A 112,351-nucleotide genomic window follows, 5' to 3' on the forward strand; every position below is an offset into this window, starting at 1 on the left:
GTGGTAAATGGGGCGGGAATACATTTGCTCACACGGCCTCAAATGGCGGCATCTCTCCATCTTCATGGCGGACCCGGCAGGTAGCCTTACAATTGTGGCCCGGCAGCTCTCGAGGTAACTGCCCTTCAAGCCCCTCTATGAGGGGTTTTTTGCATCCTATAAGGACCGAGTTGTGCAAAAAATGTGCAAAAACATGTCTCAAACGCTGAATGAAATGTCTGAATACCCAGAAGCCGTGGGGGTTTCAAGCAATTCACAAAATGGCGTCACTCAACTACCAGTTTCAAGCTATTTTGACGAAGCGCGTTACCAACGCGAACTGCAAAATATTTTTCAACGCGGTCCCCGCTACGTGGGGCATGCGCTCAGTGTGCCCAATGTGGGCGACTATGCCACCTTGGCCCAAGAGGCCCAGGGGCGTGCCTTGGTGCACACGCCTACTGGCATTGAACTCATCTCCAACGTTTGCCGCCACCGCCAGGCGCTGATGCTGCAGGGTCGCGGCTCAGTCAACACCACCGCGCCAGGTACCGCCGCCGGCAACATCGTGTGCCCGCTGCACCGCTGGACCTACAGCGGCGGCGGGTCGCAGCCGGCGGGCGCGCTCCTGGGCGCCCCCCATTTTGCGCACGACCCCTGCCTGGACCTGAACAATTACAAGCTACAAGAGTGGAACGGCCTGCTGTTTGAAGACAATGGGCGCGACATCCGCGCCGACCTGGCCGACATGGGCCCGCGCGCCGATCTGGACTTCACCGGCTTCGTGCTCGACAAGGTGGAGATGCACGAGTGCAACTACAACTGGAAGACCTTCATCGAGGTCTATCTGGAGGACTACCACGTTGGCCCGTTCCACCCCGGCCTGGGCAGCACCGTCACCTGTGATGATTTGCGCTGGGAGTTCAAGGAAAACTACTCGGTGCAAACCGTGGGCAGCGCCAAACCCGGCCCGGCCGGCAGCCCGGTGTACCAGCGCTGGCATGATGCTTTGAGCGCCTACCGCAAGGGCGAACCCACCAAACAAGGCGCCATCTGGCTCACCTATTACCCGCACATCATGGTGGAGTGGTACCCGCATGTGCTGACCGTCTCCACGCTGCACCCCATGGGCGTGAACAAGACCATGAACATGGTCGAGTTCTATTACCCGGAAGAAATCCAGGCCTTCGAGCGTGAGTTTGTCGAAGCCCAGCAAGCCGCCTACATGGAAACCTGCATCGAGGACGACGAGATCGGCGAGCGCATGGATGCCGGTCGCCGGGCGCTGCTGCTGCGCGGCGACAACGAAGTCGGGCCGTATCAGAGCCCGATGGAAGACGGCATGCAGCACTTTCACGACTGGTATCGCCGCCAGCTCCAGCGCTAACCTGCATGCAAGCACTATGGATGGTCTTGGCCTCGTTCTTCTTTGCCACCATGGCGGTGGGCATCAAGATAGCAGCCGGCAGTTTCAACACCTTCGAGCTGGTGTTTTACCGCGGCGTCGTGAGCATCATTTTCATGGGCATGGTCATGCGCGCACGCGGCACACCACTGGGCACGCCAGTGCCCATGATGCATGCCTGGCGCAGCCTGATCGGCGTGCTGTCTCTGGGCTCGTGGTTCTATGCCATAGCCCATTTGCCGCTGGCCACCGCCATGACGCTGAACTACATGAGTGGTGTCTGGATTGCTGCCTTCATTGTGGGCGGTGCCGTGCTGTACGGCCACGCCGAGCGCCAAGGCCCGCTGATGGCCACGGTGCTGGCCGGTTTTGCCGGCGTGGTGATGATGCTGCGGCCCACGCTGGACCAGAATCAGCTGTTCGCCGGACTGATTGGCCTGCTCTCGGGCATGGGCGCCGCGCTGGCTTACATGCAAGTCACGGCCTTGGGCAAAATGGGCGAGCCCGAGGGGCGCACCGTGTTTTATTTTTCGGTCGGCTCCGCCGTTGCCGGTCTGATTGGCATCCTGTTCACCGGCCTGACGCCCTGGTCGGCGGTGAGCTGGCAGGCCGCCACCTGGCTGGTGCCGATTGGCGTGCTGGCGTCCCTGGGCCAGTGGTGCATGACGCGCGCCTACAGCCGGGGCTCGACCCTGCTGGTGGCCAATTTGCAGTATTCCGGCATTGTGATGGCGGCTTTCTACAGCCTGGTACTGTTCGGCGACCAGATCCCCCTGATCGGCTGGGCCGGCATGGCGCTGATCGTGGCCAGCGGCCTGGCCGCCACCGTGCTGCGCATGCGCACCCTCCCCAATACCCCGGCGGAAGAGCACTGACCCGCTACATCATTTAAACCGGCCACACTGGAAGGAAACCTGCCTCATGTACACGACCCTGATCTCCGCCCAGCAACTTCAAACCCTGCTGAAAGGCGGCCAGCCCTGCATGGTGTTCGACTGCAGTTTCGAGCTAATGCAGCCCGGCGCAGGCGACCAGCAATACCAGCAGGCGCACATTCCCGGCGCGGTGCGTGCCGACCTGGACCGCCATCTGAGCGCGGCCAAGTCTGCACCTGACGCCGCCTCCGGCGGCCGTCACCCCCTGCCCTCACGCGAGACCTTTGCCGCCTGGCTTGGCAGCGTTGGCTTTAGCAACGCCATGCAGGCCGTGGTGTACGACCGGCAAGGCGCCAACTATTGCGGGCGCCTGTGGTGGATGCTCAAATGGGCCGGCCATGAAGCCGTGGCGGTGCTTGATGGGGGATTGCAGGCCTGGCAGGCGAATGGTGGCGAAACACAAAGCAGCCCGGACGGTTCGCCGGTGAGCGCGGATTCTCAGCACAACACGGGAATTTCAGCATCAAATTACACGCTAGCCCCCGCCAAAACTGCGCTGATAGCTACTGAAACAATAGCAAACCAGTTGGGACGCCCCACGCTCAACCTCATCGACGCCCGTGGCGCACCGCGTTTTCGGGGCGAGGTAGAGCCTTTGGACCCGGTGGCAGGGCATATCCCCGGAGCGCTGAATCGTCCGTTCAACCTGAATCTGGATGCCGAAGGCAAATTCAAGCCAGCGCCGGTATTGCGGGCTGAGTTTGAAGCCCTGCTCGCCGGACGCGACCCGGCCACGGTGGTGCACCACTGCGGCAGTGGCGTCAGCGCCGTGCCCAACCTCATCGCCATGGAAGTGGCCGGCCTGGGCCGCTCCGCCCTGTATGCCGGCAGCTGGAGCGAATGGTGCAGCGACCCGAAGCGGCCCGCAGCCCAAGGCTGAATCGGATCGGCGCTGACTCAGCGCCCGTGCGCCAGACCGCTCACCCACGTCACCAGTCCAATACCGACCAGCAGCCAGGCGATCTGTGCGGCGGTCTCCCGCGCTGACAGACGTTTCTGCAATTGGGGGATCAAATCCGCCAGGGCCACATAGACAAAACTGCTGCTGGCCACGACCAAAAAGTAGGGCAGATAGTCCTGCAACTGCTCCACCAGCCAGTAGCCCACCAGCCCACCCAGGGCGGTGACGGCCCCCGCCAGCGACACTTTGATCAGCGCTGCCCGCCGGGTGCCGGAGACCGTGCGCAACACCATCAGGTCACCCATGTGGTGCGGCACCTCGTGCGCCAGCACCGCCAGCGACGCGATCACGCCCAAGCGCATGTCCGCCACAAAAGCCGAGGCGATCAGCACCCCATCACCAAAACAATGCACGCTGTCGCCCGTCAGCACCGCCCAGGTGCCGGCCTTGGGACCATGGTCGTGACTGTGCGGCGGCCCGGCATGCGCGTGTGCATGCTCAGGCGGCAATTCGTGGTGATGCTCATGCCCGTGGTGCCACAGTTCGGCTTTATCGAGCAAGAAAAAGAAGACCAGGCCCACCAGCAGGGTCATGAACAGATCATGCGCACTGGCCTGGCTCTCGAACGCCTCGGGCAGCAAATGCATGAAAGCCGTGGCCAGCAAGGCGCCTGCGGCCAGGCTGAGCATATGTTGGGTGTATCGTGACAGCACGCCAAAGCTCAACAGCGCTGCCAGCCATACGCTGCCGATACCGGCCGCCAGGGTTCCCAACACAATTGCTATTAATATCATAGCTAGTAACGCTTTCTTAATAAGGGCCAGAGGCTATTTTGTCACCAGAATCAGGGCTTTCAGCGAAGTCGGGCATGGACTTGCCGTTTATCGTGGCAACGGTGTGTCAAGGCGGCATCGATAGCCTGGGAACGGCGCTAGTTTGACCCATGAAGGCGAACTTGAACTTATTCCCTTGACAAATAGCATGATGCGAGAATCTGGACTGACCGGATAATTCATTTTCCATGTGTCATCGATGAGATCCTCACGCAACTCTGACAAGTCCCCATGGCTGGTTTTGCTGGCTCTGGTGGCGCTCGTATCGGAAACGTTGGCTTGGTGGTGGGCCTCCCAGACGCCGGACGGTGGCTCGCGACAGGGACCGGTCTTGCTCGGACTGACCGGCGCGCTCTGTGCGCTGGCCGCATCCGTCTTGCTGTGGCGGCAAACCTCGGTTGCCCGGCGTACCGCGCGCCAGGCGCGCCAGTTGCTGGCCTCCAGCCTGGATACGCTGGATGTGGGCCTGGAGATCTGGGACGCGCAGGACCGGCTGATGCTTTACAACAAAAAAATCAACCAGATGCGTGTTGATTTCCATACGCCGGCCGACATCGGAAAAACCTTTGAAGCCTTGGTACACGCGAAGTTGAAACGCCATCTGATCCCGGCGGCCGTCGGACGCGAAAAAGAATGGCTGGCCCAGCGTCTTGCATCGCGTGGAACGCATACGGAGCCGCAACTGAAGGAGCTGGCCGGCAATCAGTGGGTCAACACCTACGAAACCCGAACACCAGAGGGATACCTTGTGGCCTCCTGGGTTGACGTCACGGAACTGGTGCGCAAAGGCAAAATGCTGGAGGCCAGCAACCAGCGCCTGGCCCAACAGTCGAGCATGGACGAATTGACCGGTCTGGCCAACCGCCGGCGCTTTGATGAAGCCCTGGCCACCGAATGGCAGCGCGCCGCCCGCAGCATCACGCCCTTGAGCCTTTTGATGGTCGATATCGATCACTTCAAGCAGTACAACGACAACTATGGCCATGTGGCGGGCGACGAATGCCTGCGACGGGTGGCTGCGGTTCTGGACAATTGCGTGCGCCGAGCCGGCGAAATGGCTGCGCGCTATGGCGGCGAGGAATTCGTCATGTTGCTGCCCGGCGCCGACATGGCGCATGCTTGCGAAACCGCCCAGAAATGCCTGGATCTGATGCGACAAGAGGCCGTTCCACATATCGCCTCGGAGACCTCCGCCCAGGTCACATTCAGCATTGGCGTGGCGTGCCTGCTGCCAGACGCCACGCTGGACCCCACCATCATGGTCAACGCAGCGGACACCGCCATGTACCGCGCCAAGTCGGGCGGGCGGGCGCGCTACGAATTGGCCGACCAGGCCGACTGGGACATCGACAAAGACACGCCCCGAACCCGGCCCAGCCCCCTGGCCTGAGCAGGGTCAGGCCACCCCATTCGCCTTAAACCATGCCAGGCAGCGCGTCCAGCCGTCTTCTGCGGGGCCCTGGCGGAAGCTGGGCCGATAGTCGGCGTGAAAGGCATGCGGAGTGTCGGGGTACACCACAAACTGCGCCGCTTTGGAAGCCGTGGTACCGGCAGCCAATGCTGTTTTCATCTTGTCCAGCGTGTCCAGCGGAATGCCGCCGTCGCTTCCGCCGTACAGCCCAAGGACGGGGGCGCGCATCACACCGGCCAGATCAATCGGGTTCTTCGGTGTGAGTTCGACGTTCGCACCCACCAGTCGGCCATACCAGGCCACCGCCGCCTTGACGGGGCCTTGAGCCGCGTACAACCAGGTGATGCGTCCGCCCCAGCAAAAGCCGGTGATCGCCACTTTGCTCAAGTCGCCGCCATGGGCCCCCGCCCATTTGACCGCCCCATCCAGGTCGGCCATAACTTGGGCGTCGGGCACCTTGGCCACCACCTCGGCCATCAGTTTGGCCATTTCAGCGTAGGCAGCTGGGTCGCCCTGGCGGGCGTACAGCTCGGGCGCAATGGCCAGGTAACCGGCTTTGGCAAAGCGGCGGCAGGTGTCGGCGATGTACTCGTGCACACCAAATATTTCTTGCACGACCAGCACCACCGGCAAGCTGGTTTTACCGGCTGGCGCGGCGTAGTAAGCCGGCACCTTGAAGCCGTTGACTTCAAAGGTGATCTCACCGGTTTTCAGGCCTTCTGAGGCGGTCTTGATGGCGGTTTGCGCCATGATGGGCATCGCCGTTGCGGCATATCCCACGCCGAGTGCGGCTTTCAGCGCGGTGCGGCGGGTCGCGCCGTGTTCGGTGCTTTGCCCGGGGAGCAGGGAATCAAACTCGGATTTCTGGCCGCTGTTCAACATGAAAGTTTCCTTTGGAAGGTGGGTTGAAGCAAACCGGCCTAGTCTAGGCCACGCCGCCAGCCCGCCTAATGCGCTTTGTCCCAGTTCGGCCCCACGCCCACCTCGGCCAGCAAAGGCACCTTGAGATGCGCCACGCCGGCCATCAGCCGCGGGATCTCGTGCTTGAGCCACTCGACCTCGTCTTGCGGCACTTCAAACACCAGTTCGTCATGCACCTGCATGATCATCTTGGTGCCCCGTTTTTCATCGTCCAGCACCTGCTGCACCTTCACCATGCTGAGCTTGATCAGGTCGGCCGCGGTGCCCTGCATGGGCGCGTTGATGGCAGCGCGCTCGGCGCCGCTGCGGCGCGGGCCATTGGGGGAGTTGATTTCGGGTAAGTAGAGGCGGCGACCGAACACGGTTTCCACATAGCCCCGGGCTTTGGCACTGTCGCGGGTGTGTGTCATGTAGAGCTTCACGCCGGGGTAGCGGTCAAAGTAGCGCTCGATGTAGTTTTTGGCCGCCGTGTTGTCGATGCTCAAGGCACGCGCCAGGCCGTAGGCGCTCATGCCGTAGATCAAGCCGAAATTGATCACCTTGGCGTAGCGGCGCTGCTCGCTGGTGACCTGGTCGGTGGAGACGCCGAAGATTTCAGCGGCGGTGGCCCGGTGCACGTCCATGTTGTCATGGAAGGCGAGCAAGAGCGCCGCGTCGCCGCTGATGTGCGCCATGATGCGCAGCTCGATCTGGCTGTAGTCGGCACTGGCAATCACGCAGCCCGGCGGCGCCACAAAAGCCTCGCGTACCCGGCGCCCCTCCAGCGTGCGGATCGGTATGTTTTGCAGGTTGGGATCGTTGCTGGACAGGCGCCCGGTCACGGCCACGGCTTGCGCGTAATGCGTGTGCACGCGGCCAGTGCGTGGGTGCGCCAGCTGGGCCAGTTTGTCGGTGTAGGTGCCCTTGAGCTTGGCCAAGCCCCGATGCTCCAGGATCTTGGCCGGCAGCGGGTAGTCTTCGGCCAGTTTTTGCAGCACCTCATCGTCGGTGCTGGGCGTGCCGGTCGGGGTTTTCTTGACCACCGGCAAGCCGAGCTTGGTGAAAAAGATCTCGCCAATCTGCTTCGGACTGCTCAGGTTAAAAACCTGACCGGCCAGCTCGTGCGCTTCCTTTTCAAGCTGCAGGATGCGTGAGCCAAGCTCTTGGCTTTGCGCCGCCAGGGTGGGCGCGTCGATCAGCACGCCGTTGCGCTCGATGCGGTACAGCGCCTCGCTGCTGGCGATTTCCAGCTCGTAGATGAAGCGCAATTTCTCATCCGCCTGCAGCTGTGGCCACAACACCCGGTGCACGTCCAGCGTCATGTCCGAGTCTTCGCAGGAGTACTCCGCCGCCTTGGCGATATCGACCTGGTCAAAGCAGAGCTGATTCACACCCTTGCCGCACAAATCCTCAAAACTGATGCCGCTGCGCCCCAGATGGCGCTCCGCCAGGCTGGCCAGACCGTGCGGCCGGTGCACTTCGAGCACATAGCTTTGCAGCATGGTGTCGTGCGCGTAGCCCTGCACCTCGATGCCGTGGTTGGCAAACACATGGCGGTCGTACTTGATGTGCTGGCCCAGCTTCTTGTGCGCCGGGTTCTCCAACCAGGGCTTGAGCCGCGCCAGCACCTCCTCGCGCGGCAGTTGCGCCGGCGCATCGGGGTAGGTATGCGCCAGCGGAATGTAGGCCGCCTCGCCCGGCTTGACGCTGAAAGAAATGCCCACAATCTCGGCCCGCATTTCGTCCAGCGAGGTGGTTTCGGTGTCCACCGCCACCAGCTCGGCGGCCATCACCATGGCGAGCCAACGCTCAAAGTCGTCCCAGGTCAGGAGGGTGTCGTAGGCCAGCGTGCTGACGCGGGTGGCGGCGTCGGTACCGCTGAACAAGTCAAGCTCGTCGAACAGACCGGGTTCACGCGGTGATTTCCGCACGGCAGGGGGTTCAGCGCCAAGCCCTGAAGCAGTGGCGCCATTTCCAGAATCGGCGCCACTTCGGGCATTGGCAGCCTCCATCGCGCGGGCCAGGCCCTTGAACCCATATTTATCATAAAAAATGGCCAGCGCCCCCGTATCCATTGCGCCAGTAGCTATTGAATCCATAGCCGGCAACTCCGGCACCCAGCCATTCAGATCGCAGTCGGTCTTGATGGTCAGCAGCTGGCGCCCCATCGGCAGCCAGTCCAGCGACTTTTTCAGGTTCTCGCCGACGACACCCTTGATGGCATCGGCATTCGCCACCACGGCATCCAGCGAGCCGTATTGCTGCAGCCACTTGGCAGCGGTCTTGGGGCCGACCTTGGGCACACCGGGCACGTTGTCGATGACATCGCCGACCAGGGTCTGAAAGTCCACCATCAGATGTGGCGGCACGCCAAATTCGGCCTCGACCCCGGCCAGATCGCGGCGCTTGCCATTCATGGTGTCGATGATGGTGATGTGCTCATCCACCAGCTGCGCCAGATCCTTGTCGCCGCTGCTCACAATCACTTCAATGCCCTGCTTGGCGGCCATCACGGCGAGCGTGCCAATGACATCGTCGGCCTCGACACCGGGCACGTCCAGCACCTTCCAGCCCATCAGGCGCACCACCTCGTGAATCGGCTCGATCTGGGCGCGCAAGTCATCCGGCATGGGCGAGCGGTGCGCCTTGTACTCGGGGTACAGGTCGTCGCGGAAGGTAGGGCCTTTGGCGTCAAACACACAGGCCGCAAAATCGGCAGGCACCTCCTTGCGCAGGCTTTGCAGCATATTGATCATGCCGCGAATGGCACCCGTGGGCGGGCTGCTTGGGTCGCCGGGCACGGCGCGCAAATCAGGCATGGCATGAAAAGCGCGGTACAGGTAGCTGGAGCCGTCCACCAGAAGCAGGGTTTTTTTCATTGTTTGGGGGTCATTCATACGCCCATTTTGCCAGCGACAGGCGCGGCGCCAGTGCTTCTACTTACAATCACGCCATGCGCTCAGCCCTCTTTCTTACCCTTGCCCTGTCTTGCACCAGCTTTTGCTGGGCACAGGCGCCAGCGCCGGCGCAAGCCGCGTCCCCGCCCCCCAAATCGTCTGTTTCCGCCCAGCGTGACCCAGTGGAGAAACGCACCGAACGCATTCACCTTGAAGACAAGGGCTCGCGCATTGATGAACTGCGTGTGGGCGGCGAAACCAAATCCATAGACGTGCAACCCAAAGGCGGCATGCCCGCGTACCAGGTTCAGCCCGCCAGCGGCGAGCGCAGCTGGAAAATTCTGGGTTTTTAATTCATGGCGGTTTACACAGAAGTCTCTCCCAAAGAGGCACGGGCCCTGCTGCGACAACTCAAACTGGGCGAGCTCCAATCCTTGAAGGGCTGCGTCGGCGGCATTGAGAACACCAACTACTTCGTGACCACCGAGGTCGACGAAGAAACCCGCGACTACGTACTCACCCTGTTCGAGCGGCTGACCTTCACGCAACTGCCGTTCTACCTGGGCTTGATGAAGCACCTGGCCGAGCACGGCATCCCGGTGCCCAATCCGACCGCCAACGCCAAAGGCGAGCTGGTGTTCGAGCTCAAGGGCAAACCGGCGGCCGTCGTGAACCGGCTGCCGGGCCACAGCGAACTCGCGCCCACGCCTGCGCACTGTGCAGCCGTCGGCGCCACGCTGGCCAAAATGCATCTGGCGGGCGCCGACTTCCCGCTGTCGCAGCCGAATTTGCGCGGCCTGGCCTGGTGGAACGAAACCGTACCGGTGGTGTTGCCGCATCTGGACGCCTCGCAAGCCGCTTTGATCAAAAGCGAACTGGCCTACCAGAACCATATTGCCGCCTCCTCCGCCTATGCGGCCTTGCCGCGCGGCCCAATTCACGCCGACCTGTTCCGCGACAACGTGATGTTTGACACGGTGAATGGCGCGCCCCATCTGACCGGCTTCTTCGACTTCTACTTTGCCGGTGTAGACACCTGGCTTTTTGACATTGCCGTGACCCTGAACGACTGGTGCGTCAATCTTGAGACGGGCGCCCACCACGCCGAGCGCGCCGACAGTTTCATGGCCGCCTACAGCGCCGTGCGCGCAATCACCGCTGCCGAGCGCGAGCTGCTGCCCGCCATGCTGCGCGCCGGCGCCCTGCGCTTCTGGATTTCACGCCTGTGGGATTACCACCTGCCACGCGAAGCCAGCATGCTCAAGGCCCATGACCCAGGTCATTTCGAACGGGTGCTGCGCGAGCGCGCGACCAAACCATGAAATTAAACATTGTTCCCGCCCGCACCGGCATCGTCTGGGTCAAGCTGGGGGTGCGGACGTTTTTCAAACAGCCGCTGGCACTCGCCGGTCTTTTTTTCATGTTCATGGCCGTGATGAGCATCGCCAGCCTGGTGCCGGTCATTGGTTTCGTGCTGGCCATGACGCTGCTGCCCGCCGCCACGCTGGGGTTGATGTCGGCCACCCATGACGCCACGCAGGGCCGCTTCCCCATGCCCATCGTCTTGCTGGCCGCGTTTCGGGCGAACAAGCAAAAGACACGCGCCATGCTGCTGCTGGGCGCCCTGTATGCACTGGGTTTTCTCATCGCCATGGGGGTGTCCTACCTGGTGGATGGCGGCGCCTTCGCCCGGGTTTATCTGGGCGGCGAGATGCCCACCCGTGAGCTGATGCTGGAGTCCAACTTTCAGGCCGCGATGTGGGTTTTCATCGGCCTGCACCTGCCACTCTCCCTGATGTTCTGGCATGCGCCGGCACTGGTGCACTGGCATGACCTGCCGCCGATCAAGAGCCTGTTCTTCAGTCTCGTGGCCTGTATTCGCAACTTCTGGGCGTTTGCCGTTTTCGGACTGATGTGGCTGGCGGTACTGGTGCTGGTTGTCGTCAGCGTCACCACGCTAGCGGCCCTGTTGGGCAGCCCGGGCCTGGCGGGCGACCTGTTGTTTCCGGTCCTGCTGCTGATCGCCTCCATGTTTTTCACGTCGCTTTACTTCACCTTTCGCGACAGTTTTGAACCCCCGCCAGACCTGACGCCCTAGCTTTCACGTTAAACCGGTTGCAGCACGCGCCAGGCAGGGCGCGGGGCTTGACCGTCATGACAGCGTCACAGGCGCCTCGTACGCTATCGGCTGTGATTCTCACCGCCCTGGCTCACGCCGCTTGCACACCATGAACATCAAATCCCCCTTGCCCCTGGACGCCAGCCGGCAAAGCGCCTTCACCACACCGATTCGCCTGCTGCTGGCGACCACCGCCGCCTTCTGGATGGGCACAGCCCAGCCGCAGGTCACGACACCCTCTGCGGCACGAACTTTCAGCGAACTGCGTTTCCGTAATTTCTTTGCAACACCTGCCGGGGACTCCAAGCTGGAGATCAGCGACACCCTGCGCCAAGCCGACGGGCAAGCCGTACGGCTGGTGGGCTACATGGTGCAGCAGAACAAGCCGACGCCTGGCCGCTTCCTGCTGGCGCCCCGCCCGGTGCTGCTGGGCGAGCATGCCCAGGACGCGGCCGACGTTTTGCCCCCTGCCACCGTGGAGGTCAAGCTCGACCCCCAGCAACAGGACTGGGCCGTACCGCACGTCAGCGGGTTGGTGACAGTGAACGGCAAGCTGAGCCTTCAATCTCATCAAGCGCCTGATGAGAAGGTGTCATCGGTATGCCTGCAGCTCGACCACGAAGCGGCGCGCAGCATGAATGCCTTTGAGCTGACCGGCTACCTGCACCGCCGGCAGGCCGTCGCCATATCAAAATTGCGTCCACGCACGCTGGGTTGAAATTTTTGGCGGCATGCCGCCGCCATCATTCCGTCATACGGATGTCACAGTCTTGTTTCATGCTTCAGGGTTTCAACCCCATCAGGAAACTGGATATATGACGCGCAGCATTGAACGGCCCTCAGACATCTTCAACAACGAAGATTCCAACACGTCCGACAACCTTCATTTTGACTCTGTGCTCAGCACCCGCCTGAGCCGCCGCAACATACTGCGCAGTGGCGCCAGCGCGGCAGCCACGGCGATGTTGGGCGGTGCGGCGCTCACCGGCTGTGCCACGGATGGCGCGATGACGGGAGCCATGGCCGGCTCGGGCGAAAAAATGCTGGGCTTCAGCGCCGTGCCCAAGAGCCTGGCCGACGCGGTGAGCGTGCCCCCCGGCTACAAGGTAGACATCATTTACGCGCTGGGCGACCCGATTCTGCCGGGCGCATCCGCGTTCAAGAACGATGGCACCGACGCCGATTTCGACAAGCGCGCCGGTGACCACCATGACGGCATGGAGTGGTTTGGCCTGAGCGCCGACGGCCAGCCCTCCCGCAGCTCGGTCGAGCGCGGCCTGCTGGCCGTGAACCACGAAGCGACCACCGACGAAAAACTATCCAGCTTCTTCATCCACGCCAACGGCGGCAAGACCAGTCTGCCGCGCCCGGCCGCCGAAGTGGACAAGGAAGTCGCCCTCCACGGCATCTCGGTGGTGGAGATCCGCAAGACCGGCACCCAGTGGGCGTACGTCAAGGACTCTGCCTTCAACCGCCGTCTGACACCGCTGAGCGACATCGAGATCGCCGGTCCGGCCCGTGGCCATGCGCAGCTGATCACAAAATATTCGCCCACCGGCACCAAAACCCGCGGCACCATCAACAACTGCGGCACCGGCATCACGCCCTGGGGCAGTTTCCTGACCGGTGAAGAAAACTGGGCCGGCTACTTCAACCGCAGCAGTCTCGATGACGCGATCCGTGACAACGACAAATCGGTCACGGCACTCAAACGCTATGGCCGCCCGCAAGGCGCCCCCTCACGCCATGGTTGGGAAACGGCTGGCGTAGCCGATCAATACGAGCGCTGGAACAACAGCGTCACAGGCACTTCGAAAGACGGCCGGGACGACTACCGCAATGAAATGAACGGCCAGGGCTACGTCGTGGAAGTGGACGCCTACGACAAGACCAAACTGGCCAAAAAACGCAGCGCGCTGGGCCGCTACGCCCACGAGAGCGCTGTCTTCAGCCGCGCCATGGCCGGCCAGCCGCTGGCCGTGTACATGGGTGACGATTCGCGCAACGAATACATCTACAAATACGTCTCCAACGCCAAATGGGATGCGGCCGACGCCAACCCCAGCCACCGCATGGCGGCAGGCGACAAATACCTGGACAGCGGCCGCATGTATGTCGCCAAGTTCAACAGCAATGGCACCGGCGAGTGGATCGAACTCTCGATGGACAACCCCGCCATCAAGAGCTTCAAGGGCTACGCCTTTGCCGACCAGGCTGACATCTGCATCAACACCCGCCTGGCCGCGGACGCCGTGGGCGCCACCAAGATGGACCGCCCCGAGTGGTGCTCGGTGAATCCAAAAAACGGCGAGGTCTATTACTCGCTGACCAACAACAGCAACCGCAGCGCCAACCCGAGCGGATCGTCGCAATTGCTGCCTGACAGCGCCAACCCGCGCGCCTACACCGACATGAAGAACGGCAAGGCGCAAAACGGCAACCCGAACGGCCACATCCTGCGCCTCAAGGAAGGCAGCGGCGGCGCGGCGGCCACCAGCCTGACCTGGGACGTGTATTTGTTCGGGGCCGAGGCCGGTGCGGACGCCAGGCAGATCAATCTGTCCAACCTGACCAACGACCAGGACCTGTCCAGCCCGGATGGCCTGTGGTTCAGCCCCCACACCGGCATTTGCTGGATCCAGACCGACGATGGGGCTTACACCGATCAGACCAACTGCATGATGCTCGCGGCGCTGCCCGGTCAGGTCGGCGATGGCCAACAAGTCACCCTGAACTACGCCGCAGCCAACGGCAATCTGGCGGTGAACACCCAGGTCGGCAAGGCCCCGACGTCCGAGACTCTCAAGCGCTTCCTGGTCGGCCCGTCGGGCTGTGAAATCACCGGCGCCTGTGAAACCCCGGATGGCCGCGCCCTGTTCATCAACATCCAGCACCCCGGTGAAACCACCCAACAAGCCAACCTGGCGGACCCTGCCAAGTACACCAGCCAATGGCCCGCCAATGCGGGTTATGGCGCCGGCAAACGCCCCCGCTCGGCCACAATCGTGATCACCAAGGCAGACGGCGGCCGCATCGGTAGCTGACCTATCCCGGGGCGGCAAGCCCTGTTGGCAAACCGCCCGGTGGCAACACCTGGCGGTTTTTTTATGGGTGATGTGTCAAGGCAATGGCGTTCATTTGAGTACAACCAGAACGGTGCTGCCGATACGAGCCACCGAGAAATCGCACGCATAAAAATAAGCATGTGCTAATACAATGATTTCAGCGACTGGCTTCAGGGCTCGTCTTGACTACACCCAACAGGACCCTTGCCACCATGAAGTTCAGCACCCGGTTATTTCTCTGCTGCGCCATTCCCGCCGCGATGTTCATTGCGGGCCTGGGCAGCAGTATCTGGGGTCTGATGCGCACCCAGAACCAGTTTGACAACTACATCCGCAGCGAACAGGCCATCCGCACCGGCTTGTCAGAAATGTATGCCCAGGGTCTGCAGATGGGCCAGGCACTGCGCAACATGGTGCTTGACCCGGCCAATCCCAAGGCGCGTGACAATCTGACCGCCGCCCAGACCGCCTACGACAAGGCTTTCAAGGAAACCGCCGCCACGGCACGCGGCACGCCGTTCGAGTCTCCGATCAACGGCTTGGCCGCATTGCGCGCCGCGCAGGGTCAGGCCCAGGACAAGGTGGTGGCGGCACTGGCCACCGATGTCCCGCAAGCCATCCAGACACTCAACAGCGCAGAAACACCGGCCTGGCGGCAACTCCGTGGCGAGTTGCTCAAACAGATCGAGGTGGCCAGCAAGCTGTCCACACAGACCCACCAGGAAGTGCAGGCAAACGCCAGCCGCGCAACGTTGATCGCCATCGTCCTGAGTTGCCTTGCCAGCGCGGTCGCGGTGGCTTTGGCCCTGGTTGTGCTGCGCTCGCTCAAGCGCGAACTCGGCGGCGAGCCTGCCACCGCACGCGACGCGCTGGCACAAGTGGCCCAGGGCAATCTGTCGGAGAATTTGCCCACACGCGCCGGTGATCTGAGCCTGATGGCCGCGCTGGGCCAGATGCAGCAGTCTTTGCGCCAGGTGGTGGGCGAGATTCGCAACTCGGTCGAGTCGATCACCACGGCTTCGTCCGAGATCGCCGCCGGCAACCAGGACTTGTCGGCACGCACCGAGCAAACCGCGTCCAACCTGCAGGAAACCGCCGCCTCCATGGAGGAGCTGACGGGCACGGTCAACCAGTCCGCCGCCTCCGCCCGTCAGGCCACGCAACTGGCGACTTCGGCTGCGGCCGTGGCAGCGCGCGGCGGCGCGGTGGTGTCCCAGGTGGTCAGCACCATGGAAGACATCAACGCCTCGTCGAAAAAGATTGCCGACATCATTGGCGTGATTGACGGCATTGCATTCCAGACCAATATCCTGGCCCTGAACGCGGCGGTGGAAGCGGCCCGGGCCGGCGAACAAGGCCGCGGCTTTGCCGTGGTGGCCAGCGAAGTGCGCAGCCTGGCCGGGCGCTCCGCTGACGCCGCCCGTGAAATCCGGGGCCTGATCGCCGATTCGGTGGAGAAGGTCGAGGCCGGCTCGCGCCTGGTGGACGACGCGGGTCAGACCATGACCGAAATCGTCAGCTCGGTCCAGCGGGTCTCCGACATCGTGGGTGAAATCAGCGCCGCGACCAGTGAACAGTCCAGCGGCATTTCGCAGATCAACAGCGCCATCAGCAATCTGGATCAGATGACACAGCAGAATTCAGCGCTGGTGGAACAATCCGCGGCGGCCGCCGAAAGCCTGAAAGACCAGGCCGGCCGTCTGGCGCAGGTGTGCGGCGGATTCAATCTGGGACGGGCCTGAGCACGTCGCGCACAAGCTTTCACGCACGGCCCGTGCGGCCCTGCGCGACCTCGATTTCGTGCACCGCCTGCATGGTGCGCAACACGCGGTCGGGCGTCAGGCTGATGCTGTCGATGCCCAAGCCCACCAAGTAGCGCGCCACCTCGATGTGGTCACTCGGGGCCTGGCCGCAGATGCCTGAATGCCGGTGGTTGCGCTGGGCGCCCTCCACCGCTAGTTTGAGCATCTTCAGCATGCCGGGGTCCTGCTCGTCAAAGGACTCGGCGACGATGGCGCTGTCACGATCGACGCCCAGGGTCAGCTGCGTCAGGTCGTTGGAGCCGATCGAGAAGCCGTCGAACAGCTCGGCAAACTCATCGATCAACAGCACGTTGTTGGGAATCTCGCACATCACGTAGACCTCCAGGCCGTTCTCGCCGCGCTGCAGGCCATGCGAGGCCATCGCCTCCAGCACGCGGCGCGCCTCCTCTAACCGGCGACAAAACGGCACCATCAGTTTCAGATTGGTCAGGCCCATCACCTCGCGCACCCGCTTCATGGCCGCGCACTCCAGCGCAAAGCCTTCGGCATAAGCCGGGTGGATGTAGCGCGCCGCGCCCCGAAAACCCAGCATCGGGTTTTCTTCATGCGGCTCGAAATCGCGCCCGCCGATCAGCGCCGCATACTCGTTGCTCTTGAAGTCCGACAGCCGCACGATCACCGGACGCGGATAGAAGGCCGCTGCAATCGTGCCGACGCCCTCGGCCAGCCGCTCGATGAAGTAGCTGGCGCCATCGGCATAGCCGGCCGACAACGCGAGCACGCGCGCGCGCTCGGCCGCGTCCGTGATGCGCTCGGGGTGCAGCACCGCCATCGGGTGCACCTTGATGTGCTCATTGATGATGAACTCCATGCGCGCCAGACCCACGCCGTCACAGGGCATCTGGCTGACCTGAAAGGCGAGTTCGGGGTTGCCGAGGTTGACCATGATCTCGGTGACCGGGCGCTGCAGGTCGGTGAGATCGGTCACCTGCTTGTGAAAGGCGACGGCGCCCTCGTAGACCTTGCCCACCGCCCCCTCGGCGCAGGACACCGTCACCGTCTCCCCGTCGCGCAAGACCTCGCTCGCGTGTTCGGCGCCGACCACGGCCGGGATGCCCAGCTCGCGCGCCACGATGGCCGCATGGCAGGTGCGCCCGCCCCGGTTGGTGACGATGGCGGCGGCCGTCTTCATCACCGGCTCCCAGTCGGGTGTCGTGGTGTCGGCGACCAGCACCTCGCCGGGCTGGAACGCCGACAAATGGCGCGCATCGGTCACCAGCCGCACCCGCCCGGTCGCCACCTTGGCGCCCACGGCGCGGCCGGTGGCACGCACGGAACTGGTGCCGTCCCCGTCCAGCACGTACTCCTCCAGCATCAGCGCATTGCGCTGCGAAATCGCGGTTTCCGGACGCGCTTGCACGATGAAGACCTCGCCGTCCGGCCCGTTCTTGGCCCATTCGATGTCCATGGCACGGCGCTCGCCCGCCAGCCGGCTGTAGTGATCCTCGATCTTGATCGCCGCGTCGGCCAGCACCAGCACGTCGGCGTCGCTCAGGCAATAGCGGCGCCGGTCGGCGCGGGGCGTCGGACGGTTCACGACCGGCTCACGCGTGCGGCCCGGCGCGTAGACCATGTGCACCTGCTTGTCGCCCAGCGTCTTGCGCAGCACGCTGCGAAAGCCCTGGCGGAATGTCGGCTTGTGCACATAGAACTCGTCCGGGTCCACCGCCCCCTGCACCACGTTTTCCCCCAGGCCCCAGGCGCCGGTGATGAACACCACATCCGGGTGGCCAGACTCCGTGTCGATGGTGAACATGACGCCGGCCGACGCCAGATCGCTGCGCACCATCTGCATCACGGCCACCGAGAGCGAGACCTTGAAATGGTCAAAGCCGTTGTCGGTGCGGTAGGAGATGGCCCGGTCGGTGAACAGCGAGGCCTGGCAGCGCTTGACCGCGTCGATCAGCATCTCCTCGCCCTGGATGTTGAGATAGGTATCGTGCTGGCCGGCAAAGCTGGCGCTGGGCAGATCCTCGGCGGTGGCGGAACTGCGCACCGCCACGCTCAGGCCCTCGCCGCTGGCGGCTTTCAACGCCCGCCAGGCCTCGCGCACTTGCTGCTCAACGGCAGCCGGCATGGGCGCGCCGTAGACAATCTCGCGCGCCCGGGCGCCGGCCCGCGCCAGCGCGGCGACATCCGTTTTGTCGAGCTTGTCGAGCAGGCCGTGCAGCTCGGGCCAGGCGCCGGCGGCCGTGAGCGCGTCGCGGTAGGCGGGCGCCGTGACGGCAAAGCCGTCCGGCACCCGAACGCCCAGCGGCGTGAGTTGCTGGAACAGCTCGCCCAACGAGGCGTTTTTACCGCCGACCAGGGGAATGTCGGACAGCGACAACTCACGAAACCAGCGGATATAGGGGGCAGCGGGCATGACGGTCTCCTCAACGTAAGGCGTTGGGCGCCATCATCATCCGGGGTCGGCCGGCGGGCGTTGACAGGCGTCAACGCGGCGCCGGACCATAACGCTGTGTCTATGACGGTGACCGTCCATTTAATTCGTTAAACGGCTGCACATTTTTGCGACTTCGAGCGCTTCATGATGCTTGGTTCCCGCCAGTATTCTTGCCCCTTGTTTTTCGTACTCCTTAAGCCACTTTTTATGCGGACTTCCTGTCTTGCTGCCGGGCCGCAGTCCAGCGTTGCTCAAACGTCATCGGGCTGACATGCCCCAACGTCGAGCGCAATTTTTAGTGTTTGAAAAAGTTCAACCAATCAATTACCCTATTCATGGCTTGGCGTCGTGTGGCAAATTTTCTGCCGTACAGTCTGCCAACCTTCAGACGACCCCACAGACTCTCGGTGGGTGTTGTTCATCGCCGCCCCCTGTTCTTAATTTCTAAGGAGACGACAAACCATCGTGAAGCAGAGGGGTCAAGTCTCCTGTGGCGCATATTGCGCCATGCCGTGGCCCAAGGACCAATTCTCGGGCACGACCTCGATCAGGTTGATAAAAATGTCTTCGGGGCGCAAACCAGGACTATCGGATAGGCGCTCGACAATCCGGCGGTACAGCGCCTTCTTCTGGTCGAGCGTACGGGTATTGTTAACCGTGAGCTGCATGAAGACGACATCGTCACTACGCTCAATGCCGAGATACGACTTGCTGTATTTGAAGTTGTCCTCATCATGCTCGGCAATCGTCATGAAGCCATTGTCCTTCGGTACGTCAAAAGTCTCGTGCATAGCCTGATGGAGGCTATCGAGAATCGCCTTGCGATAGGCGGCGGTCTTACCCCGCCGCATGGAAATGTGTGTCAGTGGCATTTATGGCTCCTGTTTTGTTTGCGAACGTTTGTAAGAACACAGCAATTCATTCTCCTTTTTGCATGATTTAACATGCATTGGGTTCATGCTTTAAGTGGCCTTACACTTTGAAGTTTAGAGAGATATAAGATATGTACAACCGCAATTTATGCATGCTTTGCATGATCTAGGCGCATGTCTAATCAACTCTTAAGCCTGCCGCCATTGGACGCAGTCCGAGGCTTTGTCGCGGTGGCACGCCGCATGAGCATTACGCTGGCGGCCAATGATCTGTGCCTGACTCAGTCTGCCGTCAGCCGGCAAATTCAGAGCCTGGAAGAGCATCTCGGCACACCGCTCCTGATCCGAAAACACCGCGCTATCGCCCTGACCGAAGCCGGCGAAGAACTGTTCCACCTCGCGTCGCCATGGCTGGATCGCCTCGCTGAATACAGCGAATCACTGCCGCGGCACGACCGCATGCGGCCGGTCACGATCACCGCACCGATCAGCGTGACGTCGTTATGGATACTGCCAAGGCTCGGTGCATTTCAAGATGCGCACCCAAATATCGATGTGCGTGTATCGGCCAACAACCGCATGCTGAACCTGAAACAGGAAAGCATCGACTTCGCCATCCGCTACGCCCGCGAACGTGACATCCCGTCTGATGCAGTACGCCTGTTTGACGAGAAGGTGCTACCAGTGGCCAGCAGCCAAGTAGCTGCGCGCGCCTTCAACAACCCCAAGGCACTTTTGAACGAGGTATTGCTGGAGCTGGACGAACGCGCCCTGCCGTGGTTACGCTGGTCGGATTGGCTCACCGCCAGTGGGATACCGGATGCGAAACCCAAAGCCTACCGGCACCTCAACCAATATGACCAAGTGATACAAGCGGCGATCGAAGGGCATGGCGTTGCGTTAGGACGCGTTGCATTGGTGTTGCCTATGCTAAAGGATGGGCGACTGGTTGCAATGGGCGACAAGGGCCTTGGCAACAGCGACTACGCGTATTGGCTGATTGGTGAATCAAGCTCGCCACGCGAGGAAGTTCTAATACTCCGGAACTGGGTCATCCGGGAAGCTAAGCTTTGGGTCAATGAACTTAAGGCAATGGGAACATGGCTATCTTGAATGTTACTTTCGAGAGGCAGATTTCCGTGCTTCTAAATTATCCAAAGCGTTAACTGGCGATTCATGCCTCTAGGACATTGGGCGGATTCAAGTCTGAAGTGCAACCGGTAGGCAAGGGCTTCGAACCGTCGCCGCCCCACACCACCCACCGTGCGGGTCCGCAGTGGGCGGAACAACAAAGTCGGCTAATGGTTAAGATTGCTCTCCATGAGTCCAATTCGGTTCTCCCGCAGGGAGACTTTCAGCCTATCAGTTCGCGCCCATGCGGGGCGCACCACACAATCATTCCACCAGACCTGCGCGAAAAGCCGCGCAGACCGGTGAATTCAAACTTTGAGCGTCATGAGCAGCGCTCTAGCAAAGGAAACGCCGATGCGACACCGACCAATGATCGTTGCTGGAGGCCTGAGCTTCATCGTAGGCGCGCTTGCCTTCGTTGCGGTCTTCAGCTACCTCGCCGCGAACTTTTCTTACCCCGGGATTCTTGATGGCAGCGCCGCCGAAGTTCTTCCGCGTCTACGTGCTGGTGGCTCGGCTATGAGAGCTACCTGGGCTCTTTACGCTCTTCTCCCGCTGCTTCTGGTACCGGGCGCCGTAGGAGTCTACGTCGCCTGCCCCTCAAGCCGAGGCCGCATGACTCTCGCCCTTGTGGCGGCGTCACTCGGTGCACTTGCCATGTGTCTGGGCCTTATGCGTTGGCCAAGCATCCATTGGGCGTTGGCGGAGGCATACGCGCAGTCGGGTGCCGAGGCAAAGAGTAGTCTTTCAGCTGTCTTCTTGGGCTTGAATATCTATCTTGGCAATTTCATCGGCGAGTTCCTGGGCGAGTTGTGCCTTGCTTTCTTCTTCTTTCTTTCCGGCCTATCACTTATCGACGAATCGCAGTTTCCCAAGTGGTTAGGCTGGGGCAACGTAGCTTTCGCCGTTCTATTTCTGATCGGAGCGTTTCGGAACATCACACCAGCCGTGCAGCAAGTCGCCGATGTCAACAATGCGCTGCTACCGCTCTGCATGGTTGTATTAGGTGCATCACTCATTTGGTACAAACCGAAGTCCTAGTTCGACGATGACGCCCAATCAGGTAGGCAACGGCCAAATACTAGCCAATGCCGAAGTACGCCGTCCAGCCTCGGAGGTATTGCCCCAGGTTGTGCAGCCGGTATTCCATGGCCTCCCAGCTTCTGCCCGTCAGGTCTTTGACCCGTGCTTGAAGCCGATGAAGTGCGTAACGAACACGCACTGATCACGGCGAACGCGGACTACCGCATGGCTCACGCCGCTCCCCGCCGGGAAAATATCAGGGCACCGGCGTCAGCTTGGCCACACTCAACGCCAGCCACTTGACGCCATGGCGCGGGAAGTTGATTTGCGCCCGGGCATCGTCGCCCAGACCTTCCAGCGAGATCACCGAGCCCTCGCCGAACTTGGCATGAAACACCTTCATGCCGGAACGCAGGCCGTGCGATGGCGCGGCTTTCTGCGCCGGCACCGGGGCGGCGGCGGTCAATTTCGAATAATCAGTGCCATATTGGCCTCTAGCTCCCGTCGAATAAGCGCTACCAGCTCCCGAATTAGGAGCATATCCGGAACCAAACCCCTGATTCTTCGGCGTGATCCACTTCAGCGCGTCTTCAGGCAACTCCTCAAAGAACCGGCTCTTCAGGTTGTAGCGCGTCTGCCCGTGCAGCATGCGGGTTTGCGACAGGCTCAGGTACAGCCGTTTGCGCGCGCGGGTGATGGCCACATACATCAGGCGGCGCTCTTCTTCCAGACCATCGCGGTCACTCATCGAGTTTTCGTGCGGGAACAAGCCCTCTTCGATGCCGGTGATGAAGACACAGTCAAACTCCAGGCCCTTGCTGGAATGCACCGTCATGAGCTGGATCGCATCCTGCCCTGCCTGCGCCTGGTTGTCGCCCGCCTCCAGCGCCGCGTGCGACAAAAAGGCGGCCAGCGGCGACAGGGTTTCACCGGTGTCGGCATCGGGGGCCAGCTCTTCCAGCAGTGCCTGATTGAGGTCCAGGCCCTGCGAGGCCGGCGACTGCGTCAAGGCGCGGCCCTGTTCATCCACTGGCCGCGCCGCAGCATCGCGCCCGAAGTTTTCCAGTGAGACAAAGCTTGCCGCAGCGTTGACCAGTTCTTCCAGATTCTCCACCCGGTCGGCGCCTTCGCGGTCGGCCCTGTAGTGGGCGAGCAGCCCGCTGTTCTCCAGCATCTGTTCGACGATTTCACTCAGCTTCATGCCTTGGGTCTGCTCGCGCAAGACGTCAATGCTGGCCAGGAAGCCGCCGATGTTGGTGCCCGCCTTGCCGCTGAGGCCGCTCACCGCGTCACTCAGCGAACAGCCGCTGGCGCGCGCCACATCCTGCAGCTGCTCCAGGCTGCGCAGGCCGATGCCGCGTGGCGGGAAATTCACGGCGCGCAGGAAGCTGGTGTCATCGCGCGGGTTCTCCAGCAGGCGCAAATAGGCCAGCGCGTTCTTGATTTCAGCGCGCTCGAAAAAGCGCAGCCCGCCATACACCTTGTACGGCATGGCGGCGTTGAACAAGGCGGTCTCGATGACCCGGCTCTGCGCATTGCTGCGGTACAGCACCGCAATCTCTTTTCTCTCAACATCTTCACGCACCAGCTGGCGCATTTCGTCCACCATCCACTGCGCCTCGGCAAAGTCGCTGCTGGCTTCGAATACCCGCACCGGCTCGCCCGGGCCTTGGGATGTGCGCAGGTTCTTGCCCAGACGCTTGGTGTTGTGGCCGATCAGTTCATTGGCCGAGTCCAGGATGTTGCTGCCGCTGCGGTAGTTTTCCTCCAGCTTGATCTGGTGCTTGACCTTGAACTCGCGCACAAAGTCGGCCATATTGCCGACCCGCGCACCGCGAAAAGCATAAATGCTCTGGTCGTCATCACCCACGGCCAGCACGCAGCCGCTCGGGTTGAACTCGTCGTCGGCCGAGCCGTGCGCGCCGGTGCCGGCCAGCATCTTGATCCACGCATACTGCAGCTTGTTGGTATCCTGAAACTCGTCGATCAGGATGTGGCGAAAACGCCGCTGGTAGTGCTCACGAATCGGGTCGTTGTCGCGCAGCACCTCAAAGCTGCGCAGCATCAGCTCGCCAAAATCGACCACGCCCTCGCGCTGGCATTGCTCTTCGTACAGCTGGTAAATCTCGACCTTCTTGCGGGTTTCTTCATCGCGCACGACCACCATGTTGGCGCGCAAGCCGTCTTCCTTGCAGCCGCCGATGAACTGCTGCATTTTTTTCGCCGGAAAGCGTTCGTCATCCACGTTGAACTGCTTGTACAGACGCTTGATGCTGGACAGCTGATCCTGCGTGTCCAGAATCTGGAAGCTCTGCGGCAGGTTGGCGATTTTGAAGTGGGCGCGCAAAAACCGGTTGCACAGGCCATGGAAGGTGCCAATCCACATGCCGTGCACATTCACGGGCAACATGCTGGTCAGGCGCGTCATCAATTCCTTGGCGGCCTTGTTGGTGAAAGTCACGGCCAGCACGCCGCCGGGCGTCACCTGGCCCGTCTGCAGCAGCCAGGCAATGCGGGTGGTCAGGACACGGGTTTTGCCCGACCCGGCGCCGGCCAGAATCAAGGCATGGTCGGCCGGCAAGGTCACGGCGGCCCGCTGCTCCGCGTTGAGATTTTGCAGGAGCGGGGAATCCTGGGCACCCTGTTGTGTAATTTCTGAGAACATCCCGGTATTGTAGAAAGCCCCATATGAAAACACTTTTTCTCCTGCTGGGTTTGACCGTCTGGGCGGCGCACAGCGCCCAGGCCCAATCGTCTTGCACCAGCGATGGTCAGGCAACACCGGTGGCCCTGGTCGAGCGCTTTGTCAGCGCCGACTGCGAGGCCTGCTGGAGCGAGCCGCAAGCCACCCCACCAAACGCCAAAACGCTGACCCTCGACTGGATCGTGCCCGGCAAGCAAGGCGAAGACGCGCCCCTGTCGGCCGCCGCCAGCCAGGACGCCTTGATGCGCCTGCAGACGCTGAGGCGCGCCGCCCCCGCAACATCGACCAAAACAAGCAGCCCGGTGCTGGGTGCTCGGGCCAACCAGCTGCGCGTGGCGCATGGCCTGTCTTTGGGTGGCTATATTGGCACCTCGATCGAGCTGAAAACCGCTTTGCGACCCGGCAGTCAGACCACGCTGAGCGCATGGCTGGTGCTGGTGGAAACTATTCCCGCCGGGGCCGACGGCACGTCTACGCCAAGAAATCTGGTCAGAAACGTGCTCCAGCTCCCGTGGAATAAGCGCAACCAGCTATCAAAAATAGAGCATTTGACTCTCCATGAAACACGCCCCTTGAGCATCCCCAGCGGCGCCGCACCCGAACGGCTGCGCGTGGTCGGCTGGGTCCAGGATGGCCGTGGCCGGGTTTTGACCGCAGCCCAGTCGGTCTGCGCGCCCACCTGATCTGACTCGGCTGACACAAACCCTATAGAATCAATCACCGGGCCCAAGCAATTGCGGCCCGGTTTTTTGTTTCTGCCCTGGCCTGCAGCGCGCCGACAAAGCCCGGGTCCAGTCCAAGCGCTCTCCCCCCAACAGGAGCCCGGACCATGGAAATTTTTGACTACGACAACATCCTTCTGCTACCCCGCAAATGCCGCGTGGAAAGCCGCTCTGAATGCGACGCCAGCGTCGAACTCGGCAAGCGCCGCTTTCGCATCCCGGTGGTACCGGCCAATATGAAAACGGTGGTGGATGAAGCAACCTGCGTCTGGCTGGCGCAAAACGGCTACTTCTACGTAATGCACCGCTTTGACTTGGACAATGTGCAGTTCGTCAAGGACATGAAGGCGCAGGGCTTGTATGCGTCGATTTCGCTGGGCGTCAAGAAGCCGGACTACGACACGGTGGACCAGTTGCTGGCACTCGACCTGCTCCCGGACTACATCACCATCGACATCGCCCACGGCCACGCCGATAGCGTGAAAAACATGATCGGTTACCTGAAGGACAAAATGCCTGCCGCCTTCATCATCGCCGGCAATGTGGCCACGCCGGAAGCCGTGATTGACCTGGAAAACTGGGGCGCCGACGCCACCAAGGTCGGCATCGGCCCGGGCAAGGTCTGCATCACCAAACTCAAGACCGGCTTTGGCACCGGCGGCTGGCAACTCAGCGCGGTGAAATGGTGCGCCCGCGTGGCGACCAAACCCATCATTGCCGATGGCGGCATCCGCGAGCATGGCGACATCGCCAAGTCGATCCGCTTTGGCGCCACCATGGTGATGATCGGCTCGCTGCTGGCCGGCCATGAGACCAGCCCTGGCCAGACGGTGGAGGTGGACGGCAAGCTGTACAAGGAATACTACGGCTCGGCCAGCGACTTCAACAAAGGCGAATACAAGCACGTCGAGGGCAAGCGCATTTTGGAACCCATCAAGGGCAAGCTGGCCGACACCCTGATCGAGATGGAACAGGACGTGCAAAGTTCCATCAGCTACTCAGGCGGCAAGAAACTGATGGACATCCGCAAGGTGAACTACGTGACGCTCGGTGGCGACAACGCCGGGGAACACCTGCTGATGTGAGGCCTGACGCCTAGGCAAATAACAAGTGGCAGGCCAACTGATGCAGGCGTTGGCCCGGCAGCGCCAGAGCATCCAGAATGCTGAAATGGTTCAGGTCCGGCAGCACTTCACGCACCGGCACAACCCGCTTGCCCCACACGTTCTGGATCAGCTCAGCGTGCTGCAAAAATGCCGCGCTCTCGGCCCCGCCCGCGACCGCGTAAAGAACGCCCCTCCCCCGTGAAACCGGAGGCGGCGGCAGCCAGGCCGGACTGGCTTGGGCGACTTGCGCCGCGTCAAGCCGCAACGATTCCTGCAGGAACGGTGTGTGCATGATGGACTCAAGCTCGTACAAGCCGGAAATAGACAACGCATTCCTCACCAGCCTGGGCGGTAGATCTTTGGCATAAGCACGCCACGCGCACGCCAGCAGCATCGCCGCCAGGTGGCCGCCAGCCGAGTGGCCCACCACGGTGATGCGCCGGGGATCCCCGCCATGCTCGGCAATATGGCGATAAGTCCAGGCCAGCGCTTTCACCATTTGCATGACGATCTGCGGGATGGTCACCGCCGGGCACAAGGCGTAGTTGGGAATCACCACACAGGCCCCGGACTGCGTGAAAGCGGGCGCGATGAAAGAGTGCTCGGCCTTGTCCAGGGAGCGCCAGTAACCGCCATGAAGGAACACCAGCACCGGCACATCGACGCCAGACACCGGGAAGACGTCCAGCGTCTCGCTGGGATCGTCGCCATAAGGCACATCCAGCTGACAGGGAAGTGTCTGACAAGCGACCGTTGACGCCTGCGCCCACTGCGCAAAATGGTCGGCAAATTCGGGCACCAGCGCGCGGTTGTTGTACAGGCGATCCAATGTTTTTCCGTCAGGTATTTCCATATGCATCTTTCTGGGGAGCGGTGCGCATCCACCTATTTATCACGCCATCTTGGCACAGGATGGTGCAGCCGTCAGCCCTCCGACAGCAAAACGGGTACAAACCCGATTGATTGCCGCTTGGGGCGCTGTATTCTTTTCCTATTCGTTTTACCAAGAGTAACCATGAAAATTGCAGTACTGGGCATCGGCCTGATGGGATATCCCATGGCCCGGCGCCTTTGTGAAGCGGGTCATACCGTCCACGTCTGGAACCGCACGCGAAAAAAGGCCGACCGGCTGGCGCCTTTCGGGGCCACGGTTCATGCCCAAGCCGCCGACGCCGTGCGGGCTGCCGACATTGTCATCTGCATGCTGGAGAACGGCACCGTCGTGGGCGAGGTGCTGTTTTCCAAAGGCGTGGCCCAAGCCCTGAAACCCGACGCCCTGGTGATCGACATGTCGTCCACGCAACCCAGCGAAGCCCGCGATCACGCGGCCCGTCTGAGCGAAATAGGCATGACCCATCTGGATGCCCCCGTGTCAGGCGGCACGCTGGGCGCGGCCGATGGCACGCTGGCCATCATGGTCGGCGGCAAGCCGGCCGCCTTTGAGCGCGCCCAAGCCGTGTTCCAGGTATTGGGCCACGCCACCCATGTGGGGCCGCACGGCGCGGGCCAGTTGGCCAAGCTGGCCAACCAGATGATTGTGGGCATCACCATCGGCGCCGTCGCCGAAGCGCTGCTGATGTGCGAAAAGGGTGGCGCCACCATGGCCAAGGTCAAGGAGGCCATCACCGGCGGCTTTGCCGACAGCCGCATCCTGCAAGTCCACGGACAACGCATGGTGGACCGCGATTTCACGCCCTATGGGCGCATGTCCGTGCAACTGAAGGATTTGCGCAATGCCCTTGCCACCGCCGAAGAAATCGGCTTCGATGCCCCCGTGACCCGCTTGTTCGAAAAGCTGTACAGCGAGGGCATCGAGCACGGCCTGGCCGACCTTGATCACGCTGGCCTGTTCGTTGAGCTGGCCAGTCGCAATGGCATGAACTGACTGGAAGTCCTGCTATAATTTTCTTCTCTTCTCCCCCACGGGGACAGAGCGCAGCCAGGAAGGCATCGTGTTCACCACGAAGTTCAGCGGGTTCACACCCGCCCTCCACCACGGCACAGTTTTTAAAAGTGGGTTCTTAGCTCAGTTGGTAGAGCAGCGGACTCTTAATCCGTAGGTCGACAGTTCGAATCTGTCAGGACCCACCACTTTTCACAATGAAATTAAGCACTTACGAGAAATCGATAAGTGCTATTTTTTCGCCTGAATTTTCTGCTGGCAGCCTGGTGACAGTTAACTTATCCAAATGCCCTTTCACTTTGCTTCTGTGAGCTTCGTTCCCACAGCACCTTCCGTCGCCAATGCCGGTCTTAATTAAATAAGCTGTCCATTTCACTCTGGGAAAGAGTGCCACCACCGTCAGGGGCAGAGGTCTCCACATCAGCAGTGCCATGCGTCAGATCAGCGTGATTTTCGCCATCGTTGCGGTCGGGCGTGAACTCGGTATTGGGTGAGTTTTCAACCAGTTCAAGGTGGCTCGGGTCTACGCGAAACAGGCGAAGCTCTAGCTTGGCGCCGTCCGTCGGAAAATAAACCGTAGGTTTGCGAACAAGCTTGCTATCAGTTTGAGTCACGCCGATGCGCCCTGCTAAACCTTGCCTATCGCGTGGTGTCAAGATGGACAAGCGCTCTTGCGTGAAACGTACTTTCGCGTCCAGTGGAAATGCAATGCTCATAAATCGTTCTTGCGGATAATCATCACGGCCATCCAGTCACCTGAATATTTCAAGCAAACGTGTTGATCTGCGTGCCTACCATTCCTTCAGTCGCCAAAGCAGGTTGTGGTAGGGCTTGCAACAATGCCGTCGCTGACGTGGCTTGCATGTCCAACGCTTTTTTCAACACCAAAATGTTCACGCTATCGGCGGTATCACTCGAAGCGGCAGAAACTGCGGCCTGCACCGAAGTTGTGCTGGAAATGTTCATGAATGGCTCCAAGTCGGTTTGAATCGTCTCTTTATATCGACGGGTGATTGTGAAACTTGAACCAGTGGCTTAGTGGAAGTATTGCCACAGTCCAAAACCGATGCATCCATACATCAATCCGGACATGGCCCCAGCCTTGATGTCGGTGGTTGATGGAATACAGGAAAAAAAAGCACAAGCAGTCACATAGCCTGACGCCACCCAAATCCAGTAATTGGCCACCAGAAAAGTTGGCACCATCCAATGGTCATAAAGCAACCACCCGATACCCAGCATCAACAGGGTGGCAAATGCAACGGGTGCGGCATTCCAGATGTTCAGATTGGCAAAACCAACCGAACCCAACGCCCATGAGTCGCCTTGGCGCTTCGGGAAAATCGAAAACGATCGGGGCTTGGCGAAGAGAAGCAATCCCACCATCCCATGCAATGCTTCATGCAGAAACGTCCCGGGAAGACTGATCATTGCAAGTTGCCACTTCGAATAGCGGGTCGAACGCATGACGACTAACCATGTCAGGATCAGCACAGCAGACGCAAGCGTCTCAGTCGTCAAATGAAAGTTGTTGGGTAAGCGCATGCTGGAGAAAAATAGCCACGGGCAGTGGCGTCGGCCCCATCACCATCAGATTGCAAGCGTGTAGACCATTGCCCCAGCCCGTTCGGTGGCGTTGTGCCCCTGCAGAGCGCGATCCCATTCGGCACCGAGCACCCCAACTTCCGGCACCAGACCCTTTGTCATCGCCGAGACTTCCTCAACGGCGGCATCGAATTCGGCCACCAGTTCGCGCGTTTCCAGAAACAGTCGCGCGACCATGTATCCGCCAGAGTCGATCACCACAAGATAGCGCGCAGGCTGTCGATGCGACCCGTGGTCGTGTTTTCGCGGTGATTCCATGCCAAAAGTTTGACTCATGTTTCATATTGCCACACTTACGCCATCTGGGTTATGGCAGTGGGAAATTCGCAGTTAAAAATGAAGATTTCGAAATTGGGGTGAAACGGCGATGCATCCGTTTACTTATTCTCCATATTTTGTATACTGTACAAAACAACAGTCTATAGATTTTTGGAGATGCTGCAATGGAGACAAGTGAATGGATCGCAAGGTGCTCTGCCCGCCTGCACGCGCAATGGCCGAGACTGCATAGAGATCAGCGCGATGAAGTGGCAAGGGACCTCTGGAATGACCCGCAGTGGCAACAGAGCGAACCTGAGGCAGCGGTCGTCGAATGGTTGCGTCAAGGTATTCCTGTGCCAATCGAGAGTGCGCAGCCATGAAGCCCACCTATTCCCAAACACCCGAGTTCAAGCACCCTTGGCGTCTTCCCTATGCGTTGCCAGGGCGTCGAATTTTCGTGGCGATTTGGAACTGGATGTAAGGGACAAACTGGGGGCGGAATATGCGGCCTGCACCGATAATTCATCCTATGAGAATCAACTTAGTAGCGCCGTTTGCCGAAAAAGATGCCGTGAAGGCACTGGGTGCACGTTGGGATGCCGCCAGTAAAAATTGGTACATCATTGATGTTAAAGACCTCACTCCGTTTCTGCGCTGGATTCCAAATGCTGGAACTGCCAATGACTCTTGGGCAAGTTTGGACACACCAAAAACGACGAAAACAAAGACTGCACCAGTCCAGCAACTCAAGGGATTAGCCACCCCTAAACTTGCGAATGAAGTACCGCACTGTGGATGCAATGTTCAGCCTTGGGAAGATTGCAAGCACACTGCAAATATGTAAATTCACGTGACAGTTGCCTGATGAAGGGTGTAACCTGATTTTTGTCTGCAGAGCAATCGTTCCGGCATATCCAATACGCTGGATCAAAGCTGTCACCCATTGAGTGACGAAGGGGCAAACCATGCACAACAGTGATCAAGAATATTTTCGTAGCTGCGTAGCCAAGGAGCGGCAATTGGCGCGCCTGCTGGGTCACACCCATATCCTAGAGGAGTGTGAAAGTGCTGGAACCTTACTGGAAAACAGGGATGCACTGCCCAAATGGACCCGTGACTGGCAGGCTTGCGGGCCATTGATGACGCAATACGACATTGCGATTGCCTATGAAAAAGAATCGGGGAGCCAGATAAGTAGCTTCGCCACCATCGGATCGACAGTTGTTCATTTCTCGGACCATCCGACCAAAGATCGAGCCATCATGTACGGCATCGTCAAAGAGCTTATTTTTCGTTTTGAACATCACAAAGCTGCTCCACTGAAATAGTTTGAAGTCCAAAGGTGGTGACTTGCTGTTGATCGGCATGTGTTCAGAATGCCGCTATCGCCTTGGTATCACGTTCGGAACAGCCATGCAGGCATTGGCTTAAAAGCAGTGCAAACGTCTGCACTGGCCGACATGTCATCTAGCGGCGTCGCCCCGCTAAACTTAACCATCGCTAATTAATGGAAAGAAAGCAATGTTTGATAAAAGCGGCCAGTGGGTCCCCCTTGAAACCTTCGACGATTTTGACAACGGCCTGTCAGAGCTCATTGAGCTCTGGTCAAGCACGTCAAAGACGGCAACCCAAGCCGTCAAAGATTCAGCACTCGCTCACTTCAAAGAAGACCTGGAAGCTGCTGTGCTGAAATGGGCCGACAACAGAGCCAAGTCCAAAAAATACGCAGCCATCGGTGAAGAGTTAGCCGAGTTTGAAGAAGCACTGCAGGATGGCTCAGGCACTACCCCTGAAGCCGACAGCACCGTCCCTGCGGCGCCGGCCAAGACGAAGACGAAGAAGGCGTAACTATCCTCAAATCGAGGAGCCACTTTGAATAGTGGACACCCTCAGAATCAAGCACTCAGGTCGCAAACCTCAGTGCTTTTTTTCATGCCTGCGCCTCGGGGTAGAGTTTGTGCACGCGGCCAAACAGCCGTGTCAGCCCCAGCAGTGCGTCGATATTCGGGGTGGGCACGTTCAGGCGCTGGCCCATCTCGTGCACCGCGGTGACGATGCTGTCGAGCTCGATGGCACGCCCGGCTTCAGCGTCTTGCAGCATCGAGGTCTTGAACGCCCCGAGCTTGGCTGTGATCGCGTGGCGGTCTTCCGGGTTTTGCGTGATGTCGCAGCCGATGAGCTGGCCGATGGCGGCGGCCTCGCGCATGGCGCTGGAGCAGAACTCGCGCACCAGCGGGTCGGCCAGCAGGCGGTCGATGGTGGCGCCGGTGATGGCCGACACCGGGTTCATGGTCAGGTTGCCCCAGAGCTTGTACCAGATGTCGTAGCGCACATTCGGTGACACGGTCACGTCGAAGCCCGCACCGCTGAGCAGCGAGCCCACGCGCGTGGCCCGCGCCGAGGTGCCACCGACCGGCTCGCCGAGGATCAGGCCCTGGCCCATGATGTGATTCACGATGCCGGGCGCGCTCCGGCTGGAGCTGGCATGCACGACACAGCCCAGCACATGCTGCAGCGGAATGTGGCGGGCAATACTGCCGCCGGGGTCCACGCTTTGCAGTGGCGCCTCGCCCAGGGCCGTGCCCATGCCCAACCACCACGGCACGCCGTTCATGGCGGGCAGCACCACCGTGTCGGGACCGATCAGCGCCGCAATGGTGGGCGCGAGTTGTGGCAGCACCGGTCCCTTGAGGGCGACGATCACCAGATCCTGCGGGCCGAGCTCGGCGGCGGAGTCCGACGCCCGGGCCGGCGTTTGAATCAGTTGCCCGCCCTGATGCAGGCGCCAGCCGTGCTCGCGCAGGGCCGCGAGGGTGGCGCCCTGGGCGATGGCGCTGACCTCGCATTGCCCAGCCGCGGCCAGGCGTGCGCCGATGAAGCCGCCAATGGCGCCTACGCCAACAATGGCGACTTTCATGTTTTTTTCTCCTTGAGTTCCTTCTGGGCCGCAACATAGTTGTCCTTGAAGCGCGCCGGCACCCGTTCATCAAAACCAAACGCCACACGCCGCACCTCGGGGCTGTCGGTGGGCTGATGGCCCACGCCCAAAGCCGAAGCGCGCGGCGCGGGAATGGCCACGATGGTACCGGTCAGCCGTCCAAGACCTGTGATCTCGCATTCCACCACGTCACCGGGGTCGACCGAGCGCGAGTGGCAAGGCGTGCCCATCAGGATCACGTCACCCGGCAGCAAGGTGATGTGGCGGGCGATGTCGGCGATCACGTAGTGCGGTCCCCAGATGGTCTCGTCGCCAATGTGCGCTTCCTGCACCACCCGGCCGTTGCGGTAGGTGCGCAGGGTTTGCTCGAACAGGTTCACGCCTTTGACGATGCCGGGGCCGATGGGCAGCAAGGTGTCGGCGCCCTTGACGCGCAGCATGCTGCCCTGGTCGGTGTCGCGGTAGTTTTGCAGGCCCATGTCCAGCGCCGGGCAAAAGCCTTCGATATAGTCCCAGGCCTCGTCGGGCAGCACGTTGCGGCAGGTCTTGCCGATGACCACGGCGTACTCGCCCTCGTAGTTCAAATACAGGCTGTCGGCCGGCTTCAGGATTTCGCAGCCGTGGCCGTTGATCGAGGTCGGCGGCTTGGTGAAGTAGGTCGGCGTCTCGGTCGGCTTGGGCTGGTTGCGCGTCTCGAAGCTGCGCGAGCTGTAGGAGATGTGCACGGCGATGATCTTGCTCGGCGCCACCGGCGGCAGGTGCTGCACCGTGGCGGGGTCGACCACGCGGCTGTCGTCCAGGCGCAGCAGGCCTTGCTCGGCGCCGTCTTCGATGATGGTGCCCCAGTAGGCGCTGCCGCCCACCAGCACGCGGCGGCGCTCCACGCGCGGGCCGCGCATGACGGCGGGGAGTTCTTTCAGGGGGAATTCAAAGTTCATGCTATCTCCTGGTCAAACCACATATGGATATTGCCGGTGCCGCGTGCATTCTCGTACGCCGACAGCGGCTCGCCCTGGGCGCGGCACGCGGCCCCGCCCAGGGCGCCCAACATCTGCAGGTAGTGCGCGCCGAAGGCCTCCCAGGGTTTGCTTCGGTAGTCGCTGTCCCAGCGCTCCAGAATGGCGTCGTGGCGGCCCTGCTTGAAAAATTCGATGGCCTGTTTGTCGCTCTCGATGTTCTCCGGGCGCGAGACATTGCTCTCATGAAAGATGCGCGGGTGATTGGGCTTCCAGTCGATGTTGTTGAACTTGTGGCTGAGCGCGCCGGACGCCAGCAGCACCACGCGCAAACCGCTGCGCCGGATCGCCTCGCCGATGGCCTCGCCAGACTTCAAAAAGTGCGGCCAGTCGCAGTTCTGGCAAGAACTGACCGTGACCACCGGAGTATTGCTCAGCTCCAGGCGCAGCTGTTTGACCAGGTTGATGGTGGCGTATTGCCGGCCCAGTTCGGGGTGGTTGATGGCGCGGTTGTAGCCGCCTTGCTCGCGCGACACGGCCTCGATGGCCAGCGCCAGTTCGGGGTGACCACGGTAGTCGTAGGGCACGCCGTGCAAATACCAGGGCATCTCGTCGGAGATGTAATTGCCCTGGTAGCGCGCACCGCCGTCCACCAGGTGGTAGCCGGTGGTGAACCAGTGGCTGTCAAAAATCATCACCACATCCGGCGTGGCTGCCGCAATTTTCTCGCGCAGCCGGGCATAGCCGGGGATGAGGTCTGAATCCGATCCCGCGCCCATCAGCACGCGAAACTCTTCGCACTGCATCAAGCCGGGGTGGTGTGAAACGAGGGCTGCGCCGACGATGTGTCCCATATTTACTCCTTATTTGATAGCTACTTGCGCAGGTATTACCTGGGCTAGCGGGTGTTTTTATATAAAAACAATCAACGGTGACTGAAACTGGCGCGGAAGGGCTTTTTCGGCACCACCACGTCCTTGATGTCGCAGAAGAACTCAAAGCTCCAGTTGCCGCCTTCGCGGCCAATGCCGCTGCGCTTGATGCCGCCAAAGGGCGCGGCCAGGTCGCGGATGCCGAAGCTGTTGACCCAGATGAAACCGGTGCGCACCTGCTGCGCGATGGCCGTGGCGTGCTCGGTCTCGCCGTAGCAGACGCCGCCCAGGCCGTAGTCGGTGCCGTTGGCCATGGCAATCAGTTCCTCATCGCTGTCGAAGGTCTGCAGGGTCAGCACCGGGCCAAAGACTTCGTTCTGCACGATCTCGCTGTCCTGGCGCACGTTGGTGAGCATGGTGGGCTGGTAGTACTGGGCGCCGAAGGGATGCGGCGCACCGCCCCACAGCAGCTCGGCGCCATCGGCCAGCGCGCGTTCGACAAAGCCCTGCACGCGCTCGACCTGGCGCGGGTGGATGATGGGACCGACCTCGGTGGCGGCGTCGCGCGGGTCACCCACCGTGAGTTTTTCCACGTAGCCGCGCATGGCGGCCACAAAGGCGTCGCGGATCTGGCTGTGCACCAGAAAGCGCGTGCCCGCCAGGCACACCTGGCCGGCGTTGCGGTACATCAGCGCGCCGGTGGCGGCGGCGTTGTCGATGTCGGCGTCTGCCAGCACGATGAAGGGCGACTTGCCACCCAGCTCCAGGCTGCAGGGCACGAGGTTCGCCCCGGTGGCCTGGGCAATCCATTTGGCGGTGGGCACCGAGCCGGTGAAGGAGACGCGCGCCAGGCGCGGGTCGCTGACCAGCTTGGCGCCGGTGCTGGCGCCGCTGCCCTGCACGATGTTGAACACGCCCGGCGGCAGGCCGGCGGCGTGGGCGCAGTCGGCCAGCAGGCTGCTGGTGAGTGGCGCCCACTCGGGCGGCTTGACGATCACCGTGTTGCCGGCCGCCAGCGCGGGCCCGAGCTTCCAGGTGGCCAGCATCAGCGGGGCGTTCCAGGGCGTGATGATGACGACCACGCCGGCCGGGTCGTGGCGCACGATGTGCTGCGCCTGCTCGGTGTCGATGGGATGGTCTTGCAAGGTGAGCGCGTGCTCGGCAAACCACGTGATGTTGAGCATGGCGCGCGGCACCACGCCGTGCGCCATGCGCGACAGCAGCACGCCGGCGTCGGTCGATTCGAGTTGGCAGAAGGCCTCGGCGCGCTGGCCAATCTCGGCGGCGAAGCGGTCCAGGTAGGGCTTGCGCTCGGCAGCGCTCAGGGCGGCCCAGGCGGGGAAGGCTTTTTGCGCGGCTTGAATCGCCGCGTCCACATGCGCGGGCGTGCCTTCCGATATACGGCCCAGCAGGCTTTGGTCGATCGGGCTGCGCAGCTCGAACAGCACCTCGGAGGCGACGCGCTGGCCATCGATGTAGTGGTGCGGCGAGACGCTGTGGCCCGCCACGGTGAGGGTTTGGGTAGACACGGGTTACTCCTGAATTAATAGCTGCTTGCGCAGGTTGTACGAGGGCTAGAGGCCAATTTCATTCAAATTTCTTCGGATTTCAAGACCTTGCCCGGGTTCATCAACCCCAGCGGGTCCAGCGCCTGCTTGATGCGGCGCATCAGCTGCAGCTCCAGCGGCGACTTGTAGCGCGCCGACTCGTCGCGGCGCAACACGCCCAGGCCGTGCTCGGCCGAGATCGAGCCGTCGAACGCGTGTACCGCGTCGTGCACCAGCTGGTTCAGCGGTCCTTCGAGCGCCAGAAACGCGGCGGCATCTTCCGGCCCAGTGCGCCCCGCCAAGCGGTCGAGGCCGACTGCTTGGGCCGGGGGTGAGACGTTGTAGTGCAGGTTGCCGTCGCCCAAGTGGCCGAACACCACCAGCCGCACTTGGGGAAACGTGCGGGCGATGGCCGCATCGGTCGAGGCCATGAACTCGGGAATGCGCGAGATCGGTAGCGAAATGTCGTGCTTGATGGTCTTGCCTTCTGCCCCCTGCGCTTCCGAGATGTTTTCACGCAGCGCCCACAGCGCCTCAAACTGGGCCAGGCTGGTGGAGAGCGCGGCATCGCTCACCCATGCGTTTTCCATGGCGGCCTCTAACAGGCCTTCCATCGCGTCCGCCGCCTGGGTTTGCGCCTGCGTTTCATCGCCGGTGGCGGATAGTTCCAGCAGCACATACCAGGGCGAGGCCTGCGCCAGCGGGCGGCGTGTGCCGGGGATGTGCTGCAGCACCAAGTCCATGCAGGTGTCGCTGAGGATTTCAAACGCTGTCAGGCCCGCACCCAGGCGCGCTTGCGCCAGGGTCAGCAGATCCAGCGCTTGTTTCGGGCTGGGCACGGCCACCAGCGCCACCACATGCGCGGCGGGCAGCGGGAACAGCTTGAGCGCGACGGCGGTGATCACGCCCAAGGTGCCCTCGGAGCCGATGTACACATCCCGCAAGTCGTAGCCGGTGTTGTCCTTGCGCAGGGTGCGCAGGCCGTTCCACAGCTCGCCTTCGGCCGTCACCACTTCCAGCCCCAGACACAACTCGCGGGCATTGCCGTAGCGCAGCACCTGCACACCGCCGGCGTTGGTCGCCAGGTTGCCGCCAATGGTGCACGTGCCCTCGGCCGCCAGGCTCAGGGGAAACAGGCGACCGGCCTCTTTGGCGGCCTCCTGCACCTGCAGCAAGGTGACGCCGGCGTCGACCACCAGGGTGTTGTTCAGCGGGTCGATGGCGCGGATTTTGTTGAGGCGCGTGAGCGACAGCAGCACCGGCAGCGTGGTGGGCTGGACCACTCCGCCGCCGGGTCGCCCCAAGGCGGGGTTCGACCCCTCGGGGGGCAGCGAGGACACGCCAGTGCCGAGTGTGGGGGCCACATTGGGCACCGAGCCGCCCGACAAGCCGGTGTTGCCGCCCTGCGGCACCACCGGCACTCGCTGGGCGTGGCACCAGGCGACGACCTTCGCCACTTCGACGGCGTTATCGGGTTGCGCCACGGCCAATGCCTGGCCAGTCCACTTGCCGCGAAAGTCGGTCAGGAAAGGGGCGGCGTCGGCCCCGGTGAGCAGCCGGCCACTGAAGGCAGCGCGCAGGGATTCGAGCAGCATGTCAGTACGCTCCATGACTTGCCGCCGGAGTCGGTGCGGCGCTCTTGAACTGTGCCGCCAACGCGGCGGTGGCCCGCACCAGCAGGGAGGTGTCCACGCCGACCGCGACAAAGCGCGCGCCCTGCGCCAGGTAGTGCCGGGCCAGCGCTTCGTCGGCGCACAAAATGCCCGGCGCCTTGCCGGCGTGCAGGATGCGGCCGATAGCCAGGTCAATCGCCGCTCGCACTTGCGGGTGCGCGGGCTGGCCCAGGTAGCCCATGGAGGCCGACAAATCGGCCGGGCCGATGAACACGCCGTCCACCCCGTCCACCGCCGCAATCGCGTCGATCTGCTGCAAGGCGGCCAGCGACTCGACCTGCACCAGCAGGCACACGCGTTCGTTGGCTTCCAACAGGTAATTCGGATAGCGCGACCATCGCGCCGAACGGGCGATGGCGCTGCCGACGCCACGCACGCCTTGTGGGGGGTAGCGCATGGCGCGCACCAGCGCCCTCGCCTGCTCGGCCGACTCGACCATGGGCACCAACACGGTGGTGGCGCCGATGTCCAGCACCTGCTTGATCAGCGCCGCGTCGCCGTGCGACACGCGCACCACCGGCTGCGTCGGGTACGCCGCCACGCTTTGCAGCGCGCCGAGCAGGCTGCGCAAATCGTTGGGCGCGTGCTCGCCATCGAGCAGCAGCCAGTCAAAACCACTGCCGGCGCAGAGTTCGGCGGCGTAGGGGTCGGCCAGGGCTTGCCACAGGCCGATTTGCACCTCGCCGCGGGCCAGCGCTTGCTTGAACAAGTTGTCAGGGGTTTGCATGAATGTGTGCCTCACATGAAGCGGAACGAGATCGCACCCAGCGGGCCGTAATCGGCGTGGAAGGTGTCGCCCGCCGCCCCGGCTACCGGGCGCGTGAAGGAGCCGCCCAGCACCACCTCGCCCGCTGCCAGGCCTTCGCCATGGGCGCTGAGTTTGTTGGCCAGCCAGGCGACGCCGTTGGCCGGGTGGTTCAGCACGGCGGCGGCCAGGCCGCTTTCCTCGATCACGCCGTTCTTGTAGAGCAGCGCGCCGCACCAGCGCAGGTCAACCGCGTCGGGCTTGACCGGACGGCCGCCCATCACGATACCGGCATTGGCGGCGTTGTCGGCAATGGTGTCGAGCACCTTGCGCGGGGCGTGGGTGACGCGATCGAGCTGCTCGATACGCGCGTCGATGATCTCCAGCGCCGGCACCACATAGTCGGTGGCGGCCAGCACGTCAAAAATCGTCACCTTCGGGCCGTGCAAGGGCTTTCCGAGGATGAAGGCCAGCTCGACCTCAACCCGCGGCAGGATGAAGCGCTGCACCGGAATGTCGGCGCCCTCGGGGAACAGCATGTCATCAAGCATGGCGCCGTAGTCGGGCTCGGTGATCTGCGACGAGATCTGCATGGCGCGCGAGGTCAGGCCGATCTTGTGGCCCAGGATGGTGCGGCCCTCGTCCAGCTTGATCTGCACCCAGGCGCGCTGGATGGCGTAGCTGTCGGCCATCTCCATCTCGGGAAAGCGTTTCGAGAAATGCGCAACCTGCACACGGGTTTTTTCCGCCTGGTGCAGTTCGTGCGCCAGGGCCAGATGGATATCGGGGGTCAGCATGGGGGGACTCCTTGGCGCACTTGGACTGGGGGATGGCGACTGGAGCGGACTCAGGACTCGGCGGTGAAACCGATCGCCTTCACGATCGGAGCCCACTTCTCGCTGTCGGCCTTAAGCAGGGCGGCCAGTTCCGCCGGGCTGGACGACCGGGCTTCCAGGCCCATGGCGGCCAGGCCCTCGATCACCTCCTTGTTGGCCAGGGCGCTGCGAATGGCAGCGTTGGCTTTTGACACCACGTCGGAGGGCGCTTTGCCCGGCAGGTAGAAACCAAACCATTCACCGAAGACCAGGTCCTTCAGCCCCTGCTCCACCAAGGTACTGGTGCCGGGGGCGAATTTATTGCGGCTGGCCCCCGAGGTGGCCAGCAGGCGGACCTTGCCGCCGCTCAAATGCGGCAGGAACTCGCCCACCGGCGCCGACACGGCGGCGATCTGCCCACCCAGCATGTCCAGGATGGCGGGCTGCGAACCCCGGAAACCTACGTGCTGCAAGTTGACCTTGCCGGCCCGGCCGATCAGCTCACCCACGAAATGCGGGACCGAGCCCGGCGCCGGCGAACCGAAGTTGGCACTGATGGGGTGGGCTTTGCACCACTCCAGAAATTCGGGGACGGTCTTGACCGACACCGGCACTTGGGGACCCACGGCGAAACCCATGTCAAACACGACGCCCAGCGATACCGGCGTCAAGTCAGCCACCGGGTCGTAGGGCAGCTTTTTGTAGGTGTGCGGGTAGATGCCCAGCATCGACATCGGCGTTGCCAGCAAGGTGGCGCCGTCGGGCGCCGAGGCTTTCAGCGCCGAGATGGCGATCTGCCCGCCCGCGCCGGTGCGGGTATCGACGACCACCGCCTTGGCGTAGCTGCCGTTCAATTGGGTGGCGACCCGGCGGGCCAGCGTGTCCACCGTGCCGCCAGCGGCGAAGCCCGTCAGAATTTTCGCGGTCTCGATGGCCTGCGCCCGGCTGATCAAGGGCAGGGTGCCGGCGACGGTGGCGAGGGCCAGGTGCAGCAGTTCGCGGCGAGAAGTTTGCATGGGGAGTCTCCTGTCTAATTGTTGGAACAAGGGTGAAAAATCGCGGGGATCAACATCAGAGCGATGGAGTTTGCAAGAGGGCGCGCGCAACAACAAACGATATATATTGCTGTATTGCTTAGCTTTTCTTCATAATCAGCCCATGTCCTTGCCCCGCTATACCCTGCGCCAGCTCGATGCCTTCGTGACCGTGGCCGAGCTGCTGAGCTTCACCGCCGCCGCCGACCGGCTGGCGCTGACCCCGTCGGCAGTGAGCCAGCTGGTGGTCGAACTGGAGTCCAGCCTGGACTTCAGGCTGTTCGAGCGCAGCACGCGCAAGGTCGCGTTGTCAGCGGCGGGTAAAGAATTCTTCAGTTCGGCCCAGACCGTGCTCAAACACCTGCACGTGGCTGAAGTGGCTGCGAACGACCTGCGCAACCGGGCCGCCGGGCTGGTACGGGTGGCGGCCCCGATGGTGATCGCCAGCGCCATCCTGCCGCCCATCATCCGGGCCCACAGCCAGGATCGCCCCAAGCTCGTCGTGCGCATTCGGGACGCCGCTGTGGAGCAGCTCACGGACATGGTGGCCAGCGGCGAGGTGGATCTGGCCGTCGGCCCCGACCGCCAAGGCAGCGACAACGTGCTGCGCATCAGCCTGTTCGGCAGCCCCTGGGTGTTGTGGTGCGCCAAAGACCATCCGCTGGCGGCGAAACGGGTGCTGCAATGGAGCGATTTGCGTCACCACGCGCTGGTCACGGCGGGGCGTGATCACGAATTGAGCGTGGCGCAAATGGGCGCGGCTTTGCCGGAGGACGAGCGCATCAGCCCGAATGACGTGGTGGACAACATCTCCACCGCGCTCGGCCTGGCGGCCGCAGGCTTGGCCGCCACGGTGTCGCCCGCCTACGTTGCGCCCTGGGCCAAACGGCAGGGCCTGGTGATGCGCCGCATCGTGGAGCCCGAAGTCATGCGCCAGGTCTGCCTGTACCGGCCCGCGCATCGGATAGCGTCGCCCGCGACCGAGAGCTTTGCGGAATACCTGGTGGAACGGCTCATGAAAAAAGCCCGCAAGTAGCAATACTTGCGGGCTTTTTTAGAAGTTCAGATCAATCAGCGATCGGTCTTGGCTGGCCATTTCTTCGCATCACGCGGCACGAAGACCTTGCCACCGTTGCCGGGCTTGGCGAAGGAGGATGGTTTGCCGAATGCAGGCTTGCGGGCACCGAAGTCGCCGCGCGGTGCGCCGAAATCACCGCGGGGAGCGCCGCCGTCGTTGCGGCCACCAAAGTCACCGCGCGGCGCTGGCGCATCGTTGCGTGAGCCGGCAAAACGGTCGTTGAAACCGCCCTTGCGTTCGTAGCTGCGCCCTTCGGGTTGACCGAAACCGCCGCCGTTGTTGTTTTGATAGCCACCTGCACCAGCGTCACGGGGAGCGCCGGCATTTCTGTCGGCAAAGCCGCCACGGCTGGCACCGAAACCACCGGAACGGCCACCACCGCCACCGCCGCCGAAATTGCCGCCGCGGGAATGGCCGTCGTTACCGCCACGGCCGCCGCCACCACCAAAACTGTTGGGGCGCGAATCAGGGAAACGCTGTTGTGGCTCCATGCCAGGAATGGTCTCGCCCTTGAACTGATGATGGCTGTGGAACTCGATGTCCATGATCTTGCGACGATCGCGGAATTCGGCAAAGGTCACGGCAATACCGTCACGCCCGGCACGACCGGTACGGCCAATGCGGTGGGTGTAATCCTCGGCCTTCATCGGCAAACCGAAGTTGAACACGTGGGTCACGGTGGGCACGTCGATACCACGTGCGGCCACATCGGTGGCGACCAGAATCTGCACCTGGCCTTGACGCAGCGCCATCAGACGGCGGTTGCGCAGACCCTGGCTCAAAGCACCGTGCAGTGCCACGGCAGAGAAACCTTCTTGTTGCAGGTCGTTGGCCAAACCATCGCACTCGATTTGGGTGCTGGCAAAAACGATGGCCTGGTTGATGGTGGTGTCGCGCAACCAGTGGTCGAGCAATTTGCGTTTGTGCTGCGCGTTGTCAGCCCAGAACAACTTCTGGCTAATGTTGGCGTGCTTTTCTTGCGGCGAATCGATTTGCAGTTTTTGTGGATCGCGCATCACGCGTGAAGCCAGTTGCTGGATGCGCGGTGCAAAAGTAGCACTGAACATCATGGTCTGCTTGCGCTGGATGGTCAGCTGGTTGATGTCAGCCAGGTCATCGGAGAAGCCCAGATCCAACATACGGTCGGCTTCGTCAACCACCAGGAACTGAACCTGGTCGAGTTTGATTTGCATGGAGCGTTGCAGATCCAGCAAACGACCCGGCGTGGCCACCACGAGGTTGGCATTTTGCAGCTTGGCAATTTGCAACTGGTAAGGCATGCCGCCCACAATGTTGGCAACGCGCAGACCACGGCAATGTTGCACTAGGTCGATGGCGTCGTGTGCCACTTGCTGGGCCAGTTCACGCGTCGGGCAAACGATCAGCGCGCCGGGTGCGGCAGGAGCGAAATGACGTGGGTTGGTCGGGTCTTTGCGTTTGGCGCGCTTGGGCGGTGCTTCGCCTTTGGCGACCGCGTCGGCAACCGCTTGCTCGAAATCAGACTTCTCTTTGGCTTCGGCCTGGGCCATCTGCATCAGCAGGGTGTGCAGCACGGGCAACAGGAAGGCGGCGGTCTTGCCGCTGCCGGTCTGGCTGGACACCATCAAATCGATAAAGCGCGCTGACTCATCGGCTGCGCCATGGCCTTGCATGGCCAGGGGGATGGTTTTCAGCTGAACCGTGGTGGGCTGGGTGAAGCCCAGGTCTTTCACGGCCTGGATCAATTCGGGGGCGAGGCCCAGAGCCAAAAAGCCGTTAGGCGCTTCTTCGACGGCCTCAACAGGCGCGACAGCTTGAGCGGCCTCGGTAGCCTGGACAACGTTTTGCGTCATCTCGACAGTGTCATTGGAAAAATTTTCGACAAGCGATGATTCGCCCGTCGCTTGGATAGCGTCAGTCATGTATTTACTCACACGCGAGCGCCGCAGGGTGTGCGGCTGCCCCGTCAATGGTTAAAAAACATCAACCATCAAACGGAACCTGCTCTGACTCACTAGGAGTTCTATCAGCGCTGGAGGCTCTTCTTAAGCAATCTCGCAATAGCGAGTCCGCTTTGAGCCCAGTGAATGAAGGGAGATGTACAAATATGCACTGCTGTTTGCAGCGCAGCTTTCGATTATGGCATGACTTCGGGTTTTCACCTAATCAATCAGTTTAATGAAGTGTGTGCGGTAGTGTTCCAGCTCGTCGATGGACTCATGCGTATCGGCCAGGGCCGTGTGACGTTGCTGTTTTTTGAACGCGTTGTACACCTCGGGCCGCCAGCGTTTGGACAGCTCCTTGAGCGTGCTCACATCGAGATTGCGGTAGTGGAAAAAAGCCTCCAGTTTGGGCATGTACTTCGCCAGAAAGCGGCGATCCTGTCCAATGCTGTTGCCGCACATGGGTGAGCCCTTCTTGGGCACGTACTGGCTCAGAAACTCGATCAGTTGCAGCTCGGCGTCGGCTTCGCACAAGGTTGAGGCCTTGACCTTGTCGATGAGGCCGCTTTTGCCGTGCGTGCCTTTGTTCCATTTGTCCATCTTGTCGAGCTGTTCATCGCTTTGATGGATGACCAGCACGGGGCCTTCGATTCGGGGCTCAAGCTGGGGTCCGGTGACGATGACCGCAATTTCAATAATTCGCTCAAGCTCCGGGTCAAGCCCCGTCATTTCACAGTCAAGCCAGATGAGGTTTTGGTCGGATTTGGCAAGCAATACGCCTGCTGGGGGGGTGTTCATAGCGTCCATGGCCGGAATTGTCGCTGATGCCCTAAACTCGGGCGCCATGGCTGACTCGATTCCCCCTTTCCCCCCCTCATTGGTGCTGACCTTTGTCTTTGCGCTGACGCTGCTCGCCAGCCTGGTGTTGAAATTCTGGCTCAGCTCGCGGCAGATCCGGCATGTGGCCCAGCACCGTGCCGAAGTTCCGCCCGCCTTCGCGCGCAGTATTACTTTGGCTGCCCACCAGAAAGCCGCCGACTACACCGTCACCAAAGCACGTTTTGGCATGCTGGAGTTGGCGCTGGGGACGGTCGTCCTGGTGGGGTGGACGCTACTGGGCGGGCTCTCGGTCCTCAACCAGGCGCTGCTCGGCTGGCTGGGCGGCGGCATGGGACAGCAAATTGCCTTGCTCGCGGCCTTTGCGTTGATCAGCGGTCTGATTGATTTGCCCGTGGCCTTGTACCGGACCTTTGTGATCGAGGAGCGTTTCGGCTTCAACAAAATGACGCTCAAGCTCTGGCTGCTCGATTTACTCAAGTCCAGCCTGATCGGGGCCGTCATTGGCTTCCCCGTTGTCGCGCTGATCTTGTGGATGATGGGCGCGGCCGGCAGCGTATGGTGGCTGTGGGCCTGGGGCGTCTGGATGGGTTTCAATTTACTCGCGCTGCTGATCTACCCCACCTTCATCGCGCCGCTGTTCAACAAATTCACGCCGCTGGCTGACGAGACACTCAAGGCCCGCGTCACGGCGCTGATGCAGCGCTGCGGCTTTGCCGCCAAAGGCTTGTTTGTGATGGATGGATCCAAGCGCAGCGCCCACGCCAATGCCTACTTCACCGGTTTTGGTGCATCCAAGCGCGTGGTGTTTTACGACACCTTGCTGGCCAAACTGTCGGCAGGTGAAGTGGACGCGGTATTGGCGCACGAGTTGGGGCACTTCAAGCACAAACACGTCATCAAGCGCATTGTTTCCATGTTCGCCTTGAGCCTGCTGGGCTTTGCCCTGCTGGGCTGGCTGGCAACCCAGGTATGGTTTTACACCGGGCTGGGCGTGCAGCCCAATCTGAGTGCACCGAATGATGCGCTGGCGCTCTTGCTGTTCATGCTGGCCTTGCCGATTTTCGGTTTCTTCATCGCGCCGGTATTGGCCTATTTCTCACGCAAAGACGAGTTCCAAGCGGATGCCTACGCTGTGCTTCAGACCAGCGGGCACGACCTTGCCACCGCGCTGCTCAAGCTGTATGAAGACAACGCATCGACGCTGACACCGGACCCGGTGTATGTGAAGTTCTACTACTCGCATCCGCCGGCGTCCGAGCGCCTGGCACGGATGACCGCTTGACCCTATCCAGGCAGCCCACTGCAAACACACCATGAATACCATGCTCAAGAAAAAAGACTGGTCGACCCTCTCCAGACGGGCGCTGACAGCTACAGAAATAGTAGCAAACCTGGCAAAACTGGAAGGCTGGACCCTGACAGGCGATGGGGCCGCCGTGGCCATTGAAAAGACCTACAGCTTTGCCAATTATTACGAGACCATTTCTTTCGTGAACGCGTTGGCCTTTATCGCCAATGCGCAGGATCATCACCCTGATTTGTCGGTACATTTCAACCGCTGCGTGGTGCGCTTCAATACCCATGATGTGAGCGGCCTCTCAGTGACGGATTTTGACTGTGCGACGCTGGTGGACGCCCTTCTGACATGAGCACCCATCACAGGGCAACCCTCTAATGGAACGAGCCACACTCGACCGCGGCCTGATCGTGGCCAACTACGGCCGCCACTTTCTGGTCGAAACGCCGGAGGGGCGGCGATTGATTTGCCACTCACGCGGCAAGAAGAGCCAGGGACTGGTGGGCGATCGGGTCTTGTGGCAGGCCTCGCGCGACGAAGGCACGATCGAGAAGATCGAAGAACGCCGCAATGTGTTTTACCGCCAGGATGAAATTCGCACCAAATCATTCGCCGTCAACCTGGACCAGATCCTGATCCTGATTGCAGCGGAGCCCGAGTTCTCCAGCAGCCAGCTCTCGCGCGCCCTGATTGCGGCCGAGGCCGAGCACATCACGCCCATCATCGCGCTCAACAAAAGTGATCTGGTCGAACCCTTCGCGCGCGCCTGGGAATGGCTGCGGCCGTACCGGCAAATGCATTACGGTGTGTTGCCCTTGTCGCTCAAACAATCCGGTGAGGTCGATCACGCCGAACTGCTCAAGCTGCTGCATGGCAAGACGACGCTGGTGCTGGGACCGTCGGGCGCGGGCAAGAGCACCCTGATCAACCTGCTGGCGCCCGGCGCGCTGGCCCAGACCGGTGAAATTTCGCAAGCCCTCAACTCGGGCAAACACACCACCACCAGCACCACCTGGTATTGGGTGGACAAAGACAAGAGCACGGCGCTGATTGATTCACCAGGTTTCCAGGAATTTGGCCTGAACCACATCGACCCAGCGCAGCTGGCGGCCTATATGCCGGACCTGAAGCCGCATGTCGCGAACTGCAAGTTCTACAACTGCAGCCATCTGCATGAACCCGGTTGTGGCGTGATGGCAGCCGTCAAACCCGACGGTAGCCCCGATGGCATCAGCGCCAATCGCTATAAAATTTATAGCGATTTATACGCCGAACTGAGCCAGGCCCGGAAGTACTGAGCCCAGCGCTTGCACCAGCGCATCGCATTGCGCCGGCGTGCCGACGCTGATGCGCAAATACTGCTCGATGCGCGGCAGTTTGAAGTGCCGCACCAGCACACCGCGTGCGCGCAGGCCGGCCGCAATGCCGGCCGCGTCATGCTGCGGATGGCGGGCAAACACAAAATTGGCCTGTGACGGCAAGACCTTGAAGCCCAAGTCTTCCAGCGCCAACACCAGCCCTTCCCGGCTGTCCATCACGGCGCGGCGCGTCTGCTCGAAATAGGCCTGGTCCTCAAAAGCTGCGACGCCACCGGCAATCGCCAGTCGGTCCAGCGGATAGGAGTTGAAGCTGTTTTTAACGCGCTCCAGCGCCTCAATCAGAAGCGCCTGTCCACACGCAAAGCCCACGCGCAAGCCGGCCAGCGAGCGCGACTTGGACAGAGTGTGAACCACCAGCAGGTTGGGATACTGCGCAATCAGGGACATGGCGCTATCGCCGCCAAAGTCAACGTAGGCCTCATCCACCAGCACGACGCGATGCGGATGCAGGCGCAGCAGTTGCTCCACTTGCTGCAGCGGCACACCGGTGCCGGTGGGCGCATTGGGATTGGCGATGACGACGCCGGCGACCGAGTGGCCATCGGCCCGCGCATAGGCCGAGACATCAAGGCACATCTCATCGCTCAAGGGCACCAACTCCAAGGGGATGTCGTAAAGCCCGCAATAAACCTTGTAAAAGCTGTAGCTGATGTCGGGCATCAGCAAGGGACAGCCGTGCTGGAAAAAAGCAAAAAAGGCGTGCGCCAGGACCTCATCCGAGCCATTGCCCAAAAACACATGCTGCGGCGCCAGGCCATGATGTGCGGCAATGGCTTGACGCAATACCGTCGCTTCCGGGTCGGGATAGAGCTGCAAGCCCTGTTGCGCCGCCAGCTGAATCGCCGCAATGGCGCGCGGTGAGGGCGGGTAGGGATTCTCGTTGGTATTGAGCTTGACCAGATTGTCGATCTTGGGTTGCTCACCCGGGACGTAGGGCACGAGACGAGCTACCACGGGGCTGCAAAACGAGGATGACACAGAAATTTCAACTTCCATTTTCATAGCAGCTTACGCATATTGCATGCGGGCCAGAAGCACATTTGACTTAAAAACTAACCTAACAGACGCGCCAGCGTCAAGAGCGCGAGCAAGACCATCCACATGACGACCGTACGCCAGACCAGGCCGACAATGACCGCCAGGTGGGCGGGCTCCGGCGTTTGCCCTGCCGCCGAGTCAGCCGGCAGTGCGCCAGGCCCTGGGGGCATGGCAGGCGCGCCATCGACGGGATAAGCAGCAGCGCTGGCCGCGTCGCCCAATCGGATATTCACGGCGCCGGCGGTCGCCGCCAAGATGATGCCGTCGTTGTCGCCTGCAGCACGCGGCTCGTGGTTGCGCCAGCCATCAATCGCCTCCTCGAAGCTGCCCACCACCGCGAAGCTGATCGCGGTGATACGGGCAGGCAGCCAATCAATGGCCACCCAGGCATCAATAGCAGTCTGCTGCAAGGCCTCACTGACCGGCTGATGCTGCGTCTTGCTCTTGTGCTGCCAATAGCGGGCGACGAATTCACTTAAACGGTACAGCACGGCGCCCGCCGGGCCAAAACCAAAAGCAGCCAGTACCGTGAACCAGGCCAACACGCCGAACACATGGCGGTGGGCCGCCAGTACGGAATGCTCAATCACGTGCCGCACGATTTCGCTACGGGGCAGCTCGCTGGCATCGATCTGCTGCCACTCTGCCAGCAATGCACGGGCATGGTCTTCATCGCCATCCGCCAGCGCATCCCGAATCTGGGTGAAATGAAAACTGAACTGCCGAAAACCCAGCGTTGTATAGAGCACGGCCACGCTCCACACCACGGCCACCGGCCAACCCAAGAAGGCATCCAGCAACCAATAAATGGCCAGTGCCAGCAGGGACGGAGCGCCCACCGCAAATCCCCAGGCCAGCCAGCCATGAAAAGGCTTGCCGGCATCAAAATTTCGGCTACTCCAGCGTACCCAGGCGCGCAAGCTCGCATGAACCAGATTACCGGGACCCAAAGGACGTGCCTGCTCCAGCAGCAAGGCGAAAAGCACAGAGATAAAGCTCATGCAGCCATCATAGCGGCACCGTGCCGGCTGGCGCCGACAGCAAACGGTAGAAGTTGCGCAGCATGCCCGCGGTAGCACCCCAGATGAAGCGCTGCGGCAGATGCCCCTGGGCCTCGTCCCGGTAGGGCATGGAGAACCATTCGCGCGTGGCTCCTTCCCACTCAAAAACATGGCGTTGATGGTGCGCGGGATTCATCAGAAACTCGAGTGGTACTTCAAAGACATCGGCCACTTCAAAGGCATTGGGAGTCAGCGTGAAGCCCGGTTGCACCAGGGCCACGACCGGCGTGATGATGAACGCGGAGCCCGTCACGTAGTGCGGCATCACACCCAGCACCTGCACAAAAGCGGGGTCCAGCCCCACTTCTTCCTGCGCCTCGCGCAAGGCCGTGGCGGCGGCATCAGCATCCCCTTCATCGGCCTTGCCACCCGGAAAGGCGATTTGCCCGGAATGGGTCGACAGATGCAGGGTGCGCTCGGTCAGCAGAATAGTCGGGCGCTCCCGCATCACGATCGGCAGCAGGACCGAAGCGTGCATCGGCGCCCGCTCCATGAATTTTTTCTCCGCCAGCAACTCGGGCACCCACACCGGGGGCGCAGCAAAGCGTTGCCGCAAGGCATCGGGCTGCAAAGAGGCCAGAGGCACCGGCGGCAGATGTGAATCCACGCCCACGACCGGAATCAGGCGCGGATCGAAATTCGGCAACCTGGACAAAGACGTAACGGTTGAATTGGATGACACGATAGGGATACCGAAAAAATAGCAGCCGTAAAAAAAGCCGCCACAAGCATCAGCTGGGGCGGCTTTTTTACAAAACAACTCGCTTTATACGGCGGCTGTCTTGATTTTCTTGGCGGGCAATTTTTCTTTGATACGCGCCGACTTGCCGCTGCGGTCACGCAGGTAGTACAGCTTGGCACGACGCACATCGCCACGACGTTTGACTTCAATGCCAGCGATCAGCGGGCTGTAGGTCTGGAACGTACGCTCGACGCCTTCGCCGCTGGAGATCTTGCGAACAATGAAGCCACTGTTGAGGCCGCGATTGCGCTTGGCAATCACAACGCCTTCATAGGCCTGCACGCGTTTACGCGTACCTTCAACCACATTGACGCTCACAATGACAGTGTCACCGGGAGAAAATTCGGGAATGACTTTCCCAAGACGAGCAATTTCTTCCTGCTCAAGGATTTGAATCAAATTCATTTTTAGCCTCAAATGATCTTGGTCGCGCCAGTGTCGGGATGACACAAAAGCTTCGCTGCAAACGCAATGAAGCGGCCAGCCAGAGGATCGGTAAGCCTACTATTATAGCCTGAGCAGAAACGCTTCATCGATAGGACTCAAACGCCCGTCCTTCCGCGCCTGGGCAATCAATTCCGGCCGCAAACGGGCGGTGATCGCCAGCCGTTGCTCGCGGCGCCATCGCTCAATCTGGGCATGGTGACCCGACAGCAGCACCTCTGGCACCGCCCTCCCCGCCCAGCTCTCCGGCCGGGTGTAATGCGGACAATCCAGCAAGCCGTCCAGGGTGGGATTAAAGCTGTCCTGCTGGTGACTGTCAGCCGTATTCAGCACACCCGGCTGCAAACGAGCCACTGCGTCCAGCAAAGCCATGGCTGCAATTTCACCACCCGACAGCACAAAGTCCCCGAGACTGATCTGCTCGGTGACGTGTTCGTCGATAAAGCGTTGGTCCAGCCCCTCGTAACGGCCGCAAATCAGGACCGCACCCGAGCTCTCAGCCCAACGCGTCACCATGGCATGGTTGAGCGGCTTGCCGGCCGGTGAAAAGAGCACCACCGGCGCTGTGTCAGCGCGCTGGGCCTGGATGTGTTTCAGGCATTGGGTCAGGGGCTCGGCCATCATGACCATGCCGGGGCCGCCGCCAAAGGGGCGATCGTCCACGCGCCTGTAGTTGCCCTCGGCGAAATCGCGCGGATTGAACAGCTTGACATTGACTTGCCCGGACTCGAACGCGCGACGGGTGATGCCGCTGGTCAACAGCGGCGCGAATAATTCGGGGAAAAGCGTGACGATGTCGAAGCGCATGAGGCGACGACTCAAAAGTCGGGTTGCCAGTCCACCAGAATGCGACGGGCTTGCAAATCGACGTTGTCAACATAGACTGACACAAAAGGAATCATGCGTTCCTGCGTCTTGCCATCCTGCTCAAAATCCATGACCAGCACGGTTTGCGCACCGGTCGACAGCAGTTCCTTGACCGTTCCCAGCGCAACGCCTTCGCGATTGACGACGTCCAGCCCAATCAGGTCGACCCAGTAATATTCGTCTTTTTCAGCCGTTGGAAAACTAGCTCGGGACACGAAAATGCGGGCCCCACGCAAGGCTTCCGCCGCAGTGCGGTCATTGACGTCATGCGCTGAAGCGACAACCGTATTGGAATGAATCTTGGCTTCCGTGACGGCCAGTTTGGCGACGCCGGAAAAGGTTTTGGCACCCCGTTCGGACGGCATCAAAAACCAGCGCTTGGAAGAAAAAAGCGCCTCGGGATCGGCGCTGTGCGGCAAGACTTTGAACCAGCCTTTGATGCCCCAGGCATCGGCAATGCGCCCAACTTCGATTGCGTCCGCCGGCAATTCGGCGGCTTCAAGGCCGGGCAGCATCACAATAAAATCAGGCGGCCGCTTTGGCAGCTTGATTGACCAGACGTTCCACGGTAGGCGATGCCTGAGCACCGACGCTTCTCCAGTAAGTCAAACGATCCTGAGCAATACGGATGCTTTCTTCATTGGCCGTTGCAATCGGGTTGTAAAAACCGATGCGTTCGATGAAGCGGCCGTCACGACGGGTACGCTTGTCAGCGACAACGATATTGAAAAAAGGGCGAGCTTTTGCACCGCCACGAGCGAGTCGAATGACAACCATGATTTATCCTTTGGGTGGCGGAGTTTGAGTTCCACCAATTAATTCAGCATTTAATCCAGCGCTTGAGACACGCGACATGGCCACCCGGCCAGCGACACACTGGGTAACCTTTGATTATAACGTTTCCATTTTTATGACTATTATTCGCCCCAGCCAACCCGAAGATATCCCGGCCATCTCCGCGATCTACACCCACCATGTGCTGCACGGAACCGGTACGTTTGAAATCGATCCGCCCTCGCTGGCCGACATGGCCAACCGCCGCGCGGATGTGCTTGCCAAGGGGCTTCCCTACCTCGTCGTCAGTGCGGGCGACAAGGTGTTGGGCTTCGCCTATTGCAACTGGTTCAAGCCGCGTCCGGCGTACCGTTTCTCGGCCGAAGACTCCATTTATCTGGCGCCGGATGCCCACGGCCAAGGGCTCGGGCGCCTGTTGCTGACGGAGCTGGCAGCGCAAGCGGAAAAAGCCGGCGTACGCAAACTGATTGCCGTCATTGGCGACTCGGCCAATACCGGATCCATCGGGGTCCATCGCTCGGTCGGGTTTTCACATGTCGGGATTCTCAAATCCTGCGGCTGGAAATTTGACCAATGGCGGGATGTGGTCATGATGGACAAGGCCCTGGGCTGGGGCGACACCAACGCGCCGCAGCAATAATGAGCCTTCATGAAAAACAAAACAATTGCCGCGTGGCTGGCTTTCATTGGGGGTCCTTTGGGACTGCATCGTTTTTATTTGCGCGGAATGGGTGACCTGCCGGGGTGGTTGCTACCCTTGCCCACGGCCCTGGGTCTGTACGGCATTGAACGGGTGCAACAGAATGGGCTGGACGATTTGTGGAGTTGGCTGCTGATCCCGTTACTGGGCTTTACCATTGCAGGCTGCGCCTTGACCGCCATCGTCTATGGCTTGATGGCGCCGGAAAAATGGAATGCCCGCTACAACCCTTCAGCGCCGCCAGACGCCTTACCCGGCCACACCAACTGGCTCACCATCGGCGCGATGGTCCTGGCCCTGCTGGTGGGCACCACGGTGTTGCTGAGCAGCATTGCGTTCAGCTTTCAGCACTACTTCGAATACCAGGTTGAGGAAGCGCGCAAGATATCGCAATGAAACAAGGCTGCAGCCCTTATTCAGAGGGCGCACAATGCTATATTTTATATAGCATCAAAAAATCTGCAGACTGATCCAGTACGCAATAGCAGCAACGAAGGCACTGGCGGGAATTGTGAGAATCCAGGCCCAGATGATGTTGCCTGCGATGCCCCAGCGCACGGCGCTGGCGCGCTGCGTGGCACCGACGCCCACGATCGCGCCCGTGATGGTGTGTGTGGTCGAGACGGGAATGCCCAGAATGGCCGCCGTGAACAGCGTGATAGCGCCACCGGTTTCGGCGCAAAACCCATGTACTGGCTTGAGCTTGGTCAGCCTTTGCCCCATGGTCTTGACAATGCGCCACCCACCAAACAAGGTGCCCGTGGCGATGGCGGCGTAGCAACTCAGGACCACCCAGGTCGGTGGCGACGTGTCACCCACCGCCGTGTAGCCGGTGGCGATCAGCAGCATCCAGATAATGCCGATGGTTTTCTGTGCATCATTGCCACCGTGGCCCAGACTGTAAGCACCGGCCGACACCAGTTGCAGGCTGCGAAACCACTTGTCAACGCGACTGGGCGTGCTGCGGCGAAAGGCCCACGAGACGGCGATCAGCATCAACGAACCCAGCAGAAATCCCATCACCGGCGACACAAAGATGAACACCACGGTCTTCATCACGCTGCTCAGTACCAACGCCGAAGCGCCCGCCTTTACCATGACCGCGCCCACGATGCCGCCGATCAACGCATGGGACGAGCTGCTCGGAATGCCGTAGTACCAGGTAATGAAATTCCAGCTGATGGCGCCGACCAATGCGCCGAATACGACGTGCACGTCCACCACACCCGGGTGGGCCAGGCCCTTACCGATTGTGGCAGCCACACCGAAATGAAAAATGAATATGGCCAGGAAATTAAAAACTGCCGCAAACAGCACCGCCTGCCCCGGCTTGAGCACGCCGGTGGACACCACAGTGGCAATCGAATTGGCAGCATCATGAAATCCGTTCATGAAATCGAACAAAATGGCCAGCACCACCAGCACAATCACCACCCACAACCCGACCTGAACCGACGTCATGACGGGCAGGCCTCAAGAGTTTTCGAGGACGATGCCCTCGATGACGTTGGCAACGTCCTCACACTTGTCGGTAATGGTTTCCAGCAATTCGTAAATCGCCTTGAGCTTGATAACCTCCCGCACATCGGGCTCTTCCCGAAAGAGGCGGCTCATGGCGCTGCGCATGACACGATCGGCATCCGATTCGAGTTGATCGATCTCTTCACAGGTTTTCAAAGCGGCTTCGGCGGTTGCCGGATCGGCAATCTTGGCCAGCATGTACACGGCGTCGCGCACCCGCTCGCAGCATTTCACGCTGACGTCGGTCAGGCGCACGATCTCTTCGGTCATGTGGCGCACGTCATACAGCGCCATGGTCTCGGCCGAATCCTGAATCAGATCGGCAATATCATCCATCGTGTTGATCAGCGAATGAATCTGCTCGCGGTCAATCGGCGTGATGAAAGTCTTATGGATGGCCTTGTTGACCTCGTGCGTCACCCGGTCAGCGGCGCGCTCGGCGGTGTCTACTTCTTCGTTGTATTTTTGGCGCAGAACTGGATCGCTGTAGTTGGCCACCAGTTTGGCAAAGGCGCGGCCGGCCTCCACAATCCGGTCAGCATGCTGGTTGAACATTTCGAAAAAATTGCCTTCACGCGGCAACAACTTGGCAAACAGCATCACTCACTCCAGAGAAAAATATCAGTCAGACGACGATTTTCTGACTGCCGGGAGTGTAACCGCCGCCCTCGCGCATACCGGTCCGCAGCGGCAAGGGAAACTGATCAAGCACCGCGGAAAATGAAATAGACCGCGCCCACCATGCAGAACGCCGCCCACAGGTAGTCCAGCTTGAACGGCTCCTTGAGATACAGCATGGCAAACGGCACAAACACGGCCAGGGTAATGACCTCTTGCATGATCTTGAGCTGCGCCACACTGAAACCAGCCTGCTGAAACCCGATGCGGTTGGCCGGCACCTGCAAGGCATATTCAAACAGCGCAATGCCCCAACTCACCCCTGCCGCGATATACCACGGCGCGGTGGCCAGGTTTTTCAGATGCCCGTACCAGGCGAAGGTCATGAAGATATTGCTGCCGACCAGCAAGAGCACGGTTTGCAGGGACAGCGGAATGGATTGCAGTGCGTTCATGCCCGGAATTATCCCGTAGCCATCATCCAGCGCCAGATACGAAAAAGCGCCCCCGCAACCTGGGTTGCGGGGGCGCTTCAAAGTAGTCACGCCCAGCCAGTGCCGGGCCGCGTCAGTTTGTTTAAACCGCGACGCTGTCCTTGACGGAGGCGGCTGCGTCCGTGTAGTCCTGCACCTTGTCAAAGTTCAGGTACTGATAGACCTTGTCGCTGGCGGCCGTCAGCACGCCCATGTCGGCCATGTACTCGGCTTTGGTCGGGATGCGACCCAGCTTGGAACAGATGGCAGCCAGTTCGGCGCTACCCAAGTACACAAAGCTGTTCTTGCCCAGACGATTCGGGAAGTTGCGCGTTGAAGTCGAGAACACCGTAGCGCCCTCTTTAACCTGCGCCTGATTGCCCATGCACAGGCTGCAACCCGGCATTTCCATGCGCGCACCAGCAGCGCCGAGCACGCCATAATGGCCTTCTTCGCTCAACTGCTTGGCGTCCATCTTGGTGGGCGGTGCCATCCACAGCTTGACCGGGATGTCGCGCTTGTTTTCCAACAGCTTGCTTGCGGCGCGGAAATGGCCGATGTTGGTCATGCAAGAGCCGATGAAGACTTCCTCGATCTTGGCACCGGCGACGTCGGACAGCGTTTTCACATCGTCTGGATCGTTCGGGCAGGCCACGATAGGCTCGTGAATATCCGCCAGATCAATCTCGATGACGGCAGCGTAGTCAGCATCGGCGTCGCCCTTGAGCAACTGGGGGTTGGCCAACCAGGCTTCCATCGCCTTGATACGGCGGTTGATGGTGCGCACGTCGGAGTAACCGGTGGCGATCATCCACTTCAACATCGTGATGTTGCTGGTGATGTACTCGATGATTGGCTCTTTGTTCAGATGCACGGTGCAACCACCGGCGCTGCGCTCAGCGGAGGCATCGCTCAATTCGAACGCCTGCTCCACCTTGAGGTCGGGCAGGCCTTCAATTTCCAGGATGCGACCGGAGAAGATGTTCTTCTTGCCCTGCTTGGCCACCGTCAGCAAACCGGCCTTGATGGCGTACAGCGGAATGGCGTTAACCAGATCGCGCAGCGTGATGCCGGATTGCATCTTGCCTTTGAAACGCACCAGCACGCTCTCGGGCATGTCCAGTGGCATGACGCCGGTAGCGGCACCAAACGCGACCAGACCGGAGCCGGCGGGGAAACTGATGCCGATTGGGAAGCGGGTGTGGCTGTCGCCGCCAGTGCCCACGGTATCGGGTAACAACATGCGGTTAAGCCAGCTGTGGATGATGCCGTCACCGGGACGCAGCGGCACACCGCCGCGGGTGCTCATGAATTCAGGCAGCTCGTGGTGCATCTTCACGTCCACCGGCTTGGGGTAGGCGGCCGTGTGGCAGAACGACTGCATCACCAGATCGGCGCTGAAGCCCAGGCAAGCCAGATCCTTCAGCTCGTCGCGGGTCATCGGGCCGGTGGTGTCTTGCGAACCCACGCTGGTCATTTTGGGCTCGCAGTAAGTACCAGGGCGAACGCCCTGGCCTTCCGGCAAACCGCAGGCACGACCGACCATTTTTTGCGCCAGCGTGAAGCCTTTTTTGGTGTCTACCGGGTTTTGTGGCAGACGGAACAACGTGCTGACCGGCAGGCCCAGGGCTTCGCGCGCCTTGGACGTCAGGCCACGGCCAATGATCAGCGGAATACGGCCACCGGCGCGCACTTCGTCAAACAGTACCTCGCTCTTGACCTTGAACTCGGCAATCACCTTGCCATTTTTGAGTGCCTTGCCGTCATAAGGCCGCAATTCCACCACGTCACCCATGTTCATGGCGCTCACGTCCAACTCGATTGGCAGGGCACCCGAGTCTTCCATGGTGTTGTAGAAAATCGGCGCAATCTTGCTGCCGAGGCAGACACCGCCGAAGCGCTTGTTCGGCACGAACGGAATGTCTTCGCCCGTGAACCACAGCACCGAGTTGGTGGCGGATTTGCGTGATGAACCGGTACCGACCACATCGCCGACGTAGGCCACGAGATTGCCCTTGGCTTTGAGCTCATCAAAGAACTTGACCGGGCCACGTTTGCCGTCTTCTTCCGGAACGATGCCGGGACGGGCGTTCTTGTGCATCGCCAGGGCGTGCATGGGGATGTCGGGACGGCTGAAAGCGTCAGGCGCGGGCGACAGGTCATCGGTGTTGATTTCGCCTTCGACTTTGAACACGGTGAGCGTGATCGATTGCGGCACTTCGGGGCGCGAGGTAAACCACTCGGCATCAGCCCAGCTCTGCAGCACGGCTTTAGCTTGCGCGTTGCCCTTGTCGGCTTTTTCCTTGACGTCATGGAACTGGTCGAACATCAGCAAGGTTTTCTTCAGCCCATTGGCGGCCACTTCAGCCACGACCGCGTCGTCGAGCAAGTCCACCAGCGGGCTGATGTTGTAGCCGCCGAGCATGGTGCCCAGCAGTTCCGTCGCTTTTTCACGGGAGATCAAGGGGCATTTTTCGGTGCCATGTGCCACGGCAGCCAGGTAGCTGGCTTTGACCTTGGCCGCGTCATCCACGCCAGCCGGTACGCGATGCGTGATCAGGTCCACCAGCGTGGGCTCTTCACCCTGCGGTGGATTTTTCAGCAGCTCGATGAGCTCGCCGGTTTGCTTGGCGGACAAGGGCAATGGCGGAATGCCGAGGGCGGCGCGTTCGCCGACGTGGACACGGTAGGTTTGCAACATGGTCAACTCCTTATTAATCAATGAAAATGGTTCCAGTCCCTTATGAAAGGGACTTGATGTGCTATCTATTTGGTAATGATCACGGCGGGCGCATCGAGTATGCTGGGCGCGGGATTCTTGATCAACCGCTGAGCCACGGCGGCCTGATCCGGACTCATGCATTCATCGGCCAGTCGCTGCCCGAGCTTCTGATTCATCAGCATGGACTTGTTGGCCAACTGCAGCCACACGGCCCCGATCTTCTGGTCTTCCAGTCGGATGGCGCCCGTGCTGGTGACCACCGGAAACATACGGTATTTCTGCTGTTTGATTTGCACATCGAAGTAGCCCGGCGATTTTTCGTCGGCCGTCAAAGTGACAAAAGCACCCAATTCGCACGGCAACTTGCCCTGGTAGACCCGCTCGGCAATGGCCAGTTCGGCCGGCGTCAAGGCGGCCTCTGCGGCCATGATGCCTGCCGCAATCTGATTGGCTGTGGTTTTGGCTTCCACTCGACTGGCCGTCGGCTGTTTGGCCTTTTTGACTGTTTTCTTGGCAGGTTCCTGCGCCATCAGCGCAACGGGCAGCACCAACAGGAAAATAGATGCGAGAAGTTTTTTCATCATTCGTAAGCTCAGTTAGGGGGTCTTTAGCCGAAAAAATAGGCCCGGGCTTCATCGGGGAGATGTCGACCGGTCTGGTGTGCCCGCTCCAGCACTTGCCAAAAATAGCGGTAACTTGCACGGTCATGCAGTTTTCCGTCGTAAGAAATGGGCGCCCAGTCGGCCTGCGCGGCGGCCATCACGATAGTTGTCGCCAGCTCAATTTCTTGCGCCTGGGGGGCAAAAGCCTCCAGAATCGGCCTGATCTGACTCGGGTGAATGCTCCACATACGGGTGTAGCCCAAGGCGCGCGAGGCCCGGGTGGCAGCCGCCTGCACAGCACCCATATCGTTGAATTCGGTTACCACACAATGGGCCGGTACTTTGCCAAAAGCATGGCACGCTGACGCTATTTCGAGCTTGGCACGAAGCACCAGCGGGTGCGTGAACTGATCCAGTTCCATGCTGTGCTGGTCGGCATGAATGCCCATCGCGCTGGCCGGAATCGCGCCACCGTGGCTTGAGACAAAGTCCATCAAACCAAAACTGATGGACTGAACCCGGGGATGCGCCGCAATCTCGAAGGCGCGATGAACGGCGGCCGGGGATTCAATCAATACATGCAGCGGCAAAAGATCCGTGCGCCCGGCCTTGAGGGCGGCCCGATCCACCCATTGCACCGCCTGCTCGACCTCTTCGACCGTCTCAATCTTGGGAATCATCAAGTGACACAAGCTGGTGGCCGCGCCGCCAACAATGATGTCCACATCCTGCCCAAACGCCGGGTGATCCACCGGATGCACCCGCACCGCAACGCGGACAGCAATGCTATTTACTACAGTTTTAATAGCTACTTGCGCTTGATTGGCGAGGGCTACGACCATATTGGCATGGTCCTTTTCGCCCCCCACCGGGGCGCCATCTTCGCAGTCCAGCGTCACGTCAAAAACGCAGGCGCCGAACTCCTGGGACATTTCAGCCTGCAAAGCCAGGCTCTTGCGCATCCGCGCCTCCACGCCGCAATAATGGTCACACACCGGCAAGGAAGCCGCTGTGGACTGAGCGCCAAGAAGAACGTCGCGTGGATGCCGACGCGCCCCCACGCTTGCCACTTCGTGCGCTACGCGGCCCCCCGAGAGGTCCTTCGCGCCTTGGGACAGCCCGGCGGCACTCATCGCGTCCAGGACTTACAGCAGGTGGGCGACGCCGGCTTGCTCGTCCTGCAGCTCTTTCAGGGTCTTGTTGATGCATTCCTGGCTGAACGCGTCAATTGGCAGGTCTTGAACAACCGTGTATTCGCCACCTTCGCAGGTCACGGCAAAGCCGAACATCGTGTCTTTGGGAATGCCGTACTGGCCATCCGATGGGATACCCATGGTCACCCACTTGCCGTTGGTGCCCAGCGCCCAGTCGCGCATGTGGTCAATCGCAGCATTGGCAGCGGAAGCCGCCGATGACACGCCACGGGCGGCAATGATGGCGGCACCGCGCTTGCCCACGGTGGGCAGGAAGGTGTTGGCGTTCCAGTCCTGGTCGTTGATCATGTCCTTGACGCTGGCGCCGTTGATGGTGGCGAAGCGGTAGTCGGCATACATGGTGGGCGAGTGGTTGCCCCATACAGTCAATTTTTCGATGTCAGCTACGGGTTTGCCGGTCTTGGCAGCGATCTGGCTCAGGGCGCGGTTGTGGTCCAGGCGCAGCATGGCGGTGAAGTTCTTGCGCGGCAGATCCGGGGCGCTCTTCATGGCAATGTAGGCATTGGTGTTGGCGGGGTTACCGACCACCAGCACCTTGACGTTGCGGCTGGCGACGGCATTCAATGCCTTGCCCTGGGCCGTGAAAATTTCGGCATTGACTGCCAGCAATTCAGCGCGCTCCATGCCGGGGCCGCGAGGACGCGAACCAATCAGCAGGGCATAGTCAACATCCTTGAATGCGGTCATCGGGTCGCCGTGGGCTTCCATGCCGACCAGCAAGGGGAATGCGCAATCTTGCAGCTCCATCATCACGCCTTGCAGCGCTTGCTGGGGCTTTTCAAAGGGAACTTCAAGCAATTGCAGGATCACGGGTTGGTCTTTGCCCAGCATTTCGCCGGAGGCGATGCGAAACAGGATTGCGTAACCAATTTGACCAGCTGCACCGGTGACGGCGACGCGGACGGGTTTTTTGCTCATGGCGAGAACTCCAGAAGTGTTGTGAAACGGGTGCTGGTGGTGGCTCTTCACTGTTGCCGGAGCCCCCCAGAATGCGCGTCAAGTTTACTCTGGAAAACCAGGCCTCGTCAACTTGTCTTATGTCTTATATAAGATATGATTCGGCTTGTCCCCAAAACTTGCGTGGGTCAATCCTCCATGTCCGCCACACCCGTCCCTTCAGCTGGTATCACACCTACAAACCCCGACAGCGGCAGCATCGCCGGCGGTCAGCTCACGCCCGCTTTCAGCCCTTTGTACCAGCAAATCAAGGGCTTGATACTGAACAGCCTGCGGCTTGGCGAATGGAAACCGGGCGAAGCCATTCCCAGCGAAATGGAGTTGGCCGCACGCTTTCGCGTCAGTCAGGGCACAGTACGCAAGGCGATTGACGAACTCGCCGCCGAGAATTTACTGGTGCGTCGTCAAGGCAAGGGCACTTTTGTGGCCACCCACGCCGAGCAGCATGTGCAGTTTCGCTTCCTGAAACTCGTCCCCGACAGCGGCACTCCGGGCAGCGAAGGCCCGGCCCAGCGCGACATTGTTGAATGCCGTCGCGCTCGCGCCAGCGCCGACGTTGCGCGGGCGCTGGCATTGCGCACTGGCGACCCCGTTCTGCAAGTCCGCCGGGTTTTGAGTTTTGCCGGCTCGCCCACAATTTTGGAAGACATCTGGCTACCCGCCGCCCCCTTCAAAGGTTTGACCGCTGAACGCCTGGCCAACTACCAGGGCCCCATGTACGCCTTGTTTGAAACCGAATTCAATGTACGCATGGTGCGCGCCGAAGAAAAAATTCGCGCGGAACCCGCCACCGACGGGCGTGAAATGCTATTGAAGGTAGAACATGGCGCACCATTGCTGAGCGTGGAGCGCATCGCCTACACCTACAAAGATGTTCCCATGGAACTGCGCCGCGGCTACTACCGCACCGATACCCATCACTACCACAACACCTTGAGCTAGAAGAGCCATGGAATTCAAAGACCGCGAGTCATCACTCCCCTGCAAAATCGGCCTTGCTTGTGAGAGTTTGCCGGCAGATCAGTGCAGTTTGTCAAGCTCGCGTCAGGCTACGGCAAACGATGCACTGCGATGGGGCAAATACGATTTGAAACGCTATTTTTATGACAAAAATTACCCGCCTCGACCAGCCCAAGCCGAGATCCATGCTGCATTGCAATAGAATTTCAGGGTAACCAGCTCTTTGCCAGTTACCAAGCAGTTACTCAAAACATAGAAAGCCAAGTATGTCCGAATCAGCGACAAGCTCCGCGAAAAAGCGCCCCGAGTTCCGTAACATCAACGCCTTCACCGACCTTCCCACCTACCGGTTGCCCCTTGCAGGCCTCGTGTCGATCTTGCACCGCGTCAGCGGGGCCATCATGTTTATCCTGATGCCCTTCATCATCTGGATGTTTGACAACTCGGTTTCCTCCGAAATCTCTTTTGCCAAATTCAAGTCGGCGTTCAATATCGGCATGTTGGGCCTACCGGGCTTCATTTGGAAACTGGTCGCACTGGCGTTGATCTGGGCCTATCTGCACCACTTCATCGCCGGCATTCGTCACCTCTGGATGGACACCCATCACGACGCGGTCAGCAAGGAGTTCGGCAGATCGTCCGCCACGTTCACGCTGGCCGTGAGCATTGGCCTTGCGGTCGTGCTCGGCGCCAAGCTGTTTGGCCTCTATTAATTAAAAGGAACACACCATGTCTGTTAATTACGGCTCCAAACGCATCGTTGTCGGCGCTCACTACGGTCTGCGTGACTGGCTCGGCCAGCGCGTGACGGCAGCCTTGATGGCCCTCTTCACCTTGCTGGTTCTGGCCCAGGTGATTTTCAGCAAGGGCCCGATCGGCTACGACCAGTGGGCTGGCATCTTTTCATCCCAGTGGATGAAGGCATTGACCTTCACCGTCATCATCGCCCTGCTGTACCACGTCTGGCTCGGCATGCGCGACATCTGGATGGATTACATCAAGCCAGTCGGACTGCGCCTGACCCTGCAGGTTTTTACCATTGTCTGGCTGGTCGCTTGCGCTGGCTGGGGTATTCAGATCCTTTGGCGCCTCTAAGACGTCCAGACAAGACGTTTACAAGCCACCTCCGGCCGCTTCTGACAACCAAGACTCAACAAGAATCATGACCGCTACATCAAAACTCCCCAAGCGCAAATTTGACGTCGTTATCGTTGGTGCCGGTGGCTCCGGCATGCGCGCTTCACTGCAACTGGCTCGCGCCGGCCTGAAAGTGGCCGTGCTCTCCAAAGTATTCCCCACGCGTTCACATACCGTGGCAGCCCAAGGCGGCATTGGCGCCTCCCTGGGCAACATGGCCGAAGACAACTGGCACTATCACTTCTACGACACCGTCAAAGGTTCCGACTGGCTCGGCGACCAGGACGCGATCGAATACATGTGCCGTGAAGCACCCAAGGTCGTGTACGACCTGGAGCACATGGGCATGCCGTTTGACCGTAACCCCGACGGCACGATTTACCAGCGTCCATTTGGCGGCCACACCGCCAACTACGGCGAGAAACCCGTGCAACGCGCCTGTGCCGCAGCCGACCGCACCGGCCACGCCATGTTGCACACGCTGTACCAGCAAAACGTGAAAGAGAAAACCAGTTTCTTCGTCGAGTGGCTGGCCATGGACCTGATCCGTGATGAAGCCGGCGATGTGGTGGGCGTCACAGCACTGGAAATGGAAACCGGTGACGTGCACATTTTTGAAGCCAAGACGACCTTGCTGGCGACCGGCGGTGCCGGACGCATTTTTGCCGCCTCGACCAATGCCTTCATCAACACCGGCGACGGTCTGGGCATGGCCGCACGAGCCGGTATCCCACTGGAAGACATGGAATTCTGGCAGTTCCATCCCACCGGCGTGCACGGTGCCGGCGTGCTGCTGACCGAAGGCTGCCGAGGCGAAGGCGCCATTTTGCGCAACAGCAATGGCGAACGCTTCATGGAGCGCTATGCGCCCGCCTACAAGGATTTATCGCCCCGCGACTATGTGTCGCGCTGCATGGACCAGGAAATCAAGGAAGGCCGCGGTTGTGGCCCCAACAAAGACTACATCAACCTCGACATGACCCACCTGGGCGCCGAGACCATCATGAAGCGCCTGCCCTCGGTGTTCGAGATCGGCCATAACTTTGCCAACGTCGACATCACCAAGGAGCCGATTCCGGTCGTACCTACCATCCATTACCAAATGGGTGGTATCCCAACCAATATCCACGGCCAGGTGGTCACGCAGAACGCCGACAACAAGAGTGAGGTCGTCAACGGCCTGTACGCCGTCGGCGAATGCTCTTGCGTCAGCGTGCACGGCGCCAACCGCCTGGGCACCAATTCGCTGCTGGATCTGCTGGTGTTCGGCCGCGCGGCCGGCAATCACATTGTTGAGTTCAATCAAGCCAACGCCGAGCACAAGCCCCTCCCGGTCGATGCTGCCGACGCGACGCTGGCACGCATCGCGCGCCTGGACAACGCGACCAGCGGCGAGTACGCGCAAGATGTGGCTGACGACATCCGCGCCACCATGCAACAACATGCAGGCGTATTCCGCACCCAGGCGGCCATGGACGAAGGCGTGATCAAAATTGCGGCCTTGCGCGAGCGGGTCAAGACCATCAATCTGAAAGACAAGTCCAAGATATTCAACACCGCTCGCATCGAGGCGCTGGAAGTTGAAAACCTGATTGAAGTGGCACAAGCCACGATCGTCTCTGCCGCTGCCCGCCATGAAAGCCGTGGTGCGCATTCGGTCAATGACTATGGTGATACCGCCACGAACCCGAACGGACGCAACGACACCGATTGGCACAAGCACACCCTCTGGTACAGCGAAGGCAGTCGCCTGGCCTACAAGCCAGTACAGATGAAACCCCTGACGGTCGAATCCGTGCCCCTTACCGTGCGCAGCTTCTAAGTCAAAGCCAACCAGATCAGCGAGAACATCCCATGTCCAAACGCACATTCCAGATTTACCGTTACGACCCTGATACCGACGCCAAGCCGTACATGCAGACCATTGAGGTGGAGCTTGACGGCAGCGAGCGCATGCTGCTCGATGCCTTGATGAAGCTCAAGGCGCTGGACCCCACCATCAGTTTTCGCCGCTCGTGCCGCGAAGGTGTCTGTGGTTCCGATGCGATGAACATCAACGGCAAGAACGGCCTGGCATGCCTGACCAATATGCTGACTTTGACTGGCACGATTGTCCTGAAGCCACTGCCAGGACTGCCGGTTGTACGCGACCTGATTGTCGACATGACGCAGTTCTTCAAGCAGTACAACTCGATCAAACCGTATTTGATCAACGACAATCTGCCGCCTGAAAAAGAGCGCCTGCAAAGTCCGGAAGAGCGCGATGAGCTCAACGGTCTATATGAGTGCATCCTGTGCGCGAGCTGCTCCACCTCCTGCCCCAGCTTCTGGTGGAACCCCGACAAGTTTGTCGGTCCGGCAGGTCTGTTGCAAGCCTACCGCTTCATCGCCGACAGCCGCGACGAAGCGACTGGCGAACGACTGGACAACCTGGAAGACCCTTACCGCCTATTCCGTTGCCACACCATCATGAATTGCGTTGACGTTTGCCCCAAGGGATTGAACCCCACTCGGGCCATCGGCAAGATCAAAGAAATGATGGTTCTGCGCACGGTGTGACCGGACATGGAAAGCTGTGCTGTGATGAACACCGGTGAATTGATCGATGAGCGTGCTCTGAGCAAGCTGAAATGGCGTTGCCGCCGCGGCCTGCTGGAGAACGATATTTTTATCGAACGGTTCTTCCGGCGTTTTGAATCCAGCCTGACCGTCAAGCAATCGCAAGGTCTGAGCGCTTTAATGACGCTAAGCGACCACGACCTTCTGGACCTGCACCTGGCGCGCAAAACGATTGCGCAAGTCGATGCCGATCTGGACCGAGACGATGTACGTGAAGTTTTAGGTATGTTGAGAGAAACTCTTTGAGAGGTAAAGAATGAAATTAGCTGACAACAAAGCCACCCTGTCGTTCAGTAACGGCAGCCCCAGCGTTGACCTGCCCGTGTACCAGGGTAGTGTTGGGCCAGATGTCATAGACATCCGCAAGCTGTATGCCCAAACCGGCAAGTTCACCTACGATCCGGGCTTTCTGTCCACGGCGTCGTGCCAATCAGCCATCACCTACATCGATGGCGACAAGGGCGAACTGCTGTACCGGGGTTACCCGATTGAGCAGTTGGCAACCAACTGCGACTTCATGGAAACCTGCCATCTACTGCTCTATGGCAACCTGCCGGATGTCGCGGCAAAAGCAGCTTTCGTCAAGCGCGTGACCAACCACACGATGGTGAACGAGCAGATGCAGTTTTTCCTGCGTGGCTTCCGTCGCGATGCGCATCCCATGGCCATCATGACCGGTCTGGTGGGCGCTTTGTCGGCCTTTTATCACGACAGCACCGACATCAACAACCCGGAACACCGCGAAATTTCGGCCATCCGCTTGATCGCCAAGATGCCCACCCTGGTGGCCATGGCGTACAAGTACAGTGCCGGCCAGCCATACATGTATCCCAAGAACAACCTGAGCTACTCAGGCAACTTCCTGCACATGATGTTCGCCACCCCGTGTGAAGAATATGTGGTCAACCCCGTCATCGAACGCGCGCTGGACCGCATCTTCGTGCTGCACGCCGACCACGAACAAAACGCGTCCACGTCCACCGTCCGTCTGTGCGGCAGCTCCGGCACCAACCCGTTTGCGGCCATTGCTGCGGGCGTGGCCTGCCTGTGGGGCCCGGCGCACGGTGGCGCCAATGAAGCCTGCCTGAACATGCTGGAAGACATCCAGAAAATGGGTGGCATTGCCAAGGTTGGCCAGTTCATGGAGCAGGTCAAGGACAAAAATTCCGGCGTCAAGCTGATGGGCTTTGGACACCGGGTTTACAAGAACTACGACCCGCGCGCCAAACTCATGCAGGAAACCTGCAAGGAAGTTCTCGCGTCGCTCGGACTGGAGAACGATCCCCTCTTCAAACTGGCGATGGCGCTGGAAAAAATTGCGCTGGAAGACGAGTATTTTGTGTCACGCAAGCTCTACCCCAACGTGGACTTCTACTCCGGTATCGTGCAGCGCGCCATTGGTATTCCGGTCGGCCTGTTCACCGCCGTTTTCGCGTTGGCGCGCACCGTCGGCTGGATTGCGCAGTTGAACGAAATGATTGGTGACCCCGAGTACAAGATTGGTCGTCCGCGCCAGCTGTTCACCGGGTCTGTGAGTCGCGACGTGCTGCCGATTTCCCAGCGCTAGGCCTTTCTCATTTAAAACGCCCGCCGTTGGCAACACCGGCGGGCGTTTTTTCGCCTGCAGTGTGCGGGTTCTCCGTGCCGATTAAAATGATGGATTGCCAAGGAAAAACCATATGGGACGCACCCTCTACGACAAACTCTGGGACGAACACGTTGTTCACACCGAAGAAGATGGCACAGCCATCCTCTACATAGACCGCCATCTGGTGCATGAAGTCACCAGCCCGCAAGCCTTTGAAGGGCTGCGCCAGGCGGGGCGCAAGGTGTGGCGCGTCAGCTCCATCGTTGCCACCGCCGACCACAACACGCCCACCACCGGCTGGGAGTTGGGCTATGACGGCATCACTGACCCGACCAGCAAAGAGCAGGTCATGATGCTGGACACCAATATGCGGGAGTACGGCGCGGCCGCTTACTTCCCCTTCCTGTCTAAACGACAAGGCATTGTCCACGTCATCGGACCAGAGAACGGCGCCACCCTCCCCGGCATGACGGTGGTCTGCGGTGACTCGCACACTTCGACCCACGGCGCCTTTGGCGCGCTGGCCCATGGCATCGGGACCAGCGAAGTCGAACACGTGATGGCCACGCAGACCCTCTTGGCCAAAAAAGCGAAAAACATGCTGGTGCGGGTCGACGGCACAGTGCCGCGAGGCTGTGGCGGCAAAGATATCGTGCTGGCCATCATTGGCAAGATCGGCACGGCGGGCGGCACGGGCTACACCATTGAATTTGCGGGTTCGGCCATTCGCGCTTTGAGCATGGAAGGCCGCATGACCGTGTGCAATATGGCCATCGAAGCCGGTGCGCGTGCCGGCTTGGTGGCGGTGGACGAAAAAACCATCGACTACGTCAAGGGCCGGCCCTTGGCGCCGGGGCACAATGCCGCCAATGACTCAGCCGCCGCGGTCGAATGGGACCAGGCGGTGGCTTACTGGAAGACCTTGCACTCTGACGCCGATGCCCACTTCGACACCGTTGTTGAACTGGATGCCGCCCAGATCATTCCGCAAGTCACCTGGGGAACCTCGCCCGAGATGGTGCTGGGCATTGACAGCCGCGTGCCCGATCCCGACAAAGAGAAAGATGCCAACAAACGCGCTGCCATAGAACGCGCCCTGGTCTACATGGGGCTGGAGCCCGGCAAGGCGCTCGACGATCTCTATGTGGACAAGGTCTTCATTGGCTCCTGCACCAACAGCCGGATTGAAGACATGCGTGAAGCCGCTGCGCTGGTCAAGAAACTGGGACAAAAAGTGGCCAAAAATGTCAAGCTGGCCATGGTGGTGCCGGGCTCGGGTCTGGTCAAGGAACAGGCTGAGCGCGAAGGCCTGCATGAGATATTCAAGGCCGCCGGCTTCGAGTGGCGCGAGCCTGGATGTTCCATGTGCCTGGCCATGAACGCCGACCGGCTGGAGCCGGGTGAGCGCTGCGCATCCACCAGCAACCGCAATTTTGAGGGTCGTCAGGGGGCCGGGGGACGCACGCACCTGGTCAGCCCCGCAATGGCCGCTGCGGCCGCCATTCACGGCCATTTTGTAGACGTCAGAAAATTCATTTGAGCGGACAGGCCAAGGAAACCAATATGCAAAAATTCACCCTGCTCAAGGGCCTGGTTGCGCCCATGGACCGAGAGAACGTCGATACCGACGCCATCATTCCCAAGCAATTCCTGAAGTCCATCCGCAAGACCGGGTTTGGCCAGAATCTGTTTGACGAGTGGCGTTACCTGGACGCGGGCTTCCCCGGTCAGGATCCCGCCAGCCGCAAGCCGAATCCAGACTTTGTCTTGAACCAGCCCCGTTACCAGGGCGCCGCCATTTTGCTGGCGCGCAAAAACTTTGGCTGCGGCTCATCGCGTGAGCATGCCCCCTGGGCGCTCGATCAATACGGGTTTCGCGCCATCATTGCGCCGAGCTACGCTGACATTTTTTTCAACAACAGCTTCAAAAACGGCTTGCTGCCGATTGTGCTGAGCGAAATCCAGGTCAGCCAGCTGTTTGATGAGGCAGCAGCCTTCCCGGGCTATGCGCTGACCATCGATCTGGAACGCCAGGTCATCATCAAACCGGACGGAACAGAACTGGTCTTCGAGGTGCAGGCCTTTCGCAAATACTGCCTGCTCAATGGCTTTGACGACATTGGCCTGACCTTGCGCCAGGCGGACAAGATCAAGGCCTTTGAAGCCCAACGTTTAGCACAAAAACCTTGGCTAGCCCGCACGCTGATTGCGTAAGCTGCTATAAATTTTATTTCATTGCGGGATAGCCGCTACCCGTAGCGAGCACGCGCTGTTCACAATACTTTAGAAAGAACCTGGTTCATCATGAAAATTGCAGTGTTGCCCGGCGATGGCATTGGTACCGAAATTGTGGCCGAGGCCGTGAAGGTTTTGAAGGCGCTTGATCTCCCGCTGGAGATGGAAACCGCGCTGGTCGGTGGCGCCGCCTACGAAGCCCATGGCCATCCCTTGCCTGAGGCGACCCTCAAGCTGGCCAAGGAAGCAGATGCCATCCTGTTTGGTGCGGTTGGTGACTGGAAATACGACAAGCTGGACCGGCCGTTGCGCCCCGAGCAGGCGATTCTGGGTTTGCGCAAGAACCTGGGCCTGTTTGCCAACTTCCGCCCCGCCATCTGCTACGAGCAACTGGTGGACGCATCGAGCCTCAAGCCCGAGCTGATTGCCGGCCTCGACATCCTGATCATTCGTGAACTGACCGGTGACATTTACTTCGGCCAGCCGCGCGGTCGCCGCACGGCCACGGACGGGCACTTCCCCGGTGCCGAGGAAGCGTTTGACACCATGCGCTATTCACGCCCCGAGATCGAGCGCATTGCCCACGTCGCGTTCCAGGCGGCCCGCAAACGCAGCAAGCGCGTGACCAGTGTGGACAAGGCCAATGTGCTGGAAACCTTCCAGTTCTGGCGCGACGTGGTCACTGAAGTCGGCCAGCAATACCCCGACGTGGAACTCGACCACATGTACGTGGACAACGCCGCCATGCAGCTGGTGCGCGCGCCCAAGAAATTTGACGTGGTCGTCACCGGCAATATGTTTGGCGACATTCTGAGCGACGAAGCCGCCATGCTCACCGGCTCCATCGGCATGCTGCCGTCGGCCTCGCTGAATGCCAGCAATCAGGGTCTGTACGAGCCCAGCCACGGCAGCGCGCCGGACATCGCCGGCAAAGGCATCGCCAATCCGCTGGCGACCATTTTGAGTGCGGCCATGATGCTGCGCTTCAGCCTGAACCAGGAAGCGGCGGCCCAGCGCATCGAGGCGGCCGTTAAAGCAGTGCTGGCACAGGGCCTGCGCACGGCCGACATCTTCAGCGCAGGTACGACCCGAGTCAGCACCGTTGAAATGGGAGCTGCCGTGGTCAAGGCCCTGTAAATACCAACGCACCCAGTCCGTCGCACCTCGCTGGCCTGTCGAACTGGCGCAACATTTCTATTTTTAAGTATCTGAAAGAGCAACATGATGAAAATTGGCAATCTGGTCGGTCTGGTCGGCTGGCGCGGTATGGTGGGTTCGGTGTTGATGGACCGCATGCAGTCCGAGGGTGATTTCGAGCTGATCGAGCCGGTTTTCTTTTCCACCTCCAACGCCGGTGGAAAAGCCCCGGCGCAGGCGAAGAACGAAACGACCCTGAAAGACGCGTTTGACATAGTCGCGCTCAAAAAATGCGACGTCATCATCAGCACCCAAGGGGGCGACTACACCTCCGAGGTTTTCCCCAAACTGCGCGCTGCGGGCTGGACCGGTCACTGGATTGACGCCGCATCCACCCTGCGCATGGAAGACAATGCCGTCATCATCCTGGACCCGGTCAACCTGCCGGTGATCAAGAACGCGCTGGCCAAAGGCGGCAACAACTGGATCGGCGGCAACTGCACCGTGAGCTGCATGTTGATGGGCGTGGGCGCACTGTACAAGGCCGGCCTGGTCGAGTGGATGACCAGCATGACCTACCAGGCGGCATCGGGCGGCGGCGCGCAACACATGCGCGAATTGCTGACCCAGTTCGGCACCCTGAACGCGGAGGTCAAAGGCCTGCTGGACGACCCCAAATCCGCCATTCTCGAAATCGACCGCAAGGTGCTGCACAAACAACAGTCCTTGACGAGCGCTGAAACCGCCAATTTTGGCGTGCCGCTGGGCGGCAGCCTGATTCCCTGGATCGACAAGGATCTCGGCAACGGCATGAGCCGCGAAGAATGGAAGGCCGGCGCCGAGACCAATAAAATTCTGGGCCAGGGCGCGGCTTTTGGCACGGCCGAAACCCCGGTCGACGGGTTTTGCGTGCGTATCGGCGCCATGCGCTGCCACAGTCAGGCCTTGACCTTCAAACTCAAAAAGGACGTGCCCACCGCCGACATTGAAGCCCTGATCGCGGCCGACAATGACTGGGTCAAAGTCGTTCCCAACACCCGCGACGCCAGCGTTCAAGACCTGACACCGGTGGCCGTCACCGGCACGTTGGGCATTCCGGTGGGACGCATCCGCAAGCTCGCCATGGGCCCGGAATACGTCGGCGCATTCACCATCGGCGACCAACTTTTGTGGGGTGCGGCGGAGCCTTTGCGCCGCATGTTGCGCATTTTGCTGGCCGCTTGAACCCGGCACCGCGTAAATTCCAACGTCCTTTCGTGCCTGGGAACAAGGTATGAAAGGACGTTGTCGTTTGAGCACATAGAATCGACCGGATTGAAGCATGCTGCAGACGACTCAAAGACACAGACTTTCCCACCTTGTCACACCATGACATTGCTGTTAAGGTCGTTTTCAAATTTTGAGTACCGAGGCACTTGCCCGCAATATGCGCCCTACTTTTCAGCCGTCCGAACACCGGAGTCCACAAATTGATTGCTAAGTCACATCGCTGGCACAAAACCGCCATGGCCGCTGCCGCCGCGGCGGTTTTCGGGATATGGGGCACTAATGCGGCGGCGCTTTCGCTGGGCCGCATCACGGTCCAGTCCGCCCTTGGAGAACCGCTACGTGCGGAGATCGACGTCCCGGATATCAATGCCGAAGAGGCCAGTTCACTGAAAACAGTCGCTGCTTCACCAGACGCGTTCAAGGCCGCCGGACTGGAATACAACCCCGCCATGTCGGGCCTGCAAGCCACGCTCCAACGACGCGCAAACGGGCGTGCCTATATCCGACTGAGCAGCGACCGCCCCATCAACGATCCCTTCGTGGACATGATTCTTGAGGCCAGTTGGGCAACCGGGCGCATTGTTCGCGACTACACCATGTTGTTTGACCCGCCGGGTATGCGACAAGCCGCACCCGCGGCACCCAGCCCGGCGCAAATCCCGGCGCCCCCGCCCGTCAGCCGGGCCACCACGCCCGCGCCAGCTGCACCCGTATCGCCAGCGGCGACGGCAACGCGACCTGCAGAGCCCACCAGGAATGCCGTGAGTACGCCCGCTCGCCCGGCTGTGGTGGCCCAAGCGCCGCGCCCGGAGACCGGCCAGGTCACCGTCAAGTCCGGCGACACCGCCAGCAAAATAGCCAACGCGACAAAACCCGCCAACGTCTCGCTTGACCAGATGCTGGTCGCCTTGTTGCGTGCTAACCCCGCGGCCTTCGTGGGTGACAACGTCAACCGCGTCAAGGCCGGCGCGATCATCAACGTCCCCACCGAGGAACAAGCCGGCGCAACCCCGGCGGTCGAGGCCACGCAAATCATTGTGGCGCAGAGCAAGGATTTCAACGATTACCGCAGAAAACTTGCCGGCAGTGCGCCAAGCGCCGCGGTTGCCGCCGCCGACCGCAAAGCCAGCGGTAGCGTGCAAGCCACTGTTGAAGACAAGAAGCCTGCGACTACCGCACCCGACAAGCTCACCCTGTCCAAAGGGGCGGTTCAAGGGCGGCCCACTGAAGACCAGTTGGCCAAGGAACGCAGCGCCAAGGAAGCCGCCAGCCGGGCCGCTGAAATCGCCAAGAATATCAGTGACCTCAGCAAGCTGGGGGCCGCGTCAAGCGCAGTGGCACCTGGCCTGCCGGCCTCCGCAACCGCGCCCGCCCAACCAGGCCCTGCGGTCGTTGCCGCAGCCGTCACGCCCCCGGTTGCAGCCAGCTCGGCGCCATCGGAACCGGCCAGTGCGGCCGTATCGGCGCCGGTGAGTGCGAGCGCCCAGACCGCCTCCGCACCCGCGCCGGCCGCATCGGTAGCTGCGAAACCACCCGTAGCCGTGGCCGTACCGGTATCTGAACCCGGTCTGGTCGATGGCCTGATCGAGAATCCCCTGATGCCGGCCGGCGCAGTCGGATTGATCGCTCTTTTGGCGGGGTTTGGCTTCTACCGGGCCAGGCAGCGCAAGAATGCCTCCCAAGTTGACAGCGCATTCCTGGAAAGCCGCCTACAACCCGACTCGTTCTTTGGCGCCAGTGGCGGGCAGAGTGTCGATACCAGTGACAGTGCCGCCACCGGCTCGTCCATGGTGTACTCGCCCAGCCAGCTTGACGCGGTCGACGACGTTGACCCGGTCGCCGAAGCCGATGTCTACCTAGCCTATGGCCGTGATCTGCAGGCTGAGGAAATCTTGAAGGATGCACTGCGTACCAATCCCGGACGTGTCGCCATCCACCAAAAGTTGCTTGAAATTTTTGCCAAACGGCGCGACACCAAGGGCTTCGAGGAGATTGCGACCCTGGCGTTCAAGGTCACGAACGGGGGCGGATCAGATTGGGAACGTGTTTGCGAACTGGGTCTTAGCATTGACCCAGGCAATGCCTTGTACCAGCCCGGCGGGCAACCCAACAACCCAGATGGCACGCCTTCCCAGCCGGCGCCACTCGAATACGCCAGCACGCTGACGGACAGCGTGGATACCGGTGTCACGCAGCCCCATGTGCTGGCAAGCGCCGGGCCCGTGGATCTGGATCTGGACCTCGACTTTTCGCTCGATGACGAACCCACCAGCGCCATCAGCGAAACTACGGCCAGCAGCGCCGAACCGGAGCTCCCTGCATTTGACCTGGACTTTGGACTGGACACCGAAGCGATCGAGCCGTTTGAGGCTGCCCCTGCGGCGGCAACCGATGCCCTCGAATTCTCCCTGCCCGACCTGGAGATTGCCGAGGACAGCCCGAGCCGCCCTGCTGCCAGCAGCGAGGAATTCAAACAACAGGCAGCCACGAGTTTTGGCGCGACCAGCCCGGTGCCGCTCGACCTGTCGGAACCCGAAGAAGCACCAGCGCCGGAAATGGGCATGCTGGAGTTTGACCTGGGCGACCTGTCGCTTGATTTGGGCGACACACCCGAGCCGGAGACCTCAACCGCGCCTAGCACGCACGAAGATCCGCTGGTCACCAAGCTGGCGCTGGCTGAAGAATTCAAGGCCATTGGCGACGACGACGGGGCACGTGCCCTGATCGAAGAAGTCATTTCGGAAGCATCGGGCGACATGAAAATCAAGGCGCAGCGCGCCCTGAGCTATCTTTGATGACCGCGCGATGAACCCACCGTGAGGCTGGCACTCGGCATCAGCTACAACGGGCAAGCCTACCAGGGTTGGCAAAGCCAGCTATCCGGCCAGACCGTGCAGGACAAACTCGAAACAGCCTTGGGCAAGTTCACTGTGCAAAGGGTGTCAACCCTGTGCGCGGGCCGAACGGATGCGGGCGTGCACGGCCTGATGCAGGTAGTGCATTTCGACACGCCTTTGGCGCGCACGCCCTCTTCCTGGGTACGTGGCACCAACTCCTTTTTGCCGCAGGACATCGCGGTGGAATGGGCGCAAGCGGTACCGGACGAGTTTCATTGCCGCGCCAGCGCGCTGTCGCGCCGCTACGCCTATATCTTGCTGGAGTCGCCAGTGCGTCCCAGCGTGGACGCAGGCCGTGTGGGCTGGGCGTTTCGACCGCTGGACATGGACGCCATGCAGCAAGCCTCGACACACCTGCTGGGGGAGCATGACTTCACCTCGTTTCGGGCCTCCGCCTGCCAGGCCTTGTCGCCCGTCAAGACACTTCAGCGCATCGATATTTCGCGGCGTGGCGCCTACTGGCGCTTTGAATTTGAAGCCAATGCGTTTCTGCACCACATGATTCGCAACATCATGGGTTGCCTGATTGCCGTGGGCCAGCACAAGCATCCGCCAGACTGGATCAGGCAGGTACTGTCCGAGCGTGACCGGGACGCCGCCGCGCCGACCTTCTCGCCCCACGGGCTTTATTTCCTCGGTCCGCGCTACGCCCCGCATTGGGGTATACCGGATCGCACGCCGGCCTATGATGGATTGCCATGAGCCAAATATCTCGTAAACAGCCAATTTTGAGCGACGCCGGGCCGCCCCAAGGCGCGAAGACCCACTCGGGGGGCAGCGCAGTACACACAGTGACAAGCGTGGGGGCTCTATCTCTCCAACGTACGCGCATCAAGATTTGCGGCCTGACGCGTGAACAGGACGTGGATGCGGCCGTGGCCGCTGGCGCTGACGCGGTCGGCTTTGTGCTGTACGAGAAAAGTCCGCGCTACGTGTCGCCCCAACGCGCTGCCGAACTGGCCCGGCGCTTGCCGCCCTTCATCACGCCTGTCCTTCTTTTCGTCAATGAACCGACTACAAAAATAATAGCTGCCTACGCAATGGTTGCGGGGGCTACAGTCCAATTTCATGGTGAAGAAACACCAGAACAGTGCCTGGACGCCACGCACCAGGGAGCCCGGCCGTTTTTGCGGGCGGCGCGCATCCCGATGGGCGCAGCCGGCAGCGGCTTTGATCTCGTAAAATATGCGTCTGATTATTCAAAAGCCCAAGCCATTTTGCTCGACGCGCATGTCGATGGGTATGGTGGCGGTGGGCAAACATTCAATTGGTCACTGCTGCCTCCAAACGTCAACGCTCACCTCGTCTTGAGTGGTGGGCTGAACGCTGCCAACGTGATCGACGGCATTGTGCAGGTGCGGCCCCGGTGCAAGACCCTGGCCGTTGATGTGAGCTCGGGGGTGGAAGTGTCCGGCCCCGGCCACAAGGGCATCAAGGATCCCGAAAAAATCAACCAGTTTGTCGCCGCCGTTCGCGCCGCCGACCAACAACTTGCAGAGATGTCAAAACATGTTTGAGTACCAACAACCCGACCCGCGGGGCCACTTCGGCATTTATGGCGGCAGTTTCGTCTCCGAGACGCTGACGCACGCCATCAATGAACTCAAGGCGGCCTATGCCAAGTACCAGTTTGACCCGGCCTTTGTCGCCGAATTCAACTACGAGCTGGCGCATTTTGTGGGTCGTCCTTCGCCCATTTACCATGCCGACCGCATGAGTCGCGAACAGGGCGGCGCGCAGATTTTTCTCAAGCGCGAGGACCTGAACCACACCGGCGCCCACAAGATCAACAATACCATCGGCCAGGCGATGCTGGCCAAGCGCATGGGCAAGCCGCGCGTGATTGCCGAAACCGGCGCCGGCCAGCACGGCGTCGCCACCGCCACCATCTGCGCCCGCTACGGGCTGGAATGCGTGGTCTACATGGGCAGCGAAGATGTCAAGCGCCAAAGCCCCAATGTGTACCGCATGAAACTGCTGGGTGCCACGGTGGTACCGGTCGAGAGCGGCAGTCGCACGCTCAAGGACGCGCTGAACGAAGCCATGCGCGACTGGGTGGCGAACGTGGACAACACCTTCTACATCATCGGCACGGTGGCGGGGCCACATCCCTACCCGATGATGGTGCGCGACTTCCAGAGCGTCATCGGTACCGAGTGTCTGCTGCAAATGCCCGAGATGCTGGCGCAACAGGGTTGCAAAACGGCGCAACCTGACGCGGTCGTCGCCTGTGTCGGCGGCGGCAGCAATGCCATGGGCATCTTCTACCCCTACATCCGGCATGAAAACACCCGCCTGATCGGCATCGAAGCGGCGGGCGAAGGCATGGACTCCGGCCGCCACTCGGCTTCGCTGCAGCGCGGCAGCCCCGGTGTGCTGCACGGCAACCGCACTTATGTACTGCAGGACGACAATGGCCAGGTGACCGAGACCCATAGCATCAGCGCCGGGCTGGACTACCCCGGTGTCGGCCCGGAACATGCCTTTCTGAAAGATATTGGTCGCGCCGAATACGTGGGCATCACGGACAAGGAGGCGCTGGAGGCCTTCCACTATCTGTGCCGTACCGAAGGCATTATTCCTGCACTCGAATCAAGTCATGCCGTCGCCTATGCCATGAAGTTGGCCAAAACCATGCGACCTGACCAATCGATCCTGGTCAATCTGTCCGGCCGGGGCGACAAGGACATTGGCACCGTGGCTGACCTGAGCAATGCCGACTTTTTCTGCCGCCCGAGTTGCACCGGCCAGTCGGTGAAGGGCGGAGAAACATCCGCTGTGGGTGCCGCAGAGCAAATCGTGAGGATGCCCAAATGAGCCGTATTGCCGCTACTTTTTCCGCCCTGAAAGCAACAGGCCGCAAGGCGCTCATCCCCTACGTGACCGCCGGGTTTCCGTTTGCGGATGTCACGCCCGAGTTGATGCATGCCATGGTGGCGGGCGGCGCCGATGTGATCGAACTGGGCGTCCCTTTTTCCGACCCGAGTGCCGACGGCCCCGTGATTCAGAAAGCCGGCGACAAGGCGCTGGCCCAGGGCATAGGCATGGTGCAGGTGCTGGACATGGTGCGCGCCTTTCGCACCCAGGACGCCACAACACCCGTGGTGCTGATGGGCTACGCCAACCCGGTGGAACGCTACAACCAGAAACATGACCGCAAAGACGGCCAAAGCGCTTTTGTGACGGATGCCGCCCAAGCTGGGGTGGACGGCGTTCTGATCGTCGACTACCCGCCCGAAGAATGTCAGGACTTCGCCGCTGAGCTGAAAAGTCATGGGCTGGACCTGATCTTCTTGCTGGCCCCGACCAGCACGGATGAGCGCATGCAGCAGGTCGCCGCGGTGGCCAGCGGTTATGTCTATTACGTCTCGCTCAAGGGCGTGACCGGTTCCGGCGCGCTGGACACGGGCGCCGTGGAAGCCATGTTGCCACGCATTCGCCAGCATGTGAAGGTGCCGGTAGGCGTCGGTTTTGGCATCCGCGACGCCGCCACGGCCCGCACCATCGGCCAGGTGGCGGATGCGGTGGTGATTGGCAGCAAGATCATTCAGTTGATTGACGAGCAGCCGCGCAACCAGGTCGCGCCGGTTGCCCAGAAATTCCTGCGCGAAATCCGGACCGCGCTGGATTCATAATCCACCCCGGAACTGAAACTGTGCGGGACAGATCGCAGTGATGCGGTCGCCAAGCCTGCACTGTCCTCAACAAATGAAGGTGAACCCATGAGCTGGCTCGAAAAACTCCTCCCCCCCAAAATTCAACACACCAATCCGGCCGACCGACGCAGCGTGCCGGAAGGTCTGTGGATCAAGTGCCCCAGTTGCGACTCCGTGCTCTACAAAACGGATCTGGAGCAAAACCAGAACGTCTGCCCCACCTGCAGCCACCACCACCGCATCGGTGCGCGGCCTCGGCTCAATGTGTTCCTGGACAACGAGGGGCGCTTCGAAATCGGACAGGAAGTGCTGCCGGTCGACGCCCTCAAGTTCAAGGACAGCCGCAAGTACCCGGAGCGTTTGAAAGAGGCACTGGAAAACACCGGCGAGACCGACGCGCTGGTGGTGATGGGTGGCGCGGTGCATGGCATCAGCCTGGTGGCGGCCTGCTTTGAATTCGAGTTCATGGGCGGCAGCATGGGCTCGGTGGTGGGCGAACGCTTTGTGCGCGGCGTGCATGCCGCGATTGAGCAAAAAGTGCCCTTTGTCTGCTTCACCTCCACCGGCGGCGCGCGCATGCAGGAAGGCCTGCTGAGCCTGATGCAAATGGCCAAGACCAATGCCTCGCTCACCCGGCTGGCCAAAAAAGGCTTGCCTTACATCAGCGTGCTGACCGACCCGACCATGGGCGGCGTGAGCGCCGGCTTTGCCTTCCTGGGTGACGTGGTAATTGCCGAACCCAAGGCGCTGATCGGCTTTGCCGGACCGCGCGTGATTGAATCCACCGTTCGTGTCACGCTGCCGGAAGGCTTTCAGCGCGCCGAATTCTTGCAGACCAAAGGCGCCATCGACTTCATTTGTGACCGCCGCGAACTGCGCAAGACCGTGGCCAGTACGCTGGCCATGCTGCAGCGCCAGCCCGCCGACGCAGTGATCTGAACAAGGCCAGTTCGGTGAGGCGTCAGACCTGACGGATCAGGTGGCCAGCAAGACCCAGCCCTGCAGGTGGCCGAGCAAAATAGAGGCGATCTGCAGCAGCACCAGCAGCACCAGCGGCGACAGGTCGATGCCTCCGACCAGCGGCAGCACGCGCCGGATGGGCGTCAGGGGCGGCGCACACAGGCGCTCGATCACATCCGACATGACCGAATGGGTCTGCACCCAGGACAGGACCGCGTAAACGATCACCAGGCCGGTCAGCCCGGAGATGACCAGTCGCAGCAAACCGAAAACGGCCAGAATCGGCACGGCAAACAAGCCGCCATCGGCCCCGGCCAGCACCCACAGCAGGACAAACTGCGTCGATTCCAGTAAATAGGCGCCCACCAGGCTGGCCAGATCCCAGCGTCCTGCCGCCGGCACCACGCGCCGCAGCGGCAACACCAGCCAGTCGGTCAGGGCAAAAACAAAGCGCCCCAGCGGATTGCCCGAGCGACTGGACATGGGAATGCGCTGGTACTGCATGTACAGACGCAGCAAACAGGCACCACCCAACACGCCGGTAACGACCTCAAGCAACAGGGAAATAATTTGATAGAGCATGAAATAGGTGCGGGGCAGCTTTACCGTTACGAGACGTGTAGCCAGTTCTGCCTTCCGCTGATTAGGGAATGTAAATCTCACCGCATCATAGCGACAGGTCGCGGGCCACTTAAAATGTACGGTTTCGGCCCGAAATGGCCGCTCGTCGTCCTTATCCGCGCCGCCTTCGTGGCCCCCACCCTACTATTGCGTCCTTCATGTCCGATCACAACACTCCCTTAGCGCCCCAAGACGAAAACCAGCTGATTTTGGAGCGGCGCGAAAAACTCAAGGCCATCCGCCAGCAGCAGGCCGAAGGCAAAGGCGTGGCCTTCCCCAACGATTTCAAACCCAGCGACCACGCCGCCGACCTGTTTGCCGCCCATGCGGGCCAGACCCCGGAGGGCCTGATTGAGCAAGGTGCTACCGCCAAGGTCGCCGGGCGCATGATGCTCAAGCGCGTCATGGGCAAGGCCAGCTTTGCGACGCTGCAGGACAGCACCGGCCGCATCCAGATCTACATCAAGGGCGAAGACATCGGCGCCGAGCTGTACGCCAGTTTCAAACACTGGGATCTGGGCGACATCGTGGCCGCTGAAGGCAAGGTCTTCAAGACCAAGACCGGCGAGCTCTCCATCCACGCCACCCGCGTGCGCCTGCTGACCAAGAGCCTGCGCCCTCTGCCCGACAAGTTCCACGGCATGAACGATCAGGAAGTGAAATACCGCCAGCGCTATGTCGACCTGATCACCGACGAGACCGCACGCAAGCGCTTTGTGGCGCGCTCCAAAGCCGTCAGCGGCATCCGCCAGTTCATGGTGGCGCACAACTTCCTGGAAGTCGAGACGCCGATGCTGCACCCGATTCCGGGCGGCGCCAACGCCAAGCCTTTCACAACGCACCACAACGCGCTGGACCAGCAGATGTTCCTGCGCATCGCGCCCGAGCTCTACCTGAAGCGCCTGATCGTCGGCGGCTTTGACCGCGTGTTCGAGATCAACCGCAGCTTTCGCAACGAAGGCATCTCGGTGCGCCACAACCCCGAGTTCACCATGATGGAGTTCTACGCGGCCTACTGGGATTACCAGGACCTGATGACCTTCACTGAAGCGCTGGTGCGCGACGCGGCGCAGAAGGCCGTCGGCACCCTGCAACTGACCTATGGCGGCAAGGCGGTCGATCTGACCCAGCCGTTTGAGCGCCTGACGATTCACGAGGCGATCTGCAAGTACACCGAAGCCGCTGAAGCCCTGGAAGACGGTAGCGGCCTGAGGGTGGACAACGCCGCCTGGCTCATCAACGCGCTGCGCAAACTCGGCTTGTCGGAAGGCAAAAACAAGCTGTCCACCCGCTCGCTGGCCAGCTTGCAAGTCATGTACTTTGAAGAAACCGTGGAAGAAAAGCTGTGGCAGCCAACCTTCATCTGCGAGCACCCGGTCGAAATCTCGCCCCTGGCCCGTGCCAGCGACCATAAGCCGGGCGTGACCGAGCGCTTTGAACTCTACATCACGGGACGCGAATTTGGCAATGGTTTCTCCGAGCTCAACGACGCCGAAGAACAGGCCGCCCGCTTTCACGCCCAGGTCGCAGCCAAGGAAGAAGGCGACGACGAAGCCATGTTTTACGACCACGACTTCATTCGTGCCCTCGAATACGGCATGCCCCCCACCGGCGGCTGCGGCGTTGGCCTGGACCGCTTGATGATGTTGCTGACCGACAGCAGCAGCATCCGTGACGTGATCCTGTTCCCGGCCCTGCGGCGCGAGGCTTGAGCTTATTTTCAAGCGAAATAGGCCTCTAGCCCTCGCCCCCCTGCGTAGACAGCTATGACAACCATAGCATCCAAACCACTCAAATACCTGCTGGGCTATCCCGAGGACACGCTGGCGCAGGTCCAGCAGCTGGTCGCCAGCAACAGCCTGGGCGCGTGGCTACTGAAAAAATACCCCGGCAACCATGGCGTGCGCACCGACAAAGCCCTGTTTGAGTATGTGCAGGAGCTCAAACAAAGCCACTTGCGCGGCGCCGACCCGCTGGCCAAGGTGGCTTTTGACAGCAAGCTGCAGGTGGTGCAACACGCCTTGGGCACACACACCACGATCTCGCGCGTGCAGGGCAGCAAACTCAAGTCAAAACGCGAAATCCGGATCGCGGCCCTGTTCAAGGACACGCCGCCGGAGTTTCTGAAAATGATCACGGTGCACGAACTGGCGCACTTGAAGGAACGCGCTCATGACAAGGCCTTCTACCAGCTCTGCAGCTACATGGAACCGAGCTACCACCAGCTGGAGTTCGAGGTGCGCATGTATTTGACGCACCTGGAGCTGGCGGGGACGCGCTTGTGGGGCGCGACGGGTGGGGACGCCGGCTGAGGCAAGCCGAGAAGCCGGGGCAGGCCTTCACGCCCTGCCATGACCGACAAGTGCCCCTTACGGCTGCTCATTCCGTTTCCAAATCATTCGTGTCTAGGCGCGAAGCCGCAGGCAGTGCTGTAGCACGACAAGGCGAAGCAACAACGACACGGATGATTTAGAAATGGAATCAGTGCCGGCAAAACCGCCGGCGCGCAAGCTTCAGGAAGTAGTGGCAGCGCTTTCCAGGCGGCGCTTGCGATTGACGGCCGCGTTGACGTCGCGTTCATTCAAGCCGTACATATCGGCAAACTCCGCCGGTGTCTTGCCGCTGCTCTCGAAGGCCCGGAGCAAGGCCTCCTGTTTCGCCATTTTTAGATCGTGCTCGGCCAGTGCTTCTTCCAGCAAGGCGTTGGCATCGGCATCGTTGGTCTGGACCCGCGTCAGATAGTCCTGGCGGCTCAGGCCGGAGGCCTCAAATGCGGCCAGCAGTTGCGCGCGCAACTTGGGCCGCAAATCTTCTTTGGTCCGGCCCTGGCGGCGGCGGAACAGCTCCAGCAGGGCCAGGTAGACATGTTCCGGCGACACATCGGCCACTGCCACGCCTTGGAGGTCGTGACGCTGCTTGCCGGCCGCCACGCATTGCAGGTAACGCGTTGAGCGCGTATGCAGGCCCAGTGCGGCTTTGAGGCTGTCGCGCTCGAACTGCTCGGGGTGAGCGGCCAGCAGCTCCTGAAAAATCCCGAGCTTGAGCGGCAAGAACTCGGCACCAAACAGATGCGGATAGAGTTCAAACAGCTTTTCCAGCACGGGCTGGACCGATTGCGAGCGATCCGCCCGCGTGGGTCGGGTCTTGGCTGGTGTCGGCTCAACGGCTTGGACAGCGGTTTCTGATGTGTCTGATGGAGTAGAGGTCATGGAATTAAGCATTCGGAGCAACCCGTGATTGTCAACCAAGTGGGGAATGTGTCAGGGCGATGGTGGGCGCAACGGTTTGAGCAGCTCGCTGAGCCCGTTGTGGTCGATCTCGTGCATCAGGGCGAGCAGCCGGCCGATTTCGCCTTTGGGGACGCCCTCGCGCACAAACCAGTGCAGATAATCGCCCGGCAAATCGGCCAGAATGCGCCCCTTGTACTTGCCAAACGGCATGGTGCGCGTCACCAGCAACTGGAGATCCTCGGGATGCATGTTCAGCCCCCCGCACGCTTGACGACAAAGCCCTGGGCCTTCAACGCTTCCATGACCCGGTCGCAGTGGTCGCCCTGCACCTCAATCACGCCGTCCTTGACCGTGCCACCCGAGCCGCAGGCGGTCTTGAGCTGCTTGCCCAGGGCGACCAGCGCCAGAGGCTCTAGCGCCAGCCCGCGCACCAGGGTCACGCCCTTGCCGGCCCGGCCCTTGGTTTCGCGCGACACGCGCACCACGCCGTCGGACGGCGGGCGCGCCGGGGCGGCGCTGCAGCGGCAGCTCGCGGTCGGCTGACGGCACACCGGGCACATACGCCCGCTGTCGGTGGAATAGACCAAGCCACCGCTTGTGGATCTGGATTTCATGGGTAGGTGAAACAATGCGAAGTGAGGCCTAATTGTCGGGGATGGCACAGCGCTTTCAAGCCGATACCATCCGGTCCGGGCCATGGACGACGCCGCTCTGGGCCAAGGCACAGCAGTTCGCTATATTTTTTATAGCATCCTGCGCATATCGGATAAGGGCTATGTGCCAAAATGCCTCATATTTTTACTTATCCAGAGGAATCCCACCATGTCACGTCCCAATGTTTGGGCGACCAAGGTCGCCGCCCTGATTCAAGGGGGCAACAGCGCGGCCGCCCTGGACCAGATCAAGGTGGCCCCCACGGTGAAGGACCTGCAGCAACTGCGCACCCTGCTCATCAGCGCCAAGCTGCTGGCGCGCCACCCCAATATCGACTCAGCGACCCAGGACATGATCACGGCCCTGTCGTCGCCCCGGCTGCACCGTTCACCCTAGATTCGGCGCCGAACCGGCCCAAAACGGATTAACCCCATTTGGGAGACCGGGAGGGACACGAAGTGCCGAGACTGGGAGCAATATAAGCCGCTCAAGGCAGCAAGGCCAGCGCATGCATGTAGTCCGGCTGCACCATCAGGGCATCCCAATCCGGGGCCGGGCTGCATGGCAAGAGGGCACGACGACGCGCCTCGCTGGCCTCCTGCGGTTGCCAGCCGCCTTTGAGTTGCGCCTCGGTCAGGCCGTCAATCAGTTCATCAACGGCAAGCCCGCCACCGTCACTGCTGGCCAGCGACTGGTTGCACAGCAAGACGAGGTCGCAGCCGGCGTTCAGCGCCGCCACGGCCGCCTGTGTGTAGCTCACCGGCTGGCCGTCGATCAGACGCGCGCCGGCCATGGACAGGTCGTCGCTGAAAATGGCACCACCAAAGCCGAGCTGGCCACGCAGGATGTCGTTCAGCCATTTGGATGAAAACCCGGCCGGGCGCGCATCGACCTTGGGGTAGATCACATGCGCGGGCATAACGCTGCTGAGCGTGCTGTTGAGCCAGCCGTAGGGGGCGGCGTCCTCCGCCAGAATCGCTTTCAAGCTGCGCTTGTCGACCGGGATATCGGTGTGCGAATCGGCTTTGACGAAGCCGTGGCCCGGAAAATGTTTGCCGCAATTGGCCATGCCGCTTTGCAGCAAGCCGTGCATCAGGCTCTTGGCCAGCAGACTGACCACGCGTGGGTCACGCGTAAAGGCGCGGTCGCCAATCACGCTGCTCTCGCCAAAATCAAGGTCCAGCACCGGGGTGAAGCTGAAATCCACGCCGCAGGCGCGCAGCTCGGCGCCCAGCACGAAGCCGCAGGCGGTGGCTGCGTTGGTCGCGCGCATGGCGCCTGCGCCCTCGCCTGCCTTGCCGTCGTTCAGCCACAGCTCGCCCAAGGCCCGCATCGGCGGCAGATGCGTGAAACCATCGGTCTTGAAGCGCTGCACGCGGCCGCCTTCGTGGTCGACGCAGATCAGCAGGTCGCGCCGCACTCTTTTGATTTCGCGGCACAGCTGGGCCAGTTGCGCCCGGTCCTGCCAGTTGCGGGCAAACAGGATGATGCCGCCGACCAGCGGGTGTTTGAGGCGCTGGCGGTCAATTTTGCTCAGGCTCAGGCCCGCGACGTCGATGATGAGGGGGGCTTGTTGGGGCATGGTTGACTTTCAAGAAAAAACAATACGCTATTTATTTTATAGCTACTTGCGCTTATTGGCCGGGGGCTAGAGGCTTGTTTTATCCAAACTTTCGACCACACAGAAGCTGGCGGCGTAATCGGTTTCGTCCGTCACGCTCACATGCACGCTCAGGCCCTTGCCCTCAAACCAGTCTTTCAAGCCGCCGTACAGCACGATGGCCGGTTTGCCACTGGCCAGGTTGCTGATTTCACACAGACGCCAGGTCATGGGCATGACCATGCCCAGGCCGATGGCTTTGCTGAAGGCTTCTTTGGCGCTGAAACGGGTGGCGAGGTAACGAATGCCGCGCTCGGGCCAGCGCGCGCTACGGGCTTGCCAAGTGGCGAACTCGGCATCACTCAGGATCTTGCGCGCAAAGCGGTCGCCGTGGCGCGCCAGGCTGGCGCGGATGCGACGTACATCGCAGATATCGGTGCCGATGCCGTAAATCATTCGTCATCCATGGATTGCCGCGCTGCGCTTTCCATGACAAAAAACGGTCATGATTGGCCTTCATGGATGCAGCGCAGATAGTCCTGCACCGTGGCGCTGTAGCCCAGCTCCAGCGCGTCGGCGATCAGCGCGTGGCCGATGGAGACTTCGGCCACACCCGGCACGGCCTGGATAAAGGCGGCGAGGTTGTCGCGATTCAAGTCGTGGCCGGCATTCACACCCAAACCGGCCTGCTGCGCGGCCTGCGCAGCTGCGGCAAAGCGCGCCAGCTCGGCCGCTTGCTGCGGCGTGCCCCAGGCGGCGGCGTAAGGCTCGGTGTAGAGCTCGACCCGGTCGGCACCCACGGCCTTGGCGGCAGCCATTGCGGTGGGATCAGCGTCCATGAACAGGCTGACGCGCACGCCCCAGGCACGGGCTTGGGCGATCAAGGGACGCAGACGCTCGGCGTCGGCGGGGAAACTCCAGCCATGATCACTGGTGAACTGGCCTTCGCTGTCGGGCACAAAAGTCATCTGGTGCACCGGCAGTTGGCGATCCAGCAGGTCACGCACGCAGTCCATCAGGTTGTGAAACGGGTTGCCTTCGACGTTGAATTCACGATCCGGCCAGGCCTTCATCAAGGCCGCCAGATCGCGCACATCATCGGCCCGGATGTGGCGTTCGTCCGGGCGCGGATGCACTGTGATGCCATTGGCTCCGGCCTGCAGGCACAGGGTCGCCGCCCGCGTGACGCTGGGGATGCCCAGATGGCGCGTGTTGCGCACCAGGGCCACTTTGTTCAGGTTTACCGAAAGAGCGGTCCGAGCCGCCTGGCCGCCCAAAGGCGAGGAAGCCCCCTCGGGGGGCAGCGTATTACACGTAGTGGAAAGCGTGGGGGTCATATATCTATAAAGATTGCAGGTCAATCATCATTTGCCGCGTGCGCAGGGTTGTCACGCCGCAATGGTAATTCAGCAGCGTGCGCAATTGCGGTTTGAGTTCTGCCATCACTACCGAGCAAGCGCGCAAGGTGGCGGTGAACGGCGCGCTCTGCGCCAGCGACGCTTGCAGGGCGACCCATTGCGCGCCGGTCAGGCTGGCGCGGTCGGTCGGGTGGGTCTGGCGCAGGCCCCCCTCGGGCACCAGGGTGTAGCGCTGATGCGGGTCCAGATCGATCAGCGTCATGGTCTGCACGTCCAGCAGCGGCAACAGGCCGATCTCGCGCAGCAGCAGCAGCTCGAAGGCACGCAAGGCGGATTGCAAGGCCTCGCCGTGTTCCGAGGCAATCACCTGCACCACATTGGCATACACGTCGAAGAGACCGGGGTGCGGGTCGTCGCGCGCCAGCAAGGTCAACAGCAGTTCATTGAGGTACAGGCCGGACATCAGCGCGTCGCCGGTCGGCATGACGTGGCCGCCCATCCATTCCGCGCCCTTGAGCGTGCGGATTTCGGCGTCCCCACCAAACGCGACGTGCAGCGGCTGCAAGGGCAACAGGATGGGGCGAAAGCTGGAACTGGGCCGCTTGACGCCCTTGGCCACCAGCGCAATGCGGCCGTAGTGGCGCGTGAACACTTCCAGAATCAGGCTCGACTCGCTCCAGTCGTAGCGGTGCAGAACGTAAGCGGGTTCGTCAGAGATGCGTTTGGTCGCCACGGAGGGATCAACAGATCACTGGTAGCCGAAGGAACGAACGCGGGCCTCGTCATCGGCCCAGCCGGAGCGCACTTTGACCCACATCTCAATGAACACCTTGCAGTCCAGCGCTTTTTCCAGCTCGACGCGGGTCTCCATCCCGATGCGCTTGATGCGCTCGCCCTTGTCGCCAATCACCATGGCTTTGTGGGTGTCGCGCTCGACCACGATGGTGGCGGCAATGCGGAGCAGACGTTTTTGCTTGCCGCGGCCCGCTTCTTCCTCGAACTTGTCGATCACCACGGTGGAGGTGTAGGGCAACTCGTCGCCGGTCAGACGGAACAGCTTTTCACGCACGGTCTCGCTGGCCAGGAATTTTTCGCTTCGGTCGGTCAACTCGTCTTCGGCGTACCACCAGGCTTGTTCGGGCAGGTATTTTTCGCAGATGCCCAGCATGCGCTCGATGTCCTTGGCGTTCTTGGCCGACATCGGCACGAACTCGGCAAAGGTATGGCGCTGCTGCATTTCCTGCAGCCACGGCGCAATGTCGGCGCGGCGCGTGACCTGATCGAGCTTGTTGGCCACGAGCAGGGTCGGGATGTCCTTGCTCAGCAGCGCCAGCACCTTGGCATCGGCCTGGTTGAACATGCCGGCTTCGACCACGAACAGAATCAGGTCCACATCGCCCACCGCGCCGAGCACGGTTTTGTTGAGCGAGCGGTTCAGGGCGTTGTTGTGCCGGGTCTGGAAACCGGGAGTATCGACAAACACAAACTGCGTCGCGCCCTGGCTATGAATGCCGGTGATGCGGTGGCGCGTGGTCTGGGCCTTGCGCGAGGTAATGCTGATCTTCTGGCCGACCAGGGCATTCATCAGGGTCGATTTACCCACATTGGGTTTGCCGACGATGGCGATCAGGCCGCAGCGCTGGCCTTCAACGGGTTTGTCTGCCGGGGCGGCGACCCGCATGCTCTTGAGCATGCTTTCCACATCATTTTGGCCTTCAGCCCCCGTCGTATCTGCGTCAGCAGCTATTTTTTTAGTAGTAGTCATATATTGTCGCCGGGCCGCCCCAAGGCGATATGCGCCCCCTCGGGGGGCAGCGTGTTACACGAAGTGCTCTGGAAGAGCGACGTAGTCAAAAGCGTGGGGGTCATTTTGTTGCCTTTGCCTTGATTGTTTGCAGCATCGCGGCAGCTGCGGCCTGTTCACCAGCACGGCGTGATCCACCGATGCCGCGCTCTGAAAAATTGAGTTCGATAATTTCACACTCGACGTCAAACGTCTGCTTGTGCGCAGCGCCTTGTGTGCCCACCACCCGGTACAACGGCAGGTTCATTTTGCGCCCCTGCAGCCATTCCTGCAGCTCGGTCTTGGGGTCTTTGCCAATGGCTTCCATGGTCGGGTTGATTTCCACCGCCTTGAACAGGCGCTGCACCAGACTTTGTGCCGCAGCGAAACCGGCATCCAGATAGACCGCCCCGATAATGGCCTCCAGGGCGTCGGCCAAAATGGACGGCCTCTTTTGCCCCCCGGAGCGGGCCTCACCCTCACCCAGACGAAGCACCTCAGGCAAACCCAGCTCAACAGCCAACTGGTGCAGCGTATCCTGCTTGACCAGGTTGGCACGTATGCGGGACAAGTCGCCTTCCGGCAACGCGCTCAGACGCGCAAACAGCAAATCAGACACCGCCAGGTTCAGGACGGAGTCCCCCAGGAACTCCAGCCGTTCGTAATGATCAATGGAAAAACTGCGGTGCGTCACGGCCTGCGTCAACAGGTTGATGTTCGAAAATTCATGCTGCAAACGATGTTGCAGCGCTATTAAGCCTTCATTCACGCTTGCACATCTCTCATACTTCGGGATTCACGCATTACTTGGAGCGCCCGGCATACTTGAGCGTCAGGTAACCCGGACCGACCAGATGAATTTCGCGCTCGTACGCGAAACTGACGACGATTTTGTCGCCTTGTTTGGTCACTTCAAGATCCTTGCCTGAAATGGAGCTGATATTGTCCACCGCCGCCGCTTTGTCAAAAATACTGCGCACTTCCGCCACCGTATTGCCTTCACGCGCCTTGTTGGCCGCTTTGGAAACCGCCTGGTATTCGATGGCGGTTGGCACTATTTGCGCAAAAATCACACCAGTCACGGCCAGCAAGCCGCCAACCACCAAGAGCCCCAAAAACGACAGCCCGCGCTGCCTGGACTTGAATTGATGTGTCATAAATTATCCTAATCAGTTGAGCGACAGAGATATCAGTTGAATGAGCCGATGCGCTTCAGGCTGCCGAAGTTCATCCAGACGAAGAATGCTTTGCCGACAATGTTCTTGTCAGGCACGAAACCCCAGTAGCGCGAGTCCAGCGAATTGTCACGGTTGTCGCCCATCATGAAGTAGTGGCCCTGCGGCACTTTGCACACCACGCCTTGCACGCTGTAGTGGCAATTTTGTTTGAATGCAAAGTCGTCCGCGCCCGGCACAAATGCGGGGCGGTCATCGTCATTGAGCAGCCGGTGCTTGTGCGTACCCAGCGTCTCTTCATACTGCTTGAAGTAACGCATCATGTCTTCGTCAAAGAACTCCGGCAACGTCACGGTTTCAATCACTTTGCCATTGATGGTCAATCGCTTGTTCAAGTAGGCCACCTCGTCACCGGGTACACCGACCACCCGCTTGATGTAATCCAGACTGGGCTTGGGCGGGTAGCGGAACACCATGACATCACCCCGCTGCGGTTTGTTGCCCTCGGTGATCTTGGTATTGATCACTGGCAGACGGATACCGTAGTGAAACTTGTTAACCAGGATGAGGTCACCCACCAGCAGCGTCGGGATCATGGAACCGGAAGGAATCTTGAAGGGCTCAAACAGGAATGAGCGCAGGAAGAACACGGCAATGATCACCGGGAAAAGCCCTGCGGTCCAGTCCAGCCACCAGGGTTGCGCCAGAATGCGGCCCCGGGCCTCGGCGACATCCACGTCGACCTGGCTGATGCCCTGCTTGCCCAACTCAGCGCGGCGCACCGTGGCATCGGATTCCAAGAGCGTTGCGGTATTTTGACGCTGCGGCAGAAAGTAAAACCGTTCCGCCAGCCAATAAATGCCGGTCACGACCGTTGCCAAAAACAGCAGAAGCGCAAAGTTACCTTCGACTACACCAAAATACCAGGCGCCGGCGTAGCCCACGAAGGCCGCCAGAATGAAAGAAGTTAGAACCTGCATTAACCGTCCACCTGCAAAATTGCCAAAAATGCCTCTTGCGGCACTTCAACCGAACCAATTTGCTTCATGCGTTTTTTACCTTCTTTTTGTTTATCGAGGAGTTTGCGCTTGCGCGAAATGTCGCCGCCATAGCACTTGGCGATCACGTTCTTGCGCAGTGCCTTGATGGACTCCCGCGCAATGATATTGGAGCCGATGGCGGCCTGGATGGCCACGTCGTACATCTGGCGCGAAATAATTTCGCGCATCTTGGCCACCACTGCCCGGCCGCGGAATTGCGACTGCGAGCGGTGCACGATGATGGACAGGGCATCGACCTTGTCGCCGTTGAGCAGAATATCAACCTTCACCACGTCGGCCGCGCGGTACTCCTTGAACTCATAGTCCATGGACGCATAACCACGCGACACGGACTTGAGCTTGTCAAAGAAATCCAGCACGATTTCAGCCAGCGGCATCTCGTAGGTGAGCATCACCTGACGACCGTGGTAGGCCATGTTCATTTGCACGCCGCGCTTCAAGTTGGCCAGCGTCATCACGGCGCCCACGTAGTCCTGCGGCATGTACAGATGCACGGTGACGATGGGCTCACGGATCTCGTCCATGCGGCCTTGATCAGGCATCTTGGACGGGTTCTCGACCATGCGCACCACGCCATCGGCCTGCACCACCTGGTAGACCACGCTGGGCGCCGTGGTGATCAGGTCCTGGTCAAACTCGCGCTCCAGGCGCTCCTGCACAATTTCCATGTGCAACAGCCCGAGGAAACCGCAGCGAAACCCGAAACCGAGGGCTTGCGACACTTCAGGCTCGTAGTGCAGCGATGAGTCGTTGAGCTTGAGCTTCTCCAGGCTGTCGCGCAAGCCTTCGTACTGGTTGGCCTCGGTCGGGTACAGCCCGGCGAACACCTGCGGCTGGATTTCCTTGAAACCGGGCAGTGCCTCAGTCGCCGTGAAGGCCGCACCTCCGGTGCCAGTTTTGATCAACGTAATGGTGTCGCCCACCTTGGCGGCCTGCAACTCGCGAATGCCGGCAATGATGTAACCGACCTCACCCGCCTCCAGGGAATCACGCGACTCATTGGCCGGCGTGAACACGCCGAGGTTGTCGGCGTTGTACATGGTGCCGGTAGCCATCATCTTGAAACGCTCTCCCTTGGCCAGGCGACCATCGACCACGCGTACCAGCATCACCACGCCGACATACGTGTCGAACCAACTGTCCACAATCATGGCGCGCAGCGGCCCGGCAGGGTTGCCCTTGGGCGGCGGCATTCTGGCGACGATTGCCTCCAGGATCTCGTCAATACCCATGCCGGTTTTGGCCGAACATGGAATGGCATCCGTCGCATCAATGCCGATCACATCTTCAATTTCAACCTTGGCGTTATCAGGATCGGCATTGGGCAAATCCATCTTGTTGAGTACCGGCACCACTTCCACACCCAGCTCAAGCGCCGTGTAGCAATTGGCCACCGTTTGCGCTTCAACACCCTGGCTGGCATCGACCACCAGCAGCGCGCCTTCGCATGCCGAGAGGGAACGACTCACTTCATAGGAGAAGTCAACATGCCCAGGGGTGTCAATCAAATTGAGGTTGTAAATCTGGCCGTTTTGCGCCTTGTATTTGAGCGCTGCCGTCTGGGCTTTGATGGTTATCCCGCGCTCTTTCTCGATGTCCATCGAGTCCAGCACTTGTGCTTCCATCTCCCGCGCCTGCAAACCACCACAGCGTTGAATCAAGCGATCTGCGAGTGTTGATTTGCCATGATCAATGTGCGCAATGATCGAAAAATTTCTGATGTGATTCATCAACGAGGACACTTAAGTGATTGAATTAAAACGATGAGACAAGAAAAAAGGGCGCGTCGAATTCTGACGCGCCCTGAACCAACAATCATTGGCAACTGCGAAGGTTGGAAATTCATTGTAGGCAAAAAGCCTAGAACGTACAGCCCAAAAAACAGTCCCCGTGAGTTGTTGCAGTGCAGCAACAGGAATTCTATACACAACTTATTAACAGCTTTGGTGGATCAGACTCTGGACAACTTGTGGGTGAACTGTGGACTGCCTGTGGAGCGGTTCAACTCATCCCGTATCGTGGACTTCGGCCTATTCGATATACCGGTTATCCGCGATGATCCGGCTCCATTCTACCCAAAACAGTAATTAGCCAAATCAAAAGTTAGTGAATGCCAACCTGAAAAAGTAAAAAAGACAGGTGAAAAATTTATTTCCCAGCTGTCTTTTGCAGGCGAATTCATTGAAAAAAACCCAAAACCCGAGTCCTGCTCAGGGTCTTGTGGCACTTGCTGACACTCAACGTGCCGGTCGAATCACGGCATATTGAGCCCATTCGCCCCGTCGAAACAGAACATTGATCGGCTTGGTTTTGTCGAGTTTGCCCAGCGCGGCTTCAAACTCCCGGACGTTGGCGACCTCGACGTTGGCTATCGCTACAACCACATCCCCCTCACGCAAACCCGCACGGGCAGCCGCCTCGGCGGCGGTCTCGACTTTCACGCCGCCCTTGATCTTGAGCTCTTTCTTTTGAGCGTCAGTCAGCTCGCTGACCGCCAGTCCCAGCGCCTGCCCAGCACTTGACGCCTTGGGCTTTTCTTCCTTGTCTGCAGCTTTCTTGGCGGGTTTGTCAGCCTCGATCTCGGCGATGGTGACTGCCAGTTCTTTCGTGGCGCCGCGACGAAACACGGTCAGCGCGCTACGGGTGCCAGGTTTGGTTGCGCCCACCATGCGCGGCAGGTCACTGGACTTCTCAACCGTCTTGCCCTCAAACTTCGTGATGATGTCGCCCGCTTCGACGCCCGCTTTCTCTGCAGGCGAACCAGCCTCGACACTGCGCACCAGTGCACCCTGAGGTTTGCCAAGTCCAATGGACTCCGCCACATCTTTGGTGACCTGGTCTATCTGTACGCCGATGCGACCACGCGATACACGGCCCGACACTCGCAATTGCTCACTGACACGTACCGCTTCATCCATCGGAATGGCAAACGAGATACCCATGGAGCCACCCGAGCGGGAATAGATCTGGCTGTTGATGCCCACGACTTCACCGCGCATATTGATCAGCGGGCCGCCCGAGTTACCGGGGTTGATGGCCACATCGGTCTGGATGAAAGGCAGGTAGTCGCCGGTGTCGCGTTGCTTGGCACTCACAATGCCGGCGGTCACTGTATTGTCCAGACCAAACGGCGAACCAATGGCCATGACCCATTCACCCACTTTGAGCCGGCTCACGTCGCCGACCTTCACTGCCGGCAGGCCTTTGGCTTCAATCTTGACAAGTGCAATATCGCTGCGCTTGTCGGCGCCAATAATTTTGGCCTTGTACTCACGATCATCAGTGAGGGTCACAATCACTTCATCGGCGCCGTCGACAACGTGCGCATTGGTCATGATGAGCCCGTCCGCCGAGAGAATGAAGCCCGATCCGACACCGCGCGGCTGCTCTTCCTCTTGCGGCTGAGGACGGTTTTGCCGCGGCGTCGGACGGGGCGTGTTCGGGATGGGCACGCCAAAGCGGCGGAAGAACTCCAGCATTTCCTCTTCGCCAGGGCTGCCAGAGCCGGAGCGTGGCGTTGCCTTTTCCAGCGTACGGATATTCACCACAGAAGGACCTACCTGCTCCACCAAGTCCGTGAAGTCCGGCAATGTGCGCACTTGAGCCACCGCAGACGTGGTCGGCACCAGCGCGAGCGACGCCGTCGCGGCCATGGCGCCTGCCAGGACACAGGCATTTAACTTCTTCCAATCGATTTGAATCATCACCGACCCTTCTTTGAAAAACATATTGACATATGGGGCTTCACTTCTTCCGCTCAAGTCCCTGTGCGAAAGCGACCAGGGTTTGCGGTGGCACTTCGCCGACGACGGTCAGCCACCAGTCCCCGATTCGACGCGTGAGCATGTGGGTGGCGCCGACGGCCTGGTTGCCGGGCTGACTATGACGCCGGGCGTCATAGACCTCGACAAAAAGCGATACCGATGCCAGCCCGTCGGAAAACACCCATTGCAAGGTGCTCTCATGGTTGGCGCCAGCGCCCGTCGCACCCACCAGGCGCTTGTAGCAACTCATGGGTTTGAAGCCAGGTACCACTTGCTTCAGGACCCAGCCCTCGGCGGCGGCCGTGGTTTTGACCATCTCAGGCTTCTCGACCTGATAGCCCTCGGTGTTGCCCATCATCTGGGTCAGTTTGCTCATGCTGACCGGCACGTCCAGCTGCAGCTCGGAGAATGCGGCCTGCTCCAGCACACGCCCACCGCCGTCCAGCGTCTGCAACTTGACCACCAAACCGGTTTTTTTCTCGCTCCAGACCCGGTAACCGAAGCGCAGGCTGTCTGCCGGCTGGAATTGCAGCACATCTGCGTCAAACCCGGCGACGCGTTCGTGGCCGGTCGCCCGGACGCCGTAAAACTGCGCGATGGAAGAATCATTGGCATGCAGCAAATTCGGGAAAAGCCCCAGTGATTCACGTTTTTCCGCTACCGCCACTCGGCTCTCAGGCAAGAAAGTCACGACTTGTTCGTTGCGCCGGAAGGTAGACCGGGGGGCGCCGGTCAGGGACTCAACGCGCTCCATCTGCTGCTCGCCATCACAAACGTGCCAAATACGGGCGCTCGACATGGCGCCTCCCACGGAGACCACAAAAGTACCTACATATGCACGTCGGCGCGAGGCCTCATGCATGCGCATCAGCCAATCGCTCACGTTGCGCTCGGCCGGTTTGCTCTCTATCGCGGATGACGCTGCAGAAGGGGGCTGGGCTTCCGCGGCCGCCAACAAGCCTAGCGTCATGGCCAAGACCCCTGCGGCGCATCGAATGCCTGTTCGGCGCCCGGCCGCAGGCATTGCGCCGACCGTTCTGCCTATGCGCGTGTTCAGCAATGTATCCATCCGTCTCAACGGGCTGCCCCCTCAAACGTAGCGTTACGAAGAAAACCCGCCGGCATCTGAAGCGCCGAGGTCCCGCCAAACTGCCGGTGCGCCGCCAGCAAGGCATCCAGCTGAGGATCGCGAATCATGACTTGCGGCGCATCAGCGGCCGCGGTCTGCGGCAAGGCCGCGTCGACTTGTCCAGTCTGCACTTGCGCGAGCTGGAGTACCTCACGCTGATCGCCCCAGGCACCCACCGCCTGCCAGCCGATCACCGACACCGCAGCCAGCGAGGCCAAACCGGCCAGCAGTTTCCAGCGGAAAACGGCGTCATTGGCCACCTCATTGTTTGGACGACTCAGGGCCGAAGCCTCCGTCGATACTGCATCATCAGCTATTAAATCAAGAGCATTGACGCGAGACACCCGTGACGTCTCCTGCTGCAACCCAAGCTTCAGTCTTTGCATGAAAGCTGCGTCGCGATCGCTGATCGTTGCCTCGCCAGAACGCAATACGTCCCCGACCACATGGTAGGCATGCCAGGTTAACCGGCCATCTTCAGCATCCCCGGTCCACTCGACCGTACGGGCAAATACGTCCCCGCGCAACTCACCGTCGACCAGCGCCGATACCAATTCACGATTGTTCACAGCTTCTTGCATCATTGTTTCCAGTCTCACCAGCGTTTACCGGTTTGCCTCTCCAGCATCGGACGTACCTTGACGGATATGGCCTCTCGTGCGCGGAAAATCCGGGACCGAACGGTGCCAATCGGGCAATTCATCACTTCCGAGATATCTTCATAGCTCAAACCTTCAATTTCCCGCAAGGTCAGCGCCTGACGCAAATCCTCAGGCAAGGCCTCCAAAGCAGCATTGACCGCAGCAGCAATTTCCTTCGCCGCCAGCACCGACTCCGGTGTCTCATCGGCTGTTGGTTCACTTCTGGCGTGATAAGTTTCATCGCCGTCTTCATCCAATTTAAAAGAGCTCTCTGACACAGTTGGATCGCGCTTGAGTTCCAGCAAGAATTTTTTGGCGGTATTGACCGCGATGCGATACAGCCAGGTATAGAACTGGGCATCGCCACGAAACTGGTGCAGCGCCCGGTAGGCCCGAATGAAAGTCTCCTGGGCAATGTCCTCCACCAGATCGACGTCGCGCACCATGCGACCAATCAGCCGCTGAATGCGGCGCTGGTACTTGATAACGAGCAGCTCGTAGGCGCGCTGGTCTCCGGCCACGGCCCGCTCCACCAGCATGACGTCACTGTCAGTCTTGCCAGGCAGGGGTTGCAATGGTGGCGGTGTAGAGTCGTCGTTCAAGATTTCACCTGTGCCAAGGCAGCCTCCGTCGCTGCACCCGGGGCCTTCACCACGCCACGGCGAGAAAAGACGGCTCGGCGCAAATCGTTCCAGCGTGCCGCGTCAGCCCGCCGTTCAGGCCAAAGCCATAGGCTGGTGCCAGTGTCAGTGTTCAGGCTCAACACCAGAGAAGAATGGAAATCAAGATGGACGGTCACCAAGCCTTCGACTGACGCGCCAAGGCTTGCCCAGCGCCAAACCTGCCCGTCCCAGCGCAAAGTCCCCCGGGGAGAGCGGTTCCAGGTCACGGCAGCGACGAGGCAAGCGCCCAGCAGGGTCATGGCAAATAGCCATTGCTGCCACTCCGCAGGGTTGGACTGGTAGCGCCAGAGTGCGCCGGAAACCACGCCGCCAACGCCCGTCACGCCCACCAGCCAGCCCTGAAAACGCGAACGCCCCACCGGATAACTGACCGCTGGGGCGCTGTGCATGCGGAAGTCAGTATGTAATCTCTGTTCAGTGGTCGGAAAACGTCACGGTGCACGCTTGAACACAAGCGAGCCATTGGTGCCACCAAACCCGAAATTGTTTTTCAGGGCCACATCAATCTTCATGTCACGCGCGATATTGGCGCAGAAGTCCAGATCACACTCGGGATCCTGGTTGAAAATATTGATGGTCGGCGGACTCTTCTGGTGGTGCAGTGCCAGCACGGTAAAGATGGACTCAATACCACCGGCGCCACCCAGCAAGTGCCCAGTCATGGATTTGGTGGAGTTGACCACCGTTTTCTTCGCATGATCCCCCAAGGCCGCCTTGATGGCATTGGTTTCATTCAAATCCCCCAGCGGTGTCGAGGTGCCGTGAGCGTTCAGATAATCAATCTGATCAGCGTTCACGCCCGCATTGCGCATGGCACCGAGCATGGCGCGGCGGGGACCGTCCATATTCGGGGCGGTCATGTGGCCCGCATCGGCACTCATGCCAAATCCTGCCAGCTCGGCGTAAATCTTGGCGCCACGGGCTTTGGCGTGTTCGTACTCTTCGAGCACCATCACCCCAGCACCTTCACCCAAGACAAAGCCATCGCGGTCCTTGTCCCAGGGGCGCGAGGCCGTTTGAGGGTCATCATTACGCGTGCTCAATGCCCGCATGGCGGCAAAACCGCCAATACCCAAAGGCGACACTGTGGCTTCGGACCCACCTGCCACCATCACATCCGCGTCACCGTACTCGATCATGCGGCCGGCTTCACCTATGCAGTGCAAGCCGGTGGTGCAGGCCGACACGATCGCCATATTCGGCCCTTTAAAACCAAAACGGATCGCCACATGACCGGCAATCATATTGACAATGGTGGACGGCACAAAAAATGGGGAAATGCGACGCGCACCCCGATTAACGAACTCAGTGTGCATGTCTTCAATCATCGGCAAGCCACCAATGCCGGAACCAATCAAGCAACCGATTCGAGTGGACAACTCATCATCCAGCGCATCAAGCGTGGGCAGACCAGCATCGGCAACGGCCTGACTGGCCGCGGCGATGCCGAAATGAATAAAGGCATCCATGGTGCGCGCCTCTTTGGGGCCGATATAGGCCCCCAGATCAAAGTCTTTGATCTCACCTGCGATCTTGCAGGAAAAGCTTGATGCATCGAACTTGGTAATCAGATCGATACCCGATTTTCCGGCCAGCAGGTTGGCCCAAGCATCAGCTACCGTGTTGCCCACGGGACTGATACAACCCAAACCTGTTACAACAACGCGACGACGGGACATAGAAATTTGCAGTCAGTAGTTGAGCTAAAGAAAGCCGCCTGGAGCGGCATGAAACCAGGCCTAGGGACTGGGGCAGCATATGCCCGCGCAGTCCGTCACAGTCAGCCACGTTCAGTGCACGGACGCCACAGCGCCGGACACACGGAAACTTACGCTTTTTTGTGCGTATTCGCGTAATCGATTGCGTTTTGTACCGTTGTGATTTTTTCGGCATCTTCGTCCGGAATCTCAATTCCGAATTCATCTTCCAGCGCCATCACCAGCTCCACCGTATCAAGGGAATCTGCACCAAGATCAGCCACAAAGGCTTTTTCGCTGGTAACTTGGGACTCTTCCACACCGAGTTGTTCGGCAATAATTTTTTTCACGCGTGCTTCAATATCGCTCATGGGTTCACTCAGACGGTAGTAAATTAATCCGTGATTTTAGCCGGGCTTCGGGGCGATTCCCCAATCCGGCCACCGAACGGATAAATCGGCTTTTTTCTATTTGTATCGGGTCGCCGCTTACATGAGCATGCCGCCGTTGACGTGCAACTCCTGCCCCGTCACGTAAGCGGCCTGCGGCGAAGCCAGATAGGCCACCGCATGCGCGATGTCCGATGGCTTGCCCAGATGACCCAGCGGGATTTGACTCAGCAATGCTTTGTGCTGTTCTTCCTGCAAGCTGGCGGTCATGTCGGTCTCAATAAAGCCCGGCGCCACGCAATTGACTGTAATGTTGCGCGAGCCAAGCTCACGCGCCAGCGCACGGGTCATGCCGGCCACACCGGCCTTGGCAGCGGCATAGTTGGCCTGCCCGGGATTACCCGAAGCACCCACCACGGACGTGATGCTGATGATGCGGCCATAGCGCTGCTTCATCATGGTACGCATGACGGCGCGACTCATGCGAAACACAGCCTTGAGATTGGTGTCGAGCACGGCATCCCACTCTTCATCCTTCATGCGCATGGCCAGGTTGTCACGCGTGATGCCGGCATTGTTCACCAGTACCTGCAGTCCGCCATGCTCCTTGACGATGTCGCCAATCAAGGCTTCAGCGGCCTGCACATCGTTGACATTCAATGTTTTACCAACACAGCCAGGGTAACCCGACAGGGTCTGCCCGATCTTTGCGGCTCCGTCGTCGGTTGTCGCCGTGCCGATGACCTTGAGCCCGCGTTGCGCCAGGGCCAGGGCAATGGCAGCACCAATGCCGCGCGACGCACCGGTCACCAGGGCGACCTGGCCTTCAAATTTGACCTCACTCATGATTAACATCCCAAAGTACACTTTTCACAGCAGCTAGGCTGGCTGGGTCCAGCAGCGCCATGCCATTCAGTTCCGGGTCGATGCGTTTCACCATGCCGGCCAACACTTTGCCGGGGCCGCATTCCACAACGGTGGTCAAACCACGCGCCTTGATGGCCTGCACGCACTCCACCCAGCGTACAGGCCCAAAGGCTTGGCGGTACAGCGCATCGCGAATTCGATCGACATTTGCCTCCACTGCAACGTCAACATTGTTAATCAACGCAATTTGGGGTGGCAAGAACTCAACCGAGGCCAGTTTTTCCCTGAGACGGTCAGCCGCCGGTTTCATTAAGCTCGAATGAAAAGGGGCCGACACCGGTAATGGCAGGGCGCGCTTGGCACCGTTGGCCTTCAACACCTCGCACGCCTTTTCCACTGCCGCCTTGCTGCCTGCAATGACGGTTTGCGAGGGATCATTGAAGTTGACGGCTTCCACCACTTCAGGCGAAGTTGCGCCGAATCCTCTTGTCACCTCTTCGCAACCAGCTATTACTTTTGCAGCATCCATGCCCAAAATAGCGGCCATGGCGCCCACGCCCACCGGCACGGCGTCCTGCATGGCCTGGGCTCTGAAGCGTACCAACGGCGTGGCCTGGGCCAGCGTCAGCACACCGGCAGCCACCAAGGCTGAATACTCACCCAAGGAATGACCTGCCACGGCAGCCGGTGCAAGGCCGGTTTCAGCCATCCAGACACGGTAGGCAGCCACAGCGGCTACCAGCATCACGGGCTGCGTGTTCGTCGTCAGGGCCAGTGCTTCCTTGGGGCCGTCCTTGATCAGCTTGGCAACATCTTCACCCAAGGCGTCTGAGGCCTCTTTGAGCGCCTCCACTACCACCGGATGATCGCCCCAAGCATCAAGCATGCCCACAGACTGAGAGCCTTGGCCAGGAAAAACAAAAGCAAATGGTTTCATGCTGTTCTTATCAAAATTTTTATTCAATAGGGCTAAAGCCCTTGTCTCACCTGCGCACCAAGCTATAGTTGTAATAGCAAAGCACCCCATGTGAAACCGCCGCCCACCGCTTCCAGCAGGAGCATCTCGCCGGGCTTAACGCGGCCTGCACGCACGGCGGTGTCAAGCGCCAATGGAATGGAAGCAGCGGAGGTGTTGCCGTGCTGATCCACCGTCACGATGACTTTGTCCATCGACAGTTTGAGCTTCCTGGCAGTGCTCTGCATGATGCGTATATTGGCTTGGTGCGGAACCAGCCAGTCAACATCCGCAGCCACTTTGCCGGCCTTGGCCAGTGTGTTGCGGGCGGCGGTATCCAGCAAGCCCACTGCCAGCTTGAATACAGCCTGGCCATCCATTTTCAGCAGCGGGTCGCCCAGCACCTGCCCGCCCGACACGTGGCCCGGCACGCACAAAATGCCGGCGTGCTTGCCGTCCGCATGCAAGTCACTGGCGAGGATGCCGGGGGTGTCGGAGGCTTCCAGCACCACGGCACCGGCGCCATCGCCGAACAGAACACAGGTGGTGCGATCCGTGAAATCGAGAATACGTGAAAAGACCTCGGCACCAATCACCAAGGCCTTTGTGGCTGCGCCAGTCTTGATCATCGCGTCGGCAATGGACAGCGCATAGACAAAGCCACTGCACACGGCCTGCACGTCGAACGCTGCACCACCATGGGCGCCCAGCTTGTTCTGCAAAATGCAGGCCGTCGAGGGGAACACCATATCGGGCGTGGAGGTTGCGACGATGATCAAGTCAATGTCGGTGGCCTGGACGCCAGCGGCCTGCAAGGCCAGGCGCGCAGCCTCAAGGCCCAGATCACTGCTGCAAACATCGGGGGCCGCAAAATGACGCGCCCGAATACCGGTGCGCTCAACAATCCATTCATCCGAAGTTTCAACACCCTTGGCGGCGAGCTCTGCCGCCAGATCGGCGTTGGTCAATCGACGGGGAGGGAGATAGCTACCGGTACCGGTGATACGTGAATATAGTTTCATTGATCAGGCGAGGGCGACCGTATCGGGCTGTACGGAGAACTCCACGGCGACCAACAGAGGCGCAACGTGAGCAATCCGAACTTGAACACGGTCAAGCAAGTTGTTTCGGGCTGCATCATACGCCCGCGTCAAAGCGTACCCAAAAGCCAACTCATCGGCTGAGCCGTGACTCTTGAAGACCAGGCCGCGTAAGCCCAGCAAGGCTCCACCGTTGTAGCGGCGGTGATCCATCCGCTTTTTAAGCGCCGATATGATGGGATAGGCCGCAATAGCCGCCAATTTTGTAAAAATATTGCGTGAAAACTCGATCTTCAAAAAATCGACAATCATGGTCGCCAAGCCTTCGCTGGCTTTCAAGGCCACATTGCCGACAAAACCGTCACAGACGACAATATCGGCGGTTCCCTTGAAGATATCGTTTCCTTCGACATTGCCATAGAAATTCAAATCGCCCGCTTTGGCGGCCGTTCGCAGCAATTCACCGGCTTTTTTGATAACTTCATTGCCTTTAATGGCCTCTTCGCCAATATTTAGCAAGCCGACTGTGGGATTGTCATTGCCGCTCAGAACGGATACAAGGGCAGAGCCCATCATCGCGAACTGCAGCAGATGCTCGGCCGAGCAATCGACATTGGCGCCCATGTCCAGCACCGTGGTGGCTTGACCCTTGGCATTGGGAATTTGCCCGGCGATGGCGGGGCGGTCGATGCCATCCAGGGTTTTGAGCAAGTAGCGTGAAATAGCCATCAGCGCGGCAGTATTGCCCGCCGACACGGCGGCTTGCGCAGCACCATCCTTGACTTGCTGAATGGCCACGCGCATGGAAGAGTCTTTCTTCCGGCGCAGCGCCACCTCAAGCGGGTCATCCATACCAACAACCTCGCTGGCCGAGACCAGGGTCGCGCGCGGATGGGAGAATGCACGCAAGCTGTCCGGCAGTCCGACCATCAATAACTGGGCGTCGGGGTGACGGCCCAGAAAATTACGACAGGCAGGAAGCGTGACACGGGGGCCATGATCGCCCCCCATGCAATCGACAGCGATAGTGATCATGGGAGACTAGTGCAGCGTGGCAAATGGCAAGCGAATATCGTAAGCATCAAGACAAAGGCCCGACGCTACAAACAAAGTAGCCTCGGGCCTTGGTTTATTTGAAACGATCAGGCTTCAGACTTGGTCTTGAGCACTTGGCGGCCACGGTAAAAGCCGTTGGGGCTGATGTGGTGACGCAAATGGGTTTCGCCCGTGGTGGACTCAACTGCGATGCCTGGCACGACCAGTGCGTTGTGCGAGCGGTGCATACCGCGCTTTGAAGGTGATTTTTTGTTCTGTTGGACAGCCATGATCTGCTCCTTGCGTCTGTTTGTTGCGAAGGCCGCAACATCTTGGGGTTTGTGAAACGTGTGAATTGAAACAATTCACGCGAAGCCCATGAGTATAGCGCACCTGGACCCACTCAGCTTGATTTACCGCCCTGCAGCTTGGCCAACACGGCGAAAGGATTGCGCTTTTCGGCCGAGGCGGCGTCAAAACCCGGATCGACTGCCGCCAATTTAACCTCCACCGGACACGTCTCATGGCGGGGAACCACGGGCAAGGCCATCAGTACTTCATCTTCGATCAGGTCAGACAGCTTGAAATCCTGGCTCAGGGCCAGCACGTCTTCTTCCGCGTCTTCGTCTTGTGCTTCAGCCGCTTCTTCGCTGGCGACGAAACGGAAAGACTGGTTCACCGTGACCTCAAGATCCACAGGACCCAGGCAACGCTGGCAAGTCAATGGCAAACTCACGTCCACGGTCAAATGCAGCCAGACCTGCTCGGCGCCCGCTTCGTCAGCCCGAACCTCACCTTGCGCCGACCAATCAAGCATATTATCAGCGCCTATCCCTTGTGTTTCCTGCATTAGTCGCTCATATTTCGATAGCAAATCATGTCCAGCAATCTTGCTCGCAGCCTGTGCAAACGCCTTGACATCCAGATGGGTAGGGGGAGACTCTTGTTTCATGCATGCAGTGTAAGAGAATCACGGCATGTCTGAAACTACACCCCGAAAACTCATCCTGGGTTCCACCTCGCCCTACCGCCGTGACCTGTTAGCGCGCCTGCGCATCCCATTTGATGTCGTCGCGCCCGACGTCGATGAAACACCCCAGGGCACTGAAGCACCGAAACAACTGGCCTGCCGACTGGCGATGGCCAAGGCCCGTGTCGTGGCGGCCCAATTTCCGGCCTGCGTCGTGATCGGCTCGGACCAAGTGGCCGATCTGGACGGCCAGGCCCTCGGCAAACCGGGCGACCATGCACGAGCCACAGCGCAGTTGCAGCAAATGCGCGGGAAAACCGTGATTTTCCAGACCGCCGTGGCAGTGGTTTGCCAGGAAACTGGCTTTGCCCAAATGGACCTGGCCCAGGTCAAAGTGAAATTTCGTGAGCTCTCTGATGCCGAGATCGAAGCCTACTTGCGCGCCGAAACACCTTACGACTGCGCGGGCAGCGCCAAAAGCGAGGGCCTGGGTATCGCCTTGTTGGCGTCCATCGACAACGATGACCCGACGGCGCTGGTGGGTCTGCCACTGATTCGCACCAGCCGGATGATTCAGGCCGCAGGCATACAGGTGCTATGACCATGACAACGACATCGCAAAACGCACCGATCGCACGCGGCCGTCTCTACCTGGTTCCAGCGCCCTTGGATTTCGGCTGCGACGAAACAGTGAACCTGCAAAACACGATGCCCTGGGGCACCCTGACCGTGGCGTCGCAGCTGCAGTATTGGGTCTGCGAAAACGCCAAATCGGCGCGCGCCTATTTGAAACGGGTCAACGAGATCAGCCCGCTAAGCAGCCCGCTTCAGGCCCTGCATATTCAGGAACTGCCGCGCGAGGTCCATAAGAAAGGGGATCACACCGGCAATTTTGACGCTCGCCCTCTGCTGACTCCCGCACTGGACGGACACGACGTGGGGCTGGTCAGCGAGGCCGGCATGCCCGCCGTGGCGGACCCGGGTTCGTCAGTGGTGCGTGCGGCGCACGATCTGGGCATTGAGGTCATCCCCTTGACCGGACCGGTGTCACTGTTGCTGGCCTTGGCGGCCAGCGGGCTCAATGGCCAGAATTTTGCATTTGTGGGTTACTTGCCACAAGAAGCCACAGAGCGTGCCCAGCGCATTCGGGAACTGGAATCGCTGGCCTTGAAAACGGGGCAAACACAAATGTTCATTGAAACGCCCTATCGCAATGTCGCCATGATGCAGACGCTGCTGCAAACACTGCAGCACAACACACGATTGGCCGTGTGCAGCGGGTTGACCCTGCCCCGCGGCGTCTGCCAAAGCGACACCATCAAGAACTGGCGAAAGAAGACCTCGCCACTCAACAACTCGACCCCGACGGTATTTGCGCTGGGCCGCTGATTCTCACCGTGGATGCGAATCAGCGAAGTGCGGGAATCGATTGTAGCGCGTGCACGGCACCTGCCCCGATCGATGCGCCGAAACGCTTGACGAGGCGTTCCGCCACGTTTTCACGGCGGGTGTAATCAATGATTTCCTCGGCCTTGACGATTTCGCGTGCCACGAAATCAAGATTGCCCAACTGGTCTGCCAATCCGAGTTCAATCGCCTGCTGGCCACTCCAGAACAAGCCACTGAAGGTTTCGGGTGTTTCTTTCAGGCGGCTGCCACGGCCGGCCTTGACCACGTCGATGAACTGTTTATGAATCTGGTTCAGCATGGTTTGGGCAAAAACCCGCTGGTTGTCGGTCTGCGGGCTGAACGGATCCAGAAAACCCTTGTTTTCGCCCGCCGTCATCAGCCGGCGCTCCACGCCCAGTTTTTCCATCAGGCCGGTAAAGCCGAATCCATCCATCAGCACGCCGATGCTGCCAACGATGCTGGCTTTATCGACAAATATCTTGTCGGCCGCCACGGCAATGTAATAAGCAGCCGATGCACAGGACTCTTCCACGACCGCATACACGGGCTTCTTGTGCTTGAGTTTCAGGCGTTTGATCTCATCATTGATGATGCCGGCCTGCACCGGGCTGCCGCCTGGCGAATTGATCAAAAGGACCACGGCCTGGGCACCCGCGTCTTCAAACGCGCCACGCAAGGCCGTCACAACCAGCTCTGCACTGGCGTCCGCCCCGGAGGCAATTTCACCCTTGATTTCCACCACCGCCGTATGCGGCGTCGAGGCATCCTGGGATGGACCATTGCGACTGATCACAACCCAAGCCAGGAGAATAAAGAAAGCCAGCCAGGCCAGGCGCACGAAACTGCGCCAGCGACGTGCCAGCCGCTGCTCGTTGAGCGACGCAAACACCAGCTTTTCCAGTGTGGCACGCTCCCAGCCCGGGCCGTCGATCGGGCTCTTGCTTGCTTCGTTTTTTGTAGCACCTGTCTCACTATTGACGTTGGCTGAAGCCTGATTTGATATCAAATCAGGCTCACGGGGCGCCCCCGACTGTTCAGGGGATTTCTCGGGGATAAGGGGGTCGGTCATTTCAAAACTCTAGGGATTTCAGGTTATGGGCAGTATGCCAGTGCACGACGCCATCAAACTCGGATGTGTCAATCTTTATCAAGCCACCGCGACACGGGCCACCGCGGCAAGCGCCGGTTTGCGGTTGGTAGATGGCACCATGCGTGGCACACATCAGCCAGTGGCCTGTGCTGTCAAAAAAGCGGTTGGGTTGGTAATCCAGCTCCATGGGCACATGGGCACAACGGTTCAGGTACGCGTACACCTGACCCTGGTATCGAATGGCGAAAGCGCGACAGGTCTGAGCGCAATAGGTCACATCAAACGGAACGGCTTCGCCGCTATCGGAAAGATCAGCTGAATTGCACAGGGGAACGAACTGCGTCATAGAGGGTGGAGCGCCGACGCCTGTCAGGCGTTGACCAGCAGCCAGTCGTGCAGTTCAGGCACTGAATGGGCGACAAAACGGGGATTCAGAACATGGAATGCGTCAGGCTCATGGGCACCGTAGCTCACTCCCACGCTGGGGCAGCCTGCATTGAGGGCCATCTGCAAGTCATGCGTGGTGTCGCCAATCATCAGCGTGCGTGCCGGCTCCACACCAAATTCGCGCATCAACTCCTGCAACATACGGGGATGCGGCTTGCCCGCCGTTTCATCGGCCGTGCGCGATCCGTCGAACACGCCTTGAAGCTCCACCGCCTGCAGAGCTTCATCCAGTCCCTGCCGGCTTTTGCCGGTGGCCACGGTCAGACAGTGCTGGCGCGATTTCAGATCGGACAGCATGCGCAGAACCCCATCAAACAGGCTGATGTCATTTTGGTGGTTCATGTAGTGGTGGCGATAGCGGGTGATGAGCTCGGGATATTTGGCTTCCGGCAAATCAGGTGCGGCATGCGCCAGGGCCTGCGTCAAGCTCATGCCGATCACAAAAGCGGCATCTCTGTCGCTCGGCACCAGCCCGCCCACATCGCGCACCGCGTTTTGAATGCAGCGGGTGATGATGGCGGTGGAATCAAACAGCGTGCCGTCCCAGTCAAAAGCAATCAGATCGAATTGACGAGATACGCGTGTTTCAGGATGAAGAGGGGGCAGCATGGGTCACAAACGCGTCAAGTTCAGAGGGTAGTTGGGCCAGCAATTCCACACGTTCGCCGCTGACCGGGTGGTTGAACTGCAAACGCCAGGCATGCAGGAACATGCGCTTGAGGGAGGGCAGTTTTCCGGCCCGCAGCAGCGTCTTGTTCAGTTCAAAGTCGCCGTATTTGTCATCGCCCGCAATCGGATGGCCTTCGCTGGCTAGGTGAACGCGGATTTGATGGGTGCGTCCGGTCTTGATGGTGACCTCAAGCAAGGTAAAAGCGGTGGCGTTCGTCCCCCTGACTTTCACCAGCGTCACGGAAGGCATGCCGTTGGGATCATCCCGGGACACCACCTTGACGCGCCGTTCACCGGCGTTGCCCTCCTTGCCGTCCAGCAGGTATTTGTGCAGCGGTTTGTCCAGCACCTTCTTGTTGCCAGGCCAACGCCCAACGACGAGCGCCAGATAAGTCTTACCAGTTTCGCGCTCGCGAAACTGGTCTTGCAGGCTTGTCAGGGCGCTTCTCTTTTTGGCAATCAGCAAAATGCCGCTGGTGTCCCGGTCCAACCGGTGCACCAGTTCCAGGAATTTGGCCTGGGGCCGGGCCATGCGCAATTGTTCGATAACGCCAAAACTCACACCCGAGCCGCCGTGAACCGCCACGCCCGCCGGTTTGTCGATTGCAATCAGGTGATCATCTTCAAAAAGTATGGGGAAGTCACGGGCAGGCGCTCCTCGAGCCATGCCTTGCGCCATGGCCTCGGCTTTTTCAGCCACCCGTTCAGAGATCCGTACCGGCGGCAATCGCACCGCATCGCCCGTCGCCACCCGGGAATCAGCCGACGCCCGCCCCTTGTTCACCCGCACTTCACCACTGCGGATAATGCGGTAGACGTGGGTTTTGGGCACGCCCTTAAGGTGGCGCATCAGAAAATTGTCCAGCCGTTGGCCCGCAGAATCTTCATCTACGAGGACCGTGGTGACCTGTGGGACATGCGGGGCTGGATTGCCCCCTATAATGTGTTTCACTAGCGATGCGCTGTAAGTGGTTGATTTAACGACAAGTTAACTCGCCGTTTAGGTGGAGTTTAGTTCACCCACCATGACCAGCCCCGCAAGAAGGTCGATGCCGCCATTTGCCTTTGCACGCAAACCTCAAGCCAGATGCTTGCGGTGGCCTGCAATACGAACGGTCAAGACGACGCCTTGAAATACTGATTCGGAATACCCAAAGTTCACAGACAACCCGTCTGTGAACGGAATGAAGCGAGATGTTTGTGTTGATGAGCCTGATTCATATATGCCCACGGTGCGTTTTCGCCCCGTTTTTCGGCATGAATTGGCCATCAGCCCCCGTCAAACGGGCGCAACCAGCTATTAGTTTAATAGCGCATCCACAACCCAACCTCCTCGCTCCCCTCCACGCGCCAACGCCAAGACTCATTATTTGAGTCTCGGTTCTCCGGCAATTCCTCCTCACTTCAAAGCGTCAGTTCTGGTATCAAGCGCTCGTCAAGAGCATGTTTGTATTTGAATTGAAGGATGCTACCCATGAAACGGATGCTGATTAACGCCACGCAGGCTGAAGAACGCCGCCTGGCCATCGTCGACGGACAAAAACTCCTCGACTACGAAATTGAAATTGAGGGGCGTGAACAGCGCAAGGGCAATATCTACAAGGCCGTCGTGACGCGCGTCGAGCCCTCACTGGAAGCCTGTTTTGTGGACTACGGCGAAGATCGCCATGGCTTCCTGCCGTTCAAGGAAATATCGCGCCAGTATTTCCAGCAAGGCGTGGCTGTCGGCCAGGCCCGCATCCAGGACGCCATCCGCGAAGGCCAGGAACTGCTGGTCCAGGTCGAAAAGGAAGAGCGCGGCAACAAGGGCGCGGCCCTGACCACCTTCGTTTCGCTGGCCGGCCGCTACGTGGTGCTGATGCCCAACAACCCGCGCGGTGGCGGTGTCTCGCGCCGGATCGAAGGCGAAGACCGCGCTGACCTCAAAGAAGCGCTGGAACAGCTCGAATACCCCAACGGCATGAGCATCATTGCGCGTACCGCCGGCATTGGCCGCAGCGCGCCTGAACTGCAATGGGATCTGAACTACCTGCTTAAACTGTGGACCGCCATTGACGGTGCCGCCAAAGGGGGCAAGGGCGCTTACCTGATTTACCAGGAATCCTCGCTGGTGATTCGCGCCATTCGCGACTACTTCAACAACGACATCGGCGACATCCTGATCGACACCGACGACGTGTACGAACAGGCCCAGCAGTTCATGGCGCACGTCATGCCAGAACACGCTGCCCGTGTGAAGCGCTACCGCGACGATGCGCCGCTGTTCAGCCGCTTCCAGATCGAGCACCAAATCGAATCGGCCTATGCCCGCACCGTGCAACTGCCGAGCGGCGGCGCCATCGTGATTGACCATACCGAAGCGCTGGTTTCGGTGGACGTGAATTCGGCCCGCGCCATCAAGGGTGGCGACATCGAAGAAACCGCCACCCGCACCAACCTGGAAGCCGCCGACGAAGTGGCGCGCCAGATGCGCCTGCGCGATCTGGGTGGCCTGATCGTGATCGACTTTATCGACATGGAAGAAAGCCGCAACCGCCGCGACGTCGAAAACCGCCTGCGCGACGCGCTGCGGCAAGACCGCGCCCGCGTCCAGTTCGGCACCATCAGCAAATTTGGCCTGATGGAAATGAGCCGCCAGCGCCTGCGCCCTGCGCTGAGCGAAGGCGCTTCCATCCCCTGCCCGCGTTGCGGCGGCTCCGGCCACATCCGTGACACGGAATCCAGTGCACTGCAGATCCTGCGCATCATCCAGGAAGAATCCCTCAAGGACAACACGGCGTCGGTGCTGTGCCAGGTCCCGGTTGAAGTTGCTTCCTTCCTGCTGAACGAAAAGCGCACCGAGATCGCCAAGATCGAACTCAAGCAGCGCATCAACGTGCTGATGGTGCCTAACAAAACGCTGGAAACACCGAACTACAAGCTTGAGCGCCTGAAGCACGACGACCCGCGTCTGGACAATATTGAAGCCAGCTACAAGATGGCTGATGACATGGAAGATCCGACGTCGGTGACGCGTCGCTCGCAAGAGCCGACCAACAAACAGACACCGATCATCAAAGGCGTGTTGCCCGATGCACCGGCGCCCGTGGCGATCCCGAAACCCGAGCCAGTCAAGCCAGTCGCCACTGCTCCGCGCGCCGCGCCCCGGCCTGTCCCCGTTGCGGCAGCGCCTGCGCCGGCCGATAAAGGCTTCTTTGGCTGGATCAAAAATCTGTTTGCCACTGAGCCCGCACCCGCGCCGCAAGCCAAACCCGAGGTCGAGGTCAGCAAGGACGACAAGCGCGAGGGTCGCGGCGGCCGTGATGGCGCCCGTCGCAATGAGCCCCGTGGCGACGCACGTCCCGAAGGGCGCGACGAGGCCCGTGGGGGTCGTGGTGCGCGTGGCGGCAGCGGCGAAGGTCGCGGCGATGGCCGGGGTGGTCGCGGCGGCCGGGGTGGCCGTGGCGAACGTCCGGCGCAAGGTCAACGCGAACGCTTCGATGCCGAAGGCAAACCTATCATGGTGGAAGCGGGTACAAGCTTTGCCCAAGCCCCGGCGAATGCGCCGGGTCAGGATGCACCTCGCAATGAACAGGGGCAGGAACGTCCCCAGCGTGGCGGGCGCGGTGAGCGCAATAGCCGCGGTGACCGAGGTCGCAACGAACGCACCGACAACGTCGAACAGGGCGCCCCATCTGAACGCGGCGAACCGCGGGCAGACGGCCGCAATGAGCGCCGGCCCGATCGCAACCGTCGTCCTGACGAAAACGCAAGAACTGAGGCATCCACTGGGGAAGGCAACCGCAGCAATGCAGATGCCGTAACCACCCCGGTTGAGCGTACAGCGCCCGTGCTGAACGATGCAGCGTCAGGCGCCGATCACGGCAATGGCACTGTTGAAGTAGCAGCACGTCCTGAAGGCAGCGAGACACGCGAAAAACGCTCACGCGATCGCTATGGTCGTGAACGCGCTCCCCGTGCCGACCGTCCCGAGCAGACTGATCGTCAGGAACGGCCCGCGCGTGACAGCCAGCCTGCGCCCGAACAGACGGCAGAAGAGCCGCGCCGGTCCTACTTCAGCACCAGCACTGAAACCCCAGCGCCGACACCGGTGGTCGAGCCAGCGCCAATGCAAGCTGCCGATGCAGCACAGCAAGCCCCAATCCTGGTCGCACCAGCACCAAAGGCACCCGTACCTGCGCCAGCGCCGGTCGTTGCAGCGCCGGTCGTTGCACCAGTGGTCGCGCGAGTCCATGCGCCAGTCGCTGCCGCTGCAACCGGCATGCCCAAACTGCAGCCCTTTGTTCTACCTCTGTCTGAGTTGGCGCAAGTGGCCGAGAGTTCCGGCCTGAGCTGGGTGAACTCGAACGCAGAGAAAATCGCTGCCGTGCAGGCCGCCATCGCGTCTGAGCCCAAGGAGATTCGCGTGCCGCGCGAACGGCCCGCTGCCGTGCAAATTGAGGAAGCTCCGCTGGTCTTGGTGGAAACAAAACGCGATTTGCGCGACGTGACCTTGCCTTTCGAGCAGTAAGGGCTCGGTAAGCCAAGCAGCTGCCCTCGCGGGCAGCCACAAAAAAAGGCACTTCAAGTGCCCTTTTTTACGCCCCGGTCATCCCGATCAAAAAAGGTCTACACCCCCAACCTTGGCCACCTCTCCAAAGTAACCCCGACGAACCAGGCCAAGGTGGCTGCATACCTTGTTGTGGCCGCTTCGTCGCGCAAAATCAACCGCCCGCTCGGTCTTCTCAAGCGCGCTGCTGGGGGAGTCGTCCGCCATCACACTGGTAAAACCGCAGCTGACCGTCAGCCGGCCCA

114 protein-coding genes, 1 tRNA gene and 1 pseudogene (1 of these 116 running past the window's edge) are annotated in these 112,351 nt (G+C 60.4%); 48 read left to right on the forward strand and 68 right to left on the reverse strand.

Annotated features, from left to right (window positions below; genetic code table 11):
* Positions 1-214: 214 nt before the first annotated feature.
* Genes C5P05_RS27570 through C5P05_RS27580 form a run of 3 tightly spaced genes read left to right on the forward strand, consistent with a single transcriptional unit; the run spans position 215 to position 3,199 of the window.
* Entirely contained in the window at positions 215-1,366 is a 1,152-nt protein-coding gene (locus tag C5P05_RS27570) for an aromatic ring-hydroxylating oxygenase subunit alpha (RefSeq protein ID WP_114973206.1), read from the forward strand.
* 5 nt (positions 1,367-1,371) lie between these two features.
* Positions 1,372-2,259, forward strand: a complete 888-nt coding sequence (locus C5P05_RS27575) for a DMT family transporter (RefSeq protein ID WP_114973070.1) — start codon at positions 1,372-1,374, stop codon at positions 2,257-2,259.
* Between the two features lie 46 nt (positions 2,260-2,305).
* Entirely contained in the window at positions 2,306-3,199 is an 894-nt protein-coding gene (locus C5P05_RS27580; RefSeq protein ID WP_114973071.1) for a sulfurtransferase, read from the forward strand.
* Between the two features lie 17 nt (positions 3,200-3,216).
* Here C5P05_RS27580 and C5P05_RS27585 read toward each other — a convergent pair whose 3' ends face one another.
* Positions 3,217-4,014, reverse strand: a complete 798-nt coding sequence (locus C5P05_RS27585; RefSeq protein ID WP_114973072.1) for a ZIP family metal transporter — start codon at positions 4,012-4,014, stop codon at positions 3,217-3,219.
* A 238-nt stretch (positions 4,015-4,252) separates the two neighbouring features.
* Here C5P05_RS27585 and C5P05_RS27590 point away from each other — a divergent pair, with 238 nt between their 5' ends.
* On the forward strand, positions 4,253-5,443 hold the full coding sequence (locus tag C5P05_RS27590; protein ID WP_114973073.1) for a GGDEF domain-containing protein: 1,191 nt from the start codon (positions 4,253-4,255) through the stop codon (positions 5,441-5,443).
* Positions 5,444-5,449: 6 nt separating this feature from the next.
* Here C5P05_RS27590 and C5P05_RS27595 read toward each other — a convergent pair whose 3' ends face one another.
* On the reverse strand, positions 5,450-6,346 hold the full coding sequence (locus C5P05_RS27595) for a dienelactone hydrolase family protein (protein WP_114973074.1): 897 nt from the start codon (positions 6,344-6,346) through the stop codon (positions 5,450-5,452).
* A gap of 65 nt (positions 6,347-6,411) precedes the next feature.
* On the reverse strand, positions 6,412-9,243 hold the full coding sequence (gene polA, locus C5P05_RS27600; RefSeq protein ID WP_114973075.1) for a DNA polymerase I: 2,832 nt from the start codon (positions 9,241-9,243) through the stop codon (positions 6,412-6,414).
* Positions 9,244-9,317: 74 nt separating this feature from the next.
* Here polA and C5P05_RS27605 point away from each other — a divergent pair, with 74 nt between their 5' ends.
* The 6 genes from C5P05_RS27605 (at position 9,318) to C5P05_RS27630 (ending at position 16,187) form a co-directional block, all read left to right on the forward strand.
* Positions 9,318-9,614, forward strand: a complete 297-nt coding sequence (locus C5P05_RS27605) for a hypothetical protein (protein WP_157979469.1) — start codon at positions 9,318-9,320, stop codon at positions 9,612-9,614.
* A 3-nt stretch (positions 9,615-9,617) separates the two neighbouring features.
* Positions 9,618-10,583, forward strand: coding sequence for a homoserine kinase (locus tag C5P05_RS27610; RefSeq protein WP_114973077.1), 966 nt, complete (start codon positions 9,618-9,620; stop codon positions 10,581-10,583).
* On the forward strand, positions 10,580-11,359 hold the full coding sequence (locus C5P05_RS27615) for a BPSS1780 family membrane protein (RefSeq protein ID WP_114973078.1): 780 nt from the start codon (positions 10,580-10,582) through the stop codon (positions 11,357-11,359). Before C5P05_RS27610 ends, C5P05_RS27615 begins: the two co-directional genes overlap by 4 nt.
* 130 nt (positions 11,360-11,489) lie before the next feature.
* Positions 11,490-12,098 carry a hypothetical protein gene (locus C5P05_RS27620; protein ID WP_114973079.1) on the forward strand — a complete coding sequence of 203 codons (609 nt, stop codon included), beginning with the start codon at positions 11,490-11,492 and terminating at the stop codon, positions 12,096-12,098.
* A 97-nt stretch (positions 12,099-12,195) separates the two neighbouring features.
* A complete protein-coding gene (locus C5P05_RS27625; RefSeq protein WP_114973080.1) occupies positions 12,196-14,424 on the forward strand; it encodes a PhoX family protein in 2,229 nt (742 codons plus the stop codon).
* Positions 14,425-14,657: 233 nt separating this feature from the next.
* Complete coding sequence (locus C5P05_RS27630; protein WP_114973081.1) at positions 14,658-16,187, forward strand: methyl-accepting chemotaxis protein; 1,530 nt, start codon at positions 14,658-14,660, stop codon at positions 16,185-16,187.
* Between the two features lie 19 nt (positions 16,188-16,206).
* Here C5P05_RS27630 and ppsA read toward each other — a convergent pair whose 3' ends face one another.
* The 3 genes and pseudogenes from ppsA to C5P05_RS27640 form a co-directional block, all read right to left on the reverse strand.
* A complete protein-coding gene (ppsA, locus tag C5P05_RS27635) occupies positions 16,207-18,633 on the reverse strand; it encodes a phosphoenolpyruvate synthase (RefSeq protein ID WP_114973082.1) in 2,427 nt (808 codons plus the stop codon).
* A 226-nt stretch (positions 18,634-18,859) separates the two neighbouring features.
* Positions 18,860-19,066, reverse strand: a pseudogene (locus tag C5P05_RS34765) (IS3 family transposase); the annotation flags it as partial.
* A 67-nt stretch (positions 19,067-19,133) separates the two neighbouring features.
* On the reverse strand, positions 19,134-19,526 hold the full coding sequence (locus C5P05_RS27640) for a tautomerase family protein (protein ID WP_114973083.1): 393 nt from the start codon (positions 19,524-19,526) through the stop codon (positions 19,134-19,136).
* A 174-nt stretch (positions 19,527-19,700) separates the two neighbouring features.
* Here C5P05_RS27640 and C5P05_RS27645 point away from each other — a divergent pair, with 174 nt between their 5' ends.
* Together C5P05_RS27645 and C5P05_RS27650 are read left to right on the forward strand one after the other, a co-directional pair.
* Positions 19,701-20,639 carry a LysR substrate-binding domain-containing protein gene (locus C5P05_RS27645; protein WP_114973084.1) on the forward strand — a complete coding sequence of 313 codons (939 nt, stop codon included), beginning with the start codon at positions 19,701-19,703 and terminating at the stop codon, positions 20,637-20,639.
* Between the two features lie 342 nt (positions 20,640-20,981).
* Positions 20,982-21,698, forward strand: coding sequence for a DUF4386 family protein (locus C5P05_RS27650; RefSeq protein ID WP_114973085.1), 717 nt, complete (start codon positions 20,982-20,984; stop codon positions 21,696-21,698).
* Between the two features lie 40 nt (positions 21,699-21,738).
* On the opposite strand, the gene C5P05_RS35350 is transcribed toward C5P05_RS27650, so the two are convergent.
* Complete coding sequence (locus tag C5P05_RS35350) at positions 21,739-21,879, reverse strand: group II intron maturase-specific domain-containing protein (protein ID WP_114973086.1); 141 nt, start codon at positions 21,877-21,879, stop codon at positions 21,739-21,741.
* 57 nt (positions 21,880-21,936) lie between these two features.
* Entirely contained in the window at positions 21,937-24,345 is a 2,409-nt protein-coding gene (locus C5P05_RS27660) for a UvrD-helicase domain-containing protein (protein WP_114973207.1), read from the reverse strand.
* A 23-nt stretch (positions 24,346-24,368) separates the two neighbouring features.
* On the opposite strand from C5P05_RS27660, the gene C5P05_RS27665 reads away from it, so the two are divergent.
* Complete coding sequence (locus C5P05_RS27665; protein WP_114973087.1) at positions 24,369-25,067, forward strand: hypothetical protein; 699 nt, start codon at positions 24,369-24,371, stop codon at positions 25,065-25,067.
* Positions 25,068-25,213: 146 nt separating this feature from the next.
* On the forward strand, positions 25,214-26,191 hold the full coding sequence (locus tag C5P05_RS27670) for a GMP reductase (RefSeq protein WP_114973088.1): 978 nt from the start codon (positions 25,214-25,216) through the stop codon (positions 26,189-26,191).
* Positions 26,192-26,201: 10 nt separating this feature from the next.
* Here C5P05_RS27670 and C5P05_RS27675 read toward each other — a convergent pair whose 3' ends face one another.
* Entirely contained in the window at positions 26,202-27,065 is an 864-nt protein-coding gene (locus tag C5P05_RS27675; protein WP_114973089.1) for an alpha/beta hydrolase, read from the reverse strand.
* Between the two features lie 162 nt (positions 27,066-27,227).
* Here C5P05_RS27675 and C5P05_RS27680 point away from each other — a divergent pair, with 162 nt between their 5' ends.
* Complete coding sequence (locus C5P05_RS27680) at positions 27,228-28,097, forward strand: NAD(P)-dependent oxidoreductase (protein WP_114973090.1); 870 nt, start codon at positions 27,228-27,230, stop codon at positions 28,095-28,097.
* A 130-nt stretch (positions 28,098-28,227) separates the two neighbouring features.
* A tRNA-Lys gene (locus tag C5P05_RS27685) sits at positions 28,228-28,303 on the forward strand.
* Positions 28,304-28,465: 162 nt separating this feature from the next.
* Here the strand turns inward: C5P05_RS27685 and C5P05_RS27690 are convergent.
* The 4 genes from C5P05_RS27690 to C5P05_RS27705 all read right to left on the reverse strand — a co-directional run bounded on the left by C5P05_RS27690 (position 28,466) and on the right by C5P05_RS27705 (position 29,996).
* On the reverse strand, positions 28,466-28,831 hold the full coding sequence (locus C5P05_RS27690; RefSeq protein ID WP_114973091.1) for a hypothetical protein: 366 nt from the start codon (positions 28,829-28,831) through the stop codon (positions 28,466-28,468).
* Between the two features lie 49 nt (positions 28,832-28,880).
* Entirely contained in the window at positions 28,881-29,081 is a 201-nt protein-coding gene (locus C5P05_RS27695; protein WP_114973092.1) for a putative motility protein, read from the reverse strand.
* 69 nt (positions 29,082-29,150) lie between these two features.
* Positions 29,151-29,582 carry a hypothetical protein gene (locus tag C5P05_RS27700; RefSeq protein ID WP_157979470.1) on the reverse strand — a complete coding sequence of 144 codons (432 nt, stop codon included), beginning with the start codon at positions 29,580-29,582 and terminating at the stop codon, positions 29,151-29,153.
* Between the two features lie 123 nt (positions 29,583-29,705).
* The gene (locus C5P05_RS27705; RefSeq protein WP_232834684.1) at positions 29,706-29,996 is read right to left on the reverse strand and encodes a hypothetical protein; all 291 of its coding nucleotides are present in this window, start codon (positions 29,994-29,996) and stop codon (positions 29,706-29,708) included.
* A gap of 514 nt (positions 29,997-30,510) precedes the next feature.
* Here C5P05_RS27705 and C5P05_RS27715 point away from each other — a divergent pair.
* The 3 genes from C5P05_RS27715 to C5P05_RS27725 all read left to right on the forward strand — a co-directional run bounded on the left by C5P05_RS27715 (position 30,511) and on the right by C5P05_RS27725 (position 31,829).
* Positions 30,511-30,825, forward strand: a complete 315-nt coding sequence (locus C5P05_RS27715) for a DUF5710 domain-containing protein (protein WP_114973095.1) — start codon at positions 30,511-30,513, stop codon at positions 30,823-30,825.
* Between the two features lie 121 nt (positions 30,826-30,946).
* Complete coding sequence (locus C5P05_RS27720) at positions 30,947-31,309, forward strand: aminoacyl-tRNA synthetase (RefSeq protein WP_114973096.1); 363 nt, start codon at positions 30,947-30,949, stop codon at positions 31,307-31,309.
* Between the two features lie 193 nt (positions 31,310-31,502).
* Positions 31,503-31,829 (forward strand): hypothetical protein, encoded by a 327-nt coding sequence (locus C5P05_RS27725; RefSeq protein WP_114973097.1) that lies wholly within the window; start codon positions 31,503-31,505, stop codon positions 31,827-31,829.
* An 82-nt stretch (positions 31,830-31,911) separates the two neighbouring features.
* On the opposite strand, the gene C5P05_RS27730 is transcribed toward C5P05_RS27725, so the two are convergent.
* The 8 genes from C5P05_RS27730 to C5P05_RS27765 all read right to left on the reverse strand — a co-directional run bounded on the left by C5P05_RS27730 (position 31,912) and on the right by C5P05_RS27765 (position 40,543).
* Positions 31,912-32,898 carry a 2-dehydropantoate 2-reductase gene (locus C5P05_RS27730; RefSeq protein ID WP_114973098.1) on the reverse strand — a complete coding sequence of 329 codons (987 nt, stop codon included), beginning with the start codon at positions 32,896-32,898 and terminating at the stop codon, positions 31,912-31,914.
* The gene (locus tag C5P05_RS27735) at positions 32,895-33,857 is read right to left on the reverse strand and encodes a fumarylacetoacetate hydrolase family protein (RefSeq protein WP_114973099.1); all 963 of its coding nucleotides are present in this window, start codon (positions 33,855-33,857) and stop codon (positions 32,895-32,897) included. The genes C5P05_RS27730 and C5P05_RS27735 overlap by 4 nt, the downstream gene beginning before the upstream one ends.
* Complete coding sequence (locus C5P05_RS27740) at positions 33,854-34,729, reverse strand: extradiol ring-cleavage dioxygenase (protein ID WP_114973100.1); 876 nt, start codon at positions 34,727-34,729, stop codon at positions 33,854-33,856. Before C5P05_RS27740 ends, C5P05_RS27735 begins: the two co-directional genes overlap by 4 nt.
* 71 nt (positions 34,730-34,800) lie before the next feature.
* Positions 34,801-36,276: an aldehyde dehydrogenase family protein gene (locus C5P05_RS27745; protein WP_114973101.1), complete on the reverse strand. Its 1,476-nt coding sequence runs from the start codon at positions 36,274-36,276 to the stop codon at positions 34,801-34,803.
* A gap of 62 nt (positions 36,277-36,338) precedes the next feature.
* Positions 36,339-37,889: an FAD-binding oxidoreductase gene (locus C5P05_RS27750; protein WP_114973102.1), complete on the reverse strand. Its 1,551-nt coding sequence runs from the start codon at positions 37,887-37,889 to the stop codon at positions 36,339-36,341.
* Position 37,890: 1 nt separating this feature from the next.
* Entirely contained in the window at positions 37,891-38,694 is an 804-nt protein-coding gene (gene hpaI / locus C5P05_RS27755; protein ID WP_114973103.1) for a 4-hydroxy-2-oxoheptanedioate aldolase, read from the reverse strand.
* An 11-nt stretch (positions 38,695-38,705) separates the two neighbouring features.
* Positions 38,706-39,509 (reverse strand): 2-oxo-hept-4-ene-1,7-dioate hydratase, encoded by an 804-nt coding sequence (gene hpaH / locus C5P05_RS27760; protein WP_114973104.1) that lies wholly within the window; start codon positions 39,507-39,509, stop codon positions 38,706-38,708.
* 50 nt (positions 39,510-39,559) lie between these two features.
* Entirely contained in the window at positions 39,560-40,543 is a 984-nt protein-coding gene (locus tag C5P05_RS27765; RefSeq protein WP_114973105.1) for a Bug family tripartite tricarboxylate transporter substrate binding protein, read from the reverse strand.
* A gap of 142 nt (positions 40,544-40,685) precedes the next feature.
* Between C5P05_RS27765 and C5P05_RS27770 the strand changes: the two genes are divergently transcribed.
* Positions 40,686-41,597, forward strand: a complete 912-nt coding sequence (locus tag C5P05_RS27770; protein WP_114973106.1) for a LysR family transcriptional regulator — start codon at positions 40,686-40,688, stop codon at positions 41,595-41,597.
* A gap of 35 nt (positions 41,598-41,632) precedes the next feature.
* Here the strand turns inward: C5P05_RS27770 and C5P05_RS27775 are convergent, their stop codons facing one another.
* Together C5P05_RS27775 and orn are read right to left on the reverse strand one after the other, a co-directional pair.
* On the reverse strand, positions 41,633-43,540 hold the full coding sequence (locus C5P05_RS27775; RefSeq protein WP_114973107.1) for a DEAD/DEAH box helicase: 1,908 nt from the start codon (positions 43,538-43,540) through the stop codon (positions 41,633-41,635).
* A 240-nt stretch (positions 43,541-43,780) separates the two neighbouring features.
* On the reverse strand, positions 43,781-44,368 hold the full coding sequence (orn, locus tag C5P05_RS27780) for an oligoribonuclease (RefSeq protein WP_198674889.1): 588 nt from the start codon (positions 44,366-44,368) through the stop codon (positions 43,781-43,783).
* A gap of 37 nt (positions 44,369-44,405) precedes the next feature.
* Between orn and C5P05_RS27785 the strand changes: the two genes are divergently transcribed.
* Genes C5P05_RS27785 through rsgA form a run of 3 tightly spaced genes read left to right on the forward strand, consistent with a single transcriptional unit; the run spans position 44,406 to position 46,996 of the window.
* Positions 44,406-45,683 carry a M48 family metallopeptidase gene (locus C5P05_RS27785; protein ID WP_114973210.1) on the forward strand — a complete coding sequence of 426 codons (1,278 nt, stop codon included), beginning with the start codon at positions 44,406-44,408 and terminating at the stop codon, positions 45,681-45,683.
* Between the two features lie 31 nt (positions 45,684-45,714).
* Complete coding sequence (locus C5P05_RS27790) at positions 45,715-46,050, forward strand: 4a-hydroxytetrahydrobiopterin dehydratase (protein ID WP_114973108.1); 336 nt, start codon at positions 45,715-45,717, stop codon at positions 46,048-46,050.
* Positions 46,051-46,075: 25 nt separating this feature from the next.
* Positions 46,076-46,996 (forward strand): ribosome small subunit-dependent GTPase A, encoded by a 921-nt coding sequence (rsgA, locus tag C5P05_RS27795; RefSeq protein WP_114973109.1) that lies wholly within the window; start codon positions 46,076-46,078, stop codon positions 46,994-46,996.
* Here the strand turns inward: rsgA and hisC are convergent.
* The 7 genes from hisC to rpsP all read right to left on the reverse strand — a co-directional run bounded on the left by hisC (position 46,961) and on the right by rpsP (position 52,006).
* A complete protein-coding gene (hisC, locus tag C5P05_RS27800; RefSeq protein WP_114973211.1) occupies positions 46,961-48,073 on the reverse strand; it encodes a histidinol-phosphate transaminase in 1,113 nt (370 codons plus the stop codon). The two genes, rsgA and hisC, sit on opposite strands and share 36 nt — an antisense overlap.
* 56 nt (positions 48,074-48,129) lie before the next feature.
* Positions 48,130-49,116, reverse strand: coding sequence for a CobD/CbiB family protein (locus tag C5P05_RS27805; protein ID WP_114973110.1), 987 nt, complete (start codon positions 49,114-49,116; stop codon positions 48,130-48,132).
* Positions 49,117-49,123: 7 nt separating this feature from the next.
* Entirely contained in the window at positions 49,124-49,858 is a 735-nt protein-coding gene (locus C5P05_RS27810) for a CoA pyrophosphatase (RefSeq protein ID WP_114973212.1), read from the reverse strand.
* A gap of 84 nt (positions 49,859-49,942) precedes the next feature.
* Positions 49,943-50,323, reverse strand: a complete 381-nt coding sequence (gene rplS / locus C5P05_RS27815; RefSeq protein ID WP_114973111.1) for a 50S ribosomal protein L19 — start codon at positions 50,321-50,323, stop codon at positions 49,943-49,945.
* A 102-nt stretch (positions 50,324-50,425) separates the two neighbouring features.
* Positions 50,426-51,169 carry a tRNA (guanosine(37)-N1)-methyltransferase TrmD gene (gene trmD, locus C5P05_RS27820; protein ID WP_114973112.1) on the reverse strand — a complete coding sequence of 248 codons (744 nt, stop codon included), beginning with the start codon at positions 51,167-51,169 and terminating at the stop codon, positions 50,426-50,428.
* A gap of 11 nt (positions 51,170-51,180) precedes the next feature.
* The gene (gene rimM / locus C5P05_RS27825; RefSeq protein WP_114973113.1) at positions 51,181-51,744 is read right to left on the reverse strand and encodes a ribosome maturation factor RimM; all 564 of its coding nucleotides are present in this window, start codon (positions 51,742-51,744) and stop codon (positions 51,181-51,183) included.
* A gap of 10 nt (positions 51,745-51,754) precedes the next feature.
* Positions 51,755-52,006, reverse strand: coding sequence for a 30S ribosomal protein S16 (gene rpsP / locus C5P05_RS27830; protein ID WP_114973114.1), 252 nt, complete (start codon positions 52,004-52,006; stop codon positions 51,755-51,757).
* A gap of 133 nt (positions 52,007-52,139) precedes the next feature.
* On the opposite strand from rpsP, the gene C5P05_RS27835 reads away from it, so the two are divergent.
* On the forward strand, positions 52,140-52,664 hold the full coding sequence (locus tag C5P05_RS27835) for a GNAT family N-acetyltransferase (RefSeq protein ID WP_114973213.1): 525 nt from the start codon (positions 52,140-52,142) through the stop codon (positions 52,662-52,664).
* A 9-nt stretch (positions 52,665-52,673) separates the two neighbouring features.
* Entirely contained in the window at positions 52,674-53,120 is a 447-nt protein-coding gene (locus C5P05_RS27840; RefSeq protein ID WP_114973115.1) for a TM2 domain-containing protein, read from the forward strand.
* A 54-nt stretch (positions 53,121-53,174) separates the two neighbouring features.
* Here C5P05_RS27840 and C5P05_RS27845 read toward each other — a convergent pair whose 3' ends face one another.
* The 7 genes from C5P05_RS27845 to C5P05_RS27875 all read right to left on the reverse strand — a co-directional run bounded on the left by C5P05_RS27845 (position 53,175) and on the right by C5P05_RS27875 (position 60,792).
* On the reverse strand, positions 53,175-54,185 hold the full coding sequence (locus C5P05_RS27845; RefSeq protein ID WP_114973116.1) for an inorganic phosphate transporter: 1,011 nt from the start codon (positions 54,183-54,185) through the stop codon (positions 53,175-53,177).
* A 12-nt stretch (positions 54,186-54,197) separates the two neighbouring features.
* Positions 54,198-54,845: a DUF47 domain-containing protein gene (locus C5P05_RS27850; protein ID WP_114973117.1), complete on the reverse strand. Its 648-nt coding sequence runs from the start codon at positions 54,843-54,845 to the stop codon at positions 54,198-54,200.
* 104 nt (positions 54,846-54,949) lie between these two features.
* On the reverse strand, positions 54,950-55,318 hold the full coding sequence (locus tag C5P05_RS27855; protein WP_114973118.1) for a DMT family protein: 369 nt from the start codon (positions 55,316-55,318) through the stop codon (positions 54,950-54,952).
* A gap of 121 nt (positions 55,319-55,439) precedes the next feature.
* On the reverse strand, positions 55,440-58,037 hold the full coding sequence (locus C5P05_RS27860; protein ID WP_114973119.1) for a bifunctional aconitate hydratase 2/2-methylisocitrate dehydratase: 2,598 nt from the start codon (positions 58,035-58,037) through the stop codon (positions 55,440-55,442).
* Positions 58,038-58,102: 65 nt separating this feature from the next.
* Positions 58,103-58,639, reverse strand: a complete 537-nt coding sequence (locus C5P05_RS27865) for a hypothetical protein (RefSeq protein WP_114973214.1) — start codon at positions 58,637-58,639, stop codon at positions 58,103-58,105.
* A gap of 26 nt (positions 58,640-58,665) precedes the next feature.
* Positions 58,666-59,793, reverse strand: a complete 1,128-nt coding sequence (locus tag C5P05_RS27870; RefSeq protein WP_114973120.1) for an HpcH/HpaI aldolase/citrate lyase family protein — start codon at positions 59,791-59,793, stop codon at positions 58,666-58,668.
* A 12-nt stretch (positions 59,794-59,805) separates the two neighbouring features.
* Complete coding sequence (locus C5P05_RS27875) at positions 59,806-60,792, reverse strand: malate dehydrogenase (protein WP_114973121.1); 987 nt, start codon at positions 60,790-60,792, stop codon at positions 59,806-59,808.
* 177 nt (positions 60,793-60,969) lie between these two features.
* On the opposite strand from C5P05_RS27875, the gene C5P05_RS27880 reads away from it, so the two are divergent.
* From C5P05_RS27880 to accD, 17 genes are all read left to right on the forward strand, one after another.
* Positions 60,970-61,773: a GntR family transcriptional regulator gene (locus C5P05_RS27880; RefSeq protein ID WP_114973122.1), complete on the forward strand. Its 804-nt coding sequence runs from the start codon at positions 60,970-60,972 to the stop codon at positions 61,771-61,773.
* Between the two features lie 284 nt (positions 61,774-62,057).
* The gene (gene sdhC, locus C5P05_RS27890; protein ID WP_114973124.1) at positions 62,058-62,504 is read left to right on the forward strand and encodes a succinate dehydrogenase, cytochrome b556 subunit; all 447 of its coding nucleotides are present in this window, start codon (positions 62,058-62,060) and stop codon (positions 62,502-62,504) included.
* Between the two features lie 16 nt (positions 62,505-62,520).
* A complete protein-coding gene (sdhD, locus tag C5P05_RS27895; protein WP_114973125.1) occupies positions 62,521-62,886 on the forward strand; it encodes a succinate dehydrogenase, hydrophobic membrane anchor protein in 366 nt (121 codons plus the stop codon).
* 67 nt (positions 62,887-62,953) lie between these two features.
* Complete coding sequence (gene sdhA / locus C5P05_RS27900) at positions 62,954-64,750, forward strand: succinate dehydrogenase flavoprotein subunit (protein WP_114973126.1); 1,797 nt, start codon at positions 62,954-62,956, stop codon at positions 64,748-64,750.
* A gap of 32 nt (positions 64,751-64,782) precedes the next feature.
* Positions 64,783-65,487: a succinate dehydrogenase iron-sulfur subunit gene (locus tag C5P05_RS27905; protein ID WP_114973127.1), complete on the forward strand. Its 705-nt coding sequence runs from the start codon at positions 64,783-64,785 to the stop codon at positions 65,485-65,487.
* Positions 65,488-65,511: 24 nt separating this feature from the next.
* Entirely contained in the window at positions 65,512-65,793 is a 282-nt protein-coding gene (locus tag C5P05_RS27910; protein ID WP_232834685.1) for a succinate dehydrogenase assembly factor 2, read from the forward strand.
* Between the two features lie 10 nt (positions 65,794-65,803).
* On the forward strand, positions 65,804-67,114 hold the full coding sequence (gene gltA / locus C5P05_RS27915; protein ID WP_114973129.1) for a citrate synthase: 1,311 nt from the start codon (positions 65,804-65,806) through the stop codon (positions 67,112-67,114).
* A gap of 112 nt (positions 67,115-67,226) precedes the next feature.
* Complete coding sequence (leuC, locus tag C5P05_RS27920; protein WP_114973130.1) at positions 67,227-68,675, forward strand: 3-isopropylmalate dehydratase large subunit; 1,449 nt, start codon at positions 67,227-67,229, stop codon at positions 68,673-68,675.
* Between the two features lie 23 nt (positions 68,676-68,698).
* Complete coding sequence (gene leuD, locus C5P05_RS27925; protein ID WP_114973131.1) at positions 68,699-69,349, forward strand: 3-isopropylmalate dehydratase small subunit; 651 nt, start codon at positions 68,699-68,701, stop codon at positions 69,347-69,349.
* A gap of 90 nt (positions 69,350-69,439) precedes the next feature.
* On the forward strand, positions 69,440-70,507 hold the full coding sequence (leuB, locus tag C5P05_RS27930; protein ID WP_114973132.1) for a 3-isopropylmalate dehydrogenase: 1,068 nt from the start codon (positions 69,440-69,442) through the stop codon (positions 70,505-70,507).
* Positions 70,508-70,591: 84 nt separating this feature from the next.
* On the forward strand, positions 70,592-71,731 hold the full coding sequence (gene asd / locus C5P05_RS27935) for an aspartate-semialdehyde dehydrogenase (protein ID WP_420130783.1): 1,140 nt from the start codon (positions 70,592-70,594) through the stop codon (positions 71,729-71,731).
* A 245-nt stretch (positions 71,732-71,976) separates the two neighbouring features.
* Positions 71,977-74,571, forward strand: coding sequence for a FimV/HubP family polar landmark protein (locus C5P05_RS27940; protein WP_332871371.1), 2,595 nt, complete (start codon positions 71,977-71,979; stop codon positions 74,569-74,571).
* Positions 74,572-74,592: 21 nt separating this feature from the next.
* Positions 74,593-75,375, forward strand: coding sequence for a tRNA pseudouridine(38-40) synthase TruA (gene truA, locus C5P05_RS27945; protein WP_114973133.1), 783 nt, complete (start codon positions 74,593-74,595; stop codon positions 75,373-75,375).
* A complete protein-coding gene (locus C5P05_RS27950) occupies positions 75,372-76,190 on the forward strand; it encodes a phosphoribosylanthranilate isomerase (protein WP_114973134.1) in 819 nt (272 codons plus the stop codon). Before truA ends, C5P05_RS27950 begins: the two co-directional genes overlap by 4 nt.
* Positions 76,183-77,490 carry a tryptophan synthase subunit beta gene (gene trpB / locus C5P05_RS27955; RefSeq protein WP_114973135.1) on the forward strand — a complete coding sequence of 436 codons (1,308 nt, stop codon included), beginning with the start codon at positions 76,183-76,185 and terminating at the stop codon, positions 77,488-77,490. Before C5P05_RS27950 ends, trpB begins: the two co-directional genes overlap by 8 nt.
* A complete protein-coding gene (gene trpA, locus C5P05_RS27960; protein ID WP_114973136.1) occupies positions 77,487-78,308 on the forward strand; it encodes a tryptophan synthase subunit alpha in 822 nt (273 codons plus the stop codon). Before trpB ends, trpA begins: the two co-directional genes overlap by 4 nt.
* Positions 78,309-78,395: 87 nt before the next feature.
* On the forward strand, positions 78,396-79,268 hold the full coding sequence (gene accD, locus C5P05_RS27965) for an acetyl-CoA carboxylase, carboxyltransferase subunit beta (RefSeq protein ID WP_114973137.1): 873 nt from the start codon (positions 78,396-78,398) through the stop codon (positions 79,266-79,268).
* Positions 79,269-79,304: 36 nt separating this feature from the next.
* Here accD and C5P05_RS27970 read toward each other — a convergent pair whose 3' ends face one another.
* On the reverse strand, positions 79,305-79,871 hold the full coding sequence (locus C5P05_RS27970) for a YggT family protein (protein WP_114973138.1): 567 nt from the start codon (positions 79,869-79,871) through the stop codon (positions 79,305-79,307).
* A gap of 197 nt (positions 79,872-80,068) precedes the next feature.
* Between C5P05_RS27970 and lysS the strand changes: the two genes are divergently transcribed.
* Positions 80,069-81,622 (forward strand): lysine--tRNA ligase, encoded by a 1,554-nt coding sequence (gene lysS / locus C5P05_RS27975; RefSeq protein ID WP_114973139.1) that lies wholly within the window; start codon positions 80,069-80,071, stop codon positions 81,620-81,622.
* A 54-nt stretch (positions 81,623-81,676) separates the two neighbouring features.
* Positions 81,677-82,222 carry a YgjP-like metallopeptidase domain-containing protein gene (locus tag C5P05_RS27980; RefSeq protein WP_114973140.1) on the forward strand — a complete coding sequence of 182 codons (546 nt, stop codon included), beginning with the start codon at positions 81,677-81,679 and terminating at the stop codon, positions 82,220-82,222.
* Positions 82,223-82,423: 201 nt separating this feature from the next.
* Here the strand turns inward: C5P05_RS27980 and C5P05_RS27985 are convergent, their stop codons facing one another.
* Genes C5P05_RS27985 through C5P05_RS27995 form a run of 3 tightly spaced genes read right to left on the reverse strand, consistent with a single transcriptional unit; the run spans position 82,424 to position 83,754 of the window.
* Positions 82,424-83,119 (reverse strand): ProQ/FINO family protein, encoded by a 696-nt coding sequence (locus tag C5P05_RS27985; RefSeq protein ID WP_114973141.1) that lies wholly within the window; start codon positions 83,117-83,119, stop codon positions 82,424-82,426.
* A gap of 51 nt (positions 83,120-83,170) precedes the next feature.
* Positions 83,171-83,389 (reverse strand): DUF3820 family protein, encoded by a 219-nt coding sequence (locus tag C5P05_RS27990; protein WP_114973142.1) that lies wholly within the window; start codon positions 83,387-83,389, stop codon positions 83,171-83,173.
* Positions 83,390-83,391: 2 nt separating this feature from the next.
* Positions 83,392-83,754, reverse strand: a complete 363-nt coding sequence (locus C5P05_RS27995; RefSeq protein WP_114973143.1) for a translation initiation factor Sui1 — start codon at positions 83,752-83,754, stop codon at positions 83,392-83,394.
* A 208-nt stretch (positions 83,755-83,962) separates the two neighbouring features.
* Between C5P05_RS27995 and C5P05_RS28000 the strand changes: the two genes are divergently transcribed.
* Positions 83,963-84,190, forward strand: coding sequence for a hypothetical protein (locus C5P05_RS28000; protein WP_114973144.1), 228 nt, complete (start codon positions 83,963-83,965; stop codon positions 84,188-84,190).
* Between the two features lie 91 nt (positions 84,191-84,281).
* Here the strand turns inward: C5P05_RS28000 and nagZ are convergent, their stop codons facing one another.
* The 22 genes from nagZ to C5P05_RS28110 form a co-directional block, all read right to left on the reverse strand.
* Positions 84,282-85,376, reverse strand: coding sequence for a beta-N-acetylhexosaminidase (nagZ, locus tag C5P05_RS28005; protein WP_114973145.1), 1,095 nt, complete (start codon positions 85,374-85,376; stop codon positions 84,282-84,284).
* Between the two features lie 66 nt (positions 85,377-85,442).
* A complete protein-coding gene (gene acpS / locus C5P05_RS28010; RefSeq protein WP_114973146.1) occupies positions 85,443-85,850 on the reverse strand; it encodes a holo-ACP synthase in 408 nt (135 codons plus the stop codon).
* Between the two features lie 47 nt (positions 85,851-85,897).
* Entirely contained in the window at positions 85,898-86,731 is an 834-nt protein-coding gene (locus C5P05_RS28015) for a pyridoxine 5'-phosphate synthase (RefSeq protein ID WP_114973147.1), read from the reverse strand.
* Positions 86,732-86,735: 4 nt separating this feature from the next.
* A complete protein-coding gene (gene recO / locus C5P05_RS28020) occupies positions 86,736-87,485 on the reverse strand; it encodes a DNA repair protein RecO (RefSeq protein ID WP_114973148.1) in 750 nt (249 codons plus the stop codon).
* Between the two features lie 15 nt (positions 87,486-87,500).
* Positions 87,501-88,445, reverse strand: a complete 945-nt coding sequence (era, locus tag C5P05_RS28025; protein ID WP_232834694.1) for a GTPase Era — start codon at positions 88,443-88,445, stop codon at positions 87,501-87,503.
* 172 nt (positions 88,446-88,617) lie between these two features.
* Complete coding sequence (gene rnc, locus C5P05_RS28030) at positions 88,618-89,304, reverse strand: ribonuclease III (protein ID WP_114973150.1); 687 nt, start codon at positions 89,302-89,304, stop codon at positions 88,618-88,620.
* Positions 89,305-89,338: 34 nt separating this feature from the next.
* Positions 89,339-89,692 carry a DUF4845 domain-containing protein gene (locus C5P05_RS28035; protein WP_114973151.1) on the reverse strand — a complete coding sequence of 118 codons (354 nt, stop codon included), beginning with the start codon at positions 89,690-89,692 and terminating at the stop codon, positions 89,339-89,341.
* Positions 89,693-89,724: 32 nt separating this feature from the next.
* Positions 89,725-90,690, reverse strand: coding sequence for a signal peptidase I (gene lepB, locus C5P05_RS28040; protein ID WP_114973152.1), 966 nt, complete (start codon positions 90,688-90,690; stop codon positions 89,725-89,727).
* Positions 90,690-92,501, reverse strand: coding sequence for a translation elongation factor 4 (gene lepA, locus C5P05_RS28045; RefSeq protein ID WP_114973153.1), 1,812 nt, complete (start codon positions 92,499-92,501; stop codon positions 90,690-90,692). The genes lepB and lepA overlap by 1 nt, the downstream gene beginning before the upstream one ends.
* 507 nt (positions 92,502-93,008) lie before the next feature.
* Positions 93,009-94,475 carry a DegQ family serine endoprotease gene (locus C5P05_RS28050; protein WP_114973217.1) on the reverse strand — a complete coding sequence of 489 codons (1,467 nt, stop codon included), beginning with the start codon at positions 94,473-94,475 and terminating at the stop codon, positions 93,009-93,011.
* Positions 94,476-94,515: 40 nt separating this feature from the next.
* Complete coding sequence (locus C5P05_RS28055; protein WP_232834686.1) at positions 94,516-95,505, reverse strand: MucB/RseB C-terminal domain-containing protein; 990 nt, start codon at positions 95,503-95,505, stop codon at positions 94,516-94,518.
* Between the two features lie 104 nt (positions 95,506-95,609).
* Complete coding sequence (locus C5P05_RS28060) at positions 95,610-96,248, reverse strand: sigma-E factor negative regulatory protein (protein WP_114973154.1); 639 nt, start codon at positions 96,246-96,248, stop codon at positions 95,610-95,612.
* Positions 96,249-96,259: 11 nt separating this feature from the next.
* A complete protein-coding gene (gene rpoE, locus C5P05_RS28065) occupies positions 96,260-96,907 on the reverse strand; it encodes an RNA polymerase sigma factor RpoE (protein WP_420130784.1) in 648 nt (215 codons plus the stop codon).
* On the reverse strand, positions 96,904-97,377 hold the full coding sequence (locus C5P05_RS28070) for a hypothetical protein (protein WP_114973155.1): 474 nt from the start codon (positions 97,375-97,377) through the stop codon (positions 96,904-96,906). The genes rpoE and C5P05_RS28070 overlap by 4 nt, the downstream gene beginning before the upstream one ends.
* Positions 97,378-97,419: 42 nt before the next feature.
* On the reverse strand, positions 97,420-98,667 hold the full coding sequence (gene fabF, locus C5P05_RS28075) for a beta-ketoacyl-ACP synthase II (protein WP_114973156.1): 1,248 nt from the start codon (positions 98,665-98,667) through the stop codon (positions 97,420-97,422).
* 149 nt (positions 98,668-98,816) lie between these two features.
* Complete coding sequence (acpP, locus tag C5P05_RS28080) at positions 98,817-99,056, reverse strand: acyl carrier protein (protein WP_114973157.1); 240 nt, start codon at positions 99,054-99,056, stop codon at positions 98,817-98,819.
* 117 nt (positions 99,057-99,173) lie between these two features.
* Positions 99,174-99,920, reverse strand: a complete 747-nt coding sequence (fabG, locus tag C5P05_RS28085) for a 3-oxoacyl-ACP reductase FabG (protein ID WP_114973158.1) — start codon at positions 99,918-99,920, stop codon at positions 99,174-99,176.
* The gene (fabD, locus tag C5P05_RS28090) at positions 99,913-100,878 is read right to left on the reverse strand and encodes an ACP S-malonyltransferase (RefSeq protein WP_114973159.1); all 966 of its coding nucleotides are present in this window, start codon (positions 100,876-100,878) and stop codon (positions 99,913-99,915) included. Before fabD ends, fabG begins: the two co-directional genes overlap by 8 nt.
* A gap of 62 nt (positions 100,879-100,940) precedes the next feature.
* A complete protein-coding gene (locus C5P05_RS28095; protein WP_114973160.1) occupies positions 100,941-101,918 on the reverse strand; it encodes a beta-ketoacyl-ACP synthase III in 978 nt (325 codons plus the stop codon).
* A gap of 3 nt (positions 101,919-101,921) precedes the next feature.
* Positions 101,922-102,971 carry a phosphate acyltransferase PlsX gene (gene plsX / locus C5P05_RS28100; RefSeq protein WP_114973161.1) on the reverse strand — a complete coding sequence of 350 codons (1,050 nt, stop codon included), beginning with the start codon at positions 102,969-102,971 and terminating at the stop codon, positions 101,922-101,924.
* A gap of 107 nt (positions 102,972-103,078) precedes the next feature.
* Entirely contained in the window at positions 103,079-103,261 is a 183-nt protein-coding gene (gene rpmF, locus C5P05_RS28105; protein ID WP_114973162.1) for a 50S ribosomal protein L32, read from the reverse strand.
* A 113-nt stretch (positions 103,262-103,374) separates the two neighbouring features.
* Positions 103,375-103,788: a YceD family protein gene (locus C5P05_RS28110; protein ID WP_332871372.1), complete on the reverse strand. Its 414-nt coding sequence runs from the start codon at positions 103,786-103,788 to the stop codon at positions 103,375-103,377.
* Between the two features lie 160 nt (positions 103,789-103,948).
* Here C5P05_RS28110 and C5P05_RS28115 point away from each other — a divergent pair, with 160 nt between their 5' ends.
* Both C5P05_RS28115 and C5P05_RS28120 read left to right on the forward strand, forming a co-directional pair.
* Entirely contained in the window at positions 103,949-104,542 is a 594-nt protein-coding gene (locus C5P05_RS28115) for a Maf family nucleotide pyrophosphatase (RefSeq protein ID WP_114973164.1), read from the forward strand.
* On the forward strand, positions 104,539-105,330 hold the full coding sequence (locus C5P05_RS28120; protein ID WP_420130785.1) for an SAM-dependent methyltransferase: 792 nt from the start codon (positions 104,539-104,541) through the stop codon (positions 105,328-105,330). Before C5P05_RS28115 ends, C5P05_RS28120 begins: the two co-directional genes overlap by 4 nt.
* Positions 105,331-105,349: 19 nt before the next feature.
* Here the strand turns inward: C5P05_RS28120 and C5P05_RS28125 are convergent, their stop codons facing one another.
* Genes C5P05_RS28125 through C5P05_RS28140 form a run of 4 tightly spaced genes read right to left on the reverse strand, consistent with a single transcriptional unit; the run spans position 105,350 to position 108,509 of the window.
* A complete protein-coding gene (locus tag C5P05_RS28125; RefSeq protein ID WP_114973165.1) occupies positions 105,350-106,420 on the reverse strand; it encodes a S49 family peptidase in 1,071 nt (356 codons plus the stop codon).
* A 1-nt stretch (position 106,421) separates the two neighbouring features.
* On the reverse strand, positions 106,422-106,787 hold the full coding sequence (locus C5P05_RS28130; RefSeq protein ID WP_114973166.1) for a Rieske (2Fe-2S) protein: 366 nt from the start codon (positions 106,785-106,787) through the stop codon (positions 106,422-106,424).
* Between the two features lie 23 nt (positions 106,788-106,810).
* Positions 106,811-107,497 (reverse strand): HAD family hydrolase, encoded by a 687-nt coding sequence (locus C5P05_RS28135; RefSeq protein ID WP_114973167.1) that lies wholly within the window; start codon positions 107,495-107,497, stop codon positions 106,811-106,813.
* The gene (locus C5P05_RS28140) at positions 107,475-108,509 is read right to left on the reverse strand and encodes an RluA family pseudouridine synthase (protein WP_114973168.1); all 1,035 of its coding nucleotides are present in this window, start codon (positions 108,507-108,509) and stop codon (positions 107,475-107,477) included. The genes C5P05_RS28135 and C5P05_RS28140 overlap by 23 nt, the downstream gene beginning before the upstream one ends.
* A gap of 522 nt (positions 108,510-109,031) precedes the next feature.
* Between C5P05_RS28140 and C5P05_RS28145 the strand changes: the two genes are divergently transcribed.
* Complete coding sequence (locus tag C5P05_RS28145; RefSeq protein ID WP_114973169.1) at positions 109,032-112,067, forward strand: Rne/Rng family ribonuclease; 3,036 nt, start codon at positions 109,032-109,034, stop codon at positions 112,065-112,067.
* 87 nt (positions 112,068-112,154) lie between these two features.
* On the opposite strand, the gene C5P05_RS28150 is transcribed toward C5P05_RS28145, so the two are convergent.
* Positions 112,155-112,351: the end of a GGDEF domain-containing protein gene (locus tag C5P05_RS28150; protein ID WP_114973170.1), read on the reverse strand. The gene runs 877 nt beyond the window's last position; the window shows 197 of its 1,074 coding nt (coding positions 878-1,074); its start codon lies beyond the right edge, outside the window — the gene reads right to left on this strand; the stop codon is at positions 112,155-112,157.

The sequence above is a fragment of the Rhodoferax ferrireducens genome, assembly GCF_003347515.1.
GTDB lineage: Bacteria > Pseudomonadota > Gammaproteobacteria > Burkholderiales > Burkholderiaceae_C > Rhodoferax.

Excerpts from the sequence above, each read along its gene's own strand:
- C5P05_RS27570 (WP_114973206.1), top strand. The coding sequence starts at position 215 with ATGTCTGAATACCCAGAAGCCGTGGGGGTTTCAAGCAATTCACAAAAT.
- C5P05_RS27575 (WP_114973070.1), top strand. The coding sequence starts at position 1,372 with ATGCAAGCACTATGGATGGTCTTGGCCTCGTTCTTCTTTGCCACCATG.
- C5P05_RS27580 (WP_114973071.1), top strand. The coding sequence starts at position 2,306 with ATGTACACGACCCTGATCTCCGCCCAGCAACTTCAAACCCTGCTGAAA.
- C5P05_RS27585 (WP_114973072.1), bottom strand. The coding sequence starts at position 4,014 with ATGATATTAATAGCAATTGTGTTGGGAACCCTGGCGGCCGGTATCGGC.
- C5P05_RS27590 (WP_114973073.1), top strand. The coding sequence starts at position 4,253 with ATGAGATCCTCACGCAACTCTGACAAGTCCCCATGGCTGGTTTTGCTG.
- C5P05_RS27595 (WP_114973074.1), bottom strand. The coding sequence starts at position 6,346 with ATGTTGAACAGCGGCCAGAAATCCGAGTTTGATTCCCTGCTCCCCGGG.
- polA (WP_114973075.1), bottom strand. The coding sequence starts at position 9,243 with ATGAAAAAAACCCTGCTTCTGGTGGACGGCTCCAGCTACCTGTACCGC.
- C5P05_RS27605 (WP_157979469.1), top strand. The coding sequence starts at position 9,318 with ATGCGCTCAGCCCTCTTTCTTACCCTTGCCCTGTCTTGCACCAGCTTT.
- C5P05_RS27610 (WP_114973077.1), top strand. The coding sequence starts at position 9,618 with ATGGCGGTTTACACAGAAGTCTCTCCCAAAGAGGCACGGGCCCTGCTG.
- C5P05_RS27615 (WP_114973078.1), top strand. The coding sequence starts at position 10,580 with ATGAAATTAAACATTGTTCCCGCCCGCACCGGCATCGTCTGGGTCAAG.
- C5P05_RS27620 (WP_114973079.1), top strand. The coding sequence starts at position 11,490 with ATGAACATCAAATCCCCCTTGCCCCTGGACGCCAGCCGGCAAAGCGCC.
- C5P05_RS27625 (WP_114973080.1), top strand. The coding sequence starts at position 12,196 with ATGACGCGCAGCATTGAACGGCCCTCAGACATCTTCAACAACGAAGAT.
- C5P05_RS27630 (WP_114973081.1), top strand. The coding sequence starts at position 14,658 with ATGAAGTTCAGCACCCGGTTATTTCTCTGCTGCGCCATTCCCGCCGCG.
- ppsA (WP_114973082.1), bottom strand. The coding sequence starts at position 18,633 with ATGCCCGCTGCCCCCTATATCCGCTGGTTTCGTGAGTTGTCGCTGTCC.
- C5P05_RS27640 (WP_114973083.1), bottom strand. The coding sequence starts at position 19,526 with ATGCCACTGACACACATTTCCATGCGGCGGGGTAAGACCGCCGCCTAT.
- C5P05_RS27645 (WP_114973084.1), top strand. The coding sequence starts at position 19,701 with ATGTCTAATCAACTCTTAAGCCTGCCGCCATTGGACGCAGTCCGAGGC.
- C5P05_RS27650 (WP_114973085.1), top strand. The coding sequence starts at position 20,982 with ATGAGCAGCGCTCTAGCAAAGGAAACGCCGATGCGACACCGACCAATG.
- C5P05_RS27660 (WP_114973207.1), bottom strand. The coding sequence starts at position 24,345 with ATGTTCTCAGAAATTACACAACAGGGTGCCCAGGATTCCCCGCTCCTG.
- C5P05_RS27665 (WP_114973087.1), top strand. The coding sequence starts at position 24,369 with ATGAAAACACTTTTTCTCCTGCTGGGTTTGACCGTCTGGGCGGCGCAC.
- C5P05_RS27670 (WP_114973088.1), top strand. The coding sequence starts at position 25,214 with ATGGAAATTTTTGACTACGACAACATCCTTCTGCTACCCCGCAAATGC.
- C5P05_RS27675 (WP_114973089.1), bottom strand. The coding sequence starts at position 27,065 with ATGGAAATACCTGACGGAAAAACATTGGATCGCCTGTACAACAACCGC.
- C5P05_RS27680 (WP_114973090.1), top strand. The coding sequence starts at position 27,228 with ATGAAAATTGCAGTACTGGGCATCGGCCTGATGGGATATCCCATGGCC.
- C5P05_RS27690 (WP_114973091.1), bottom strand. The coding sequence starts at position 28,831 with ATGAGCATTGCATTTCCACTGGACGCGAAAGTACGTTTCACGCAAGAG.
- C5P05_RS27695 (WP_114973092.1), bottom strand. The coding sequence starts at position 29,081 with ATGAACATTTCCAGCACAACTTCGGTGCAGGCCGCAGTTTCTGCCGCT.
- C5P05_RS27700 (WP_157979470.1), bottom strand. The coding sequence starts at position 29,582 with ATGCGTTCGACCCGCTATTCGAAGTGGCAACTTGCAATGATCAGTCTT.
- C5P05_RS27705 (WP_232834684.1), bottom strand. The coding sequence starts at position 29,996 with ATGAGTCAAACTTTTGGCATGGAATCACCGCGAAAACACGACCACGGG.
- C5P05_RS27715 (WP_114973095.1), top strand. The coding sequence starts at position 30,511 with ATGAGAATCAACTTAGTAGCGCCGTTTGCCGAAAAAGATGCCGTGAAG.
- C5P05_RS27720 (WP_114973096.1), top strand. The coding sequence starts at position 30,947 with ATGCACAACAGTGATCAAGAATATTTTCGTAGCTGCGTAGCCAAGGAG.
- C5P05_RS27725 (WP_114973097.1), top strand. The coding sequence starts at position 31,503 with ATGTTTGATAAAAGCGGCCAGTGGGTCCCCCTTGAAACCTTCGACGAT.
- C5P05_RS27730 (WP_114973098.1), bottom strand. The coding sequence starts at position 32,898 with ATGAAAGTCGCCATTGTTGGCGTAGGCGCCATTGGCGGCTTCATCGGC.
- C5P05_RS27735 (WP_114973099.1), bottom strand. The coding sequence starts at position 33,857 with ATGAACTTTGAATTCCCCCTGAAAGAACTCCCCGCCGTCATGCGCGGC.
- C5P05_RS27740 (WP_114973100.1), bottom strand. The coding sequence starts at position 34,729 with ATGGGACACATCGTCGGCGCAGCCCTCGTTTCACACCACCCCGGCTTG.
- C5P05_RS27750 (WP_114973102.1), bottom strand. The coding sequence starts at position 37,889 with ATGCTGCTCGAATCCCTGCGCGCTGCCTTCAGTGGCCGGCTGCTCACC.
- hpaI (WP_114973103.1), bottom strand. The coding sequence starts at position 38,694 with ATGCAAACCCCTGACAACTTGTTCAAGCAAGCGCTGGCCCGCGGCGAG.
- hpaH (WP_114973104.1), bottom strand. The coding sequence starts at position 39,509 with ATGCTGACCCCCGATATCCATCTGGCCCTGGCGCACGAACTGCACCAG.
- C5P05_RS27765 (WP_114973105.1), bottom strand. The coding sequence starts at position 40,543 with ATGCAAACTTCTCGCCGCGAACTGCTGCACCTGGCCCTCGCCACCGTC.
- C5P05_RS27770 (WP_114973106.1), top strand. The coding sequence starts at position 40,686 with ATGTCCTTGCCCCGCTATACCCTGCGCCAGCTCGATGCCTTCGTGACC.
- C5P05_RS27775 (WP_114973107.1), bottom strand. The coding sequence starts at position 43,540 with ATGACTGACGCTATCCAAGCGACGGGCGAATCATCGCTTGTCGAAAAT.
- orn (WP_198674889.1), bottom strand. The coding sequence starts at position 44,368 with ATGGACGCTATGAACACCCCCCCAGCAGGCGTATTGCTTGCCAAATCC.
- C5P05_RS27785 (WP_114973210.1), top strand. The coding sequence starts at position 44,406 with ATGGCTGACTCGATTCCCCCTTTCCCCCCCTCATTGGTGCTGACCTTT.
- C5P05_RS27790 (WP_114973108.1), top strand. The coding sequence starts at position 45,715 with ATGAATACCATGCTCAAGAAAAAAGACTGGTCGACCCTCTCCAGACGG.
- rsgA (WP_114973109.1), top strand. The coding sequence starts at position 46,076 with ATGGAACGAGCCACACTCGACCGCGGCCTGATCGTGGCCAACTACGGC.
- hisC (WP_114973211.1), bottom strand. The coding sequence starts at position 48,073 with ATGGAAGTTGAAATTTCTGTGTCATCCTCGTTTTGCAGCCCCGTGGTA.
- C5P05_RS27805 (WP_114973110.1), bottom strand. The coding sequence starts at position 49,116 with ATGAGCTTTATCTCTGTGCTTTTCGCCTTGCTGCTGGAGCAGGCACGT.
- rplS (WP_114973111.1), bottom strand. The coding sequence starts at position 50,323 with ATGAATTTGATTCAAATCCTTGAGCAGGAAGAAATTGCTCGTCTTGGG.
- trmD (WP_114973112.1), bottom strand. The coding sequence starts at position 51,169 with ATGCGCTTCGACATCGTCACGCTTTTCCCCGAATTATTCGCGCCGCTG.
- rimM (WP_114973113.1), bottom strand. The coding sequence starts at position 51,744 with ATGCTGCCCGGCCTTGAAGCCGCCGAATTGCCGGCGGACGCAATCGAA.
- rpsP (WP_114973114.1), bottom strand. The coding sequence starts at position 52,006 with ATGGTTGTCATTCGACTCGCTCGTGGCGGTGCAAAAGCTCGCCCTTTT.
- C5P05_RS27835 (WP_114973213.1), top strand. The coding sequence starts at position 52,140 with ATGACTATTATTCGCCCCAGCCAACCCGAAGATATCCCGGCCATCTCC.
- C5P05_RS27840 (WP_114973115.1), top strand. The coding sequence starts at position 52,674 with ATGAAAAACAAAACAATTGCCGCGTGGCTGGCTTTCATTGGGGGTCCT.
- C5P05_RS27845 (WP_114973116.1), bottom strand. The coding sequence starts at position 54,185 with ATGACGTCGGTTCAGGTCGGGTTGTGGGTGGTGATTGTGCTGGTGGTG.
- C5P05_RS27850 (WP_114973117.1), bottom strand. The coding sequence starts at position 54,845 with ATGCTGTTTGCCAAGTTGTTGCCGCGTGAAGGCAATTTTTTCGAAATG.
- C5P05_RS27855 (WP_114973118.1), bottom strand. The coding sequence starts at position 55,318 with ATGAACGCACTGCAATCCATTCCGCTGTCCCTGCAAACCGTGCTCTTG.
- C5P05_RS27860 (WP_114973119.1), bottom strand. The coding sequence starts at position 58,037 with ATGTTGCAAACCTACCGTGTCCACGTCGGCGAACGCGCCGCCCTCGGC.
- C5P05_RS27865 (WP_114973214.1), bottom strand. The coding sequence starts at position 58,639 with ATGAAAAAACTTCTCGCATCTATTTTCCTGTTGGTGCTGCCCGTTGCG.
- C5P05_RS27870 (WP_114973120.1), bottom strand. The coding sequence starts at position 59,793 with ATGAGTGCCGCCGGGCTGTCCCAAGGCGCGAAGGACCTCTCGGGGGGC.
- C5P05_RS27875 (WP_114973121.1), bottom strand. The coding sequence starts at position 60,792 with ATGAGCAAAAAACCCGTCCGCGTCGCCGTCACCGGTGCAGCTGGTCAA.
- C5P05_RS27880 (WP_114973122.1), top strand. The coding sequence starts at position 60,970 with ATGTCCGCCACACCCGTCCCTTCAGCTGGTATCACACCTACAAACCCC.
- sdhC (WP_114973124.1), top strand. The coding sequence starts at position 62,058 with ATGTCCGAATCAGCGACAAGCTCCGCGAAAAAGCGCCCCGAGTTCCGT.
- sdhD (WP_114973125.1), top strand. The coding sequence starts at position 62,521 with ATGTCTGTTAATTACGGCTCCAAACGCATCGTTGTCGGCGCTCACTAC.
- sdhA (WP_114973126.1), top strand. The coding sequence starts at position 62,954 with ATGACCGCTACATCAAAACTCCCCAAGCGCAAATTTGACGTCGTTATC.
- C5P05_RS27905 (WP_114973127.1), top strand. The coding sequence starts at position 64,783 with ATGTCCAAACGCACATTCCAGATTTACCGTTACGACCCTGATACCGAC.
- C5P05_RS27910 (WP_232834685.1), top strand. The coding sequence starts at position 65,512 with ATGAACACCGGTGAATTGATCGATGAGCGTGCTCTGAGCAAGCTGAAA.
- gltA (WP_114973129.1), top strand. The coding sequence starts at position 65,804 with ATGAAATTAGCTGACAACAAAGCCACCCTGTCGTTCAGTAACGGCAGC.
- leuC (WP_114973130.1), top strand. The coding sequence starts at position 67,227 with ATGGGACGCACCCTCTACGACAAACTCTGGGACGAACACGTTGTTCAC.
- leuD (WP_114973131.1), top strand. The coding sequence starts at position 68,699 with ATGCAAAAATTCACCCTGCTCAAGGGCCTGGTTGCGCCCATGGACCGA.
- leuB (WP_114973132.1), top strand. The coding sequence starts at position 69,440 with ATGAAAATTGCAGTGTTGCCCGGCGATGGCATTGGTACCGAAATTGTG.
- asd (WP_420130783.1), top strand. The coding sequence starts at position 70,592 with ATGATGAAAATTGGCAATCTGGTCGGTCTGGTCGGCTGGCGCGGTATG.
- C5P05_RS27950 (WP_114973134.1), top strand. The coding sequence starts at position 75,372 with ATGAGCCAAATATCTCGTAAACAGCCAATTTTGAGCGACGCCGGGCCG.
- trpB (WP_114973135.1), top strand. The coding sequence starts at position 76,183 with ATGTTTGAGTACCAACAACCCGACCCGCGGGGCCACTTCGGCATTTAT.
- trpA (WP_114973136.1), top strand. The coding sequence starts at position 77,487 with ATGAGCCGTATTGCCGCTACTTTTTCCGCCCTGAAAGCAACAGGCCGC.
- accD (WP_114973137.1), top strand. The coding sequence starts at position 78,396 with ATGAGCTGGCTCGAAAAACTCCTCCCCCCCAAAATTCAACACACCAAT.
- C5P05_RS27970 (WP_114973138.1), bottom strand. The coding sequence starts at position 79,871 with ATGCTCTATCAAATTATTTCCCTGTTGCTTGAGGTCGTTACCGGCGTG.
- lysS (WP_114973139.1), top strand. The coding sequence starts at position 80,069 with ATGTCCGATCACAACACTCCCTTAGCGCCCCAAGACGAAAACCAGCTG.
- C5P05_RS27980 (WP_114973140.1), top strand. The coding sequence starts at position 81,677 with ATGACAACCATAGCATCCAAACCACTCAAATACCTGCTGGGCTATCCC.
- C5P05_RS27985 (WP_114973141.1), bottom strand. The coding sequence starts at position 83,119 with ATGACCTCTACTCCATCAGACACATCAGAAACCGCTGTCCAAGCCGTT.
- C5P05_RS27990 (WP_114973142.1), bottom strand. The coding sequence starts at position 83,389 with ATGCATCCCGAGGATCTCCAGTTGCTGGTGACGCGCACCATGCCGTTT.
- C5P05_RS27995 (WP_114973143.1), bottom strand. The coding sequence starts at position 83,754 with ATGAAATCCAGATCCACAAGCGGTGGCTTGGTCTATTCCACCGACAGC.
- C5P05_RS28000 (WP_114973144.1), top strand. The coding sequence starts at position 83,963 with ATGTCACGTCCCAATGTTTGGGCGACCAAGGTCGCCGCCCTGATTCAA.
- nagZ (WP_114973145.1), bottom strand. The coding sequence starts at position 85,376 with ATGCCCCAACAAGCCCCCCTCATCATCGACGTCGCGGGCCTGAGCCTG.
- acpS (WP_114973146.1), bottom strand. The coding sequence starts at position 85,850 with ATGATTTACGGCATCGGCACCGATATCTGCGATGTACGTCGCATCCGC.
- C5P05_RS28015 (WP_114973147.1), bottom strand. The coding sequence starts at position 86,731 with ATGACCCCCACGCTTTCCACTACGTGTAATACGCTGCCCCCCGAGGGG.
- era (WP_232834694.1), bottom strand. The coding sequence starts at position 88,445 with ATGCTCAAGAGCATGCGGGTCGCCGCCCCGGCAGACAAACCCGTTGAA.
- C5P05_RS28035 (WP_114973151.1), bottom strand. The coding sequence starts at position 89,692 with ATGACACATCAATTCAAGTCCAGGCAGCGCGGGCTGTCGTTTTTGGGG.
- lepB (WP_114973152.1), bottom strand. The coding sequence starts at position 90,690 with ATGCAGGTTCTAACTTCTTTCATTCTGGCGGCCTTCGTGGGCTACGCC.
- lepA (WP_114973153.1), bottom strand. The coding sequence starts at position 92,501 with ATGAATCACATCAGAAATTTTTCGATCATTGCGCACATTGATCATGGC.
- C5P05_RS28050 (WP_114973217.1), bottom strand. The coding sequence starts at position 94,475 with ATGATTCAAATCGATTGGAAGAAGTTAAATGCCTGTGTCCTGGCAGGC.
- C5P05_RS28055 (WP_232834686.1), bottom strand. The coding sequence starts at position 95,505 with ATGACGCTAGGCTTGTTGGCGGCCGCGGAAGCCCAGCCCCCTTCTGCA.
- C5P05_RS28060 (WP_114973154.1), bottom strand. The coding sequence starts at position 96,248 with ATGATGCAAGAAGCTGTGAACAATCGTGAATTGGTATCGGCGCTGGTC.
- C5P05_RS28070 (WP_114973155.1), bottom strand. The coding sequence starts at position 97,377 with ATGCACAGCGCCCCAGCGGTCAGTTATCCGGTGGGGCGTTCGCGTTTT.
- fabF (WP_114973156.1), bottom strand. The coding sequence starts at position 98,667 with ATGTCCCGTCGTCGCGTTGTTGTAACAGGTTTGGGTTGTATCAGTCCC.
- acpP (WP_114973157.1), bottom strand. The coding sequence starts at position 99,056 with ATGAGCGATATTGAAGCACGCGTGAAAAAAATTATTGCCGAACAACTC.
- fabG (WP_114973158.1), bottom strand. The coding sequence starts at position 99,920 with ATGAGTGAGGTCAAATTTGAAGGCCAGGTCGCCCTGGTGACCGGTGCG.
- fabD (WP_114973159.1), bottom strand. The coding sequence starts at position 100,878 with ATGAAACCATTTGCTTTTGTTTTTCCTGGCCAAGGCTCTCAGTCTGTG.
- C5P05_RS28095 (WP_114973160.1), bottom strand. The coding sequence starts at position 101,918 with ATGAAACTATATTCACGTATCACCGGTACCGGTAGCTATCTCCCTCCC.
- plsX (WP_114973161.1), bottom strand. The coding sequence starts at position 102,971 with ATGATCACTATCGCTGTCGATTGCATGGGGGGCGATCATGGCCCCCGT.
- rpmF (WP_114973162.1), bottom strand. The coding sequence starts at position 103,261 with ATGGCTGTCCAACAGAACAAAAAATCACCTTCAAAGCGCGGTATGCAC.
- C5P05_RS28110 (WP_332871372.1), bottom strand. The coding sequence starts at position 103,788 with ATGCTTGATTGGTCGGCGCAAGGTGAGGTTCGGGCTGACGAAGCGGGC.
- C5P05_RS28115 (WP_114973164.1), top strand. The coding sequence starts at position 103,949 with ATGTCTGAAACTACACCCCGAAAACTCATCCTGGGTTCCACCTCGCCC.
- C5P05_RS28120 (WP_420130785.1), top strand. The coding sequence starts at position 104,539 with ATGACCATGACAACGACATCGCAAAACGCACCGATCGCACGCGGCCGT.
- C5P05_RS28125 (WP_114973165.1), bottom strand. The coding sequence starts at position 106,420 with ATGACCGACCCCCTTATCCCCGAGAAATCCCCTGAACAGTCGGGGGCG.
- C5P05_RS28130 (WP_114973166.1), bottom strand. The coding sequence starts at position 106,787 with ATGACGCAGTTCGTTCCCCTGTGCAATTCAGCTGATCTTTCCGATAGC.
- C5P05_RS28135 (WP_114973167.1), bottom strand. The coding sequence starts at position 107,497 with ATGCTGCCCCCTCTTCATCCTGAAACACGCGTATCTCGTCAATTCGAT.
- C5P05_RS28145 (WP_114973169.1), top strand. The coding sequence starts at position 109,032 with ATGAAACGGATGCTGATTAACGCCACGCAGGCTGAAGAACGCCGCCTG.